We start from the raw sequence: 115343 nt of genomic DNA on the forward strand, positions 1-115343 counted from the left end.
GCCAGTGACAAGTATTACAACTTATCGGTCATGGATTCATTTGTGCGTAAAGCGGCTGAGACGGGTGTCGAACTTATTGTTTTTCCTGAAATGTGTATTACCGGGTACTGGCATGTGTCTAAACTGTCGGAGGAAGAAATTAGAGCACTGGCAGAGCCTGTTCCAAATGGAGCGTCAAGTCAGCACCTGATTAAACAGGCGGAAAAATACAATATGAGTATTGGGGCGGGTTTGATTGAGCTGGCAGAAGATGGCAAGTTGTACAATTCTTATGTGCTTGCCATGCCCGATGGAAGAATAAAGAAACATCGAAAACTGCATACTTTTGTCAGCCAATATTTGAGTAGCGGCGACCGCTACACGGTTTTTGATACGCCACATGGCTGTCGGGTCGGGATTTTGATTTGCTGGGACAATAACCTGGTTGAGAATGCTCGTATCACGGCACTGAAAGGGGCTGACATTCTTATTGCCCCTCACCAGACTGGCGGATGCAACTCGCGAAGCCCGGAAGCCATGGGGTTGATTGACCCTGCGCTCTGGCACAACCGAAAACAAGAACCGGAAGCACTTCGCTCTGAAATGCAGGGAAAGAAAGGGCGAAAATGGCTTATGCGGTGGTTACCTTCCCGAGCGCACGACAATGGTATGTTTTTGATTTTCAGTAATGGAGTCGGGCTGGATTCCGGTGAAGTGCGCACAGGTAACGCTATGATCCTCGACCCTTACGGTAAGGTGCTTATGGAAACAGACAGCATTAGCGATGCCATGATTGTTGCAGACCTCAAAGCAGAACAACGAGAAACCAGTACAGGAAAAAGATGGATTGAGGGACGGCGACCAGAGCTGTATCAGTCACTCATTGATGAAGTGGAACAGCCGCAAACGCCAAGACAAGTGCGGCTTGGTGTAGATTGAGCAACAGCCGTACAGCAGAAATTCTACAAACCATAATTGAATGAATAGGTTAAGAGCCGCTTATGCGGCTCTTACAAATCAACCTACGGTTTCGTGGATTGCCAGTGAATGATCTTTCCATTACTCAGTTTTGCCAGAATCGACCGTGGCTTAACAGTGGCTCCATCAGATTGAAAAGCCTGATCGGAAAAGCTTGCAATGATGGTACTGCCATCACCAAAGGTGGTTTTCTGCACGTCCCCTTTGGTATTTAACCATGTGAAATCCACTAAGGGTTGATCCCAAACCTGTTCGTGAATTGGTTGGAAGGCGCTTTGATAATGCTTTAGCGCTTGGATTCGTTTGCCTGATACCGATGAAGCTTCGTCTCGGGTCAGGTGCACCATCGGCGGCGTGTTATAGAGCATAGCAGTCAGATCCCGATTCGCCTGCACATCAGAAAATTTCAGGCTGTCCGTGTGCCAGTGGTGATTGTTGATCACTTCATCATGAAACACAGTTTGGTACAGCGGCACTCGATATTGAGGGTCAAACAACAGCGATTTGAATGGCGCTTTCACCTTAGCAGTTTTAAAGAAAAACTCGGGTTTATGATCAGGATACCATCGACCCAGATAATGCGGAGACTGTCGGTTTTTGTGCATGTCTTGGTCGCGCCAGCCAAAACCAATGGATTCCAACCCATGAGCAAAGGCGACACCTTGAGTGGTTAAGCTGTTGCCGCTCTCTGAACCCAGCACAACCTTCTGGTCAGAAATCCACGCCATTCTCCGGTTAAAGCTGTTTAGCATTTTAGTTTCGCTGGTGTTGTCTCGGTAGTCTTCTCGCGCCATTGCGGTGGCATCCACATCCAAAAACAGGCTATTGAAGCGCCCAAACTTTATGATGTCGGCGATACGTTTCTGAACATACTCCAAGTAGCAATTAGGGTTCAGGTAATACCCGTTGTTTCGGAATCCTTTTTTCTTATCACCGTTTGCCAGTTCAATCGCGCATTCTTTTCTCATCTCATTAGGAAGCAAAGCGGTTAGCCAGCCATCGTTTATTCCAACAGGAATCGCCGTGTTGTAGGAATCATAGGTTCCAACCAAATAGCCAGCCTGTTTGGCTTGCTCAACAATCTGTGGCTGATAAAAGGCAGGCATCCAGTTATCAAACCCTAGCCAAAGTTTATCGAGCCCAGCGTTCCGGAAGGTTGTAAGCATATCGTCCGACAAAGCTTGCCCCCATTTTTCAGGTGAAATCAGGTAACGCGCAGCGTTGGTCTTCAGCCAAACCTTCCTCTGTTGAGCAGCCTGATATTGGCGCTCAATGGTGTTGTCTGCCAGTGTCGGGAAAGGCGTATCAAATCTCTTTTTTAAGGACGATTCCAAGGCATCCAAAAGTAATTGTTTGTGGTATTGGCTGAACCAGTCTTTACCTCGCTGGAGCGAGGACAGGGCTTTGGCATCGTCCTTGGAAATCTCAAGTCCAGATTGCGTTAAATACCACTTTTTCAAGCCCCACCAGTCGACCACGTCTCCCACACTCAATAATCCAGTCCCAAACAGATAGACATGGCTTGCACCAATCAATTTCGCGACGTCTGGGTTACGCTTTTTCTTTTCAATTAAAGGCTCTGCCATGCCATTTTCTATCCGCCATTGTCTGTATTGTTTAGCGCCATCCAACGGATTGTCTCCCAAAGTGATTTGGATTCTGAACGAGGCAGGCTGGCTGAGAACGGTAAACTGGTGCGAAGCACTCATGTCCAAACGTGGGGTGGCATTGGAAAACTCTAGCCGATTGTTGGTTGGCGTGACGAGTTGATAGCTCACAAATCGTTTGCCCTGCTGCACTGTCCAAAACGGCATTTTGAGGTCTTGTGTGGTGTTTGAGCCCGAATAGCTGTTGGTCAGAAACTTTGCCCAAGTTTTATTTTGAATCGGCACTCTCATTCCTTCGCTGAAAGGCAGAAACAAGGTATCGCTTTGCTTTTCAGGCAGATTGAACCATTCCAGTGAAGTGGGTTGATTACGCTTAATGGGCTTGAGACGTGATGCAGAAAACGCGAAAGCTAACACGTCATGTTTGAGCTGAGCAGTGACTTTAATACCGCTGGGTTGCAACACCCAACTGGCGGTTTGGTTAGCATTCACTTGAACATCTGAAGCGGTCTGCTGTTGCTTGTTAACTTTAATCGCTGGCGAATTTACCTCCAGACCATTCCAGTCGATGGTCAGATTTTCTGGGTGAATAGTGATGTGGCTGCTCTGTTCTTTAAGGGTGATCGGGTTTGCCAAAACAGCGGACGCAAGCAATGCCAAAGGCGAAATAGCCAAAAGGCGGGGGAGCGTGATGAACATAAAGGTCTCTCCAAATTGAATGAGCCTCTATTTCATCGAACGTCTAAGCTCCGATTGTCACCTATTTGTCTCTATTTTCACTTGGCAGGTTCTGGCGTGTATGGAATCGACATTCGGTGGACATAATCGATCGCAATACCATTTTGGTATTCACGCACTTTGACCGACGCACTCAAATATTCAGCCCCTTTACTTTCATGGTGAGGACTTGGAATGTCGGCAGTCTTATCACTGATGGGGATGGCTCGACCAAGCTGCTGGTACTGGCTATCAAACCACTGCCAACTGGCAAAAGCATTGGCGCAATTACTCGGCGTTTCAGGCATGGTGAGCGCTAACTTTGACTTAGCTTTATTACTCAATACCAGCCATGGATTGTCGTTACTTAATGAGATGATTAAAGGGTAAGACACACTCCCAAGCTCTAGCTGATAAATACCTGAAGGTGGCGTGATCAGCATCTCTTGCGATTCACGTTCTTGATACCCTTCCTTTGTGAGCAGTTTGCCCTCTATCAATCGTTTTCCATTAGGAGAAATGACAGAAAAAGGGATACTTGTCTTGATCTGTTCTGCTGATACTTTGATTTGGAAGCCTGCAGAGGTCTGCCCCAGTCGGCGAATAAAATGAATCTTAATCGGTTCGAGGACTGGTCTTTCTGAAAGATCTAAGCCGCATCGGGTCTGATTTAAGATTTCCTGTTTGACTGGCAGCCAATACTGGCTTTCTAGCGCCTGATTCCCCAATGCCAGATGCAATTCTTGCCATGCCCGCTCGGAATGACCTTCGATGAGTGCCTGATAGGTATCTTGCAGTGGTGTATTGGCAAACCACTCAGCGTTGCAGGCAGAAGACGTTAATGCCGCTAGCAGCAATAAATGGGTTTTCATTCAGCCTCCTTTATCAGCCGATAACCGACACCGCGGTGGGTTTCGACGTTCAACACTGGCAGTTTCTGCCTCAATCGCAAGATATGGTTGTCGACAGTGCGGGTACTTGGAAAGGCTTGATACCCCCAGATTTTGTTGAGCAGTTCATCGCGGTGAAACACTCGTCCTTGGTTTTGCACCAACAACACAAGTAACTGGAACTCTTTGGGTTTGAGGCTGATTTCCTGTTCATTAAAGAAAGCGAGTCGTTCAGCAAGTTGAATTCGAACACCTGAATATGTCAAAACACTGCCTCCAATTGGGCGCAGTTGAGTCACCACTCGTGCCAGCAACTCTTCATTCGAAAATGGCTTGGTCACGTAATCTTTTGCGCCCGCCATTAGCCCTTCAATTTTTTGGTCTACCTCTATTTTCGCAGTCAGAACTATGACAGGAACGGCTTTGAGCATCAGCCAGTGAGGCAAGTGCCGCAAGCTGTCTCCATCGCTAAGCTGACGATCAAGGATGACCAGTTCCGCTTGAAACCACTGTTTTTTCGCTTCGGCTGAGTTTTGTGCCCACAAGCAGCGATAGTCATGGGATTGAAAAAAGGAGACCAACCCTTCTCCTAATAGTTTGTCGTCTTCAATCAGCAGTAGGGTGTTCATAAGGTATTTCCAAAATACAACGAGTAGGGCGGCGAAGAATGGTGAGTGCTCCACCGTGTTTTTTCATTAATTGCTCAACAATGCTTAAACCAATGCCCATGTTCTCCTTGGTTTTACGATGTTTGAATGTCGCGAACAGGCTTTGTATTGGCGAAGGAAATGTCCCCTCATCGCGTACTTCAATAATGAGTGTGTTCTTAATTTGGGCGAGCACTTGAACTTTTCCTTTACCGTGTTGTTTGGCATTTTGAATCAGGTTATCTAAACAGATGGATAGCCAATAAAAGGGCAAAGTGAGCTCGGTGTCTTGTTCAAGTTGGAACGGCACATCGTGCTTTTCGCAGATATGGTTCAGCCACTCTTCAACCGAAGCGGATTGTGTCGGGCTGGCGGTTTCCTGGCTGAGATACGCGCGGCTATTTTCGGTCAGCTGGGACAAACGCTGAAAATCAGACACCAGTCGCCAAACCGCAGATTGCGCACTTTCGGAAAGGTTGTCGTAGTCGTCTCGGAACATTTCTACCGTGAGGCCAAGGCTGGTGATAGGCGTTCGAAGCTCATGGGTCAGCAGTTGCATCACAAAGCGCTTCTCTCGGTTTTGCTGGCGAATGATATAGCCACTTCTTAGCATCAATAGGCTCAGAATGATAAGCGCACCGACAGCGACCACTTTTATTGCAGACTGATACACCGAGGGGCTATCGTTAATGCAAAGGTTGCTGTAACGAAGCGCGCATTGATTGCCTTTTGTCTCCAATGTCAGTTTTAGCTGTCTGGCAGTGGGCTGCCAAATCGCAGGTTTGACCGTTTTCCACCCTTGTTCGCTATTGAGCCACAATGTATCGCCTTCCTGCCATGCGCGGTACCCAGACAACAAAGCTTCCCGACCGGATTGCGAAAGAGGAGCCAAAACGTCAAAGAGCGGATGATCAGGGTTGGCAAGGCTAAAGAAAGGCGTAAGCTCGGTTTTGGACTGCGGGTAAAGTTCTGCATATCGATCGGCAAAACTGCCACCCGCCGGATGAAGAAGAGTGTGCGACTGAAACCACTCAACATCGAGCGTCGTTTCCCGGCACAATGCCAGTTCAAACTCTATGGCATCGGTAATCACAGGGTTATCCGACTCAGCAGGCTGGCAGTGCTTACGTACAGACGAGACCAACGCCAATTCCTGCCAACTAAACGCATCAAAATCCGGATATTGCGCCGCTTCTAATAGCAATTCATCGGGATACTGATTTAAAGACTGCTGAGACACCACTAAAGAGGCTTTTTGCCAGGCTTGCTGATAGAAGTTCTGCCATTTGTCTTGAATACCCTCAGCCCACGAAGAAGCCGATAGGCAAAGCACAGCAGTGAAAAGCAAATAGCGGTATGGCATTAAAAATGTCTCAAAGAAAAGGCTACTCCAAATTCTAGAGCGATTTTCCCTTCGTTTGTAACCTATATGTCAACAATGCTTATTTTTCCCACTATCGAAATAACCCCACAACGGTTATGTGTATCTGACTAAATCGGAAAATTTTAAACTGACTCTAAAAAATATTATTTACTACAATGGGTTAGCTGCTCTTTTGATGTACTATTGGCTTGTTGAAATCAATAGATTAGGAGTTTAGATGGACTTATATGTGGAATTACTACAAAAGGGAGACTACCTAGTTATTGTAGTGATCCTTGCGATTTCAGCGGTCTTTAAGTTACCTAATATATTGGATCTATATAAATCAAATAGGAAACAACGTCGCGAATCTATCACTAACGCCATTGCTGATCCTGGCCTAATTCCTGAGCTTAAAGATCATTTTAAGGATGAATTAAACATTGAGTATTTTAGGAATATTCATGGAGTTAAACTTGGTCTTCCGATGTTGAAAGCCGCACTTATCCTGAATGAAAGAGTGTCTGAACAAGTGTCGTTTAGACATGTAGCCAAAGCCGTTAAGACGTTGCCAAACATTCAAGGTATTCATAGGCTGTCTTACCGAGTTCGTCTCTCTAAATTTGATACCGTCGTGTGCTTATACAATCTGGCAAGCGGTTTTTGTCTGATTGTTTCAGGTTTAATTTTAAATCTAGTATTTTTGTATTCTATTTTTACTGACTTTAATCCAGGTTTAGCCGCAATTGGTGTCACTTTTCTGCTAATGGGAGGGTACATGTTCAACGATGGTGTAGCATGGGCGTCAGTGAAACATATTAACAAAGCACTCGAAGCATTCGAGGAAAAATCAGCACAACCAGATCAATAAGCCACTCCATTTCAGAGTGGCTATGGAAGACGCCCTCAAATATCTAGTGTTTTGAAATATTTAATGTTCGGCGCAGAAGCTAGAAAGGATTGAAGCTGAGCTAACACCCCATTCTCTGAAATAAAGGCGATGTAGGATTGATGATGTTCCACACTTGCCCACTCTTCATCTAGCAGCATTTCGCCAGATGCGTCATCGAACAACACAGTGACTTTTCTGTTGCCTTTAAACCCTCGAACATTGGGTAAGTTCGCTTCTAAAAATGGGCGTAGTTCCGCAAACTGATTGGCTTTTACCTTGCAGTTCAAAGTAACACGAATACTCATATTGTTTTCCTCATGGATGGTAAGTTGAGGAAAATTTTATGGGTTCTGTTGGTGGTCACTACTTACACACTGCCAAAAATACCGAAAGTCGGTCACTGCTCGCTATCTATTTGCTTGGGTGTGATCCCGTAGCGCTTTTTAAAGGCTTTTATAAAGTTAGACACATTCAAATACCCGACATCCATCGCCACATCGGTAACACTCAGGCGTTGAGTCTCCAGCAAGGTTTTGGCGTGAGAGAGCCTTTTATCACGTAGCCATTTTTGAGGGGTGGTGCCATACGCCATCTTAAAATCGCGATTAAAAGTAGACAGGCTTCTGCCAGAGAGATTAGCTAAATCTGCAACTTTCAGTTTGAGAACGTCTTGATTGTCGAGCAGCCGATGCAGATTGCGCTTAGGCGAGTCCGTGTTGCTCGCAGACAGCAGTGACGTTAATGTGCCACTTCCGTCTTTCCATTCAATAAGGTGCAACAGTTCCTGAAGCTTTAGCTGAATATAGGCAGGGTTATCGATGTCTTTCTGAAAGGAAGTGAAGAACGTCTCTAGCTCAGGCACATTCGGCAGTATTAAAGAGTCTTGCGATGGTAAAGAAGCTTGGCTCGGTTTTGATTGGCTCAAGAATTGGCGAATGATGGTGTCAGAGAAAAACACCAGATACGCTCTCAAATCTTCCGTTTCTTTGACGTAATCGGAATGCAGGTTGATGCCTCTTGGCAGAAAAATAGCCGATCCAGCCAGTAAATCTGTCGTTCTGTTGTCGCTGTTGGTTAGGGTTTCACGACCACTCTGAATATAAATAAGGCAGGGGGTGTTGGTGTAAAACTCAACGTTCAACAGATCATCCGCCAGCTGTTTATAGAAAATCTGCGCGTCTTGATACCGACAAATACAGCGAATATCCTCCATGCCGGCTAAGGCATCGGGAATCACCAGAATATTCGATTGGCAAAACTCCGCAGTATTCATATTTCTCCCTCAGATATTCAAAGTGTTAGCAACGCTTATCCTGCGCTCGGTACGCATCCAGATTTTTGTCTTTGTCGTCTTCGAAAAAATGCTCTGTCAATGTCATTTCTTGAATACGATCGAGGCGGAAATGACGAAAATCTTCACGTTTCTCGCACCAGCTCGCAAGCAGCCAGACAGGGCTAAAGAATATTAGTGCCAATGGACGAATCGCTCGGGTTGAAGCTTGTTTCTTATCGTCGACGTATTCGATTTCAAGTTTACGTCGTACACGAATGGATTCACGAATATCAGAAAAGCTCACTGTCCACGGAATCATGTTTTCGCTTGGCATCGAGTAGGTGGTGATTTGCTGGAACTCGCCTTGCATGTCAGCAGGCAGCACCGCCTGAATTTTTTCCAGTGCATTAATGGCTTTAAGCGCAAAAGGGTCGTCCGTCCATTGTCTGACCATACTTATGCCTAAGCCTAGTGCTTCTAATTCCTCGGAATCGAAGGTGACAGGTGGAAGGTAGTATTTTTTATCGATGATATAGCCCACGCCTGCTTCCCCTGATATTGGCGCACCAGAATCGACGAGATCCTGTATGTCCCGATACACTGTACGGGTGCAAATCTGAAATTCCTCGGCAATCTGTTTTGCTGTGACTGCTCTTCTCCGGCTACGTAAAAAGTGCACAATCTTGATTAATCGGTCCGCTCGCCTCATTTTTACTTCCTTGCTCTGCTCAATAATTGCATCTTAATTCAAGACTGCTGACACCATGTTGTCAGTAGGGTGTCGGTATGCTCATTATTCACTTAATGGAAAGGGAATATAAGAGATGAAACGCACACAAGTAAACCCGTGGACATGGTCGCTACCACTTGGCTACAACCAGGGAGAGGTGATTGAAGGGGCGACAAGGCAACTGACCTGTGCGGGTCAAACGTCTGTGGATGGTGAAGGTAATCCTCAGCATGTGGGGGATATGCGAGGTCAGATCACGCTGGCATTGAGCAATCTGGAAGCCATTCTGAATGCGGCTGATATGCAGCTTTCCAACATTACTCAATTGCGAATTTACACCACTGACGTGGATGAAGCCATGAAGCACTTTGACGTGCTAGGCGCGAAAATGGGACCCGCGAATGCAATGCCACCAATGACTTTATTGGGCGTGACACGTTTGGCATTGCCGCCATTGATGTTTGAAATTGAAGCTGTTGCTGTAGCTTGATGGTTTAAGGGCGAGTGGCGTTGATCCGCTCGCCCGGACTTACACCCCCCTAGACCAGGGTTTCACCTTCTTCCGATATTCAAGTGGCGTGACTTGTTTGTACTGCTTAAATTGCCGGTTGAAGTTGGCTTGATTCTCATAGCCTACTTTCTCCATCACGATTCGGATAGGTAGGTCAGTATTCATCAATAATCCACAGGCGACGTTTAAGCGAATCTTTTTCAGGTGCTGAGAAAAGCTCTCGTTGTAATGTTTCTGGAACAGCCGCCTCACGCTGCTTTCGCTGGTGTAGAGGTGATCTGCGAGAGCCTTGAGCGTAATGGGGTGATGATAGTTTGCCAGCAGGTAAGATTCGGTCTTTCTTAGCTTGTCTGTAAATTTATCATCCTGATCGGGTTCATTTTCTGGGGTGGGCAATAAAAGTTGTATGTTTTTATCTGCCAGCAAAACTTCAAACACTTTTATTAGCGAAATCAATTGATTGATCGGTTTCTTACTTTCTAGTTCAGTCAATATAAGCGTGGCTTGTTCTGCCGTGTCTGGTGAAAACACAATTCCCTTCTTTGAAGCAGCAAGCAAGTGCTTCAAGGGCATGAATTCATGACAATTGGCAATAAGGTGATCTACCCACTCTTTTTTGAACCAAATCACATGAGTTTCAAATCGATCGTTTCCGCTCTCATCGGAAGAATAAACAGCATGAGGAATGTTAGGTGCCAGCATTATCATGTGATTGTGATACACCTCGCTGTTGTGGTGATCCACAAAACACTGACCCGAAAAGTGCCGATGGATGGCGATTTCATATTCCTCATGTCGGTGCCAGCCAGAACCTTTGCAAGGCTCGACAATTTTTTTGTATCGCCATGACAAGCCTATTCTTTGAGGTACGCGTTCAAGGTGACCTTTCATACCGCATCCAATGAAATTCATCTGTAGTCACGTTTTATATTAATGAAAACCGATTCGAAATTTGTAAATTTCGAGTGAAACTGAGCAGAAAGTATTGCTAGTCGGCAGATGAGTACTCTTTTGAAAAAGCTCGAAAAATATACTGAAAGAGCGTTTTATAAGGAGCAGTACTATGGCGTCTTTCAGAGCAGAACTGAAAAATATGATAGCAAGAACCCGTCGTGATTGGTTGGGTCTTCTAGTGTATGGCTATCACATTAAAAGCGAGCAAAATTGGCGAGTGTTTGGATACCAGTCTGAAGAAGAATACAAAGAAGATCTTCGAAAGAGTCTTGAAAAAAATCCTATGTATTAGGGTCTGTTGACCTTTCGAGATGATTTTTGCAGCCATTTGTGGGTTCTTTATACAAGGCAGCGCTTATTCGGTGTAGTCGCTCTACATCAATAAGCGGTAACACAGTAGAAAGGAGCCACAAATGTTGCCCGAAGGGTTCAACTAGGCGTCCCCGGTCTATACCCTTTACTCTTTGTTGCAAGGTATTTGCTTAGAACGACTAAGCTAAAGACCTTGCGCCGCGATTAAAACACATAGAACTCGAACAAAACTTAACCACGAAAGGTCAACAGACCCTAGGTGAGTTAGACTTCTTTCTTATGTTCAGTTAATTCACACAGGAGTACAATTCCGCTTTACCCACTCAGAATAAGGAATTTGAATGTTCGGCATTGAAAACTTTTGGCTATTTGTTGTTTCAGGGATTGCGCTTAACCTGATTCCCGGTCCGGATTCGTTATATGTCATGGGCAGAAGTGCCACTCAAGGAATGAAAGCCGGGGTGGTCGCTGGCGCAGGTATCGGGGCGGGTACGCTGTTCCACATATTTGCGGCGGCGTTTGGGCTTTTGGCTCTGCTGGCAACCTCTACCATGGCGTTTACCGTGGTCAAAATTATTGGTGGGTTGTACCTGCTTTACATGGCAGCCACCATGCTGCTCTCCAAGTCATCTTCTTCCGAATCTGGCGAAAAAGTAGAATTCAAAAAAGCGCCGTTAAAAAGCATTTTTCTTCAAGGTTTTCTCACCAACGTCCTCAACCCGAAAGTTGCCCTTTTCTTCCTCGCTTTTGTTCCTCAGTTTATTTCGGCGGAAAGTGACAGCAAGGCTCTGGCATTCTTAATTCTAGGCGTAGTGTTTAATTTCAATGGCATGTTGTGGCTGCTGTTTTTGTCCTGGACTTCTGCCAAAGTCAGCACCAAGGTTCAACAGAGTGAAACCATTGTTCGCTGGACAAAACGCGCCGCTGGCACCTTATTTGGGTACTTCGGTATTAAGTTGATGATCACATCAAATGCCAGCTAACTTAAGGTTGCAACCAGGGTTGTTTGCGAGCTACAGTCAGGCGTTAGAAGCAAACAACCATCGCCACCACGCAATTCAGCTCACCATCTCAGACGGTGATGCTGAACTTATCACTGAAAGCGCTACTATCCGTGGCGCTTCTTTATTAGCGCCTAATGTCCTTCATCAATTAGAACTGGAAGCCGGATGGGTCTGGTTGATCGAACCGGAGTCCACGTTAGGGGAAGTCTTACTTCGCCTTCTTGATAGCGAAACCTGCATTTCGCTCGGTGACTTGCCCTGCCATACCAACATAGACCAACAATTTGTCTTGGTATCCGATTGGCTTGAGCGGCAATCATTGCCATTCGATATGTCTCATCTGAATACGAAAGCAGAATATGTTCAGCTTGATAACCGAATACTCAAGTTACTGGAGAGGCTCAATCAGTGTTTTGGGCAAGTATGCGTTAAACCGGATCACTGGCGAGCGAGTGATATTGCACAAGACCTGGTGCTTTCCGAAAGCCGCTTCCTTCATCTGTTCAAAGAGAATATGGGCATTGCGTGGCGTCCTTATTTGCTCTGGCGTCGTCTGCTCTGTGCCATTGGTATGCTGAAATCAGGCAAGAGCGCCACTGAGTCGGCGTATATGTCGGGGTTTGCCGACAGTGCTCATCTAAGCCGAACGTTCAAACAGCATTTTGGGCTTACCATTCGCGAAGCGATCAAACTTTTAGAACCGTCATAGCCAGTTTATTCAATTTCTTCTGTCGATGATTTCGTAACCTGAAGCCATCAAATCGCAGGAGGCAATATGAATAACGATTTCACTCAATACCTTGAACCCACCACCATGGTGGATTTTAACCACCCTACTATTCAAAAGCTGATTGAAGAAAAAGGCTGGCGAACTCTTTCTCCCTTCAACGCCATCAAGTCTATCTACAATTTTGTGCGCGACGATATCACCTTTGGATACAACCTGGACGACACTCTTCCCGCCAGCCAAGTGCTTAAAGATGGCTACGGACAGTGCAATACCAAAGGGACGCTACTGATGGCGTTACTAAGAGGGGTTGGTGTCCATACTCGGTTTCACGGATTTACCATCTACAACCAACTGCAAAAAGGTGCGATCCCAAGTTACATTTTCCCCATTGCTCCTGAGCGAATCATACATAGCTGGGTCGAAGTCTGGTTTGATAATCAATGGCTGGAAGTTGAGGGATACATCATAGATAAGCCCTATCTTTCTCAGGTGCAGACACGCTTCAAAGACCAGTGCGATGAGTTCAGCGCTTATGGAATAGCAACGCCGTGCCTGAAAAATCCGGCAATTGAATGGAATGGCAACAACACCTATATCCAGAAAGAGGGCATAGCGGACGACTTTGGGGTTTATACGCATCCCGATACCTTCTATGCCGAATACGGCAGTAACCTGTCTGGCATCAAACGGGTTTTGTTTCGGTATGTTCTCCGCCACCTTATGAATCGTAATGTGAACCGTATCCGCACACGGGGATTGCGCACTAATTTGGGGTTATTTGCTCAGAGATAGTGCACCTGCTTCAAGCGCCAATTTGTTAACTCATTAAATAATAAGAGGTTTAAATGTTGGCTTGAACTTTGCTGTTATCTGTTTGCCTCGCATCACCGTATGGAAGCGACCCGATGTGAGGTACTTGGGTTTCAAATATTACGCAACGTCACAGGCAATGGCGCCTTTCCAGCTTCGGCTGGTTGGGCGCATTTTTTTGCCAGATAAGAAGAAACTAAAGAAGTAACCAAGGGAAGCAGCATGTCGAAATGTGAAATTCAGTCTACCTGCCCATATTGCGGGGTTGGGTGTGGTGTCAAAGTGACTCAAAGCGAGATTAAAGGCGACGAGTCACACCCAGCAAACAAAGGGGCGTTGTGCGTAAAAGGTGCAGCCCTGAAAGAAAGCCTGAATATGCCTTCACGGCTTTTATACCCGAGGGTTGGCGGGGAAACCGTTTCCTGGTATGACGCGGTTGATTCCATTTCTCAAAAGCTATTTGAAACCATAAATAAATACGGACCAGATTCGGTTGCGATGTACGTGTCTGGTCAGATACTCACAGAAGATTATTACGTTGCCAACAAACTCATGAAAGGGTACGTGGGCAGCACCAACATAGATACCAACTCCAGACTTTGTATGTCTTCAGCGGTGGCGGCGCACATTCGTGCTTTCGGGGAAGATGTAGTGCCCGTCAATTACGACGACTTATTGAAAACCGATTTGATCGTGATTACGGGAGCGAATACCGCCTGGACGCACCCTGTTATTTTCCGTCAAATCCAGCAAGCCAGAGAGCAAAACCCCCACTTGAGGCTGGTGGTGCTCGATCCAAGAAAAACCGTGACCGCAGAACAAGCGGATCTTCACTTAGCGTTAGATAACGATGGCGACATCACGCTGTATAACGGGTTGATGCGATTCTGTTTAGACAACGGTCATATCGACTCTGAGTTTATCGAAGCCAGTACCAACGGGTTTGATGGATTGTCTGAACACCTGATGCAGCCAGAATACGAGCTTCTGAATGTGGCGCAGACGCTGGGTCTGGATGTCGGACCGCTTCGCACTTTTTATCAATGGTTTGCCTTGTCACCGACTGCCATTACGGTGTTTTGTCAGGGCATCAACCAGTCAGAGCAAGGCGTCGATAAAGCCAACAGCATCATCAACGCCCATTTACTCACGGGAAAAATCGGAAAAACGGGCAGTGGACCGTTTTCAATCACGGGTCAGCCAAATGCCATGGGGGGAAGAGAAGTAGGAGGTCTGGCAAACATGCTGGCGGTGCACAGAGGGTTCGATGAAGCCGCGGTAAACGCCGTGGAAGCGTTTTGGCAAGCGCCCAATATGGCAACCAAACCGGGATTGAAAGCGGTCGACTTGTTCGATGCGGTTGAAAAAGGGAAAGTCAAAGTCATCTGGATTATGGCGACCAACCCTGTAGTGTCGATGCCAGATGCCGACAAAGTGCGTCGGGCACTCACTCAATGCGACATGGTGATCGTGTCAGACATTACCGCCGACAGCGACATTGCCCACTATGCCAATGTCTTACTGCCCGCAGCAGGGTGGGGTGAGAAGCAAGGTATGGTGACCAATTCTGAGCGCTGCATTTCAAGGCAAAGACGTTTTATTTCGCCGCCAGGTGAAGCCAAGCCAGATTGGGAAACCGTATCCGCTGTTGGCAGAGCGCTTTGCGAGAAAATGGGCGTAGAAAGCGGATTCGATTTTGAAACCGAAGCCGATGTGTTTCGCGAATACGCTCGGATGACTGGCATTAATCGAGATACCTCATTGCTTCTGAACTTATCAGAGCTAATGGACATGACCGATGAAGAATATCAGTCATGGGCGCCAGCCCGATGGCCGTTAGGAGAAAGTGACGCACCTTATCGAAATGGCCGCTTTAGCACGGCAGATGGCAGGGCGAACTTCGTTGTTGCCAAGGATAAAGCTACCGAAGTTAAGGCTACCAAGGATAAAGCTACCGAGGATAAAGTTACCAAGGAAAAAACAACCAAAGAGCAGGAAGTCAGCTGGTGGCTGAATACTGGCAGACACCGCGATCAATGGCACACCATGACCCGTACTGGTCATATTGAGCACCTGTCTGAGTTAGATCCGGAACCGACTTTATATCTCAATCCATTAAGCGGGCAAATGCTGGGAATGAGCGAAGGGGAACTCATTCAAATCCAGCAGCCTGCGCTCTCTCAGCCAGCTACCGTGTATGCCAAAACGAAATGGGATAAGGGGCTGAGCAATAAACAGGTCTTTATGAGTATGCACTGGGCAGGTGAATACAGTGGTCTACAAGACAGCCAAAGCCAGATAAACCGAGTGGTGGATTCGGTGGTGGATCCGCTTTCGGGTCAGCCTGCGTTTAAATCGCAACCTATTGAACTAAGCCCGATCAAAGTAGGCAGCTATGTCACCCACCTCCAACGCAGTAGCCGTGAACCTACTTTACTGTCGAGTTTGGGCATTCGTCCGCTGTATGCATCTTGTCAGCGATTAAGCAAAAGTACGGTATGGCGGTATTGCACCCCATCACCTTGCCTTAAACCAACGGAACCAGACACCCATCAGGGATATTTGATTTTAGATCTTCCTAACGGTTGGTGCGCAATATCCGGCGGATTTGAAGCCTCTGAAAAACAGTTTGTGGTGGGTACTCTGACGGTGGTGAGCGACAAGCCGTGGTCACTGGACACAAACGAACTGAGCAGCATGCTCGGTGAAGCGCTCGATATTCGGAAAATCTCTCAGGCACTGTCAGGAACGAAGCAGGGCAACCTGATTTGCAGTTGCTTTCGAGTCACCGACACTCAAATCAAACAGGCGATCGAGCAGCACGATATTCATAGCCTGAATCAGCTTCAAGCGTTACTGAAATGCGGAACCAACTGCGGCTCCTGTATTCCTGAACTCAATAAAACACTTGAACAGAACATCATTTATATCAAGTAATTCGAGAGAGTATTCAAGGATGACAAAACAGAACGCGACACACTTTCGAAGCCCGTCTTCCAGCGCAGGCAACAAAGGCACCATTACTCTTGTTCGCAAAGGGGAGTCTGGTTCTCGTCGATATTCAGAAGGCGGGCGCAGTTTAGGTGAGGTGAAACTCATTGGCTGCGGTCCCAACGATCCAGAATTATTGACCATCAAGGCGTTTAAAGCCATCCGGGATGCACAGGTACTGGTGTATGACCGGTTAATTAATCAAGACATTCTGAGCATTGCGGATAGCGAGGTGGAGACCATCTACGTTGGAAAACGTTGCGGTCAGCCAAGCATGAAGCAAGAAGCGATAAACGGGTTGCTCGTCCGGTTAGCCAGGGAAGGCAAACAGGTCGTGAGATTAAAAGGGGGCGATCCGTTTATTTTTGGTCGGGGCGGTGAAGAAGCCCTTGAACTAGCAAAATACCAAATTCCTTTCGAAGTGATTCCGGGGATCACCGCCGCCATCGGCTGTGCATCCCGTTCCCTTATCCCACTCACTCACCGTGGGGTGTCTCGAAGTGTCACCCTGGTCACAGGGAATGTGGTCACGGGTGCGCTTCCTTCGTGGAGTGGTCTGGTTCAAAGCGGGCAGACTCTGGTGTTTTACATGGGATTGGAAAAAGCACAGGACATCCAACAAGGGCTGATGGAAAACGGACTAAGTGGCAACACGCCTGTTGCCATCGTGATCAAAGGCTGCAGCGATGAAGAACAGATCCATACATTTGAGCTTAAAGACATGATGGAAAAAGCCAGCGCGCTAAAAGGAATGAGTCCAGCACTTATGATTTTAGGGGAAGTGGTGACAATCAGATCGAAGATTCATGCTTTGCTCTCGCAGACAGCTGTGTTTTCTGTATAGTGAGATATTCATCAAGTGGCGTATTCGAAGGAAGCAGTTATGTCTATCGCGGTGCAATGTATCAGGGCTCTTGGAAAAGGCGAACGTGGAAAAAGATCTCTTACGGAGGATGAAGCGTTCGAGTTAATGACAGAGTGGTTAGCTGGCAACGTCGGAGACGATCAGTTAGCGATGATTTTGGTGCTAATGCGGGTGAACAATGAAACCGCAGAAGAGGTTGGGGGTTTTGTGCGCGCGTTCAGGGCTCGGTTTAGTGGCATCAATGCTGATCTGGACTGGCCTTTGTACGCAGGAAAGCGGATTTATGAGAATAAAAGTACCGACAAACCCTGGCATCTGGTGGCAGCTAAAATTCTAGCCAGCAATGGCTACAAGATACTACTGCACGGACATGCCCAACGTCATCTTGCCAACAAAACCCACGCTGAAACCTTTCTTTCGGCCGTCGGTATCGAGTGCGTAAGCAGCTATGATCAGGCACAACAAGTCATTGATGCTGAAGGCATCGCCTACCTCCCTTTGGAAGCTCATTGCCCGGAAATTGTGAAATTGCTGAGCTGGAGTAAACGATACGGAGTCAGAACGCCAATCAACACCATGGTACGCGGGCTAAACCCCGGGTTACTGCCCTATGGTTTGCGTGGCAGCTTCCATCCCAGTTATTCCGAACTGCACGCCAGAATAGAGAAAATTGCCTCGGCGGACTCGCTTAGAGTTTTGTCTTTTAAAGGCGTGGCAGGTGAAACCGAGTTCAATCCCAAAGTGAGCCAAACCGTTTGGGAAGCAAATGAGAATCTGGAATCTCAGTATTGGGAGGAAATGACCTCATGCGACATCCCTGTCGCTAAGTCTTGTGTGGTCGGTACACAAGAAGCCGATCTGGAAGCCATGTCTTACGGTGTGGTGGGGACGATGATGGCCGCGTTATACACCATTCTAGGAAATAAAGAGCGGGCTGAAGCCAACGCAATCCGTTACTGGAAAGAATACTTAACCTGAATTGGGATAAGAGAATCACATCGGTTGGAAGAATACCGAAGTGATGAAAAGGAGAAACTATGAAGGATCAAATGGTTATCGTATGCAGCGACAGTCTGGAACAGCAAGCTCAACTGAGTGGGCAGCTGGCGTTGCACTATGACAACATCATAGGCTGCCAGCTTATTCAGGTGGAAGGCATGCTGACGGATCCTCAATCTTCAGTGATGGTGGTCTCCTGGTCGCAACCGACGGCAGAGCTTAAGCTGCTGATCGATTTTGCCGTGGGTTGCAAATGCCCGCTGGTGGTTATGGTCGGTGACCTTCACAAAGGTAGCATCAAGGATTTTCCTCACGCAAATCAGTACGTGATTCTTCCTTTTCGGGGAGATTACGATCTCAACATCTGGCTGGAACATGCCACCAGACTTCGCGACAACATGTTGGCAATTGAGAAAGAAGTACAGGCGTTGACGCAGAAACTCGACGACAGAAAGTGGATCGAAAAAGCCAAAGGTACGTTGATGAAGATGCATCATATTGATGAAGAAGAGGCGTACAAGGCGCTGCGAAATTCCGCGATGAAATCCAGCCAGCCCATTGGGCAGGTCGCCAAAAACCTGATGCTCACCTTCGATTCGATCAGCTAGGGATTGAATTGGTGCACTGTGCACAATAAGGCGGCATCCAGCTAAGAGTGTTGGATTCAATTAAAGATAACTTATTGATTTTTAATAACTGAAAAACTGGCACACAACTTGAAGTATTAATAACAACGATAAAGGAGCTCAGCTCCAATAACCATCAATGGCGGTGGTTTCTGCTAAGCAACGGCGCGACTGCACTTTCTGTGCAGCCGCGCCTTTTTTTTGAAATTTGAAATTTGGAATTTGAAACTTAGGAAGTTATGGAACAGGAGTGTTCAATGAAATGTCGGAAAACCATTGCCAATAAGACAATAGAAAAATGGAATGCCGTGAGAAATCGCATGGCAAGCCTTTCTCTTAAAAGCCGTGCCCTAAAAAGCCTTGCGCTGGCTGTACTGCTGGGGTCGAACTCGGCATTAGCCGAAGTTGGAGAGCCTGAACTTGAAGACCTGAAATTTGGGTTCATCAAACTCACCGATATGGCACCGCTGGCGGTCGCCTATGAAAAAGGTTTTTTTGAGGATGAAGGGCTGTACGTCACGCTGGAGGCACAAGCGAACTGGAAGGTTTTGCTCGACCGGGTGATTGACGGCGAATTAGACGGCGCACACATGCTGGCAGGTCAGCCACTGGGTGCCACCATAGGGATTGGAACACAAGCGGACGTAATCACCGCATTCAGCATGGACCTCAACGGTAACGCCATCACGGTATCCAACGACATCTGGGCGCAGATGAAGCCTAATCTGGAAAAACAAGCCGACGGAAAACCTGTTCACCCAATTAAGGCAGACGCACTCAAACCTGTGGTCGATAGTTATCTCGACAAAGGCAAGCCTTTCAACATGGGCATGGTATTCCCGGTTTCGACACACAACTACGAACTACGTTACTGGTTAGCGGCGGGAGGCATTCATCCTGGCTATTACGCGCCGAAAACCGGTGATAACAGTGGGCAGGTGGAGGCGGATGTGTTGCTCAGCGTAACCCCTCCACCGCAAATGCCCGCCACTATGGAAGCCGGAACCATCAAAGGGTACTGCGTTGGTGAACCGTGGAACCAGCAAGCCGTATTCAAAGGAATTGGGGTGCCAGTGGTGACCGATTACGAGATATGGAAAAACAACCCAGAAAAAGTTTTCGGTGTGTCGGCTGCCTGGGCAAAGAAATACCCGAACACCCATATCCGTGTGGTGAAAGCCATGATTCGTGCCGCGCACTGGCTGGATGAAAAGCAAAATGCCAACCGTATGGAAGCCGTAAAAATACTGGCGAAAAGCCACTACGTAGGTGCGGATGCGGACGTGATTGCCAATAGCATGACGGGCACGTTTGAATACGAAAAAGGAGACAAACGTTCTGTGCCCGATTTCAACGTATTCTTCCGTTATAACGCCACCTACCCCTACTACAGCGATGCCATCTGGTATCTGACTCAGATGCGCCGTTGGGGACAGATTCCATCAGAAAAACCGGACGACTGGTACGCCAATATTGCCAAAAAAGTCTATCGACCTGATATCTATCAGCAGGCGGCAGAATCCTTAATTGAAGACGGGATACTCAAAGCCAGCGATTTTCCAGATTTCAACACGGAAGATGGGTATCGCGATCCGCAGACACACTTTATCGACGACGTGGTGTATGACGGCAAGCAGCCCAACGCATATCTGAAAAAATTCAGCATTGGTCTGAAAGGATCAGAGGAGATCTGATATGGACACCAAATTGGCGAGAAATAATGTCTTTGCCCTTTTTCCTGATAGGGCAAAAGTCGCCAACCACAGCAGGGCACTTGTGCTGCCCTTGCTGGGGATTCTGCTGTTCCTGATGATGTGGCACCTGTCAGCGCGTCAGGTTCAGACCTCTTTGGGTGTGTTGCCGGGTCCCGTTCAAACCGCTCAGCAGTTCGGAAATCTGGTTTCTGAACACTTTGAAGAGCGAGATAAAGAAGTGGCGTTTATTGAGCGTCAGGAAAAACGCAACGCAGCCAAGCTGGCTAAAGATCCGAACGCCAAAGTAAAAATTCGACCTTACACAGGTAAGCCAACCTTCTTTGATCAGATCCTGACCAGCTTGTTTACCGTGGCGTGTGGTTTTTTGCTGGCGTCATTAATCGCTATCCCAGCCGGGATTGTTTTGGGGTTAAATCATGGCTTGTATCAGGCGTTCAATCCGGTGATCCAATTGCTCAAGCCCGTTTCTCCTCTGGCTTGGCTGCCAATTGTCACCATGGTGGTGAGTGCGACCTACGTGAGTGCTGATCCGCTGGTGGCGAAATCATTTGTGAACTCTTTGTTGACCGTTGCGCTGTGTAGCCTCTGGCCCACGTTGATCAATACCGCTGTCGGAGTGACCAGTGTCGATAAAGATCTGGTGAACGTCAGCCGAGTATTGCGACTTTCTTGGTGGCGACACATCTGGACCATTGTGCTCCCTTCTTCTATTCCGATGATTTTTACCGGTCTTCGGTTGTCGCTGGGTATTGCATGGATGGTGCTGATCGCGGCAGAGATGCTGGCGCAAAACCCCGGCTTAGGGAAATTCGTCTGGGATGAATTCCAGAATGGCAGCTCTGCCTCTCTGGGGCGCATTATGGTGGCGGTGATCACCATCGGATTCATTGGATTACTGCTCGACCGAGGCATGCTCGCACTGCAGAAGTGGGTCTCTTGGGATAAAAACCAGACACTGCGATAGGAAGAAAACCTTATGACAAAAACTTTTTTAAACCTGACGCAGTTAGGCATGCGATTTCCAACACCCAAGGGTGAGTTCGTGGCGTTAAAAAACGTCGATTTAACCATTAAGGAAGGGGAGTTTATCTCTCTGATTGGGCATTCTGGCTGCGGTAAATCCACCGTATTGAATTTGGTCGCCGGGTTATACGACCCAACAGATGGCGGTGTGATATTGGATGGACGCGAAGTGGATGGACCGGGACCAGAGCGGGCAGTGGTGTTTCAAAACCACTCTTTGTTGCCCTGGCTGTCGGTCTATCAGAACGTCGAACTGGCGATCAAACAGATAGCAACCGGAAAAAGCAAAACCTGGGTGAGAGAACAGGTATCGCACTATCTCGATTTGGTGCAGATGACCCACGCGAGCGATAAAAAGCCGAGTGAGATATCTGGTGGTATGAAGCAACGTGTCGGTATAGCACGTGCGTTGGCACTCAAACCCAAAGTGCTGCTGATGGATGAACCCTTTGGCGCTTTGGATGCCTTGACTAGGGCACATCTTCAGGATGCGCTGATGGCGATTCATGCAGACTTGAATACCACGGTGATCATGATTACGCACGATGTGGACGAGGCTGTGTTGCTGTCGGATCGAATCGTAATGATGACCAACGGTCCGGCGGCCACCATCGGAGAAGTATTGAGCGTGGAACTAGACAGACCAAGGAACCGAGTCGAATTAGCCGACGATACGCGTTATCAGAAATACCGTCAGTCGGTGCTGCGTTTCCTCTATGAGAAACAAGCCAAACCTCAGACCGTTAAAACATCCGCCACACCTATTGAAGAGTCGCCCGTTCAAGCGACCAAAAGCGCCTAGGGAGGAAGCACTATGGAACATTTGGTCATTGTCGGAAATGGCATGGTGGGGCACCAACTGGTGGTCTCTCTGGTGGAAAAGCACGCACACATGAATTACCGGATTACGGTGATTGGTGAGGAACGTTTCATTGCGTACGACAGGGTTCAGCTTTCTTCGTTGTTTTCAGGGCGATCCCATGAAGATCTGATGCTGGGCAGTGAAGAGTGGTATCAAAAACACGGGATTGAACTGATATTAGGCAGTCAGGTCACGTCAATTCAAACCGAACAAAGACGCATCACCATGGATGACGAGGTGGTCTTGGGATACGACCAACTGGTGCTGGCGACTGGCTCCTACCCTTTTGTACCACCTATTCCGGGGCACGATCGACCCAATAGCTTTGTCTATCGGACTCTGGATGATTTATCTGAAATTCGCACCGCATGTGAAGGGGCGAAAACGGGTGCGGTGATTGGTGGTGGGCTGCTGGGCTTGGAAGCAGCGAATGCTTTGCGATTACTGGGTTTAGAAACCCATGTTATCGAATTTGCGCCTCGGTTAATGCCTGTTCAGCTCGACGCTGGCGCGGGCAATGTTCTGCAAAAGAAAATTGAAGCCTTGGGCTTAAAAGTTCACACATCTACCGCCACCGAAAACATCATTGATGGCGAAAACGCTTATCACCGAATAGTACTGAAAGATCAAGCGCCACTGGAAGTGGATGTGATCGTTTTCTCTGCTGGTATTCGACCGCAGGATGCCTTAGCAAGGCAAGCGGGGCTGGATATTGGTGAACGAGGCGGAATTGTGGTCGATGACGCATGCCGCACCAGCGATCCCAATATTTTTGCGATTGGCGAATGCGCCCTGTGGCAAAACAAAATCTTTGGGCTGGTCGCGCCGGGTTACCAAATGGCGCGTGCTGTAGCTGACCAGCTTGCAGGCACAGACAGTACCTTCACTGGTGCTGACATGAGCACCAAACTCAAGCTGCTGGGTGTGGATGTTGCCTCTATTGGGGATGCACAAATGCAAACCGAAGGGGCTCAGGAAATGGTGCTTCAGGATGCCAATACCGGGATCTACAAAAAGCTCATCACCGACGCGTCTGGCACACAGTTACTTGGAGCAATCTTGGTGGGAGACAACACCGACTACGATGCTCTGCTTCAATGCTATCTCAATCAAACCCCGTTGCCAGAGTACCCCGCCGAGCTTCTGTTCGATGCGTCGCCTCTTTCTGGGGAAATCGGAGATAACACCTTAATCTGCTCTTGTCATAACGTGACAAAAAGTGATTTGGTGGTCGCGATTCAGGCTGGGGCGCACGATTTGAATACCCTGAAAGCCGAAACCAAGGCGGGTACCGGGTGTGGGGGGTGTTCCAATATGGTGAAAACCGTGCTGGACGCCGAACTTGCGGCTATGGGTATGGAAGTGAACAATCACATCTGTGAACACTTCGCGTATTCACGGCAGGAGTTATTCCATCTGTGTCAGGTCGAAAATATTCGAGACTTTGATGAATTGCTCGCTAAGCACGGCAAAGGCATGGGGTGTGATTTGTGCAAACCGACCGCTGCATCGATTTTTGCTTCCTTGTGGAATGAGCACATTCTTGAACCCAAACATCAGCCACTTCAAGACTCCAACGATGCCTTTATGGCTAATCTGCAAAAAGACGGCTCCTACTCTGTAGTTCCTCGAGTGCCCGGTGGAGAGATCACCCCAGACAAACTGATTCGCTTAGGCGAAGTCGCCAAGCAGTACGACTTGTACACCAAGATCACCGGTGGTCAGAGGGTCGATTTGTTTGGAGCCAAAATGGAACAGCTTCCGGACATATGGGAACAACTGATTCAGGCAGGGTTTGAAACCGGTCATGCGTATGGCAAATCGCTGCGAACCGTTAAGTCATGCGTGGGTTCTACCTGGTGCCGATACGGAGTCGATGATTCAGTCGGGCTGGCGATAGAGCTGGAGAATCGCTACAAGGGATTGCGGTCGCCACACAAACTGAAAATGGCGGTGTCTGGCTGCACCCGTGAATGTGCCGAAGCGCAAAGCAAAGATATTGGCGTTATCGCTACCGAAAATGGCTGGAACTTGTACGTGTGTGGAAATGGTGGAATGCGACCTCGACATGCCGACCTGTTTGCGTCCGATCTTTCCAAAGATGCGCTGATCACTTTGATCGACCGAGTGCTGATGTTTTACGTCCGAACCGCCGACAAACTCCAGCGTACTTCAGTCTGGATGGAAAACCTTGAAGGCGGGTTGGATTACCTGAAAAGCGTGGTTCTGGACGACTCTCTGGGAATCAACGAGCAACTCGAATCTCAGATGCAACACATCGTGGAAACCTATCAGTGCGAGTGGAAATCGACCGTTGATTCAAAAGAGAAACGCGCACGATTCCGGCCTTTCATCAATCAGGAAGGCGACAGTGTGCCTTTGCCGTATCAACGGGTTCGCGGGCAGCGGATCCCCAGCACCTTTGTCAGTGATGTTCAGGAGATGAAGTGATGTGGAAGAAAGTCTGCGACATCAACCAGCTTGCGCCTTATCAAGGCGTGGGGTGTGTTTTTGACGAGCAACAGGTGGCGCTATTTCTGGTTCCCGGTAAAGAAGCCAGAGTGTTCGCTGTGGGTAACTGGGATCCGATCAGCAAAGCTTATGTGATGAGCCGCGGGATTGTAGGCACCCAAGGGGATACCGTGTGCGTTGCTTCTCCCATGTACAAACAACATTTCAGCTTGGAAACAGGTGAGTGCCTAGAGGAGCCGGAGCAGTGCTTAAAAACCTGGTCGGTAGAACTGAAAGGGCAAGAGGTTTGGCTGCAGAGTGCGGTAAATGAATAGCGATAAGATAAGGAGCAGATAAGAATAATGACTTCCAGCCTGGCTTGCCATTCCTGACGTTTAGGACTCAGGATGTTCCAATTACAGAGGCAGTGGAACAGACTGATTTGGCAAGTCTTTTTGGTGGGGTACGCCCGTACCCCACCGTTTTTCTTCTATTTTTGCTCGAATTGCTTAGCCAGTTGATAAAGTTTGTCTACCCCTTGCTTTAGCACCTGACTATTGCGTTCTACCAGATCGGTTTCAGCTAAGTTATTTTCAGATGTCTGGGCGATGGAGTGTATTCGATTACTTACTTGCTGAGAAAGCTGGGTCTGCTCGTTTGCAGAATTAGAAACCTGATCAATCAGACCGTGTATATCGGTCATCATTTGCTCTATCTGTTGCAAACACTGCGCGCCTTCCTGAGCGATGGTGACACAGTCTCCCGTCTGATCGCGACTGCTTTCGATGTCTTTCTGCCATGTTGTAATGGTGCTGAGCATCTGACTTAAGCTCGCCTGAATGGTTTCCGTTGCATTCTGAGTACGTGAAGAAAGCGCGCGTACTTCATCCGCTACCACGGCAAACCCACGTCCTTGCTCTCCCGCACGCGCCGCTTCTATCGCAGCGTTCAGTGCCAGCAGGTTGGTCTGTTCAGCAATGCCACTGATTTCGGACATTACGGAACTGACTTTTTGGGCCTGCTCGCTCAGCTGGTATGTGGTTTGTGTCGCCTGTTCAGCCTGAGACGCCAGTTCATTTAACTGATTCTCCGTCGCATCAATTTTAGAGCGAGTCACCTTACACTGGTCTTGAGTGTCGTTGATCAGCAATTGAGTTTGTGATGCGTGCTCAAAGACCTGACCCGCAGAATCCGCCATATCGTTTACTGCACTGGCGACATGGTGAATGTCTGTGTTCTGCTGGCGAATCGCACTCATTGCGCGAATGGCTGTATCGCTTAAGTCGTCCGAAAGCTGGTGTAGTGGCGCAGCAGAATCGGTCATTCGACCAAGAACTGTACGAATACGGGCTTGCAGCAATTTGATGTGGAAATCTGCCGCAGACACCAACTGATTCCCCGAATACACAAGGCGACTGACGCTGTCGTATTCCGACTGCAGTTTTTTCATGTACTGAGGTGTGTTGATCAATTCCTGCCTGAAGAACACGGCCAGTGTTGCCGCAGGAAGGGCACTCATCATGAACTGCCAGGACACGCCAGATTCGATCAGGCTTCCAATAACAGGAACGGCACATGCCGCAGCGAGCGCGGTGTATTTAAACGCTGCTGGCAGGGCAAATGCCGCGCTGCGGCCACTTTTTTCTGCAGCAAGCAGTTTTTTGTATGCTGTGGATGCCACGTCTACCCAATTGGATTTCGGTTTAACGCGAACAGATTGATAACCCACAATGCTGCCGTGTTCGTAAATGGGGGTAACGTAGGCGTCTACCCAATAGAACCCTCCATTTTTGGTGCGGTTCTTTACGATTCCACGCCACGCATTGCCTTTCTTCAAATGAGACCACATGTCGCCAAATGCCGCTTTAGGCATGTCAGCGTGTCGGACAATATTATGATTCTGACCGAGCAACTCTTGTTCTTCGAAGCCAGCTACTCGACAGAAAGCAGGATTACAATAGGTAATCACGCCCTTAAGATCGGTAGTGGAAACCAGTTGTTCATTTTCTCCGACCAAAACTTCTTGAGCTGATTTTGAAAGTGATGAATTCATGTGATATCTATTCCATCTGAGCCTTTTGAGGGGCACATATAAGCACAATAAATACGAGGAATTCAAAATAAAAATTCATATTTACATATTTCTATGATCAGTAGCTCATAAAACCCGCGCTTCGATTTAATTTTGAGCTATAAAATAAATAAACTCTAATATTCGAGACAGGATTTAAATTACTGAGCGGTCTGTTACATTCACGAAAAATATGACCTATCATTATTCAAAGAGTTAGATTCAGATATCCGATTGAACTTTTTGTTTCTAAATGAAATTGTCTGTCTTCCTCTATTGGTCATTTTAAATTCATTCTCAATAATCCATCTCGGGTTTATCTACGGAGTCACACTATGAAGCGTCTGTTACTTGGGTGCGCGCTGGCTTTTTTTATTTCTCCTACCTTCGCAGTAATTAAGGCTGACTCCGTTATTACCAACGCAAAAATATACGTTGGCAAAGGCTACCGTGTTTCTTCAATGGCTATCCGGGAAGGAAAAATTGAATATTTAGGTGACGCGAATGGCGTCGAAGAATATATCGATGTTGAAACTAAAGTGGTCAATGCAAATGGTGCTTTGGTATTGCCCGGATTTATCGATAACCATAATCATGTATTTGAGGCCGCATCGGAAGTCGGGGGCGATTGTTATGTTGACCCTGATGTGACGTTGGAAGAGCAAATTCCCTATCTAAGGTATTGCAAACAATACGGAAAAGACCACAAATGGATTATTGGCTACGGCTTTCAGCTTGACCATATCCTCCACAAATCGAATAAGCGTACTCCTCTTCAAGTATTAGACAGTGTATTTCCAGATAAGCCCGTTATTTTGATGGAGCAGACGTCTCATTCTATGTGGGTCAACAGCGCGGCTTTGAAAGAAGCAGGCATAACAGCCAAAACGCCGCATCCGGCTGGTGGTCGTATCCTTAAAGATAAAAAAGGAAAGCTTAACGGCATACTGCTCGACAACGCGGGTGACATCGTCATGGAGTTGGCTTGGAAAAGTACCGACAACCTGTTTGAAGCGAGCTACAGAGGTTTGCTCAATGGTCTGAGTGAGGCTTCACAACACGGTATTACCACCATCGGCGATGGCAGGATGTACTGGAAACGCGGCTGGCTCGAAGTGTGGCAACAAGCTGAAATCAACAATGCGCTGACGGCGCGGGTGTCTCTCCGCCCTTGGGTTTACCCGCAAGATGACATGTTGGAGCAGCTGAAATATTTTGAACGTATCTATCGCAACGATGATTCTGGCTGGCTCCGCATTGATCAGGTGAAAATGTACAGCGACGGTATCCTTATTAACGGCACGGCCAAAACCCTGGCTCCTTATCTGTTCACTTACATGCCCAAAAGCAAAGACGGGCTTTATTACATCCCACCGGGAAAAATGCAGGAGTGGCTGCATCAGCTCAATGGTATTGGGTATGGTGCTCACATTCATGCCATTGGGGATAAGGCGGTCCGAGCGTCGCTGAATGCGATAGAAAGTCTGGATGAAGACGCACTAGAAGTGCCATACACCCTGACTCATGTTGAAATGGTGGATGTGAAAGACGTACTAAAGTTTTCACGCTTGGGCGTCAGTGCCGACATGCAGGTTGGCTCTGAATATGCTGCGCAACGTGACCATAGCTGGGCAAAGAAGTTTCTGGGTAAGAAACGCTCCCACGATTTGATGCCACTGCATTTGCTCTACCAGTCGGGTGCGAATGTGACACTCAGTAGCGACTGGAACGTTAACCCAATCAGCCCTCTGGCGAGTATTGCCAATAGCCTGCGGCTTGGAAAATATGGGTTACCTGACATAGACACCGCTATTGCCGCATACACCATTAACCCCGCGCGAAGCCTTGGGATCGATCATATCACCGGAACACTGGAAGTCGGCAAATATGCGGATCTGGTTGTGCTTGGAGAAGACATCACCAAAATGGATGCGGAAGACATTCCCTATGCGCCAGTCTGGCTGACTATGGCAATGGGAAACATCGTCTTCCTGCTGGAGTAAATCACGCCTTATTAAACCAAGGTCTGTTTGCCAAACGTGCTTTGATGAAGTCCAGAAACAGGTTGACCTTTAACGGTCTCTGTTGCCTGTCGTCGGAAACCAGTGCTACCACATCTGCTCTGGGTAAAGGGAAATCCGTCAGCAAAGAGACCAGTTCGCCAGACTTGAGTTCTTTGGTCACGTCCCACTCTGAGCGCTGAATGATTCCCCTACCATCGATTGCCCAGTCTTTGATGACCTGCCCGACATTACTCGACAATTTAGGATGGATCCTGACACCGGTGGGTGGCTGATTGTCGGCAGCTTCAAACTTCCACATGGTTACATCTTCATCATTTTCCCTTAAAGCGATACATTGGTGCTTGTGCAAATCCTGCGGACAAAGCAAAGGTGCTGAATTTCGCAAGTAATGAGGAGATGCCAACAAAAGACGACGATTTTCCGCAAGATGTATGCATTTGAGTGAAGAGTTCTTTAATTCTCCAATGTAAACCATTACATCTGGATGTTGTCTGTCGGTCCAGCGTGGTATGTCGGAAAGAGTCAGGTCGATATCAATATTTGGGTAGCGTTCCTGAAACTCTGTGACAAGAGGAGCGATGTAGTCGATGCCGAATCCTAAAGGGGATAGTACCCGTAGTTCACCTTCAATTACTTGCTTATCAGCAAGTATCTCATTCTGTAATGACTCTATGTCAACAAGTAGCTTGCGCCCCCGTTTGGCCAGCTTTTCACCTTCCTCTGTCAAGGTCGTTGAACGGACGCTGCGTTCGACTAATTTTACATTCAGCTTCTTCTCTAATGCTTGCAGCCTCTGCGAGATACTCGGGGGTGTTACGTTAAGTGTACGGGCCGCCGCAGCCAGCGATTGGCTATTAGCAATAGTGTCGAAAAATTCGAGGTCCTGTGAAGTCAGCATTAAGTCCAGCCTTAATATTGGAGTTAGATATGATTAATTTAACTACATGATGAAAATTGATACTAATATCGGCGTCGCATAATTAATTTAAAAAACGGACTTAACTCATGGATAAGGTTGCTTCTACACATTTTGAGATAGATATCGAGGCTCAACCCATTGCACGCAGTATGGGGTTGGAAATAAAGGGTTTAAAACTGTCGGAAATAGACAGCTCAGGCTTTAAGGAGCTTTATAAGCTACTCATTGAAAACAAACTACTTGTATTCCGTAAACAGGATATGAGTTCTCAGGAATTAATGGACTTTGCTGAAAAACTTGGCGTGGTTCAAAAATACCCGTTTTCTAGCGGAATAGAGGGTTTCCCGAATATTGTGGAAATACGCAAAGAACCCGATCAGGCAGAAAACTTCAGTGGTATGTGGCATGTGGATTCCACGTATTTAGACAATCCACCTGATTTTACAATGTTAACGGCAAGGGCTACCCCTACAGTGGGTGGCGACACAATTTTCTCAGACAGCCAAAGGGCTTTTCAAAAGCTGTCTTCGGGAATGAAAGAGTTCTTGCTGAATAACGACGCGGTTTACATTTCAAATAAGCATCAGTCGGCTAAGCAAAAAATTCCGCATCTGACTAACTTTAGTCAAATTGCTACAGCAAACGCGACGTTTGAAGCGATTCATCCGTCAATTATGACTCACGAAGAGACGGGGCATCACGCCATCTACGTCAATAAGGAGCATACAGAGAGATTTGCCAACCTGACCTTAGAGGAAAGTACGCCAATTTTGGAGTACCTCTTTGATCATGTTGCCAAGCCCGAGTTCACCACCCGCATTAAGTGGGAAAATGGCACGGTTGTTATGTGGGACAACCGGTCGGTGCAACACCACGCGGTAAACGATTATCACGGTTCATTACGAGTAATGCATCGTGTAATTGTGAACCGCAGAACGTCCTAAATCCATGTTTTACCGAGCCTTGGTCAATGGTACAAGGCTCGGCTTTTTTTGCCCTGTACGGAGTTTGACAAATGGAGCTGTCGCTTTTTGAAGTTTCTGAAAGTGTTTTGATTTGGTTGTTTTGCGCGGCGTTAATCGCTGGCATCGTCGATGCGATTGCTGGTGGCGGCGGGCTGATCACCGTGCCAAGCATGATGCTTGCAGGTGTACCACCTCTCGTAGTACTGGGTACAAATAGGTTGCAGGCAGTAATAGGTGAAACTACGGCATTGATCACCTACTGGCTAAACAATGAAATAAAACTGAAAGGATTTGCATTCGGGATTTTTATGACAGGGGTAGGGGCTGTGTTGGGTTCCTATTCCGTCAGTCTGTTTCCAAAAGATGTGTTGCAGCTTTTGCTACCCATCTTAATGGTGTGTATCACCTTTTATTCAATTTTATCGAAAAGAATTAAAAATAACGTGGCGACCGAAGCCAAGATGTCTAACCGACGCTTCATGATGATGTGTGGTTTAGCTATCGGTTTTTACAACGGCTTTTTCGGTCCGGGTACAGGTTCAATTTGGATGGTGGCTTTCGTAATTCTGTTAGGTTTTACGATCAAGCAAGCCACCATCGCCACGAAACCATTGAACCTGATTGGTAACTTAGTCTCTTTATTGTTCTTTATCGGGCTAGGAACCGTTGATTACAAACTGGGTTTAGTAATGGGTGCTGGACAGATTTTAGGTTCGGTACTAGGAAGCAAGATCGTAATTCACAACGGCGATAAAGTGGTTCGTCCTGTATTTATCACCGTTACGTTACTCATGACAGTCAAACTGATTGTCGACAGTGACCATCATATGTTCGTAACTGAAACGATGGCACTGATATCCAAACTCTAAAGCAGTTTGGCGGAAGGAACGCAATAAATGTGTGTTGCCAGTATGAGGGTGCTGGCATTCCTGAAGCACAAAGCCAAGGATGTACCATAGGGGGGAAAGGGTATGAATGTAAATGTAGATTCAACCATACTCATCGCGCAGCGATTTGGACGCGTAAGCTCTCGCGCAATGTTTGGTGGCACAGGTATTTTCTGTGACGACATAATCTTTGCGGTTGCTCGCGATGAGCATGTTTTCTTAAGAGCTGGAGACAAACTTAAAGACCAGCTCGTCGACTTAGGGTGTGGTGAATGCCAGCCCGAAGCTCAGATGAAAGGCGATTTTAAAATTGCTGCTCACTACTTTTCACTGCACTCAGAACTGGACGAAAACAGTTTTGTGAAAGCGGTGGATCTTTCTATTGAAGCAGCGAATCACGATCATCGAGCCAATCAGCCGCTTAGGTTGTTACCTAACGTGCGGCGATTGCATTTGAAACTATTTCGTCGGATCGGAATCGGCTCGATGACCGATCTTCAACAAGATACAACCGCCAATATTGTCAGTAAAATCGTCAATCTGGGGCTTGATCTTGATGTCTCTCCAAAGCTTCTTTATGAAATTGAAGGAGCGAGGACAGGTCAACATTGGACAGTGCTTCCTGAAGAGGAAAAGCGCAGGCTGGATGCTGACTATCAAATGATCATAGGCAACCGCGCTTCTTAATAAAAACCGCGCAGATTTTAAAGATCACCTACTTAGCAGGTCGAAAGACCTGCTTTTTTTATTCCCTGATTTTCAGCATTTATGACGATTTTCAATGGCTCTTTTTTTGGGGAATTGGGAATCTTAAAAATAAGACACTATACTTTTTCTACTCACAGTTGTAGCAAGTGGAGAATCGTTATCTGCGGCAGATTAAACATAATGGACGACCCATTTGTCCAGCAAGTGTGCGAACAATTAGGGATTCAGTTTTCCGCAAAACCTAACCCAGACCTCAGACCCACAGAAACGTTGGCGACTGTAGGCGCTGGGGCCATGGGAATGCAGCAGTTTGATTTGCGGTGGGGGATCAAACCTCATTGGGCTAAGCGAGTCATTATTAATGCTCAGGCAGAAACAGTTGCATCCAAACCCACCTTTAAGCATGCCTTCGAAACCTCAAGAGTCGTCGTCCCATGCGGTGGTTGGTATGAATGGACTCCTCAGGACAATGGAAAGCAGAAATACCTCTTTCAATCACCATCGGATGAACCACTTTATATGGCAGCAATCGCACTGGAGTCGATGAATAAGGTTGTCACGCTCACCACTAAGCCCGATCAGGGTTATGCCCAATACTATCATAGAATGCCGTTGCTGATTCCGCGTTCTGACGTTAGCCGTTGGCTGTTTGCCTCACTCTCAGATGCCAAAGACCTACTTCATCTTGAGGAGCAGCAACCCTTGAAGGCAATACCTGTGGTAGAGAAATGAACAGAGCCGCTTTCGCGGCTCTGTTCTGGTTTATGACGGGTCTTTGCTTTTGGTTTCAGGTTCTGGGACGTCATCAAAATCAATGTCATAGACGTCTTCATTCTGACTAGCGGCTTTGGCGCTGCGTTCATACCAGTTCACATTACGTGTCAGTACCATAACAAAGCTCAGAACGACAAAGCAGAGTAATGTGCCCATCAGCAATGCGTAGCTTTCTGCTTGTAGAAGACCGAACAGCAATCCATAAAGGATAAGTAAACTGGCTCCAAAAATGGCACCGTGTTTGGTATTGGATAACATGCCTGCAACGTACACGCCGAGTAATCCCGTTGAAGCGACAGCCGAAACAAGGTATGCCCAGTTAAAGCCGGTGTGCTCACTCAGCGAAATCAACAACAAGTAAAATACCGCTAACGCAAGCCCGACGAAACCATATTGGATCGGGTGGATTGGTCTTGCCTGGAACAGTTCCAATAAGAAGAAGCTGGCGAAGATCAGAGTAATGACCAATAGCGAGTAATTGACCGCCCGGTGAGATTTTAGATAGTGATCTACCGGGTCGATTAGGTCCACACCCATTTGTCGGCTTTCCAGTTCGTAGCATTGGGTGTTGTCCGACAGGCACTGATCAAACAGCTGGGTAATGTTGGTAGAAAAGTTGTTGGTGGACCATTTGGCTTCGAATCCGGACTCATTGATGTCGGAAGAAGTCGGCAGATAATCGCCAATAAAGCTCGGGTGTGGCCAACTGGACGACAAAGCCACTTGAGTGTTCTTTCCAATTGGCGAAATTTGCAGTGTACCCATGCCTTGCAATAAGAAGTTCAAATCGAAGTTTAATGGTTCTGACGTATCGAGAGTACGAATATCCAGCTTGTTGTGAAAACCCTGAGCCATCTGGTTCATGCCTGTTCCCGGAATCACTTCAATTACCTGACCGTTGAGCGACAAATCGCCCAGATTGATGAGCCCACGGCTGTCTCGAATACCAACGACCAAACTAACGCTGTCAAGGTCATAGTCACTGAGTTCGTCTATTAAGGACATATCAAAGTGACCATGGACAGAGGTTTGTGCTTGATAAAGTCTGGCTTTGTAGATGCCTCTGTATTTTTCGAAACTTTCCAGATGAGATGTCAGGTTAAAGGATTCGGGCAAGATGAATGCCTGACGATCAACGGTGTACTCTTTTTCTTTGTTGGTGATGGTTTCGGTGTAGTTGATGTTAATGAAAGGACCAATAACACGTTGTTCACCACTACTGCTTCTGGCGATGTCGGCTCTTACCTCGTCTTGGCGGTAAGATCGCTCTGAAATCAGCCCGTCAATCATAGAAACTGGGACTTGCAGTAGCAAAAACAGAAACAGCACAAAGCCGAACTTTATGCCTAACTGATTATTTAAGATTTTTCTCATTATCACTCTCCTTGAGTTGCTGGGATAAGTACACTCTAAAACAGCAACTTGGAGAGTGAATGGAGTCAATGTGGAGTTTTTATGGAGAAGGCAGCTCGAGTGTGACCCTGACACCCTTCTCAATGTTCTCGACAATCAGACTGCCGTTGTGCAACTTTGCAACCTGTTCAACGAAGTTCAATCCCAGCCCTGTGCTCTTGGCTCCGTTTTCTCGTGGAAGGGAGTAAAAGCGTTCTGTCACTCTTTCAAGCGCATACTCGGGAATGGCTGGTCCCTGATTTTCAATCACCAACGCCACATGCTCATCCAATTTGGTTACTCGCCAGTGAATTTCACCATGTTCAAAGGCGAAGTCTAACGCGTTATCCATTAAGTTAAACAAAGCTTGTTTTAGTAGAAACCCGTCTCCCATTAACTCGATTGGTGAATCCGTGTCCAATTCGCATGTGAGTCGCTTTCTGCTCAAACGTGAATCGGATGCTTGTATGATCTCTTCCAGCATGGATTTAGGGTTAAGGCGTTCGGTCTTTTCCAGTTCCGGCATTTTTTCTAGCCGTGTCAGATCAAGCAGTTTATCGACCAGCGACTGCATTCGGTCGCTTTCCCGCTCAATATTGCCTGCAAACCGGGTGATTTTTTCTTCTGGTAACGGCATCTGCAAAATTTCGCTGGCCCCTTTGATGGCAGAGAGCGGGCTTTTCAGCTCATGAGTCAGTGTCTGAACGTAATCTTCGACGTATTGCTTGCCATCAAGCTGGTTACGCATTTTCTCAAGTGCATCGCTCAGGGTGCTGTATTCGTAAAAGATTCGGAATTTGGGCTTGGTCACTTTTTCACCCCGACCCATTTTGTCGGCGTAGTTTTCCAATTTGTGTAAAGCGGAATGGATACGCCAGGCAATCAAAGCCCCCGCCAGCAGGACTAACCCCGTCATCCACATCATCCAGAACAGCACATTACGCTTGGAAAGGTCGATGAACGGCTGAACACTGCGGTTGGCTTTTGCTACGGTGACGCTGCCAATGATTTCGCCCTGATGATAAATGGGAGCCGCAACGTGCATCACGGTAGAGAGCGGATCTTTCGGGTCCTCAATCGTGCTTCTGGCACCATATTGACCGCGCAAAGTGAGGTAAACGTCATTCCACTGGGAGTAATCTGCGCCCACATCTTGCTGCCACGAGTCGGCGATGACGATGCCGTTTTTATCAGTGATGTAAATTCGGTGGTTGATGACCTTCTTACCAATTTCCCAGATTCTGGCTTCTGGTTCCCGCTTGCCATACGCCGCCAAAAGACGGGCGAATCGGCTTTCCGTCATCTCACCATTGGCGACGTCTTCCTCTGCTAGCACAGCCAGCAGGTTCGCCATATCCACCAAGGTTTCTTCTGTCGCCTGACGCACCGTTGGTTTGAGTTCCTGAATCACAGTCTGGCTTACGATGTAAGCCGTCATCCCAACCAGTACGAAATAGAGAAAGAACAGGCGGATTCCGAGTGGAATTCTGGGCCAGTGTGATGTTTTCCCGGTCATTCCTGCTCCTTCAGATAGTAGTAGCCGAAGCCTCGTTTGGTGCAGATGAGATCCGCCATTCCATAAGGCTTCAGTTTGTTGCGGATGGCTTTGATATGGGAATCAATGTTACGTTCGTAAACGGCATCAGGCGTCATGTCCGCTGCAACCATGAGTTGCTCCCGGCTTAATACGTTGGCAGAAACCTCAATCAGCTTATGAAGAATTTTGAATTCTACGGCGGTGAGACCAAGGTGCTCCCCATTGACACTGTAGTCGAAGTTTTCCGCATACAAACCTGAGGAAGTTGCCGTTTGCATTTCTGGTTCTGAAGTCGGGCTGGTCGGGCGGGATTTGATACGTAGCTTAATACGGGCAAGCATTTCACGTGGGCTAAAGGGTTTGGTGACATAGTCGTCTGCACCGATTTCCAGACCAACCACCCGATCAATTTCATCGTTACGAGCAGTTAGGAAAATAATCGGAATGGCAGAAAAGTCCCGAATGGTTTTGCAGAGTTCAAATCCATTGCCGTCGGGTAACCCGACATCCAGAACCAACAGATCGGGATGATGGGATTTTAAATGCGCCAGCCCTTCTCCGGCAGTAGAAAACCAGTCCACCTGATAGCCGTCCATTTCCAGAACGTGAATAAGGTTTTCAGCGATAGCAGGCTCATCTTCAATGATCAGGATATTCAAAATTCGACTCGATTCAGCAGGATATGCGTAGAGTATACTCTTCTGTCGAAATCAAAAGTAAGGATAGATGATGGATTTTCGATAGCCCGATTCTCCGCTTTATGAATCAGGAGATAAGATCCATAAAAAACGGCACCATAAGTCTTATGGCTATCAGGAATAAAACCAGTGCGATACCTTTTCTCATGGTATTGGGTTCGATATCGCTTGGGTATTTCTGGGTGAGATACGTGACCACCATAACTAAAGGAATGGCAATGGCAGAGATGGTCAGGATCTCTGGAGTGAGCTGGTTTTCCCAAGCTAAAATGATGGTTCGGGACAGAGAACTGCACAGAAAGGTCGAAAGTAGCAATGCGCGAATATGTTCGATTGCCATTGGTTGACGGTAAAAGTGATAAATCAGTGGGGGACCACCCAAACCAAACAAACCACCGCTCAGCCCTGACGCAAAACCTGCAACAGAGAAACTGGCAAAACTCGACAGCTCTTGTTTTGCGGCAGTGCGTCGGAATAGGCTGATGGCACTGTACAGAATCATCCCGCCCAGCAAGAATTCCAATACGCTCAAAGCATCGCCACTCAGGTGGTTGAGACCCCAAACGCCGATATACACACCGGGAATTGAACCAACAACAGTGAATGCCCACTTACGCCAGGGTGTCCGCCTTCCCACTGCTTTTAACGCGGTTACGCAGTTGGCGACCGTGATCAAACTGATGATTGCAGCGACGACTGGCAAACTGTACAGCTTAAAAGCACTGGTGAGCCCAACAATGATGATGGCAAGCCCAAACCCCGTTACGGTCTGGAAATAAGTGCCAAAGGCAATAATGACGAGCAACAGGGTCAGTTCCATTCGTGATTGGCTACCTCAGGTATGTTGTGCTTGAACAACAGTTGTCGCGATAACGTGAAAGATATCGTCTTCACTGCATCCTCTGGATAAATCATTTGCGGGTTTGGCTAATCCTTGTAGAAGAGGACCAATGGCTTTTGCTCCACTCAGCCTTTCAGCCAGTTTATAGCCTATGTTGCCCGCTTCCAGGTTGGGAAAAACCAGAATATTCGCATCCCCCTGCACCGCAGAGTTAGGGGATTTTTTTGAAGCTATCTCTTTAACAATAGCGGCATCAAACTGAACATCCTCATCAATTGTAAGATCGGGGTGCTTATTTTTTACCAGCTTGGCTGCGTTTATTACTTTATCAACAGCAGAGTGTTGTGCGCTACCGTTTGTTGAGAACGAGAGCATGGCAATCCTTGGCTCCACATTAAGAAGTTGTGTGGCGCTTTTAGAGGCGGTGATAGCTATGTTTGCCAGTTGCTCTTCATTTGGGTCTACGACCAACCCACAATCCGTAAAAATAAGCGAACCTTTGTGCTGGTGAAAGGGCTCGCAAAGCATCATGATGAAAAAGCTCGATACCAGCGGAAAGTCGCGATTAGTGCCGATGAGTTGAATAGCATGTCGAACCACTTCTGCCGTGGTGTGAACTGCGCCAGCGACGAGACCATCGGCATACCCCTGCCTGACCAGCATGTTAGCGAAAACCAACGGCTGCTCGATGAGCCGAGTGGCATCTTCCTGAGTCATTCCCTTATGTTTCCTTGCTTCATACATTGCCTGAGCCAGATCTGGCTTCCATTCTGAATTATGGGTTTCGACCAGCGTCAGTTCATGCAGATCTAACCCCTGTGCCTTTGCCTGAGTTTCGAGATCTCGATTACTGCCTACTAAAATGACTTTGGCAATATTTTCTTTTTGGGCTCGCAGAGCGGCTTTGATGACCCGCGGATCCTGACCTTCACAAAGAGCAATGGTTTTTGGGTTTTCCTTGGCACTAAGAATGATACGTTCTATTGCTTTCATGTCTAAATTCCATTTATTGATACATTTTGTTCCGTAAAGTGATTTATTATAGTGATGCTAACGACTGACACCCCATAGATCAATGTAAAATCCGCTATGTGGTATAAATCATTTTGCTTTCTTGCTATAAGTGATGGCGTCAGAAGACCTTGTTTCAAATAAAGCCCGGAGAGTTATGGATAGCCAGTCATCCCCTCATCTTCCCAAAGTGGAAGGAGACACGCCCACTTTGCGTCTTTTTGCGTTGTTAGAAGTGATTGCCGAAAAGGACGAATTTTTTTCTTTACAGAGTTTGGTTGAAGAAACCGGTTTGCCGAAACCAACCCTGCACCGGATGCTTCAGCAACTGGAGAGCGCAGGTATTGTCCAGCGTGACCATGATGACAGGCATTACAGCACTGGAATTCGGCTTCGTCGGTTTGCAGAAAAGCTTTTGCTGAACAGCACAATCCACAGTGCAAGGCATGCGGTATTGTTGCAACTGCAAAAAGAAGTCGGAGAAAGCTGTAATCTAACGGCCCTCTCGGGAGGTGAGATTGTTTATGTGGATAGGGTAGAAACAGAAGCACCGCTGAGATTCTACCTGCACCCTGGTTCGCGAGTTCCGGTTCATTGTAGTGCCACTGGTAAATTGTTCCTCGCCAACATGAATGCGAAACAGCGCCGTCGAGTCCTGACCACCACAGAGCTTGAACGCTATACTCAACACACCAAAACCAGCATCGAAGAGCTTGAAGAAGAACTGGATATCGTGAAAAACAACGGTTATGCCATCGATAACGAAGAGTTTCTTCCCGGTCTGTTCTGCGTGGCGGTACTGGTGCCTTCAAAACGTGGTCGCTCTAATCTTGGTATCGCTATTCAGGCGCCTATTATTCGTCTAAAACCAGAACAGGCTTTGCATTTTCTTCCGGCTTTGCAGCGCGCAGCCAATGCATTAGCCAAAATAGAAGAGGAAGAAGATGAATTTCTGGCTGGAAATGGTGACTGATCAGTGCAATACGTCGATATAAAAACCGTTATTGAAGAACAGATAGAGTCGGGGCTGTTACCCGCAGGGCAAAAACTACCACCGGAGCGGAAACTTGCAGAGTCATTTAATACGACGCGGGTAACACTGCGAGAGGCGCTGTCGCTTCTGGAAACAGAAGGCAAGATATTCAGAGAAGATCGCCGGGGATGGTTTATTTCTCCGTCAGCCATGCGTTATGACCCGGGTAAGGACTTCAGTTTTACCGCACTTGCAAAAGCCAATGAGCGCAATCCAAGAACCGAAGTGTTAAAGGCAAAGACAGTACTGGCGACAAAATACGCGTCGCAGATACTCGATCTTCAACCTTTTTCCGACGTACACCAAATTGAGCGCTTACGTTTTCTGGACGAGAGACCAGTGGTTTATGTGACACATTACGTGCAGCCAGACTTTGCACCAACGCTGCTTGACCACGATCTGACTCAGTCCTTAAGTGGTATTTGTTCGTCTGAATTTGGTGTTCATCCCGCCTCAACACAGATCAGGCTGCGAACCACTTCACTGCTTGGGGAAATCGCTCAGGCATTACGGGCTACGCCCGGCGCCCCCGCAATGGTGATAGAAAGAACCTGTATGGATGCTACAGGTGCCATCATTGATTGCAGGGTGGAATACTGGCGCCATGACGCCATCAGCATTGAATCTACCGTGGAGTTGAAAACCTAAATCGATGTCGACATTTGCCATAATACTGGTGATTTTTTCCGCATTGCTGCATGCAAGCTGGAACATCATTGGTAAGTCGAAACAGGGGTCAGGAGGCGCATTTTTTCTGGCCTCATCTTTTGCTCCGACCCTTTTGTTGTTGCCTTTTACTTTGTGGTTTCTGACCTACCCAGAGGTATCACTGCCAGTTGAATTCTGGTTGTGGGTAATGATCAGTGCAGCTTTCCAAGCGCTTTATATTCTGGGGTTAGCGTATGCCTACCAACGTGCCGATGTTGGGGTGATATATCCCATTGCGCGAGCATTGCCGGTGCTAATGGTGGGTGTAGGAACCGCCATTCTGGGGCAGGTACTTTCCCTGCCTCAATGGATAGGGTTTGGGCTGATTACTTTGGGGTGCTTGTGTGTCCCATTAGTCTCATTTCGTCAATTTAAGCTGGCAGATTACATGAATGCCGGTGTTGCTTGGGCGTTGGTCGCAGCAATAGGCACCACTGGGTATTCGATTCTGGATAAAGTTGCGATAGACATTGTTTCTCACAGCGTCGCGGGCATTCACAACGCTCAGCAGGTGGCGGTTTTTTATCTCGGTGTTCAGTTTGGTTTTATGGCGATGACCCTGAGCCTGGTGTTTGCAGTCAGGAAAAAGTGGGATGTGTTTGCAGCAGGCTGGGCGATGAAGAAGTCAGCAACGGTCGCGGGCATTATGATGGGTGTGACGTATACGCTCGTTCTTTATGCCATGACTCTGACTGAGAACGTGAGCCTGGTTGTGGCATTGCGCCAGACCAGCATTATTTTTGGTTTGTTGCTTGGCATCGTTTTCTTGAAAGAGAAATGGCTCTATACGCGTGGCGTTGGTGTCATTTGTATTGTTGCTGGCTTGGTTTTGGCACTCACTTAACCTCGAAACTATACTCAAGTAACCTCAAGATACTTGGTTCAGCGAGAATTAACAGGCTTTCAGACAAGACACCGATTTGAAGATCTAGTGGTTCTAAATCAAGAATCGGTAACGCAGTATGAAAGCCTGTTAAACTCGCCCTTGGGAGCCCATATTCTGCTCCATTTCATCGTCAAAGAACTTGGAAAGGACGGGTCATTCCACTGCGTTCTTTTCCTTGAACTGAAACAGAATATGAGGCTCTGAATCCGGCATCTTGAGGTCACTTGAGTATAAAAGTGCCCCTTAAAAAAGGGGCACTTTGCTATTAGATTCTAACTGCTCTGGCTTACTTACCGCGTTGCCAGCCGTGGAATTTCTGAACCCACTCCAGCAATTTCTCTGGGGCATTGGCTTTCTTCCAAACCCCAGCGGTGTATTTAGCCGCTTCACTCATGGTTGGGTAAGGGTGAACCGTACCCAGAATCTTGTTCAGACCAAGGTTGTACTTCATCGCGAGCGTAAATTCAGCCAGCAACTCTCCAGCACCATGTCCGACAATGGTGACGCCCAGAATCGTATCTTTGCCTTTAGGCGTAATGACCTTGATAAAACCGATGTCTGCACCATCCGTGATAGCGCGGTCCAGATCGTCGATGCCATAAGTCGCCACTTCGTAATCGATGCCTTTTTGTTTGGCTTCGCTCTCGTTAATCCCCACTCGAGCGACTTCTGGTGTAGTGTAAGTCGCAGCAGGCATTACGCGGTAATCTGCTTTGAACTTCTTAAACTGACCAAACAAGCCGTTCACAGCGGCATACCATGCCTGATGAGCAGCGGCGTGTGTCAGCTGGAATGGACCACATACGTCACCCACAGCGAAGATATTCGGGTACTTGGTTTGCAGGAAGTCGTTCACTTCAACCGTACCACGGTTAGTGACTTCAATACCCAAATCTTCCAGACCGAAGCCTTTCACGTTGGCAACACGACCAAGAGCAAGCAGTACTTTATCGAAGTAAACGCGTTTGGTTTTGCCATTATGCTCAAGCTCTGCAAACTGACCTTGGTCATCACGACCAAACTGCGCCGCTTTGTGACCCGTGAGCAGGTTCACTCCATCCTCTGTAAGGTGGCTAGCAACGAGCTCAGAAGCTTCTCTGTCTTCACGAATCAGGATTTGCTCTGCCATTTCAACCAGAGTTACATCTGATCCCAGAAGGCTAAAGCTTTGCGCCAATTCACAACCAATTGGTCCACCACCCAATACAAGCAGTTTTTCAGGCTGTTCACGCAATTCCCATACGTTGTCGGATGTCAGGTATTCCACTTCGTTAAGCCCAGGAATACCCGGTACAAGCGGGCGAGCGCCAGTGGCGATAACGATATTTTTGGTGGTGATGCGCTCACCGTTAACTTCTACTTCCCATGGTGAAAGGACTTTGGCTTCACCAGTGACGCAATCCACACCCAATGATGTGTAACGCTCAACAGAATCGTGAGGTTCGATACCGGCAATCACATCCTGAACGCGTTCCATCACAGCAGAAAAGTCCGCTTTGGCTTCACCGGCTTCGATACCGAAACGCTTAGCCTGAGAAATCTCTTTCATGGTGTGAGCTGCACGAATTAAAGCTTTGGAAGGCACACAACCTGTGTTCAAACAGTCACCACCCATCTTGTGACGCTCAATCAGTGTCACTTTAGCTTTCACTGCTGCGGCAATGTAAGCCGATACCAAACCACCAGAACCTGCACCAATCACAACCATGTTGGTGTCGAATCTTGATGGCTTTTTGTAGCCTTCGTAAACTTTACGTGCAGCGATGATATCTACTAGTTTCTTCGCAATCAGAGGGAACAAACCCAGCAGTACAAACGAAAGCAGAATTGGAGGAGAGATGATGCCTGCTAGTGAATCAATTTCAGCAAGCTGAGTACCAGCATTCACATAAACGGCTGTGCCTGCCAGCATACCTAACTGGCTCACCCAGTAGAAATCGCGCGCTTTGATTGGCGTCAGACCCATCAACAGGTTGACAACAAAGAAAGGGAAAACCGGAATTAAGCGAAGGGTGAACAGGTAAAACTTACCCTGTTTCTCAACGCCTTCATTAATGGCAGAAAGACGATCGCCAAATTTACTCTGCACCCAATCACGCAACAAGAATCGGCTGAATAGGAAAGCGAGTGTCGCACCAACGGAGCTGGCGAATGACACCAGTAACAGACCCCAGCCAAAGCCAAACAGTGCACCGCCCAATAACGTCATAATGGCAGCGCCTGGTAATGACAGCGCCGTTACGATGACGTAGATAACGAAGTAGCTCACGCTAGATAGTAGCGGGTTGTCTTGAATTAGTGAAGACAACTGCTCTTGCTGTTGCTTCGCGGTTTCCAGAGTCAGGAAGCGCCCCAAGTCGAGGCTAAACCATAAAACGATGAACCCGATTATCCCGAGTGCAAGAAATATCTTTTTTTTGCTCATCACATGTCCTTCATTAGGTTGTTGGCAAAATTATCAACCACTTATCTCAAAGTTGCGGTCTGGATATAAGTGTAGTGAAACTAGTAAATAAAAACAGGTTAATGCATGTGAGGATAACCCGTTTTTGGAATCTGTTTTAAAAGACCCAGCTTCTGGTGAGTTCATTTCACGTTTTTATGCTTTTTTTGAAAAAAAGTGAATCTACTTATTCCGGATGCTTCTTTAGAGAACGGTAAGATGAGAAGAAAAAAAGAGAAAAGCCCAGCTTGTTGAAACTGAGCCAGATACGATCAAGATAGGCGAAGTTAATATGAGATTCTCGAATTTTAGTGTGATTTTGGTGGGTGATTACACGTGATGGAGCGAGAAAACTCTTCTTGGCACATTTGGGCGCGAGGTTCGTTTTCGTACAGTCGATACAGGCGGCACATTTCCACAAGCGTGTCGCAGGCTAAAAGATAGCTTTTGTGGCGAAATGCCTGACCGCGTTCCGGGTTATTCATCTCATTCACTAATGCATAGTGAAGCTTTTTCAGAACGCGAATTGCACAATAATCATCGCCAATTTCCTGAGAACTCCTCACTAGCTTCTGGCATGCATCGTTGTAGGCATGCAGAGCACGTTCACAACCATTGCTTTTGCTCAATACCGCTTCACACAGATACATTTCTGTTTTCATATCTTGTGCCTTCAGGCGGTAGTCGTCGATATTGCGGAAGATGAGGTTGTGAAGAGAATCCATTTCAGTAACATCCCAAATGAGTGAAATATTTTTTAAATGATAATCATTATCAATTGATAAATCTACTCCCAATTTTTGTTTTAAAAATTAAGCGGTACGTCACGAAACTTCATTTCTGCACCAATTTCACAAAAAGTTTAAACATTTCATTAGGATAGTTCAGTTGCTGATGAATTGAAAAAATGCGTAATTTTACGTGCTTCAAAGCAAGATTCCTTGCTCTGATCTAGCCTCGCGCGCTGTCAATAAACCCTTTAAAAATTTTTCTTTTGGGGAAGAAAATTATGTAACACAACTTGAATTGATAATCGTTATCAACTAGAACTATATGCCAAGATGTAGTGGTTATTTTTTGAGCTGCATACAAGATATAGTTTTTAACCGAGTACAAGATAGAGTTTATGGACGTAATAAAACGCGACGGTCGAAGAGAGAAGACCAGCCTAGATAAAGTGACTCGTAGAGCAGAAGCACTGGCAGACGGGCTAAAAGTTGAGCCAATCGCAGTGGCTCAGAAAGTCGTAAGTGGTTTGTATGATGGCATCAAAGTAACAGAAATTGATGTCTTCCTAGCGGAAACCTCCGCAAGTTTAGCCGCCGAGCACCCTGACTACGCCAAGCTGGCAGCACGTGTTTTGGTCAGTTCTTTGCAAAAAGAGACACAGGGCTTCCAATGGGCGACAGAGCAGCTTTCTGAAATTGGCATTCTTTCCGAGGATTACGTTGCGCAAGTGCGCAGACAAGGTCCTGAAATCGCGGAACTTATTGACTATCGTCGTGACTACCAATTTGATTACTTCGGTTACAAAACTCTTGAACGTTCATACCTGCTTAAAGTTGATGGCAACATCGTAGAACGTCCGCAAGACATGTACATGCGTGTAGCGATTGCCGTTGCAGGTGAAGACATCGCACAAATCAAAGAACTGTATGACATGCTCAGCCTGGGTTACTACACCCACGCGACTCCAACCCTGTTTAACGCGGGTTGTAAGATGCAGCAACTTTCTTCTTGTTTCCTACTGGCGATGCAAGATGACTCCATTTCCGGCATCTACGATACGCTGAAAGACTGTGCACTGATTTCTAAGTCCGCTGGTGGTATCGGTCTTCACATTCACAATATTCGCGCTTCAGGCGCACCTATCATCGGCACCAACGGTATCTCTAACGGCATAATTCCAATGCTGAAAGTGTTCAACGAAACCGCACGTTACGTTGACCAGGGTGGCGGTAAACGTAAAGGTTCTTTCGCCATCTATCTGGAACCTTGGCATGCCGATATTGAATCTTTCCTGGATCTGCGTAAGAACCACGGTAAAGAAGAATTCCGTGCACGTGATCTCTTCCTGTCACTGTGGGTTCCTGATCTGTTTATGGAGCGTGTAGAGCAGGACGGCGAATGGACGCTGTTCAGTGAGCACAATGCGAAAGGCTTGTCTGATGTTTACGGCGATGACTTCGTTGCACTGTACGAGAAGTACGAACGCGAAGGTCTGGGTATTAAGACCATCAAAGCGCGTAACCTGATGACTCAGATTATCGAATCTCAGGCAGAGACGGGTACTCCGTACATGCTGTACAAAGATTCGTGCAATATTAAATCGAACCAGAAAAACTTGGGTACGATTAAGTCGAGTAACCTGTGTGCGGAAATCATGGAGGTATCCACTCCTGAAGAAACTGCAGCGTGTAACTTGGCTTCTCTGGCATTGCCTAAGTGTGTTATCGATGGTCAGTTTGATTTCGATAAGCTGCACGAGATCACTAAGATCGCGATTAAGAACTTAGATCGTGTTATTGACGTGAACTACCATCCAACCGATAAGATTGAAGTCTCTAACCACGCTCACCGTCCAGTCGGATTGGGTATTCAGGGCTTGGCAGACGTGTTCTTCAAACTGCACCTTGCTTACGACAGCGAAGAAGCTCGCGAGCTTAACCGTGCTATTGCAGAAACCATGTACCATGCGTCCCTCGAAGCTTCTAGCGAGCTGGCAAGAGATCTTGGTGCTTACAGCAGCTACGATGGTTCGCCAGCAAGTCAGGGTACTTTCCAGTTTGACCTTTGGGATGTGCAGCCAAGCGATCGCTGGGACTGGAACGCGCTTCGCGAGCAGGTCTCACAGCACGGTCTGCGTAACTCTCTGTTGATTGCTCAAATGCCAACGGCTTCCACTGCTCAGATTCTGGGTAATACCGAAGCGTTCGAAGCGCAAACCAGCAACATCTACAAGCGACAGACTTTGTCGGGTGAATTCATCATTGTGAACCGCCATCTAGTAGCCGCGTTGGAAGAGCGCGGGCTGTGGACGCCGGCAATTCGCGATTCCATCATCCTGAACAACGGTTCTCTGCAAGAGATTGAAGCGATTCCAGAAGATGTGAAATCGGTATACCGCACCATCTGGGAGCTTTCTCAGAAAGTCATTATCGATATGTCCGCTGACCGTGGTCCTTACGTTTGTCAGTCACAAAGCCTCAACCTGTGGCTGGCATCGCCTACCTTTGCTCAAATCAACGCCATGCACTTCTATGCCTGGAAGCGCGGTTTGAAGACGGGCATGTACTACCTGCGTACCAAGCCTTCTGCTAATGCTGTGAAGGTGACCGTTGGCAACAACGAAGATGAAGAGTGCGTAGGCTGCGGCGCATAACTGACGCTCCAGCACATTGATATTTAGGCGGAGATGATGCTCTGCCTGCAAATTAGGACAACCCCATGATCGTAAAAAACAAATTCAGCCTGTTTCCAATTCAGTACGAAGAGATTTGGCAAGCATACAAAACCCACGAAGCGGCATTCTGGACAACCGAAGAGCTCGACTTTGCGCAAGATCTGCCTGATCTGCAAAAGCTGACTGAAGGTGAGCAACACTTCATTCGCCACGTTCTGGCTTTCTTTGCTCAGAGTGAAGGCATGATCAACGAAAACCTGCTGACGCGTTTCTACGGTGAAATTGAAATTGCAGAAGCTCGCTGCTTCCTTGCATTGCAAGCGTTCAACGAAGTGATTCATGCAGAAACTTATGCACTCCAGCTTGAAACCTACATCCCTGATGTGGAAGAACGTGAGCGTCTGTTCAACGCGATTGACAACGTGCCTACAGTAAAACGCAAAGCACAGTGGGTAATGAAGTGGATCTCTTCAGACAAGCCACTACCAATGCGTTTGATTGCTTTTGGGCTGGTTGAAGGGTTGTTCTTCGCGGGCAGCTTCTGTGCGATTTACTACTTCCGTAAACGTGGTCTGCTGGCGGGTCTGGCAGCAAGTAATGACTTGATTGCTCGTGATGAAGGTTTGCACTTTAGCTTCTCTGCCTTACTGTTCAAAACACTAGGTCAGGGCAAAGTGACTCAAGCAGAATTTGAAGAAATTTGTCGCGAAGCGGTATCTATTGAGAAAGAGTTCGTAACCGAAGCTCTGCCAGTAGACCTGATTGGAATGAACGCTGACCTCATGTGTCAGTACATTGAACACACGGCAGACGTTATCGCTGGCCTGTTTGGTTTCGACAAAGTGTTTGGTTCTGAGAACCCATTTGATTACATGCGTCTTCTGGATATGGAAGGCAAAACAAACTTCTTCGAAAAACGCGTGACGGAATACAAGCGTCCGCAAGATCGTCAACTGGCTTTCGATGCCGATTTCTAACAGGAGTGGAACATGCAAATTGAAATGTTTAGCAAGGACAACTGCCCGCAATGTGTGACTGCAGCCAGCTGGGTTGCGCAGCAAGGGTTAAAACTGAGCCAGCTTAAATTAGACATCGACTTCGACAGAGAAACCTTGTTTGAACTGTTTCCAATGGCAAGAAGCTACCCACAATTTCGTGTGAACGGGCAACCTGTTGGCGATTTTGAAACGCTAAAGAACCAACTTGCATTCAGTGCGGAAACTTCTTTTTAAAAAAAACCTAAAATTTCTCACTTAATCAAACATAGAGAAGTGGCTGTTTTTACAGCCACTTTTTTTGTTTCTAACCCTAAATGCATCTCCGGTGATTGTCCATAAGGGTATGATTCGAATGCATACCACTATTTATGAACGTCTGATCTTTAATCCCTAAAACTACTTTCCTGAGATTCTGTAAGAATTTGTTATATTGATTAGTTTGTAATTTATTGATTAATTGATAGAAAAGTTAAATTAAAATATTGGAATTGATCTATTTAATAATGAAATTTACCTGTGCCACTCTTTTTATATAGTGACTATGTTCACATTTGAACATTATTTAGGGTTTACTTAAAAAATCCAAGATTTATAACTGTTCCTTATTTTTAAATATTGATACGCCACTTAGATTTTGATTTATATAAGCACAATAGTCATAAGTTAATTTAACATTAATATTAATTACTATAGTTTAAAAATAACGTATTAATAATGAAATATATCTTGTGATAATTTCTATTTCATATTTATTTTAATTTTTATATAGGAACGAGTTGTGCGCTCAAATAGAAATACAGTTCTTTCAGATAAAATTATTATTGATGAGTTGAGATCTTCGGATTATGAGGAACTGCTTCCATTGATAACACCTCCAAACTTAGGTTATGTAGATCAAGAACGGTTAAGGCGAATTTTTCAACCGCAAGATCCAGATGCCGTGACAGGTTTAGCGATGAGAGACTCCGGTAGACTAGTTGGTTGCTTAGGCTTCATTAGCCAACAGCGCATCTCACGGGCAGGTCAGTTGGTAAAGACCGTAAACCTGACATGCGCTGTTTCTCACCCTGATTACAGAGGTTATGGCTTAAAATCACTGACCAAACTAAGGGAATACTTTGATCACACTGTATTTACTGTTATTTCAGCTAGCGCAGTGTCGGATGCTATAGCCAGAAAACTTTTAGGAGCAAGGGAGGAGTCAGATCGATTTCAGATAATTCTGCCAAATCCCAATGTTCCTGATATTTTGACTGTTCAGGAAGCGAAAGACTCACTAAATATTTTGAATGAAGAACTACAAAGCATTTATTTCTCTCATGAAGATCTTGAATGTCATCAGCTTGTTTTTAAAGATAGAGAAAACCAATGCTATTTAATTAGTAGAACGGTTCTTCTTGATGGAGAATCTTGTACAGAAATTGTGTTTTACTCTGATTCAGATGCTTTTTCCAAATATGCAAATGAAATATCTTCAATATTGAATGAAAGAAATAGCACAAAGCATTGTGTATTAAGCATTAGTGATACCCCCACTGAGCTAGTCAATGAGAGCCATCAAATAATGATGAAGGAACCGAGAATTACTTTTGGCCTGAAAGCCGACATCCCTTTTATTTCTCTATATTCCGAAAACTTAATCTTGGGTCTCTAGCACCTGTTAAGGATGCATCTTACACATGGTTGCTTCAAAGAAAACTCAGTTTTTAAAATGTGCAGTTCCCATTTCACTGTACAACGTCGTCATGGCTTCATTGGGGTTTGTTGATTCGTTTATGATCAGCCAGCTAGGAGAAACCGAGGCAGCAGCAGCTGGGATAGGAGCCAGATGGCTTTGGTTTAGCGCCTTCTTTATTACCGCAGCTTCTACGGGTGTTTCAATTATCTGGAATCAGCAATCTGAGCGAGCAGATGGAGAGTATCGTAAAAACATAGTACTGGGTGCCGTGTTCATAATGAGCTGCGCACTGAGTATGGCGGCACTGTTTTTTACATCACCGTCCATGCTCACTCAGGTATTCACTAGCGAAGCTGACATCGCTCAGCAATCGTCTGGCTACATTTTTTTGCTTGGAGTGGTTCTGATACTAACTGGAATCACAACGATTCAGGATGTAGCACTCAGGTCTCTGGCTAGAGTGAATGTCGTTCTCTACAGTTACTGCTTTGAAGTCGCTCTAAACATCTTATTGAACTACATGCTTATTTTTGGTTCATGGGGAATGCCAAAACTTGGGATAGAGGGAGCAGCAATTGGCTCTGTTATTGCTCGTGGTGCCAGAGTTATTTTACTTTTGTACTTCATTTACCGTTACGAGCCACGTCTGAAGCTGTCATTGCATGACTGGAAGACGTCATTCGAGCTTAATGCGTTTCTGAGGCTATGCTATCTTTGCTGGCCCGTAATCCTCGGGTCCCTATCTTGGGTGGGAGGTGTGTTCGCATTCCAGGTGATCTATGCCAACATGGGAACCGAGATTCTTGTAGTTATGTCTATCATAACGCCTTTTGAACTACTGATATTGTCGTTTGTATCTGGTGTAGGGCAGGCGACCAGCATTCTTGTAGGTAAAGAACTTGGCGAGAGTCGATTCGAGCATGCTAAAGAACTGGCGAATTTCGGATTGAAAATGGGCGTACTTTCAGGATTTATTGCTGCTCTGATGGTACTTGGGAGTACCTATTGGCTTGTAAGCCACTACACCCATCTTAGCGATAATGTGGTTGATTTACTTGCCATTATGTATCCGTTAACTGCAATCACTGTATTCCTTAAAGCCATTAATAGCGTTCAGGTTGCTGGTATTCTAATCAGTGGTGGAGAGACGAAGTTTGTTGTCATTCTGGATTTTGTAAGTCAATGGCTTATTGCTATCCCTGTCTCAATTGTTCTGGGTTTATGGCTTTCTCTTCCCGTGTATCTGGTGTACCTGTTCGTACAGATGGAGGAACTCCTGAAACTGTTCCCAGCGATGTTTAGAATTCGTCAGCACAAGTGGCTGGTGAAACTGGCATAAAAAAAAGCGTACTGGTGAGGTACGCTTTCTTTCTAATCCGTAAAATCAGAGTGTTTCTGTATCAAATTGATAGGTTTCAATTTCTTTGGGTAAAGTCTTCTCGGGGGAAACGGGAATCAGCACAGTGAATCTGGCACCACCCAGTTCGCTATCATCAACGGAAATTGTCCATTTAAGTGATTTCGCAGCGCTGGCTGCAATCGCCAGACCTAAGCCAAAACCGCCACTGGCAGAGTTGCGGCTTTTATCCAGTCGGGCAAACGCCATGAATATCTCTTTGCGTTTGTCTTCTGGAATACCGGGTCCATTGTCTTCCACATCAATTGCCCAATGGGTTTTAAAGCAAGTTAGGTTAAGCCTTACTTTGCCGTTGCCATAGCGATTTGCATTAGTAATGAAGTTGTCGATTACCAGTTGGCAGAGTGTTTCATCGGCATGCAAAATGGTGTTTTCTGAAATGCAGTTAACGACAAACTCCCCATTGCGCTGGGTGATTTTGTTCAGACGTTCCTGACAAAAATCAGAAATGTAGATGCTGGAAGATTTCTGCTGTATTTCGGCATAGCCGGATACGTTCAGTTTTGATAACTGAACAATGTGTGTCGACAGATCTTTGATGTCTTCGACGTAGTGATCAATGTTGTTGAATATTGCCCGATCCTGAACCGGAGTCTGGATTCTTGCCAGGTCTGACGCCATCTGAATTCGGCTCAGAGGTGTTCGAATTTCATGTGGGATTGCCTGAGTGAAGATCTGACTTTGTTTCACCCGGCTTTCAATGTCTTCCGCCATGCCGTTAAAACCATTCGCCAGCTCGCGAATAGGCTGAGAGTAATGGGCAGTTGTTCTGGTGGAAAGGCTGCCTTGTCCAAATTTTCTTTGGTCAGCCAGTAGTTGGTTGATTTGTATTTGAATCTTTCTCACTGGCACGTAAATCAGGGCAGCCAAGCTCACGACTAGTGTTGCCAATAAAGCCAGAACAAAGTGGATTTCCGAATCCTCATACCATTCAAATTGGGGTTCGAAGAACTCACCATGCTCGCCAAAAAAGAAACTGTAATTTGAATTGGGAATGGGCATGACAACGGCAAAGTGGCAGCCGTTGATGAGGTAAACGGGGAGTCCTTTCATGTAGAACATGAATTCACATTCAGCGCAGGGAGCACTCTCATCCCAGTCTTTGATTAAGGCTAAGTCAAAGATGTAAAAACGTTGTTCTCCCGTGCGCTCCAGCTCTTTATACAGCGAGTTTGGGTCGCCTTTTTCTTCGATGTACTGATTGAGAAAGAAATTAGCATCGTTGAGAAATATCTCTACATCTGTTCGATGCATATACCCTTCACCCAGATGCATGAAGACCATAATCGTTAAACCCAACCCGGCAATGATGCCTAAATAAAGCCGGGTAAACATCGAATTGAGAACCTTAAACATGAGTCAGCATATAGCCTTGATTTCGTACGGTTTTGATAAATGCTGACGAAACATTCGCCTGAGAGAACTTTTTCCTGAGCCCTGACACCCGCATGTCGATGGAGCGGTCATTAAAGTTGTACTCGATTCCACGTGCAGACTGGCAAAATATTTCTCGGGAAACTGGCTTGTCTGAGTTTTCCATCAACAGGTGCAGGATATCGAACTCTGATGCCGTAAGATTGAGTTTATTTTCGTGGTAACAGGCGATTTTTCGAGTAAGGCAAAGGGTAATGCCATATTTAGAAAGGGACAGAGGATCTGTGGCGGGTTGCGATTTTTTATAACGACGAAGTAGCGCCTCAATTCGAGCAACCAGAATATGACCCCGAACGGGTTTGGTTAAATAGTCGTCTGCTCCAAACTTGAACAAACTTACCTCTGTAAGTTCATCTTCAGAAGCAGTGAGAACAACGATCATTCCATCATAAAACTCTCGAACTTCCTGGCAGATAGTCGCTCCATCTTTGCCGGGTAGCATCAGGTCTAAAATAATAAGATCGGGATGAATATTTTTTACCGCGTCGACAGCGTCCGAACCGTCGCAGATAGCGTCAACCTCGTAGCCTTCAGCTTCAAGGTACATCTTAGTCAGGCGAGATATTTCCTTATCATCTTCAACCAATAGAATTCTACAATTTGGCATCTTGATATGGCGTTGTTATGCATTCCGGGGCAAGTATATAGAATGTGAATTGTATCGCAATAGTGAGAAGGAAAATATTTTTCTCGTTGTAAACTCGAAGTTTCTTACACTGTCTTACATTCGAGAACCCAATTATACATTTGACTATATTTCATGCTGTAAAAACGATGCAATCGATTTCTTGTTGGTGTTTTCTAGCGATATTTACGAAATGACATAAATTACGTTTCAAGCGGGTTGGTGTTACTTGTCCTTACAAAATTGATAGCGAGCCATATCGTATTCTTTGCCTTTGGTGATTCATGTATTCCGGGTAGATATGCTTCCAGTTTGCGCTCACTACACAAGGAAATTCCAGCGATGAAACTGAAACTCTCACTACTTCCACTGATTTTTACAATAGGCAGTTTTTCTACATTTGCGGCAGATAATGAAAAAAACATTATCGAGAAAAAGGTGATGGACTGGATGCATGTAGAGGTAAAATCTGTCAAAGGTATCGCGATTCGTCACGTGTTTTCCTGCTCTTTTTATTCTGCGACTCCAGTATTAAAACATCGCGATGGAGAGTCTTCGTTCGGCGACCATAAATTCTTCTCTCTCAACGGAGAGCTAGAAGAGCTGATCACTCCAACTTCAACTCAGGTCATGCCAGATGTAGCAGAGTGCCTGAAATCTGATTTTCGCCTGAATACCCAAGAAGACGCCGAATACCTACTTGAGGCTTTGGACACTTTATTTGCTTCAGGCAGCCATTTTGATCAAGGTGTAGAAAAGAAGGCAATCAAGGGCAAAGATGGCTGGAAGCTGATTACGGGTGAGTTCTTTGATGACTTGTCTGGTTACAAGGTAGTAACGGATGAAAAAGGCAAAATTAAAAAAATTGAGTATGTTTTGGGACTGTAATCCATTCTGAATATCTTTTGTTCTTTTCTTTCACCATCTGACCAATTAAACGTTAAGTTGTTTAGCTATTATTTAGCAAGATTGGTCAGGTATCGCTCTGAAAAAACGGTGAAACTCTTCGGAGAAAGGACAGGAGAACACTTTGAGCACACAATACGATGCGCGAATGCAGGCGACATGCGATTACATACATCAACATCTGGATCAGATACTAACGGTTTCTGAACTTAGTCAGGTAGCGCATTTTTCTGAATTTCATTTTCATCGTCAGTTTCGGGCTTATGTTGGAGTCAATGTCGCACGTTACATCACGCAGCTCAGACTAAAAAGAGCGGCGTATCAGCTTGGCTTTCATCCCGAAAAGAGTGTGACAGACACTGCCTTAGACGCACAGTTTGAATTTTCTGAGTCGTTTTCTCGTGCTTTCAAAAAAGAATTCGGTCAATCCCCTCGTGATTTTCGCAAACAACCGGATTGGCAGAAGTTGCACCAGACATTCTTGAAGCCAACAAGGCGACAGGAGGAGAAAATGAAAGTAGACATTCAAAAATTTGAGAGAACCTTAATTGCGGTATTTGAGCATCGCGGTCCCGCTCCACAAGTTAATCACTCAGCTATGAAATTTATCGATTGGCGGAAGTCGACAGGTTTATCGCCAGTAAGCAGTCGCCGGACTTTTGGTTTGATTTACGATGACCCTGCAGAAACCGAGCCGAGCAAGTTTCGATTTGATATTTGTGGCGAAGTTCATCAAGCCGTTCCTGCAAATTCTCATGGTGTTGTGAACAAAGAAATTCCGGAAGGAAGAGTAGCTGTTGTTCGCCATATTGGTTCTCATGACGAACTTGATAAAAAGGTTATCTACCTTTACGGAACCTGGCTACCTGAAAGCGGTGAAACACTGCGAGATTTCCCGTGCTTTTTCCATTATCAGAATTTCTTTCCTGAAGTGGATGAACATGAACTGGTTACAGATGTTTACTTACCCATCGAATAAAACAGAGCGGCAAACACCGCTCTGCTTAGACGGTCTGAAATGAATCAGCTCCTTCGATTTCAGCACTTCGGAGTTTACGCAAACTGCTGATGACCATAGGCAACACTACGAGAGTGAGAGTTAAATTGGATAATGGTACAGAAAGCCATATTCCTTCTACTCCAAAGTACTGGGGTAATACCAGCAGAAACGGGAGCTGCACAATCATATTTCCCGCTGAGACGAATAACGCCTTTCCTCCCATACCTATTGCCATAAAGTAAACAGAAGCGGCAAATAGGAAACCATCCAGACATATCCCCAATAGATGCAATTGCACACCTTGCTTGGTGGCGTCGGTCAATGCTGGGTTTTCAGTAGTGAATAGCGAAATCGCGGCTTCGGGGAAGATGTTAAGCAGGATAGTGACGACAATACCCAAACCAACCGAAACCGAGAGTGCAAGCTTAACGGTATCTTTAATTTTACTGAACTGCTTAGCGCCAAAGTAAAAACTCACAGGGGGTTGCATGCCGTTGGCAATGCCTTCAGTAAAGTAATAGTAAATACTGGCGATGTACCCGACGATGGCAAAAGCCGCTACATGGGTTGCATCACCATAGTACATGAACAGCTTGTTATGCAGAGCCATGACAAAACCAAAGTAAACGAACATGACTAAGGTTGACGCGCCAAGCTCGGTGGTGCGCCAGACCAACTTCCACTTAAACTGACCATTAAATACATTGGCTTCAGAATACTTACTCAGAAAGTACCCAAGGCTTAATAGTGTTGTGACAGCCTGAGCTATTAATGTCGCAATGGCGGCTCCTTTCAGCCCCATACCAAGATGCGCCAGAAACAGATAATCCAGTGCGATATTCGTGATTGCTCCGATTAAAATAAACGCTGTAGAGATATTCGGGCTGTCGTCGTTTCGGACTAACATTGGAAGTGCGCTGGAAGCGATAGTGAGCAAAGCACCTATTGTGAATATATTCAGGCATTCAGTTGCGAACTGTTTCGGGTCCCCATAAGCGCCCTGAATCTCCAGTGCCCATCCAGAAACAGAATAAAGAAATAATGAGCCCAGTACTCCTGTCACCAGAATCATCCATAAACCAGTCTTTAGAGTATGATCCGCATCGGCGAGCTTACCTTCTCCCCGAAATTGCGAAACTATGCTCCCGCCTCCCATGCCGATAAGCACCCCAATACCAGTGATAATGGCAACCACTGGAATCACCATATTGATGCCAGCGAGCCCGTCCGATCCCACGTAGTGACCGACAAAGATGCCGTCAATGACCAGGTAAAGACCGTTCACCACCATGGCAAGAATAGATGGAATAGCATAGCGCCAGAAGGTTTTACTTACCGATTGGCTGGTGTTGGAAATGGTGACTTCAGACATGATCACGTGCTCGATTATTCAATTTATTCTGACCATTGTATTGTTAGATTGGATAGATAAAAGTTATTATCTATCCGTTTTTCGGATGGATAAATGCAATGAACTGGACTCTGGATCAAATTGAAGCTTTTGTAGTGTCGGCGCAAAGCGGGTCATTTTCCGCTGCTGCAAGAAAGTTAGGAAAAGCTCAGTCGCGTATTAGCAGTGCGATAGCAAACCTGGAAGCGGATCTGGGGTTTGAACTATTTGACCGCTCTTCCCGATTTCCTGTGGTTACGCCACTTGGTAAGCAGATGCTTGTGGATGCCGAAGCTTTGCTACACCAGTGCCACAGGCTGAACAGCCGGGCATTGACCGCCTCATCAGGGGAACCGATTTCGCTTAAATTGTCAGTAGACGAAGCCATTCCGCTGGATGCCGCGCATTCCATATTTACAACTCTTGGCGAGCGCTTTCCGGATCTCAAACTCACGATTACCAATGGTTCTCGAGACGATATTTCAGTGGCTATTGCCGAAGAGAAAGCTGACATCGGGCTTATGTTCCGACATGCCGAGCTGCCCAGAGGTGTCGATTTTCAATCCATTGGGTACTTTGAAAAAGTGCTGGTTGTTGGAGAAGCGCACCCGCTCGCCAATCGAAAAGAAGTGTCGCTGGCGGAACTGCACGGAGATCGCCAGCTTGTTATCTGTGATCGGGCAGGCGAGGGGGGAGACAAAGCGTTAACACCAAACCATTGGTATATCGACAGCTATTACCTGATTTGCGATTTGGTGGCACACAATCAGGGGTGGGCAATTGTTCCTAAACACATTGCGGATACATCTTGGTTTACAGGTCAGGTTAAAGTGCTGGAGTGCAGAGATTCTTTCTCTGAAGTGATGGTAGAAATCGGTCTAGTAAAACGTACTGACAGCCCAGACAGTGAAGTAAGAACCTGGCTGATGACAGAACTAAAAGAACTGTTGGAAAAGAGCGAATAGAGCAATAAGAAACCAAAAATACCCTGCATGCGGGAAACCATGCAGGGCATAAAAGGCAGCTATAGATATTATTTCAGGTTCACACTGTACGAGATAAGCAGCTTCACGTCTGTGCGGTCATTGTTTTTCGGACCACGGGAAATGGAGTCTCCGTGATCGTAGTAACCGTGGAACATACGAACGTTCAAGCCTTTAAGCCCACCTTCCAGGAACTTGTAGCCAATGTTCCAGTCCAGTGATTTCATCGTCGCGTCGTATTCTTTCTTAGCGAAATCAGACATGACATTCGTACCGTAGTTAGCGCCTACACCGGCGGTTAGCCCCGGTACACCGAAATCTGCAAAGTTGTAGTTCATCGCAAGTTTCACTGCTCTTGTGCCATCTACGTTGTAGTCTTCAAGCTGAGAAGTGGTCTGCTGGAAATTACGGTTGTCGGAGTTCGCCCAAGGTGTCAGACGGAAGTTATAAGTGCCTTCCTGACCTTTTGTATCCGTTGCACTCAAGCCTGCAATCCAGGTGAAGTTACCGCTTTTAATGTTTGCGCCAACACCAACATAGCTTTGTGCTTCCTGATCTTTAAGACCTGTCAGCTCAGTTTCGGCGCGGATACTGCCGTGGTAGAAACCAGTCAGGTTGACTTTGGCATCACCTAAATCAAAGCCGTATTTACCCAGAACCTGCCAGTTAGTGCGGTAATCTTTACCTTCACCGTAGCCTAAGTCGATCTGACCGCCATCAAACTTGTAGATGCCACCAACGGTATGAATGTAGTCGATGATCTTACCTTGCTTGCCAGTCGGGTTTTGATTTTGGTGCCAGGTGGTCGTCATGTCGTGGAAGTTTTTACGCCAGTCATTTTTGAATTTATCGGCAATGGCATAGCCTACGACAAAATCACCAAAATGCGCTTTGGCTTCGACGCCACGGTAGGCGTGAGGGTTAAGCCCCCAGCTAGAACGAATGGTACCAATGTTGATTCGGGTGTAACCACCACGCAACGCGACACCGGTTTCGTCATCACCAAATTTTGCTTTTAGTGAAGCAACGGGCACTGCGACATAAGATTTTTCACACGCTTTTCCGTCATACGATGGGTTACCTTCACAGGTGTGGTCGTAGTACAGGATCTCGGACATGCCGGTTGTGTCGCCAACTTGCAAGTTGGTGTTTGCCCAAATATCGAAACCAATGGTGTCTTTGAAGTAGCCAGAGCGGTAATCCCATGCTAGCTGTAGCGTTTGGTTTTCAATGTTAGGGACGTATTCATCAGAGGCATTTTTTTGCTGACGATCTCGAATGTACAGGAAAGAATGAAGTTTGGATGTCGACTCTTCATAGAAAGCCTGTTTTGCTTCGTCTGCCAAATCGAGTGCCGCGGCACTTTGATTAAGGACGTCGTTAGGGTCGTTATCGTCTGCGTGTACAGGGAATGCCGCCATTGCAACCAAAATAGAGGCACTGAGTAAGGAAAGGGGAGTTTTGTTCAGTGTGTTCATAACCATATCCATCAGTTATTGATTTTTTTGTGAATGAGTCACAGGGTTATGATATAAAAACGCTGTTATTTTAAAATGGAAATGGTGTTTTATTTATGTTTCATAAGATCTCGATCATAGTTAGATACTGGGATTAGAAGTCGATCACAATCTAATCGATGTGCGATTATAGATATGAAAGATTTTGGTAACTATTTGAAAAAATAAAGTAATTATTAAGGTCGGACGCAATTATGAAGAAGGTGGAGAGTGAGTTACATCACTTTTCGTCGAAAGTGGAATTGGGAAAATTTTTGTGATTTCTATCAATAAAGACCAGCCAGATTGCTGGTCTTAGACCTTGATGCATAGATGGTATTGCAGAACTAAGTGACGGGTTCTCCAGCGCCGAGCTTCGACTGTTCACTATTTTCGACCAAAATCTCTTTCGCCGATTGTTTCAGCATTTGCCACTCTTGCTCGTCAACTTCTATGCCTTGTTCCCAAGCCGTTCTTTGCGAGCGAGACAGCTGTCTTGCTGAGATATGAATATCGTACTCTTCAGCTATATCCGAAAAGTCAAAGTCATCAATAGAGAGCACAACAGTCATATCATGAATCAGACTCGAATCCGCTGGCACCTGCTTAGAGAAAAACAGTTCCGGCGAAATTCGTCCTTTATTCAAAATCAGCAACACCTTTCTCGGGTCAGAGCCATTTTCCCAATTCGCTTTGCATGCAATACCCTTAGAAGACAGCTTGACCAACTCGCTGTAGGCGAGCCAGCGATTGTGGCATCGGGTTAACCTCAGCGTAATTTGTCGATGTTTGACCATTTTCTGTAGTGCAAAATCCAGCACTGCAGGTAAGTGACAGGCAAGGCTTGAACCGTGAAGATCAAAATTAAGGGTATTGTTGCCAGCTTCGCAGACATCAACAGGGCTGTCTTTCTCTTTGTGCATGAATCGGCTGCCGTTGTTGAAATGCTTAATACCATTCAACCCAGCCATTTGCAGATCCACGACCATGTTGGCAATGATATCGGCTTCGCCACAGTTTTTCCGCATTCCCAGAAATGCTTTGGTGACGGTCGTTGCCAGTTCGTTATGAGAAACGATCATAAGTCTTCACCTTCTGTACTTAAGCAGAGCGACGGCAAAGTCGGGAAAATCCATTCATCTTCGCTAATTTCATCAGTAAGTGGTGCGCCTTGGAAAAAGGTGACTCTTACCCAGCGATCGGATCTCGGGTCAAACTTGGTAGCGCCAAATATCGCTAATTTGCAGCGCAGCAAGTGCATCGGTAATGCGTCCTTGTGCAACACATTCATTTGAATATCACCCATCACTTTTTTCCCTAACGTGCAAACTCGGCGGGCAACCATGCGGTACTCGGGGTGCTTAAGTGAAAACTCCGCCATCGAGATGTTTGGGTTTTCCGACTCTAAGGCGTGGTAGAGTTTGTTTACTTGCCTTCCTATATCAAGCGGCAGTTCTTTTTCCTGACCTGGTTCTTCACCTCGAATACCGAGTCTCGGTTCTTCCTTGTCTTGCGACCGATACCAAAACCAGTAATTGTTATTGCGTTGCGAGTAGTCAGGGTCAATCGCCCATCGATAGCGTGTTTTCAGAAGATCAATAAACTGCTGAACGGTTTTTCCTCCCTCCAGATTCAAAGACTCGTCGCAATTCATGTGGTCTTGAAATACATCGACTTTTTCTGGGTAAATCTCCATCAGACAGCTAATTAAGCACTCTTGAGCTTCGAGACTAAGATGACTGCTGTCTTCAAGAAATTGTCCCCAGCTCTGATTGCTGACAGAGGGGGAATCGATACTGAAGATAAGCTTTCTGAGTTCCTGAGCTGCTGTGGTGTTCATGTCATGCTGAAGCACATCAATTGTGACAACTTGCTCTAAGTGGCAAATGGCTTTGTTCAGTAATCGAATGAGCTGTTTCTTACTTTTAGAATCAGGTGTCTGACACAATACTTCCGCCAGAGCAGACTCTCTCGCGGTTAACCATTGGTCGACAATACATGGGTGGTTAATCAGGTATGGAGCCATGCCCAGACCTGTTGCATTCCCAACCCCGAGGTAGCGTTGAAGAGAGCGCTCAAGCTCTACGAACTTATCTCCGCCCTGTAACTTAGCCAGATAGTGCACCCAGTCGATGCTGAATTCTCGCAACATGTAAACCGCACACATCTGAGCGCTGAAAGACTGCTTAAAATCCGGGTTATTTTCGAGCCGTTTGAAATCAGCAATGCCGAATTTTCCGTTCCCGTAAACTGCTGTGGTTCGTAAAATGTAACCGACCTCTGCCAACTCATTCAGATCTGGCTGCAAGCCACTTGCCAGCTGTGAAACAACGTGTTCGAACACTCGCATGCTTTTATTGGCGCGTGCCAAGACCAACACGTTGTTAGGGTTACGACCTGCTTCCTGCAAAGGTACGTTTTCTCTAAGCCTGTTTAACAGTACTTGTGAAACGTCTCCATGCACTAAAGCAAAAGTGACATCCCATTTCTCGGCGATAACTCGGTCGTTGCGCTCGTCGTTTTTAATTTCGGTACAGAACACCATTAAATGATAGACATTTTCTGGCGTCCTGAGCTGGTAAACGACGTGACCAAAACCTTGTGGGCAAAGCTCCCATAAGTGCCTCTTTATACGCCACTTCTGTTTTGCCATTTTTCGTATCAACGTCCTGACAAAGCTGATCCGCGTTTGATGCATGGCACCTAAACGGTCAGGCGCCATGACGATATCGGGTTTACGATACAGGGCAGAAAAGTGTGTAGAACGATGTGCATCCATTTTGCTCACCACCATATTGTTATAAGAGTATTTGGCGGGCGCGAAGCCCACCAGTTATTGGACTAATTTAAACCTTGTTCTTTCGCTAGCTTCATCGCGATATGAGGGGCATTCCACAAGGAAGGCAGCAAGATCAAAGAAACGGGAACGGCAGTGATCACAATGAAGGACTGCAAGGCGGATATCCCGCCAGACCCCAAGGAAATAAGGATTAAAGCCGTCACCCCCATCATGATTCCCCAAAAACTGCGAATAATGGCATTTGGTTCCGTTTCACCGCTGATCACCACGCTAATGGTATAAGTCATCGAGTCGCCAGTAGTGACGATGAAAATGGTGGTTAAAACCAAAAACAGAATTGATATAAACAGCGGCAAAGGTAACTGCTGTGTTACCGCGAGCAATGCACCAGGCAAGTTGAACCCTTCAAATGCTTTACTGACACTGTCGGGATTAGCAATTTCAAAAGCCAGTCCTGAACCACCGACGATGGTGAACCAGAAGAAGGTGACCAGTGGCGCTACGATGCTGATAGTGGAAATGATCTGGCGAATGCTTCTGCCACGAGAAATGCGTGCAATGAATATCGCCATCATCGGACCGTATCCCAGGAACCAGCCCCAGAAGAAAACCGTCCACCAGCTTAGCCAGCCTTCGTCATCGCGGTAGGTTGCCATCGGAATGAAGTTGTCCAGCATGGTGCCAACGCCTTGAATGTAACCGTTGAAAATAAAGTTGGTGGGACCAAACAGCAGGATGTAAACCATCAAGGCACAAGCAAGGATCACGTTGAAACGGCTGAGCATCTGCATGCCGCGATTCAAGCCACTGATAGCTGACAGGGTATACAGTGCAATGGCAAACATTACGATGATCAACTGGGTTGTGAAACCATCAGGAATTTCGAACAAAACGTTAAGGGCGTAGCTGACCTGCAAGCCCAGAAAGCCGATAGGGCCAATGGTGCCCGCTGCTACAGCGACAATACAGCAAGCATCAATCAAAGCGCCTGTTTGCCCTTTTAATGCCCTCTCCCCAAGTACAGGGTAGAGGAGAATGCGAGGTTTCAGTGGCAGACCTTTGTCGTAATGCAGGTGCATCACCACAATGGACGTTAGGCTACCGACAATTGCCCAAGCCAAGAAGCCCCAATGCATAAAGGATTGAGATAGTGCGTTAATCGCAGTCTGCTGAACGCTCTCCTGCGCACCATAAAGTGGTGGAGGGCTGACAAAGTGCGCGATCGGTTCCGCTGCTGCCCAAAATACTCCGCCTCCGGCAAGCAGGGTACAGAAGATGATGGCCATCCAGCGGAAACTGTTCATTTCCGGCTTTGGGATGTTGCCCAGAATCACTTTGCCTGTTCGACCTGCCGCTAAGCCAAGACCGATCAAAAAAGTGAGTAAGAGCAGGAGTTGCCAGTAGGGACCGAACACTTTCACCGACCAGGCGAATCCAGCGTTGACCACCGTAGACAAGAGTTCGCCATCGAAAAGCGCAAGCATAACAAAGAGCGCAATGAAACCACCGCTATACCACAGTGCCGGATTGCTTAAACCTAACGCGTCCGTTGCGTTTTGGCTGGTTTGATTGGAAGCTTTAGGTGCGGAAGCCGCCCCAGAGTTTTTCAAGCTATTGGTTAGATCAGACATGATGCTGACTCCAGAAGTTTTCTTTGCCGCAGCAAAGGTGTATTTAACACCTGCCATTATGATTATTGTGAGTAGGCAGGCTGTTCCTTGTTAGATAGACACTGGCTGACATGAAGCCGGTTACGTCATTGGCTCTAGTCCTTCTTTCAGAAACTGAAACCAGTTGTCTCCGAGTATTTTTCCTGCCTCAGGCTCTGTGAACCCGTGGCGCATTAATCCGTTGTAAATGTTTTCCATTCCTTCACTGCCCGCAAACCAGGGCAATGCATCTGGCCAACCTGCATTACTTGCCGACCCTTCACCATAATCCATGGCTTTTGACCAGCGACCGTTTCGCATCCATTCCAGTACCGATTGAGGCTGGTTGAGGCACAAATCTGAGCCGATAGCCAAGTGGTCAACGCCTGCTAAATCAGCGGTTTTGGCGATCATCTGGCAAAAATCGTCCAGCGTGCAGTCACTGCCATTAGGTAGGTGAAATGGGTACAGGCTGAAACCGAGCAATCCACCACGTTCAGTCAGCGACTGAATCACGTGATCGGATTTATTACGCAGTGCCTTGTGCGCAAAGCTTGGGTTAGCGTGGCTGATGCAGATAGGGCGCTCAGACAGGTCGATGGCTTCCAGCGTTGAACGCTCAGCACTGTGCGACATATCAATGATCATCCCTACACGGTTCATTTCTTTGATGGCTTGCTTGCCAAATCGGGTAATCCCCGGGTCGTGTTGTTCATAGCACCCTGTGGCGAGCAGGCTTTGATTGTTATAAGTGAGTTGCATGATCAGCAAACCCTGACGCTTCATCACTTCGATTAAGCCGATTTCGTCTTCAATGGGAGAGCAGTTCTGAGCGCCGAAAAGCACCCCTACTTTCCCAGAGGACTTGGCTTTTTCGACATCTGCCATGGTGTGAACGGGCATAATGAGATCGGCGTTGAGCTCGAACAATCGATTCCATTCCGCAAATCGTGTGAGGGTCTCACGCGTATTCTCGTGGTACACCAAAGTGGCGTGGACGGCGGTGATGCCGCTGGCTTTGAGAGTCTGAAAATACTCTCTGTCCCAGTTGCAGTACTGCAAGCCGTCAATCACTATCCTTTCCTGATACATACCGTGGTTTCCTATTTGGCTGCGCGTGCGAGAATCAGTAAGCACGCTGGTAAGCCGTCTTAACGACGGTATAAAACTCTTTGGCGTACTGACCCTGCTCACGAGGACCAAAGCTGGATTCTTTACGTCCGCCAAACGGCACGTGGTAATCGGTTCCTGCGGTTGGCAAGTTCACCATCACACAGCCCGTTTGCGCCTGCTGTTTGAACAGCGCGCTGGTGCGAAGGCTTCGGGTAATGATGCCGCCAGTCAGACCAAAGCGAGTATCGTTGGTGATGGCTATGGCTTCATCCAAGCCCGATGCTCGAATCACGCTAGCCATCGGTGCGAATACTTCTTCCTGGTTCACTTCCCACTGGTTTTTTGTATCTAAGAATAGAGTTGGGGACATGTAGTAGCCTTCGTGTTTCAGGCTTAAACGCTCGCCACCAAAGGCGAGTTCAGCGCCGCTTGCGCGCGCTTTTTCTAACCATGTGAAGTTGGCTTCAAGCTGGTTTCCATCGACCACCGGACCCATGAAGATCCCATCATCAAGGGCGTGACCGACTTTTAATTCGCTCATGCGTTTAATCAACGTCTCAACGTACTGATCGTGAATGCTGTCCATCACCACCAAGCGAGAGGAAGCAGTGCACTTCTGGCCTGCCCCTGAGAACGAACCCGCAATTGTCGCGTCAACGGCTGTCTGAATGTCGGCATCGTCAGCAATGACCAGCGCGTTTTTGCTGCCCATTTCTAACTGGCAGCGCACAAAATTAGGTGCTGTAGCCGCAGCAACTTTGCGACCGGTTTCCACTGAACCGGTAAAGCTGACCGCATTAATTTCTTTTGAATTAATCAGGGTGTTACCCACCTTCGAACCGCTGCCTAGAACTAAGTTGAAGGTTCCTGCAGGTAAGCCTTGACGATGAATGATTTCGGTTAGGGCAACGGCGCTAGCAGGAGTAAGGTTGGCGGGTTTCCAGATGACGCTATTCCCGAACGCCAGTGCAGGCGCGATTTTCCAGGCCGCCGTTGCGGTAGGGAAGTTCCATGGGGAGATAATGGCAACCACACCCACGGCTTCACGTGTAACTTCAACCGAAACCCCCGGGCGTACTGAATCGGCAGTGTCGCCTATCTGGCGTAGCACTTCTGCCGCGAAATACTGGAAAAACTGACCAGCGCGGTAAATTTCTCCTCGACCTTCTGCAAATGGCTTCCCTTCTTCACGAGAGAGCAACGTACCCAGTTCGTCGCAGCGAGCGATTAGCTCATCGCCAATGGCTTGCAGCACTGCTTGTTTGCGCTCCATGGGTGTTTTTTCCCATTCTTTCTGGGCGGTCTTGGCGGCGGCAATCGCTTGTTGAGTTTGTTGCTCACTGGCTTGCGCGAATATTCCGATGGTTTCGCTGATGTCCGATGGGTTGATGTTGGCAATGGTGCTTTCACCCGATTGCCATTCTCCACCAATATACAGGGCTTTTTCGTAGGGCAATGAAGTTGTCATGTTGAATCCTTGTTGTAATTCGAGTTATTGACCGTGGGTGGCAGACGCGTACACCACAAATTCCACCAGCATTTCTTCACGAGCCAACCCAGCAACTACCATCGCTGCACGATTTGGAAACGGGGCATTGAACTGTTCGGCATACACGCGGTTGACCGTCGGTAAATAGTCCCTGTCAGTCACGTAAATCAGTACCTGAAATACCGAATCGAGTGACTCCCCAGCGCATTCGAGTGTGTGTGCAAGGTTGGCGAAGGTTTGGCGAGTCTGTGCCTCTATGCCTCCTTCAACCACAGCGCCCGTGTGGTCGATGGGGATCTGAGCGGTGTATAAAGTGCCGTTGCCGACGACTGCCCATTCCAATGGGGCTTTAGAAGCAAATAGCTCGGTTTTTACTGGGTGTTTTGCGGTTTGTGTATTCACGTTTCGAATCCAAGATGTAATGGAAGTGTTTCTCTTTGGTTAAATATTGCACTTTGACAAGTGATAAATCTAACGGTAAATTTTTTACATTTGATAAATAAAATTTATCAATAGAGAAAAAACCAGACAGGGAAAGGCGTTAGAGGGCAAAGATGAACATTAAACTGCAACAATTGATGCATTTTTCGTACGTGGTGGAAGAGGGCGGTTTCAGGGCTGCCTCCCAGCGTGCCAACCGATCTCAGGCTGCACTGTCCACGTCAATCAAAGAGCTGGAGCGAACACTTGGTCAGCCTTTGTTTGAAAGCGGGAACAAGTCGACACTGACTCCGTTTGGTGAAATTTGTGTTCCTAAGATCACGCAGTTTCTCAACGTCTACCATGCGTTAGACAACGACTTGCGTGCCGCAGCCGCTGGGCAGCAGGGTCGGGTTCGTATCGCTAGTGTGCCGTCGGTAGCCGCCAAATTGATCCCGAGTGTGCTAGCGGCGTTCTGCGAACGTTTTCCCGATGTGGAAGTCAGCTTAATCGACGATAACGCGACTGGAGTGGAAGCCAGACTGATGTCAGGAGAAGTGGATCTGGCGCTGGGTAACTGCATGCATCTGGATGATGAATCTATGGATTTCACCCCTCTGATTTCAGACCCTATTGGCGTGGTGTGTCTGAAAGACAATCCAATTGCCTCCAATATGGATGGTATTGCCTGGGAAACTTTGTTGCAGCAACCCTTTATCCGTAATGGCACCTGTACTTTGCTTGAATCGACCCCAGCAAGGGTGCTCAGCCAAAAAGCGCTGTATTCAGTAGAAAACATCACGTCTTTGTTTTCTGTCTTAGAGTTAGGCATTGGCGTGACAACGCTTCCAAAGCTTGCATTTCCAACCAATGAAACGCGGCTGGTGTGGATCCCCCTTATAGACCCTCCTTTGCAGCGTGAGATTGGTATTTTTCGGCTGTCTGAACGCACGATTTCACCGCAGGCTAAGGGCTTTCATGATTTGTGTATCGAATATCTGAACTTTGGGAAAGGAGAGTCGGATAAACAATAGGTTACGTTTTGGTCTGATATTGATTTTAATATCAAAAGGCAATTTCTATTTACGAAAACCCGGTTTTATTCCATAGATATTCAATCCCCTGATGTGATGCATAAGAATGAATTTGCAAACACGAAGGAGATAACAATGGAAAAAACACCTTTTGCTCTACGTACCTTGGCTGCAAGCATCGCAATCGTTCTAGTGCCAACTCTTGCCGTAGCGGGAGCGTCTGCAGACGCAGCAGCGAACAGCGTCACCACGACTGCCAATAATAGCCAGCTACCAAGCCTGCCTAACTACACCAACAAAGAATACGCGGATGGCGGGAACGCGGAAGCGCTTCAGTACCAAGTCTTTAATGACCCGGATTTTTACAAACCTCTTGCCTATCTTGGGCACTACATGGGATTTGGATGGGCTGGTGGCACCAATTCTGGTTTCATTGGCGAAGATATGGAAGTGAAGCGAATTGATTCGAAAACGTATTCCATTAACGCTCGCTACAACAGCAATGACCCGCACGCCGACGGATACTGGGCGCATAAACGCTTAAAAATGAAAGTGAAAGACGTCAAACTGGTAACAAACCCTGCAGACTTGATTCTGGGCGAGCCAGAAGTGTACGACAGGGAAGCGCTCGCCACGGTTAATGCGATGGTCTATAACTGCGGGAATACCGAAGATACCGCTCCTGTCGATATTGGTTACAGTGAAACGACCAGTTGGTCAAAAACCGACAACTTCTCTTTTGGCCAGTCTTTAAGTGTGACCAACAAGTATGAAGTAGGCGTGCCACTGATTGGTGGAGCATCATCAGAGGTAAAAGTGGAGTTTAATGCTAGCCAGGGTTGGAATGAAACCAATGGCGATTCGACTTCCATTGACCAAAAAGCGCAGTACCGAGCTCAGGTTCCTGAGATGAGTAAGCGCTACATTACTCTGACCCTGTTTAAGCAGAAAGCAGACATTCCGTATAACTCATTCGCCTACCTCAGCTATAACATTGACTACGAAGGTTTCCTTCGCTGGGGTGGTAATGCACGATCTGATCACCCAACCGATCGCCCGTATATTACTCACACGTTTGGTCACACCAATGGTCTTAACGGTCCACAACAAATCGCAGATGAGTATAAGTTCTCTTACATTGGAGGCTACAGTGGCTGGGATTGGCACTGGATGCGAGATGAATTTGGCCAGTCGAACCTGAACTGGGCAATTGGTAACGTGGCAAAACGTAAATATGGCGCACCGATGTCTGGCAAGTTTACGACCGTGGATGGCAGCCAGTACAACATAACTGCCGGAGCTTCTATTCGTTTGACTCCAGAAGAGATTGCTACACTTGCGAATTGCAGTCAGCCAGTGAATAGCCGCATGGCTCGAATGCGTACCGCCGGTTCTCAGCTGGGGCTGAAAGTCGAGTCTATCGATAAGCATTCCGACGATAACACGGTTTCAAATATTACCATGTCGCTGGCAGCGCCTTTGACTATGTAAAATTGAAATATTTTGAATCTCAAATGACCTGAAGTGACTTCGCCTCAGGTCATTTTTGCTTTTATCTACATGTCTTCTGTCACAAGCTTATCAACAATTGGCTTATCGCCTGTTTCTTGTTTTGGAAATATTTCTTCTACGTGACTTTTTAAAAAATCAATAATGGTTCGGGTCGGTGTAGTGAGTAACTGTCTGCTAGGAAATATTAAACTGACATCCAGTGAGGGTAATTTTTTATGCGGCAATAATACGGTTAATTCGCCGTTGTTTACTTTCTCACGAATATTAAAATAAGGAAGAATTGTCATAGCATTCAATGAAGATATGGCGTTAATTGCGCATCTGTCGGAGTTCACTTTTAATATCACCTGATCTGAACAGACGTTATTTTCCATGAAGTTTTTATATAGAGAAAATTTAGACGCAACGTTTAAAACGATCGGTATTTTACTGATGTAATCGAGGTTGTTTTTTTGTTCTTCCGGAACCAAAGTACTGGGCGCAACCAGCATTCTTGGTATGCTGCCAAGTTTCACAGACACCACGTCCTGCTCGGTGACTTTTCCAATACGCAGTACTAAGTCGTAGCCCATACGAGAAATGGACTCGCGTGTGTCGTTTAAACTGACGTCCAACTGAATGTCGGGGTACAAGTTAATAAATTTCAGCAATACCGGGAACACAACGTCTTCACCAAAGCGACGAGGCAAGCCTAAACGGACATTGCCTTTCATTACGCTGTCCTGGCTAGGGGTCATCAATTCATGATAACCATGGAGAAGATCTCTGGCTTTCTGGTAGAAGTCGACGCCCTTATTGGTGAGCGAAATTTTATTTCCTTTTCGATTGAGCAGTTGGTATCCCACTTCCTTTTCAAGATACTGTACGCGTTTACTCACCGTTGATATCGATACTGAAAGTTGCTCAGCAGCGAGGGAGAAACTGTTGGCATTGACAACGGTAACGAATGCCTTAATTTTTAAAAATCTATCCATTTTACCAACTTAACGAAACACGTAGTTATATTGAGTCTATTTTTATTGAGTCACTTAAGATTGAATAAACTGATGAATTATGTGGAGAACAATATTTGTCACTATTTGGACGAGGGTTAGAATTATATCTTTATTACTGAATGCAGTTTGTGATTCCCATTCTAAAAATGATTCCAGATTAGCTCATCGTGATTATTTGGAAATAACTTATTTAGACTCATCTAAAATATATTTTCCTGAATAATATTGATGAATTATTATCCTATTCAAACGGATTGTAATTAAAATAGAGGTTGGTTGGCTCCTTCAGTTTTTCTTTTTTACATACAGTGTTCGTTTAAAAAATGAAAACTTCAAAGGCGATTTAGAACTACTGGATCTTCAAATCGATGTCTTGCATGAAAGCCAGTTTCTCTCTTTTTTGTAAATAGGTCATTGAATCAAGCACCTTGGGGTTACTTGGCTATATATGGATATAAAAGGTATTGATGCAATAACTTAATTAGTAAGTTGAAGGGTTAATTAATATTTAAATTCAGTAAGTTAGGTCGCAAAGATCTTGTTTCATCAGAAGCTAAGAATGTCGTTATTCTCAAATATTACACTTTGTCATGTAGGGTTCAAACTAGTGAAACACAACTGTCACATATTCTTCCTAAAGTGAGCAGCGTTCAAGTGAAACACAACGGCGATGAATGCCACTTAAGGAAATTGTGATGAAAAAAACAGTAATCGGTGCATTGGCTCTACTAGGCACACTAACAGTAAATCCAGTTCTAGCTAAAGAAACTATCTCTGCTGTTGGTTCTAGCAGCGTTACTCCACTGATGGAAGTATTCTCTGAAACTTACATGAAAACGAACGGAAACGTCTTCATTGAAGTTCAAGGTCCTGGTTCTTCTGCTGGCGTTAAAGCGGCGAAGAACGGCAGTGCAGACCTGGGCATGTCTTCTCGTAACCTGAAAGATTCTGAAAAAGAGCCAGCACTGAAAGAAGTGGTTGTTGCTCGCGACGGTATCGCAGTTGTTGTTAACCCGAAAAACGGTGTGAAAGAACTGACAGCCGCTCAGGTAACGGCTATCTACAAAGGCGAAGTAACAAACTGGAGCCAGGTTGGCGGTGCTAACAAGCCAATCGTTGCTATCACTCGTGACACGGCGTCTGGTACTCGTGGTGCATTCGAAGACATCATGAAACTGAAAAAGAAAATTGCAGGTAAGAAAGTATCGGCAATCTCTCAGCGCGCTCAGGTTGCAAACGGCAACGGTGCACTGAAAACCATGGTTGCAAGCAACCCATTTGCTATCGGTTACATCTCTCTAGGTACGGTTGATTCTTCTGTTCAGGCTCTGGCTATCGATGGCACAGCGGCAACAGTCGACAACGTGAAGAACGGTTCTTACAAAGTCGCTCGTCCATTCCTTGTTCTATACAAAGAAGGCAAACCATCAGCGGAAACTCAGAAATTCCTAGACTGGATGGTTGCTGCTGAAGCGCAATCTCTGGTAGCGAAGAAAGGCTACATCACAGTTAACTAATTAAAGCTGTACGAACACTTTGCTCAGCCCGCGAGGGCTGAGCGTTTTCCATTTCGAAACTTTCGAATATGAGTATTTTTTATGACCATCGCGATTAATAGTGAAAAGTCTATGAATGGCGAAAATGCATCAAAACCGCGTCAGCTTCGCAGACAAAAGCGTGTTGACTGGCGTGAACGCATTTTCCACTCTTTGTTTCTTAGCAGTGCCATTATCGGTATTGTTTCTCTTGCCACCATTGCTTACTTCATCTTTGCTGAAAGTATCCCTGCGTTTCAGGAAGCAGGCGTAACAGGCATCGTAACCGGGCAAGACTGGCTACCTCCAGCGCTATACGGTGTCGCAACCATGATTGTTGCATCGGTAGTATCGACCTTTGGAGCCGTGACTGTCGGTGTTCCTATTGGTGTTCTCACCGCGATTTTTATTGCGGAAATTGCACCGAAACGCTTGGCAGATATCATCCGCCCTGCGGTCGAGCTTTTGGCTGGTATTCCATCTGTAGTCTACGGCTTCTTCGGCTTGGTCATCATCGTTCCTTTGATTCAGCAAGTGTTTAATGTACCTGCGGGTAACACCATTCTTGCTGGTATCATCGTGTTGGGCGTGATGATTCTTCCTACTGTTATCACGGTTTCAGAAACTTCGATTCGCGCCGTCCCAAGAACTTACAAAGAAGGTTCTCTGGCACTGGGTGCATCGAAAATCTACACCATCTTTAAACTGCTTGTTCCAGCCGCTCGCTCCGGGATCATGACGGGCGTGATTCTGGGGATTGCCCGCGCTCTGGGTGAAACCATGGCGATCATCATGGTAATGGGTAACGCGCCAGCAATGCCTGAAGGCATTCTGGATTCAGCCCGTACCCTGACGGCGAACATCGCGATAGAAATGTCTTACGCAAGCGGTGTTCACGCAAGTGCACTCTACGCAACGGGTGTTGTGCTTCTGGTATTCATCATGGTGTTGAACGCTGTGCTTCTTTACCTGAACCGTGAGAAGGCGAAGTAATCATGAATAATAATCAAGCAATGAAGCTGAAGCAGGCACGCAATTTCAAAGACGGTGTGCTCAATACATTCGTATGGATCTCGGCAGCGTTAACCGTCGGGTTTCTGTTCTGGATCATCTGGTACATCTTGTCCAATGGCTTAAAACACGTTGATTGGGCATTCATTACCGACAACTACACTCGCACAGGCGACGAGCAGGGTATTTTCCCGATGATTGTGTCGACCATCTATATGGTTATCGCCTCCATCGCCGTGGCTGCTCCATTGGGCATCATGACCGCTATCTATCTGACTGAATACGCCAAAGTCGGTAGCAAGCTGGTTAAAATCATCCGTTTCTGTACCGAATCGCTGGCGGGGATTCCGTCGATTATTTTCGGTCTGTTCGGTATGACGTTTTTCGTGGCAATTCTTGGTTTAGGATTCTCGATTCTTTCGGGTGCACTAACTCTGAGTATTCTGATTCTGCCAGTGATCATCCGTACAACGGAAGAAGCACTGATGGCGGTGCCACAAACTTACCGCGAAGGCTCTTACGGTCTTGGCGCATCGAAAATCTACACTATCTGGCGCTTGATTTTGCCAAGTGCAATGCCAGGTATTCTTACCTCGGTCATTCTTAGTATTGGTCGTGTCATTGGTGAGTCTGCTCCTGTCTTCCTGACAGCGGGCATGGTTGCTCGTATCCCGGATTCTTTGTTGGATTCTGGTCGTACGTTAACCGTTCACCTATACAAGCTGACAACGGAGCTGTTCACCATTGAAGAATGGAATCAGGCTTATGGAACAGCCACTGTCCTTATCGTCGTGGTATTGGTCATCAACATGATCACCAAACTGATTGCAAAACGCTTTAACACTGCAACGTATTAATTCCACCACAGCAGACAGACACAGAATTTAAGAATTGAGAGCAAGAAAAATGAACAAGTTTGATATTGAAAATCTAGACCTTTACTACGGCAGCAATCAGGCACTGAAAAGCATTAACCTGCCAATCCCTTCTCGTCAGGTGACCGCATTAATCGGTCCTTCGGGTTGTGGTAAATCCACCCTTCTGCGTTGCCTAAATCGTATGAACGATCTAATCGAAGGCGTGAAGATTGAAGGCAAGCTGGATATGGATGGCGAGAACATCTACGGCAACATCGATGTAGCGGATCTTCGCATTAAAGTGGGCATGGTTTTCCAGAAGCCGAACCCATTCCCGATGAGTATCTACGAGAATGTGGCTTATGGTTTGCGTGCTCAGGGTGTGAAAGACAAGAAACATATCGATACTGTGGTTGAAAGATCACTTCGTGGTGCAGCATTGTGGGATGAGGTGAAAGATCGTCTGAAGTCGCACGCGTTTGGTTTGTCTGGTGGTCAGCAGCAGCGTCTGTGTATCGCACGTACCATTGCAATGGAACCCGATGTGATTTTGATGGATGAACCGACTTCTGCACTCGACCCAATTGCCACCCACAAAATTGAAGAACTGATGGAGTCTCTGAAGCAGGACTACACCATTGTGATCGTGACGCACTCCATGCAGCAGGCACGTCGTATTTCAGACCGTACCGCTTTCTTCCTGATGGGTGAACTGGTTGAACACGATGACACTCAGGTGATTTTCAGCCAACCGAAAGATGATCGCACGCAGGGTTACGTGAACGGCGATTTCGGCTAACAAACGGCTTTATCAGAACCGCTTTTACTGGCATAGACCTATAACTATAAGCGATGGTAACTCTTGCCCCTCCACTGGAGGGGCTTTTTTCTACCCTAACAGTTTGCGTTAGTTTTAATCTCTTCAATCAAGGCGTTAAGTTGAACCACGTATTCCTGATGGTTGGCGAAAGGAACTTCAAAGTCTGTAAAAGCGACGCCCGCGGTAGCGCCTTCAATTGAAAATGAACTGGCAATATTCACCACAGCCTGCTGTTCATCCTGATGGAGTATGTAGCCATCGGCTCGGATCTGCTTTATCTGAGATTGAATCTGAGCTTTCTGAGGTTCTGTCCAGTGGGCTATTCGGGATTCGATTTCTTCGTCATCCAGATCCGCCAGCAGTACCTGTCCAATGGACGACTGAGACACATGGTAAATATGGTATCCACCTAACCCTTCTGCTGGGCTTTGATCTGCCTTTGCGTGGTACATATAGACCACCATATCTTTCCATAGTACTCCGATAGCCAGAGTGCGATCCGTGTAATTGGTTCGGATGGCAACACTGGTGGCACTGCGAAACAAAACCGAGCTATGGAAGCTTTGGGCTGCCAGCAAATGCACAGCCGGGCCGGGCATGTATTTCTTCTGCGCATTCTGCTCTGCCATGCCGATGGATTTTAGCGTTCTGAGTAATCGGTTTACTCGGACGACGTTAATGTTCAGACGTTCTGCCAGCTCTTTGTTGCCAAGTGGGGTATCGCTGGTGGTCAGTTCCTGAAAACAGCGGATCCCATCAATTAAGCTTTGGTTTGGTTGTGACGACAAAGTACTTCTCCTCAAAATCAGGAAGAAGGCTCACGAATATTCGCAAGTCTTCTTCTGTTTCTAATCATGCCATTCCTTTGGCTTAATACTCAAGTGACCTCAACAAGCCCTAACCACCCGTAACCAATGCTGGAAGGAACAGTGTAATGGTCGGGACAAAGGTAATGATCAACAGCGTAATCAATATGGGCAGATAGAACGGAATGATTGCCCGCACTAATGCGCCATAACTCACCTTAGCGATGTCCATCATAATGAAAAGGATCACCCCAAATGGCGGGGTAATCGCACCAATCAACAGGTTAAAAATCATCATGACGCCAAACTGGGTTGGGTCCATTCCAATGGCTTCAACCAAAGGCAACAGTGTCGGGACACCAATCAGTAAGATTGCGGTGGTTTCCAGCAGCAGACCAGCAATCAGCAGCATGCCATTAATCATCAAAAGCAGAATGATAGGGTTGTCTGAAATAGCCAGCAACGCTTGCTGAAGAGTCGCTGGGACATTCAGTACCGAGATCAGCCATGAAATTGGCGCTGCGCAGGCGAGAATAAATACCAATGCACCAATGGTGTAAACCGTTGCTCTTAATGCATTAATGAAATTGCTGTAGGTGAGCTCTTTAGTGGATAAACCGAGTACCACCGCATAGATGGTTACGATAGCCCCTAGCTCTGTTGGTGTTGCGACACCCGTCAGCAGACCGCCAATCAAAATGATGGGGGCGAGCAGACCGGGCAGCGCTTTCCACGCGGTATAAAGTACGTGCTTAAACGTGGCTCTGGGTTTCACCGGAGAATAAACCCGACCCGTCACCGACAAGAAGTAAATCAGCAACATCAGAATACCGCCCAGAAACAGCCCTGGGATGATCCCGGCTAAGAACAGTTTGGCAATCGATTCGCCCGAAAGCACCGCGTATATCACCATAATGACGCTGGGCGGAATGATAGGACCAATGATAGACGACGTCGCCGTGACCGCCGCGCTGAACGCTTTGTCGTACCCCGCTTTTTTCATCGCTTTGATTTCAATGGTGCCCAACCCGGCGGCATCAGCCGTAGCCACACCAGACATGCCGGAAAATACAATCGAGGCGAGAATGTTCACATGCGCCAGACCACCATGGATATGCTCCACCAACGCACGAGCAAAGGCGAAGATGCGGTCGGTAATGCCCGACACATTTAACAGGTTACCTGCCAGTACGAACAGTGGAATGGCAAGCAACGGAAAACTTTCCAGAGAGGGCGGAATGCGCTGCGGGATGATTTTGAGACCAGCAGCCGAAAACAGTGGCATACCACCTGTCCATTTCTGGATAAGAATGAACACGACGGCGGCGGTTAGCATCGCAAAGGGAACGGGCATGCGAAGGAATATCAACCCGAACAGAATCGCTAAAAGTAGAAGTGCTTCCATAGTTAAACCAATGCCTCCTGATCCGCTTTGCGTTCAAACATAACGTCATAAGTGATGGACATGCAGATGGAGACGAAGCAGTAGATCAAAGGGACCGAATTGTAGAACGCAATTGGAAAGTTCATCGGCAGTGAAATAGTACTGCGGCGCAGCTCGGTTTTAATGATTGGGCTGATGTGAAACAGCAGAGTAATCAGAGTGACCACAGTAATGATCGACATGATGATACTGAGCGCGCGAGCAATCTCCCCTTTGGGGAATAAATCGACAATGATGTGCCTTTTCTCTTTAGTCGCAACCGCAGCGGATAGCAGCGTCAGCAGAATGAACATGATGGTGACGGCTTCTTCCATCCAGGCAATCGGCGCGTTAAAGAAAAAACGGGCAATAATTTGATAAGCAATGGTGGCAACAATAGCAAGGGTCAGAAACATGCACACAGCCATTTCAATTTTGCCCTGCCAGCTAATCAAGGACTTAAAGAATTTTTGCATTCGAAACTCCTGTGAAATGCATGGGTACGGGCACGCTCAGTTAGGTAAGAAGAAGCGTGCCCTTTGTAGTTATAGTTTCTGTACCGCTTCAAATAAGCCTTTTTTCCACAAACCCTGATCTTCCACCTTGCCAACGGCTTTTAGTGCCGCTTCGCGCAGAGGAGCTGAGTCGTATTCATTGATGGTGGCACCAGCTGCCTTCATCTTAGAAAGCACCTGCTCTCGGCGGTTAGTCGCATCATCGTATGCCCATCTGGACGCGTCCTTGGCAGCCTGAACCAGAAGCTTCTGGTGCTCTGCAGACATGCTGTTGAACTTGTCCTCATTAAAGACGATGGTCGATGTTGCCCAGACGTGGTTAGTCAGGTAGATGTTAGGAGCGACTTCATGAAAACGCTGAGCAACAGCCGCAGTTGGGGGACCTTCCGCTCCGTCGACAATGCCGGTACTCATAGCCAGGTACACCTCGCCCCATGCCACCTGAGTTGGCTGAGCACCTAATGCTCCCCATAGCTCAAGGTATGACTGGATTTGCGGGATACGCATCTTTCTGCCTGTGAATGCTCCATCTTTACCAAGTGGTTTCACAAGGTAAGCGATACGAGGCTCAGTAGGACCGGCAGAAAGGACACGGATGCGATCTTCTGTGCGCATTTCTTCTGTTAGTCCCTGAAACAGCTCGCTATCGAAGAAGTCGAACATATGCTGACCGTCGCGGAACGTGAAGCCCCAGGTCAGGATCTGAGTATCGGGAGCATACGAAGACAGCCACGCTGCAGCGGTTCCCAACGCATCGACAGAACCAGAGGCAATCTGATCCATCACCTGCGGTGGTGTCCCTAATTGTGTACCTGTAATGTAATTAACTTTGATTTTGCCGTCGGAACGCTGTTCAACCAGCTCAGCAAAGTGTTTGTTCATCTCGTCCATTGGCGAGCCAATGGAGTCGGCGTTAACAAGAACGAACGTTTCAGCGGCAGCAGAAAAGGCTGCTGATAATGCTAAAACTCCGCCCAGTAGTGTGGATTTCATATTCATAATCTTCCTTAATCGTTGTGAACACGATATGCCTATTAGGTTTACCTGCATAAAGGTCAGCAGACCCTGTTGAGAGCGGTAAACGTTATGGATTTCAAACGAGTAGTTTCAAATTCTCCTTGTTTCACTATCGGTTATTTCTGAAAGGTTTGTTTTCAACTTATTGTTATTTGTTCTGCGCAACTTCTTTGAGCATCGCGCTAAAGCTGTATTGGGGTTGGTAGCCCAACATCTGCTTGATTTTTTTATTACTGGTCACGTAGCGAATCGCTTTACCGGGCATGTAGACATTGGTTACCGGTAACCCAAGCTGGTCAGCGATTTGAGGCACATCCTTGTCAAACTCGACCACATCATCCGGTTCCAGATTGAACACCTGATTCGCCGCGTTTTCGTGAGTGGCTGCCAGCAAGACGCCCGCCGCTGTATCTCGCACGTCAGAGATGTGCATCATGTAAGGTTTGTTGTCTTCCTCGCCATGCTGAATGATGATTTGCTCCCCTTTGTCTGCCAAAGGTTTCAGCTTGTCTGCGACCTTCTGATTTCCGAAGAATTCCAGTTGCCTGATCTTCCCACTCAGGAAGAAACGGGCACCCGAAAAGAAAGAGTTGGGGTCGATAAGCTCGTCAGCCGACTGAGTATGAGGGAAACGAAGGACACAGGTTTCCAGCCCCTGTTGCTGGTAGAACGCCACCAGATCTTCGCCTAACTTCTTGGTCAATCCATAGAAAGAGCTGGGATTGCGAGGGTGATCTTCGGTGATCGGCAAGAACTTTGCGTTGATTTCCGGGTAGACTTCTCCGGTACTGGCAAACACAAAACGCTTGATGGTGTTCTTTTGACTGGCAGCTTCAAGCAACATCTGCGTGGCAGTAACATTCGCCTGATACATGGCACTGTTGTCCTGTTTCCGCCACGACATAAACGCCCCGATATGAAGAACAATTTCAACGCCCTCCATCGACTGATTCAATAACTCTGGGTCACTGAAATCTGTCTGAATGTGAGTGTATTGCTCCGCCTCTAAGCGGCTTTCCTGCAAATCCAGCCCTATGACTTGATTGCCTGAATCCAGAAGCTGCTGTGCGAGCACCGATCCAATCCGACCTGAAGCACCTGTCACAAGATACGTTGTCATCCTAATTCCACCTTTTTAATTTCTGTTCTTTTTAGCCTAGAAGGTTATTCATCTACACGAATACCAAAAACCGCAACCGGTGCTCCCTGAGAGTTTCTGAGTGAAAGCCCCAGCTTCTCTAACGGCTTTTCAGGGTTGAGCTCCATCCGGATTACACCCATTCGGTTGTCGTGGATCTGTCGATAAAGCTGACCATTTACAAAGCACCGAATCTGGTGAGCCAGAAGGGGCATGACCCGGTCGTGATGGCGGTATTGCACGCTCTCCAGCGGATGGTCGTAATCGCAGTCCAGGTACAGCGTCAGAGTTTTCGCTGTTACGGGTTTGTCCCATTCCAGCGTAATATTCGGATATGGGTCGCTCGGTTTCGCCATCCAGACGTTGGGCAATGCTGTCGGTCTTAACGCCCCTTTGGTTAAAGACTGTTTCGAAAACGAGTGCAGAGAAGTTGCCGACTGAAAGGCTATGTTTTGACCCTTTGGTCGTCGCTCCGGAACCCAGAACTCAAAACTGTCGACACCTAACCCTTCAGGTGCGTCCTGTTTTGCTTTAGTACTGACTTTTTCAAGCCCACCTTGCTTAACGCTAAGAATCCCGGCGGCGAAATCCTGACTTAGCCCTATAGACACTAATGGGTTTTTCTTGAAGCAGACGAATTGGTACTGGCTGGCAAACTCACCCTGCAGAGGAATGCTTATCAGCTGTTCACCAGAAGTCAGCGTGTGTTTGTGCTCGGCAACCACTCTTTCTGGGGTGTGATTACTTGGCTTCTCGGCTACCCGAATCTCAATGGTCAATTCGGTGGGTTCACTGGCAATGCAGGGCACAGTAATAAGATGATCTCCCGAATTGGTGACAGGCAAAAGCTGACCGTAACTCTCATTGAGTGGCTTCCAACCACCGGAGTGCTCAAAGCCCGTCAGCCGGTATTCGGAACTGACCGTAATCTTCGCGTCAGAGACCAGATTATCGTGACTTAACGCATCGAAATTCGGTACATAATGCCCGTCTGCTGAGAGCTGATTTTTCAGGATATGCATCAGCTCAGAATCAGGGAGCTCATGCGGTAGGGCATTGTGTTTTTTACAAACGGCTGCGGCTGTGCCGATTGCCTGCCCAACCGCCGATGAAGTGGCCATCACTCTAGTACTGCCAAATGCAACGTGTGACGCAGAAAGTAACCGACCATTGAGGAATAAGTTACGAATGTTTTGGCTATACATACAGCGGAATGGGATGCCGTAGATGCCCTTTGCGTGGTATTGGTTGCAACCTTGCTCCTGACCGTAAATGCCGTCAGCAGGGTGAAGATCAATCGACCAGCCACCATGAGATACAGAGTCTGAGTGCGGAATTTGCTGAACAATGTCTTTTTGCGTCAGCATGTAGGCACCTTCGCCGCGTCGGCTTTCCCGTTTTCCGGGTATGGTTCCGACCCACTCCAGCGCAAGGTTTCTGGCTTCAGGAAACTCGCCAGAATTTTTAATGTAGTTCCAGACGCCGTAGACGATCTTCTGAAGCTCAATTTTGATCTCTTCGGACTGATGAATGGTATCAAGTCTTCCACCCCACTCAATCCACCAAAGTGAGCAGCCATGCTCTGATGTTTTGAAGCTGCGATAACGGGGGATTAGTGCGGGAACGTCTTTAAGAGCAAGTTCCGGTGCCACATAGTCGACAGGGTGACCAACGTCTTTGGAGTAGAAATACAACGAATGACCCAGCAGCTTGCCATAGTCTTCGCCGGGAGCCATGGGCTCATCAAACTCTTCTGCCTGCTCTGCGCCCATTCGATACGCAGCGCCAGACAAGTGGACCAAAATTCCGTCACCGCTTGAATCGGCAAACAGTGAACCTGTAACGTGATACATGGTGCTGTTTTGAGAGTTAAATCCGTGCACTTTGCGGATCTGGTTATCGGAACTTTCGCAGTGAAACACCACGGTATTCACCAAAAGCGTCAGGTTGTCTTCTCTGTCAGCCCAATCTTGCAGAATAGAGTCGAAGATCACCGGGTTGCCGCCCGGATTTCGGAACTGATTTTCAAGCAGAAGCTCGTTAATGATCCCACCTTCGCGAGCCCAACGATTGTTGTTTCCACCATGAGATGTCGCCCCCAATACCCAAAGGCGAACCTCGCTTGAGGCGTTTCCGCCCAATACCGGCCTGTCCTGAATCAGAACAACCTTAAGCCCGTTTCTGGCAGCAGCGATGGCAGCACAAAGACCAGACAGTCCTCCTCCGACAACAACTAAATCCGAATCGAGATTCTCTATTTTTAAGCTTCTTGGCTCTGAAGCAGACTCTTTAATCATATTTAATTTCTATAATAGTAATATCTATAATAGAAATGATCATAAATTAACCACCCATCAAATGATGTGACTCAAGTAACAAAAATGTTAATAGCAGTGTTGGGACGGAAAAGTGAGGATCTTGGGCGAATCTAACTCTTTGAAAAATAAAAAATGCCTGACGGAGTCAGGCATTGGATTCAGGTATTTGAATTAGAATTTAAACTTCTTATTTAGGAGGGATCTCTTTATCCATGAACCATTGAGGAGGAATCCAGGTTCCATCGATATGCTTGTTACTCCAGCGAGAAATGGCTTGAAGGATCGGCAATATTTCCATGCCTTTGTCTGTAAGCAAATATTGGTAGCGTTTTGGACGTTCCTGATAAAGCTCTTTGGTGATAAGCCCTTCTGACTCCAGTTTTTTTAGTCTCTCTGCCAGTCGGTTTGTCGGGATATGTTCTGGTGAATCAGCCAGTTCACCATAAGTCTTTTTACCGCAGTGCAAGTCCCTCAGAACCACAAGTGTCCACTTGTCACCGAAGATATCTAACCCGTTAACAATCGGGCATCCAGAACGCAAAAATGCAGGTTCGCTACTCGAACTAGTGTTACTCAAAAGGTGCCTCCTTGCATAAATTATGTGTTCTTCGGAGTATAAAAAAGTTACTTGCAAAATTGAAGTGACTTATTTAGTGTTAAAGATACTTCAATTTCGTAAGTAACTGAGCCAGCCGTTCACATGAACAAACAAGGAGAGGTGTCATGAGCAAATTAACAGGGCAGTGTCTATGTGGACATGTTCGCTATGAATGCAATTCAGAAGCAATTATGGGCGGTCATTGTCAATGCAAGGACTGTCAGAAAATCAGTGGCTCTGGCCACATGTCTAACATCGCAGTACCAAGAGGAAGTATTACGTTTTACGGGGAAATGGCTTTTCACGAGAAAGAAGCAGATAGTGGAAACATGATCCGTAGAGGGTTTTGTCCAAAGTGTGGGAGTCACATTTATGCGGAAAACTCTGGTATGCAGGAGATGGAGTTTATTCGAGCGGGCAGTTTAGACGACCTTGAACAATTCCAGCCAAGTATGGTGGTTTATTCCGACAGCGGCGCTTCCTGGGATCACATGCCAGATGAGCTGCCCAAATTTGGAGGTATGCCAAAAATGTAAAAGCCGGGCATCTGAGATGCCCGGTATAGTTTACTGGCTATTAGTTACAGGTCTTAATAAACGACCAGATTCCCCAGTAATCGTAGTATGGGTTGTAGCCCCACTGGTTGTAGTTAGACTCGAACAGGAAGCCATTCACTACAGCGCGATCGCCTACATAGTAGAACTTGTACGGATCCCATTGACCTACACCAGCACACTCATCCGCTGGCGGCGGTGGTGGAGGAGGTGTTGTACCACCGCCATCAGGTGTGATTCCTGATTTCTGGGTGATCCAGGAAACGTAATCCGTCACGTCGGTAAAGGCGGTTGCTGATGTACAGTTTTCCAGCCCCCAGCTCACCGCACCGAAAACATAGTAGTCGCTGCCAGAACGGGCAACCCAAGGACCGCCACTGTCGCCGTTACATGAGGTAGACGAACGGTCGTAACCACATATGTAAGCGCCAGATACGGAAATGCCGTTCATCAGGCTGGTACATTCAGAATTGGTCACCACTTCCAGGTTCGTCGCCTTCAGTACCGGGCTTCCGGCGTTGGAATTGCGGCTAGTTCTGCCCCAACCAGATACTTTCAGGCTCTGACCCGGAGCAGCCAGGCTGGCTTTGATTTGAGGAGTTGGTAGTTTCGCTGGTGTATAAGCGGAACTTACGTTGCTGGACAATCGAAGCAATGCAATATCGTTTCCGTTTGCCAGACTACCTGTCCAGTTTTCGTGGACATAAATTCTCGAAACCTGATGTGTTTCCCCTTGCGACGTTCTCAGGTCTGATGCACCAATTCGAATCTGCACCGAGCCAGCGGATGATCGTTCCACACAGTGTGCCGCGGTCAGTACCCACTGAGGTGAAATCAGAGTACCGCCACAAAATTGCCGCCCCGATGAGACTAACGCAACTTGGTACGGCACGGTGGAATGGTTGACGGTTGACCCGCCAATTATTCTCGGTTCCACACTTGGTTCTGCAGCCTGGACTTGTGCCATGCCTAAGGCTGTAACGAACAGCGCGGTAAGCAGGCTGTTTTTTCCTTTCATTTTATTATTTCCTTTCTACATAGACTTGTTACTCAGAAAGTCGTACCTGACTTTCTAAACGAAGCCTGCAGAGACAGCTTAACTAACTGCAAGCGATACACTGACCGACGCCTTCCCTTGCACTGGCGTCAGTCTGGTGTGCTTTTTTCTTGGTGCTATTAAAAATGCAAAGTGACTATTATGTTTATTCTTACTATATGAAATGAGTTTCCCTTATTTTTTGGTTAGCTTTAAAGTAAACAATTAAGTTTGATTTAATTTAATAAATACTAATTGAAAGTCAGATATTAATTATCGACTTTTAAATTTTGTGGTTATTTAAATAGGGGAGTGGCGTTTAAATTAAAAATTCTATTTAGTTAATTGTGAGTATTGTCACTAACGGTATTTTTGTATGGAATTGAAGTCACAGTGCAAAGTTGAATTTCAATTTGATAGTGGTTTCTTAATGTGATTTTACTTCTATTTTTAAATTGTGGTTGATGACTTGAGGTTTGTATAAGAAATTGTTTTTAAAGGTTTATGTGGTCATTTGGTAGAAGGTTTTGAAATTACTCTCGCTAAATTCTACGTTTAGTGCACAGGCATGTTGTATGACCTTTTATTTGAGTGATTGATAATTTATTAGTTTCTAATGTTTCTCAATTGAGATTATTTCCCATTTAATATTTGAAATTGATCTCATAACTATTTTATAAAATGATTCTTTTTTGATACATAGATAAATGTTGACTTTATTCTGAAGGTTTATATATTTTATTTTTTAGAAAAATTTCATTTCAACGCATTATTAATACAGAATATTAAAACTACCAATTAACCATTTTTATACTGTGTATTTAATAAGCCAAATAATAAATTTATTTAAGGGGTGTTTTTGGAAAGAGAAAGTATATACCCAAGTGACCTCAAGATGCAGGATTCAGAGCCTCATATTCTGTTTCAGTTCAAGCCTCTTTATACCAAAATCAGGAACGCAGCGGAATGACTGGTCCTTTCCAAGTTCTTTGACGATGAAATGGGACAGAATATGGGCTCCCAAGGGCGAGTTTAACTGACTTTCATACTGCGTTACCGATTTTTGATTTAGAGCCACTAGATCTTCAAACCGGTGTCTTGTCTGAAAGCCAGTTAATTCTCGCTGAACCGAGTATCTTGAGGTCACTTGGGTATGAAGCCAGCATTTCGCTGGCTTGGTTAACTAAACTATTCTATTCATTCTGCTCCTGCATTTAGCCGACCAAGAACATCCAGCCCTTGTTGATGCCAGAAATGCAGCAGGTCGACGAAAATCCAGTTTTCAGCCAGTTTGTCGCCATCACGTCGGTAGATGTCGATCACTCGCATATCGACAGGCTTATTGAAGGCGGGCATGCCCATAAAGCCGCCTTTTGGCGTTAGCGTTAGATTTGGCCATCCAAAGAAACCACCGAATTCCCCTTCGGCTAAACGGCAAATATGCCCGTTGAAGATTCGGTCATCAAACGCCTCACGAAAAGGACCGGAGTGCTGTTTAGCATAACGTTCGATGGTGTAGCTGGCTCCGATTCCGGCTGGTCCCCACCATATCATGTCGTCGTGCCACGTCAGTGCCAGTTCTTCCTCCAGAGACAGCGCATTTTTCCAGTTACCAATATCACTGATCATGCTGTTAATGAGTGCCAGTGTTTTATCACTTTCCTCCGATGGCTGATCATCAATCATCACACCGTTATGGGTCATAGGACCGGGTTGCACCATAAATGCCCCCGTTTGTGGCGGAAACGGGTTTACTCCCGCCTGAACCATCAGATGAGGAATGTCAAAGAACATCGCGGTTTGCTGAATTTTGCCATTCGAGACTTCATGAAACTCGCAGTAGCGCAAAAATGCCATCTTATGAGTCGCTGGAATACCGAGCCAGTTTTGATCCAAAAGCCCCATTAAGTGCCCCATGGACACCACCCAAACAGAGGGGTCATCGGACAAACTGTTTTGTGCCGCCATTAGCACGTCTTGTCGGCGCTGAATACGTTTTAGGGATTGCTTCAATGGCTGCCAGAATGACGTGCTCAAGTCATTCAGCGAGTTGATTTCATTAAATGGATGACACCCTCGCCATTGGTAATGTTCTGAGGTGTGGCGCGCCAGCACTTCCTCCACATTTTCTGGGCTGGCGCTGTCTAGCTCTTTGAAAAATGCCAAGACAACCTGCTTGGCATTTTGAGTGTCTGATGACATGAATTTTCCTTATATAACCTGAATCTTGAGGTCACTTGGGTATGGAACGTTAGCCTTTCACTGCGCCAGCGGTCAGCCCGGAAACGATCTGACGCTGGAAGAAAAGCACTAAGAAGAACAGAGGCACCATGGCAGACACCACAGCGGCAACGGCAAACATCACATTGCCCTCTACCTGAGTTGTGCCAAGGAAGCTGGCGATCTTCGGAATCATGGTCTGATTGTCCTGGCTTAGCAGCATACCGGTGACGGCAAAATCGTTGTAAGCCAACAAGAAACTGAACAGCCCGGTCGTGACCACCCCCGGCCACATCACCGGAATGATCACGTGGCGAAATGCCTGAAAGCGAGTGCATCCATCCACCATGGCACTTTCGTCCATGTCTTTTGGAATGTTCAAAAAGAACGAATGCAACATCCACAATGTGAAGGGCTGATTGATGGCCACCAGTACTATGATGGTTGTAGGCAGATGCCCCCATAAATTCCATTCGAAGAAGGGCAGCAGGTAACCAGACACCAAAGAGATGTGCGGCATCGCGCGAAACACCAGCGCAATCATCAAGATCCATAACGAGTAGCGAAAACCGGAGCGCGCCAGCGCGTAGCCACCCAGCGTACCTATGGTCAGAGAAATCACCACTGCACAAACCACCACGACCATGGTGTTGATAGAAGCGACCCAAAAGCCTTGTTCTACCCATGCACCGTAATAGCCCTTAAAGGTGAACTCACTGCCTGTCTCGACCAGAGTTTTTACCCCATAGATGGCGTTCATCCAGTCAGATTTCGAAAAGAAATCGCCCTGAACTTTAAAGGAACCCCAGGTGGTCCACAGGAAAGGTCCTGCTGCCACAATCAGCCATCCGATCACAAATAAAATCGAGGCGGTTTTCAGCCATGGGGATTTTTTATCTATTGCTTGTTCCATGTGCATTTCTCCTACGCGGGTTTCTTATTAAATCCACGCCAGGTGCGGATCAGTACAGGGGTAAGCAGAATGGCGATACCCACAATGGTTAACATGGAAGTCGCGGCGGCCGAGCCAAAGAGCTGCGCGTCGCCTTCTTTCAGATCGTGATAAATGATCCAGCTTAGTGAGGTGGCGTTGGCTTCGGCGGCAAACCCAACAATCGGTTCGAATACGCGGAAGTTATCCATCAACTGCATCAGGGCAACGAATGTGACTAGTGGTGCCATATGAGGAATCACAATATAACGAATGCGTTCCCAGCGAGATGCACCGTCGATCATCGCTGCTTCCACCGTATCCGTTGGTACGGTTTGCAAACCGGCATAGAACACGATGAAAGAGAAAGGAATCGAGTGCCAGACGCCATACACAAACAAGGTGATCCAGGTGAGCGTCGGTGATGCTTTCAAGGATAAATCGGGATCATCAAATAAAATTTGTAGGGAAGCGCCAATCACACCGTCGGCATCTATCATCCAGAACAGAATCAACGAACCGATAAGTGGCGTAACAATCATGGGCAGAAGCGAGAAGAAGATCGTCGGTCCTTTGAAAAGCTTGGGCAACGCATTCACACCAAGCGCGACCAGCATCCCCAAAACAATCACTAGCGGCGTAACAATGAAGGTATAACTGAGCGTAAAAATCAGCGCCTTGTAAAACGGCATATTCAGCAGTTTCGAGGTGAAATCAGACAGAGACTCTGAGCTGTTCCATGCTTCGCCCACTTCGGAAAACGCCAGATGATTTCGGTTGGTGTAGGTGCCGAAACCGTTGAAGCGTCCCAATGGTTGCTCCTCACGCAATTTGTTGGTGGCATCTAAATCGATGGCAGTGGTTTTGGTGCAGCCAAAAGGACCACACTGTTCGGTTTCTATCACCACTTGCTCGTGCTCGACATAGAGCGACTGCACAAAGATGGAGACGATGGGAAAAGCGATCAACAGAATCATGATCGTCAAAGACGGCCACATAAACTGCAAAAAAGTGCGATGGGGCATACGTATAACCTCAATGCCAGACACCACTCCCTCTGACTTTTCTCAAGCGAGAAGGAGTGGGAGAAGTGAATTACAAGAAGCCCTGTTCTTTCGCAGACGCGGTATAAGCGGCTTCGGCATCTTTCAATGCCTGTTCTGCGGACTCTTTGCCTTGCAGGAAGTCGGACAGTTCAGAGCCAAGTGCGGAGTGAAGAGACCCCATATAAGGCAGCATTGGGTATGGACGCGCTTTGTTTTGCACAGAGTCGATCACTCCTTTAGCCGCATCGTTAGGCTGATAGCCTTCAATCAACCAGACCGCTTTTTCGCTGTTGGCTTTCATCATTTCTGTTGAAGTGGCCTTAACCATCACTTTGAATGTCGCTTCGGCATCTGCGTCTGAAAGATTCTTAGAGACTGTCCAGCCATCCCACCATAACGTGGTGGCAGGCAAACCGCCTTTTTCCAGTGATGGGGTACTGACTAAACGAGTAGAAGCCACAATGTCTGGCTCAGATCCTTCGTTGTCTAAGATGGCACTGCCGCGCGACCCCCACATCACGGCAAACGCCACTTTTCCGTCTTCCCATAACGACTGAGTCACGTTGGAATCAAACGTCAGATAATCTGGGTTAGACAGTTCCGTCAGGGCTTTGAGCGTATTCAGTGCTTTCACCCCCATCGGGTTATTGATATTGGGCTGCGCGCTGTTGCCTTTAAAGAAATCACCGCCCGTTGCGCTGTACATATTGATGAACTCCTCACCGAGGTTCCAGCCAGTTTTGGTGTTCAGGGCAATAGGGTTAGACATGATGCCTTTGTCGCGAATGACTTTCGCCGCAGCAATCAGCTCGTCGTAGGTTGTCGGTGGCTCTACGCCAGCCAGTTTAAGGATGTCTTCGCGGTAGAAGAGATGCTGACTGTTCGCCATGAATGCTACAGCCATGACTTTGCCATCCACACGAATCAACTGAGAAGGTTGCAGGCTGGCACCGTATTTAGCCACTAAATCATCCAATGGACGAACCAAGCCTTCGTTGAGCAACGGAACAATCGAGCTGGTGGAGACGATAGCGCTTGAATACTTCGCAGGGTTGGCTTTGAGTGCCGCTACCTGAAGATTGCGGTGGTCTTTCGTCTGGTTTTTGGTCACCGTGACTTTATCGCTGGCGCACGTTTCTGCCATGTTGGCCACGGCGTGCAATGCAGGGAAGTCGTTGGAAAGAATGCTTACTTTACCCGACTCCACTCCACAACTCGCGTACACGTTGCTTGCGCTGGCGATGGCGACGGTGGCAGCAGCACGCAACGCCCATTGAGTTACATTTGCCATGTTTTCTACTCCTTTAGCTGGCAGCATCAAGTGGGCAATACCACGACAGGCGGCTGATTTCGCCGTTAAACGACTTGGATAACTCAGCAGCGCTTCCTTGCCCTTTTCCTAAAAAATGGGAACGTATGCAAAAATCCTATGCTTTAAAGTTACGTTTGATCAAGATTTGTATTTTATTTGTGAATAAATTGTATTTATTGATTTAACTATATGAATATAAATAATTTATTTTTATTTCGAAGTATTTTGAGTATCACTGTAACTCTTTGAATTATTGAAAATATCCAGTTTTTAACACTTTTTGACTGAATTGTTATTAGTGTGATCATCTTCTAATTTGCTTAAATTGTGACCTTGTTGATTAAAAAGTCGTCTGATAATTTTGAATACGTACCCAAAATTTGAAAAAGGACATTTCATGGCGGAAATACAACTACGACACGTCAATAAGCGTTGGGGCGGATTTATCGGGGTCAACGACTTTGATTTGACGATCTCCGATCAGGAGTTCCTGGTTTTGCTTGGTCCCTCCGGTTGTGGAAAAACCACCACCATGAGAATCATCGCAGGGCTTGAAAGCGTTTCTGATGGCGAAATTCTGATTGACGGAAAAGTGGTGAACGAGCTTGAACCAAAGGATCGAGACGTCGCCATGGTGTTCCAGAGCTATGCGTTGTATCCGAATATGACGGTGTATGAAAACATCCGGTTTCCGCTCAAGGTACGTAAGATCGACCCAGAAACTCACGATGAAAAAGTCATGAAAGCCGCAGAGATGGTCGAGCTGAATGAGTTCTTGCATCGCAAACCTTCAGAGTTGTCGGGCGGTCAGCGCCAGCGTGTGGCTTTGGCACGGGCGATTGTGCGTGAGCCGAATGTCTTTTTAATGGATGAACCCTTATCTAATCTCGATGCAAAATTGCGCGTCTCGACCCGAGCACAAATCAAGAACCTGACACACGAGCTTAAAGTCACCACGATTTACGTGACTCACGACCAAATCGAAGCCATGACTCTGGCCGATCGCGTTGTCGTCATGAACAAAGGGGTGGTTCAGCAAGTAGGTTCCCCAACCGAGATTTACAACAACCCTGCTAATACCTTTGTGGCGAGCTTTATTGGTTCACCGGCAATGAACTTGGTGGAAGGCACGATAACCGACGGCACATTCGAAGCTGAGGGAATCACCATTTCTGGTCTGGATGCTTCGCTGTCTGGCAAGGTCACATTAGGTTTCAGAGCGGAGGACGCCAGTTTGAGTGGGGAATCTGCTCAGGTTCAGGCTGATGTGTATTCCATGGAGCTTCTGGGTGACGCCACCATGATCACCGCCAAAGTTGGTCATGCGTTTGTCGCAATCAAGGCGGACAAAGATTTCAGAATCGATATTGGTCAGCCCTTTTCGGCACACATTCCTATTGCTTCATGTCACCTGTTTGATGCACAGACCGGAGCGCGAATTTCCCCTGTTTTGGCGGAGGCATCATGAAAGGTTCAAGACCTCAGCAAGCTGAATTATCCCGCGATACCGATATGAGCAAAACCGACGAAACCCGAGCGGTGATCGAAGGCATGGTTGACGGGTTAAACGATCACCGAATTGACGACATAGGTCAGTTTTTCTCGCAGCAGTTTCGCTGGTTAGGCAACCAAGGGTGTGGCAGAAAAAACGGGCTGAAAGAGTTTCAGGAAAACTGGCAGCGACCTTTTCAAGCGGCGTTTTCCGACAAATCGTGTGTCGATGAAGCGCGTTTGTATATGGGGGAATGGGCAGCAGCATTTGGTCGACAGGAAGCCACACACAGCGGCGAGTTCATGGGCGTTGCCCCTACAGGGAAAAAAGTGGAAATCCGCTATATGGATTTCTGGAAAGTGCAGGACGGAAAAATTGTCGACAACTGGGTCATGGTGGACTTTCCCCATGTACTCGCACAGTTAGGGGTGGACGTCTTCAACGGTGAAGGCTGGGAAGCCTATGACCGGGGCGAACGAACCCCACCAAGACCACAGCGATAGAAGCAATCAAACAGGATGAATGGAAATCATGACAATTGAATATTTAAAAAGCAGCAAACCAGAGCAGGACAAAGCGTCAGATAACGCCAAGGTTGCATCTGTGGTCGCCGATACACTGGCGTACATCGAAAGCGAAGGCGACAAAGCGGTACGTGAACTGTCGGAAAAATTCGATAGCTATTCCCCAGACTCATTCCGACTCTCTGAAGAACAGATCCAAGCTCTGGTTGCCAAAGTACCAGAGCGGGATTTGGCAGATATTCAATTTGCACACGATCAAGTGGTCAACTTTGCCAAAGAACAACGTGACTCCATGCTAGACATCGAAGTGGAGACGTTGCCCGGAGTGGTTCTGGGTCACAAGCACATTCCGGTGCAGAGCGTTGGCTGCTATGTCCCGGGTGGCAAATTCCCGATGGTCGCTTCGGCGCACATGTCGGTAGCCACTGCCAAAGTGGCAGGTGTTCCCCGCATTGTTGCCTGTACTCCTCCTTTTAAAGGGGAGCCGAACCCAGCGGTTGTAGCGGCTATGCACATCGGTGGGGCCGACGAAATTTACGTGATTGGCGGCATTCAGGCTGTAGGCGCGATGGCCATTGGCACCGACACCATCGATCCTGTCCACCTGTTGGTAGGTCCTGGCAATGCCTTTGTGGCAGAAGCCAAGCGCCAACTTTTCGGGCGAGTGGGCATCGACCTGTTTGCCGGACCAACCGAAACCATGGTGATTGCTGACGATACCGTCGATGCTGAAATGTGTGCCACAGATTTGTTAGGTCAGGCGGAGCACGGGTTTAACTCCCCTGCGGCTTTGGTCACTAATAGTCGAAAACTGGCAGAAGACACCATGGCTGAAATTGAACGCATCCTTAAGATTCTGCCGACAGCGGAAACGGCGTCTGCCAGTTGGGAAGACTACGGTGAAATCATTCTCTGCGACAGCTACGAAGAAATGCTGCAAGTCTCGGAAGACAAAGCGTATGAGCATGTTCAGGTAATGACGGATCGCGACGACTGGTTCCTAGAAAACATGACCTGCTACGGCGGTTTGTTCTTGGGAGCAAGAACCAATGTTGCTAATGGCGACAAGGTGATCGGCACCAACCACACTCTGCCAACCCAAAAAGCGGGTCGCTACACTGGCGGGTTGTGGGTAGGTAAGTATTTAAAAACTCACAGCTACCAGAAAGTGACGACTGATGAAGCTGCCACTCAAATAGGTGAATACGGCTCTAGGCTTTGTATTCTGGAAGGGTTTGTCGGTCATGCCGAGCAGTGCAACTTGCGAGTACGTCGCTACGGCAATAAAGACGTGCCCTACGGACAACCGGCGCAGTAACGGTTGATGGAGGTGGCAATGTCAGATTCCCAGCAAGCAGCAGAGCAGTTATTCAGCCAGCTAGCGCAGTGGCGACAGTCTCTTTATAAGGGAGATATCACGTCTGCCCGAATTCAGGTGGGCTCTGCTTTTGCTTCCGACGCTACCTTTCACATGTGCGCGCCATTTGGGGATTACCATTCGCCTGCGGACTGGTTCGATACTTGTGTCACTTCACTTGCTGATGCGATGCCGGATCTGGAGCGGCGTGACTACATAGTTATATCGGGCATAGATGCCGACCAAAATGGGTGGATAGGGTGTGCTGGTTATTACTGCGGCACCTTTATCAAACCTTGGCTGGACATTCCGGCTACCGGGCACTTTGCCCATATGCGGTTTCACGAATTTTACCGGATGGAAGGCGATGCCATCGTCGAAGCGCAAATCATCTGGGACATTCCTGAACTCATGATGCAAGCCAACGCCTGGCCGCTGGTGCCGTCATTAGGGCGAGAAGGTTTAGTGCCAGCACCTGCAACCTGCGACGGTATCGAAAGTAAATGGAGCGCCTCTTCGCGAAAATCAGAAAAATCGCAGAAATCAGAGGTAAGTCGCCAACACGTTTTGGATATGTTGGAGCACTTGCAGCGTTATCCGAGTCAGGGTGGACCAGAAGTGATGGCGATGGATCGATTCTGGCACCAAAACCTTAGCTGGTATGGTCCAGCTGGCATCGGCACCTGCCGGGGCATTGCGGGCTTTCGACACTGGCACCAAATACCGTTTCTCAATGCCATGCCTGATCGCGGTCAGCATGAAGAAGAAATCGACGCACACTTTTTTGCCTCTGGTGAATACGTCGCGGTGACAGGCTGGCCCAATATGTGCCAGACACTGACGCACGGCGGCTGGCTAGGCATCGCCCCATCTGGGAAGAAAATCACCCTACGCAGTCTGGACTTCTGGCGATTGGAAGACGGAAAAATTCGGGAAAACTGGGTGCTGGTGGACTTAATCGACGTCTATTCACAACTCGGTATTGATGTAATTGCCAGAATGAAAGAATTCAATAAAGCTCGTTTGATTGGCGACATCCAACTACCACAGGGAATGTGATATGAAAATTCTTCCAACTTCACCCGGATTCGATTTAACAGGTAAGCGAGCTTTGATTTGCGGCGCATCGTCGGGCATTGGACTGGGGTGCGCTGCTGCATTAGCAGAAGCAGGGGCTCACGTCACGCTTGCAGCACGCAGAGCGGATTTACTTGAAGACGCTAAGCAGCAGTTTGAACGCCAGCAATGGCAGGTCGATGTCCTGCAAATGGATGTTGCAGATATTGAAGGTACTCAGGCACTGATTCATCAGCAAGAAGCGTTTGATGTGTTGGTGAACTCCGCTGGGTTGGCTCGCCATTCCGATGCGTTATCGACTCAGCCTGACGACTACGATGCCGTGATGAATGTGAACGTGAAAGGGGCGTATTTCTTATGCCAGGCAGTGGCGAAAAAGCTGATTGATGCCAACCGAGGTGGAAGCCTCATTACCATATCAAGCCAGATGGCGCACGTTGGTGGGTTGGAGCGCGCTGTCTACTGTGCCTCAAAGCATGCGGTGGAAGGCTTTACCAAAGCCATGGCCATCGAGTGGGGTAAGCACCAGGTACGGGTCAATACCATTTGCCCGACTTTCATCAAAACCGAATTAACAAAAAGCACGTTTGAAAACCCTGATCTCCGAGCGTGGATTGAGAGCAAAATCCACATTGGAAGGGTAGGAGAGGTCGAAGATGTGATGGGCGCGGTGGTGTTCCTCGCCAGTGACGCGTCCGCCATGATCACCGGCACTTCGCTACGTGTGGACGGAGGTTGGACAGCAGAATAATGGCAAATGAAAAAGTTACCTCAACCGATGTCGCCAAACACGCTGGTGTAAGCCAATCTGCGGTGAGCCGCGTATTCACGCCCGGCGCATCGGTCTCACAGAAAACCATGGACAAAGTGAAGAAAGCGGCGGATGAACTGGGATATCGCCCCAATTCACTGGCACGAGCTATGGTTTCGGGCAAAAGCCGAATCATCGGTTTAATTGTGGCGTATCTGGATAACCAGTTTTACCCCGACGCGTTAGAAAAACTCTCCAACTCTCTGCAAGAACAGGGCTACCACGTTCTAATGTTTATGGCATCCAAAACGGCAGACTCCATCGACTCTGTGGTGGAAGAGATTTTGGATTATCAGGTTGATGGCATTATCGCGGCTTCGGTAGCCATGACTTCAGAGCTCGCCGAGCGGTGCCGTCAAGCCAACGTGCCCATTGTGTTGTTCAACCGTTCGCAGGAAGAAGGGGATTTTTCTGCGGTGACCTCAGACAACTTTGTTGGTGGTTTGAAAGCCGCTCAGTTCCTGATTCGAGGTGGTCATAAGAAATTCGGCTACATTGCAGGTTGGGAAGGCGCGTCCACTCAGCGCGATCGCGAACTGGGCTTCAAAGCCGGTTTATCGCAAGAAGGGTTTGAGCTTCATGCTAGAGAAATCGGAGATTTTTCGATGGAAAAAGCCAAAGAGGCCACCCGAAAGATGTTCCGAAACGATCCGCCTGATGCGCTGTTTATCGCCAATGATCACATGGCACTTGCGGTTATGGACACCTTGCGCTTCGAGCTGAACATCAAGGTGCCAGAGGACGTGTCCGTCGTGGGGTACGACAACGTTCCTGCGGCAAGCTGGCCGAGTTATAACCTGACCACACTGAGCCAGCAAGCGGACGCTATGGTCAGTGAAACCATACGAATTTTGCTTCAACAAATTGATGGTGACAGCGCGTCACCGCAGAAAATTGCCATCGGATCGCCGCTCGTGATCCGAGGCTCAGCCAAATTGCCAAAGGACATTAACTAGATGATGAAAGGATTTGACAGCAAGTTTCAGGACTTCCCCGATTACATTCTGTCCATCACCAAAGAGATTTGGGAAGACAGAGGGATTGCGACGCTAGAGCATTACTACTCACCCGATATTATCGTTCGCACACCTGCCAGTATTTCAGTGGGAAATGAAGGGGTCATTGCTGCCACCTTATCGACATTGCATGAATTTCCAGACAGGCAACTGCTGGGGGAAGACGTGATATGGAGTGGCACGCCTGAAACGGGCATGTTGTCCTCGCATCGAATTCTTTCTACAGCGACACATTTAGGCGACGGCATTTTTGGTAACGCCACGGGCGCACCACTCAAGTACCGAGTGATCGCCGATTGCCACGCCATCAACAATCAGATCAATGACGAATGGCTAATTCGGGATCTGGGGGCCATCGTTAAGCAGATGGGCTGGGACCCAAAGCAATACGCTCTCACTCAGATTGAAAATGAGGGAGGGTCACAAACGTGCACAGTGCCCTTTACTCCAGCACAAGACAAGAAAGGACCGTACCAAGGCACAGGAAACGACAACGCCTACGGCAAACAGTACGCCGATGTGCTCAAGCGCATTATGAATGCCGATATTGCCTGCATTCGAAATGAATATGATCGTGCTTGTACGGGTGAATACCCATGTGGTGAAACCATCCACTCTTGGGCTGGGATTGAAGCCTTCTGGCAAGGGTTACGAGCCAGCTTCCCGAACGCAGAATTTACCATAGAACACCAAATTGGACGCGAAGATCCAATGATGCCACCGAGAGCCGCCATTCGGTTCTCATTACAAGGAAAGCATGATGGGTGGGGGCGATTTGGCGCACCAACGGGGGCAGACGTTTATGTCATGGCAGCCGCTCATGTCGAGTTTGGCCCTTGGGGCATTCGACGCGAGTTTGTTGTATTTGACGAGACCTCCGTCTGGAAACAAATCGCTCTGCATACAGGGTAACTCAGTTTAGGGTCTGTTGATCTTTCGAGATGATTTTTGCAGCAATTTGTGGGTGATTTATACAAGGCAGCGCTTATTCGGTGTAGTCGCTCTACATCAATGAGCGATAACGCAGTAGAAATAAGCCACAAATGCTGCCCGAAGGGTTCGTTTCTATGCCTTTTACTCTTTGTTGCAAGGTACTTGCTTAGAATGACTAGGCTACACACCTTGCGCCGCGATTAAAAGGCATAGAACTCGAACAAAATTTAACCACGAAAGAACAACAGACCCTAGAGAGTTGCAGGATCGGGATTGGGTGTTCAAGCCGCTCAACCCGGTGAATTTCGCTTATTGCTGACATGACGGATGCAAGGCGGCTTAGTACTTGTCCGCGTGTTGGAATCCAAAGGAGATAACGAGAATGGAAAGCCCACAATGGGTGCGATTTGGGGAACTCAAACCCTGTCGCACGGCATTTATTGATGCTCATACACCCGGTTCATCACAAAAAGAAAACTTCACGATTATTGGCGGGGGAGTCTCGGAGAGCCCTGACCAGCATGTACATATTACTGCCACGCCGGGCTTCAATATTGGAGCAGCAGGTCAACCGCCAAAGTGCTTTAACTCATTGCATTATCACCACACGGCAGAAGTCTTTTTCGTGTTGAAAGGTCGCTGGCGTTTCTTCTGGGGGCACGATGGTAAAGCCGGAGAAGTGACTTTATCGGAAGGCGACATCTTCAATATCCCAACACACGTTTTCCGCGGTTTTGAAAACGTGGGGACCGATTACGGCATGATCATGTCCATTCTGGGTGGCGATGATGCTGGCGGTGGCGTTGTATGGGCACCTCAGGTGTTAAGAGATGCAGTCGCGCATGGTTTAAAACTGAGTGAAACCGGCAGGCTTTACGACACCAAAAAAGGAGAGAACCTCCCTGAAGGCGTGAAAGAGATGCCTATGCTGACTCAAGAAGAACTTGACCAGATTGGTCAGCCAAGTGTTAGCGAAGTTGTCCCGAAATACGTGGCACGCTACCTCGACATGATGGCTCTGGCGAACGATAAGCCATGCAGTGTGATCGGTGAAAATGCTCTTATCGTCGATAAGCCGGGTTTTGAAGTCGATTTCTTTAACCACAATACGCCACAAACCGAGTCGTATCACGCAGATCAGGATCAGGTTTTGATGGTGATGTACGGTCATTGGCAAGTTCAGTGGGAGGAACAAGCTGTCACTTTAAACCCGGGGGACACCATCTGGATGCCTGCTGGTAGTGACTACTCACTTTCGGTGACTGCGTCTGGTGACGCAAGTTTGTACCGAATCAGCAAGACACCCGATAGTGCCGGACCAACATGGACTCCCAAACGATGAATACACCGCTGGTATTGCTGCCCGGTATGATGTGCGACGAGCGGTTATTTGACGCTCAGGTGGCGGAGTTCAGCTCTGAGCGACAGGTTGTTGTCTTACCTGTAACGCAAGCCGACAGCATGCAAGAACTGGCGAAGAAGGTGCTTGAGCAAGCGCCTTCCACTTTCGCGCTGGCGGGATTGTCGATGGGTGGCATCGTTGCCATGGAAGTCTTCAGGCAGCAGCCCAAACGCATTGAGCGTCTGGCGCTATTAGACACGAATCCCCGGGCAGAGCTGGACGAAGTGAAACAAGGGCGAGCAAGGCAACTGGAGCGCGTTGCAAAAGGCGAGATGCTGAATGTGATGAGTGAGGAGATGATCCCGAGGTATTGCCACCGAGATTTCCCCAATCCCAGTATCGATAAGCTTTGCTTTGACATGGCAAATGGGTTGGGGGACGAAGTGTTTGTTCGTCAGTCGCTGGCATTGCGTGATCGCCCCGATCAGCAACAAACGCTGACCACCGTCACTCAGCCGACTCTGATTCTGGCTGGGGAAGACGATCAGCTCTGCCCGTTGGACAGACACGAATGCATGAAGGCGCTAATCCCTCATGCCACACTTGCCCTGATCCCCAAAGCGGGGCATCTGACAACTTTAGAGCAACCGGAGGCGACAAACGCCGCTTTGCGTGCGTGGTTAGAATCATGAACGAGTCTTTATTAAAGCTATTACAACGTGTAGATACGCCCACGGTGTGCAATGCCATCGAAGTGGCACAGGGTAAACGCGGATTCGACCGCTTTACCAAGCAGACCATGCTGATTTCAGACACTAGGTGCGGGGCTATGGTGGGTTATGCGAAAACAGCCCAAATTGCTGCGCTAGAACCGGCTCAGGAATCCGCTGATGTGATTCGGGAAAGGCGCATGGCGTATTATCGTTATATGTCGGAGTCTCCATTCCCTTCTGTTGCTGTACTAGAGGATATCGATTTCCCCAATGCGATTGGTGCTTATTGGGGAGAGCTGAACACCAACATTCATAAAGGATTTGGGATGAGTGGTGTGGTCACAAACGGTGTGATGCGCGATCTGGATGATTTGCCGGAAAATTTCCCTGTGCTCGCGGGTTCTATTGGTCCAAGCCATGGGTTTGTGCACGTAAAAACCATCGATCAGCCTGTCAGTGTGATGGGGTTAACTGTGGAACCGGGCGAGCTGATTCATGCGGATCGCCACGGCGCACTGGTGATTCCAAATGAGGTTTTACCTGGCTTAGAAACCGCGATCACCACCTTGCTGGCTAACGAGCAAATCGTTTTGAAAGCCACCAAGCAGGACAACTTCGATTTTGAAGCGTTTGAAAAAGCATGGTCAGAGTTTGAGCGAGTTCGAACTTAATAACCCCGCGTCTCAGACGTTAGATAGAGTATGTGAAAGTTTTATCTTTTCTCCCTAAATGACCGCTCAGTAACTTTCTGAGAGGTTCTTCAATGAGACAATGCGATCTGTTTTTAACAGGTCGCATTGTTTAAGTTGGAGGGGCTATGATTTCACATTTCATTTTTTACGTACTGGATCAGGAAGCAAGCACCCGATTTTACGAACGTGTTCTCCTGTCCAGCCCAGTGCTCAACGTTCCCGGTATGACAGAGTTTCAGTTAGATCAGGGAGCGAAACTTGGATTGATGCCTTATGAGGGGATAAGCCGACTGCTAGGTCCTCACCTTACTTCACCCGATCAGGCATGCGACAATCCAAATTCCGAGTTGTATCTGATTGTGGATGACCCATTTGAATACCATCAACGCAGCTTAAAGCACGGAGCGACAGAACTCAGCCCTGTTCAAGAAAGGGATTGGGGGGCTCTGGTTGGATACAGCAAGGATATAGATGGTCACATTTTGGCTTTCGCAAAACCAAGCTAGTACTGGGAAAGAAATCAAGATGTTGAGTCAGGCTGCTATCCTTATAAGAATCTGTTGACCTTACCCCTAGGGTAAGGTTTAGAGTCGGGATGCGATTGACTTAAAGGGGCGCTATGAACAGACGATTAAAAACAACCTGGATTACAATGCTCAGCATTGTTGCCTTGTTGTTTTCAGGGTTTGTCACCAGTGCCCCTGTTATGATGATGACAATGGCGGAACATCAGATAGAAAGTAACGTTTCTCCCTGTCATGCCAGCTCCTCTCCTATGGCGGATAACCCATCTGCTCACAAATCGCATTCCCCAGACAGACCCATCCATTCATTGATGGTGGATAGTGGCAAAAACAACGCGTCAGACGCTTGTTCTTCCTCATCTCATGAAGGGCATACCTGTTGTGCCGCTGTGTGTGGTGTCACTTTTGTGCCTTTGCTTACTCGTAGCGCGATGAATGTGGCAGATTTTGCCCTTGCCCCAATCGCTTCCATCACTATCGGTGATGCACTTTCTCGTACTCAATCCCTTTTCCGACCCCCAATCACTGAATCCATTTTCTGATTTCACCGCTTCTGAATGAAGCCCGATTTATTGGCGCATTGCGCCCAGATTTTGGATATACACAGTGACAATACAATTTAGAAAGCTCGCACTGGTTGTCGGTGTAAGCTTGGCAGCGACGCCTTTGTGGGTGGGTGCTTCCGAGTCTTCATCGATAATGCCCAAGCAAGCTGGATCGACTCAAATGGAACGTTATGAACTCTTGATGCAATTGATTCATGCGGCCATAGAACAAGACACTGCCAGAAAGCAGTTCTACGCTCAGTCTGTTGCCATGCGCGAGATGGGCGTGGCCAGCGCCACCTTGATGGACCCAAAAGTCAAAGTCGGATTTGGTGGTTTGCCCATCGACAGTTTTCAGTTCGACCAAGACCCGATGACCAACCTGTCGGTTGGGGTCATGCAGCAATTTGAGCGCGGTTCAACCCTAGAGCTCAACCAGAAAAAAGCCAATCAGCAGGCGCAGGGTGTGAACCTTAAGGTTGAAGCCAGAGAGCTGGACATTGCCAACAACATGACCACCCTTTGGCTAGAGCTTGGGTATCAGCAGGTAACGGAGCAAATCCTAATAGAGAAAAAACGCCTGATGACGGAGCTGGAAAGCTTTGTCAAAACCAACTATTCCAACGGGAAAAGCGAAGCGCAGGACTGGTTAGATGCCCAGCTTCAAGTCGCTAAGCTGGACGAAAAACTCGAAGCCAATCGACAAATGCAGCGTCGCCTGATGGCTCAGATGTCCGAGTGGCTGGGTGCAGACTGGCTCGACAGTTTCGCTTTTTCGCAGCGAAAACTGGAGGCGTCTAATCAACGCAACTGGCTGAAACTGGAACAAGTACTTGATTCAACGCCTGATGCCTCCAGACATTACACTGCACTGCGATTGCACCCAATGGTGAAAATGGCAGACAGCCAGATTCAAGTCAGCAAAACGCAGGTGGACATTGCTGAGCAGGCGTACACGCCACAGTTTGGCATTGAGGTTATGTACGCCCACAGACAAGCCAACAACATGCGGGGTGAACCAACATCGGATTTGGTCAGCGCGTACCTCACTCTAGACATTCCGCTGTTTACTGAAAACCGACAAGACAAAAACAAGTCTGCCGCGCAATATCAAGTTGGGGCAGCGCAGCTTCAAAGAGACACCTTACTTCAGCAAATGAACGCCAAGGTGAACACCCTTCTGAGTGACCGAATCAATCTGCAACAGCGATTGGCACGTTACCAGTCTTCCCTTATGCCTCAAATCAACGCGCGGATTCGTGCGGTAGAGCGGGGTTATCAGAACAACACCGCCCAGTTCAGCGATGTGATTGCCGCCTCTAACGATGAGCTGGCACTCCAACTTGAACAGCAGCGGTTGCTGACCGACCTGAACGTGGTCAACAGCAATCTCGCGGCTCTGCTCAGCGCCTTTGAGTTTCAGGTCAACTCGCCTGTTCTCACGCACACCTATCGCTCAAATTAATAAGGGAAACAACAAATGAAAACAATGCAAGTTGCCACCGTTGCACTTTTGGTAGGCGGAGCCCTGGGTTATGGGGTGAATCACTACGTCGCAGGTGAAAACCACAATATGGGTGCTGTTGCCAGCCCAGCAGCCAGTTCCAATGAACCTTTGTACTGGGTCGCACCTATGGATCCGAATTACCAACGAGACAAACCGGGCAAATCACCAATGGGGATGGACCTTGTTCCCGTTTACGCAGAAGACTTGAATGGCGATAACGATCAGCCGGGCACGGTCAAGATTGATCCATCGGTTGAAAACAATCTCGGGGTGAAAACCGCCTCGGTCAGTCGCGAGCCGTTGGCACCGAAAATCAACACCGTGGGTTACATCGCCTTTGATGAAAGCCAGCTCTGGCAAACCAATGTGCGTGTTGCCGGTTGGGTAGAAAAGCTGTTCATTAACGCCGTGGGGGAGAAAGTCAACGAGGGAGACGTACTGTTCACCCTGTATTCGCCTGAGCTGGTTAAAGCACAGGAAGAACTGATCAGCGCTTACCAGACCGGGAGAAAGGGCTTAGTGAAAGGGGCGACCGAACGCCTGTTGACGCTGGGTGTTGACCGCAGCCAGATCCGAACCATCACCCGTCGCGGTCGAGCGTCGCAAACCATCGAAATCAAAGCACCTGCGGATGGTGTGATAGCCAGCCTGAACATTCGTGAGGGTGGGTATTTATCGCCTTCTCAGGCGGTGATCAGTGCCGGACCGCTCGACAACGTGTGGGTCGATGCTGAAGTTTTTGAGCGTCAAGCACACTGGGTGAATGCAGGCAGTAACGCCAAGATGACTCTGGATTCTGTTCCGGGTAATGAGTGGCAGGGTGAGGTGGATTACATCTACCCGATTCTCGACCCTAAAACCCGCACGCTTCGTGTCCGACTGAAATTTCCCAATCCTCAGGGGGATTTGAAGCCCAACATGTTCGCCAATATCACCTTACAACCCGTCAGTGAAGAATCAGTGCTGACGATTCCTAAATCGTCGGTGATTCGCTCTGGTGGCATGACCCGAGTGGTGCTTGCTGAAGGAGAAGGGAAATATCGCTCCGCCCGCATTCAGGTGGGGCGTGAAGCGGGTGAAAAAGTGGAAGTGCTGCAAGGGCTGAAACCGGAAGAACGAATTGTGACGTCTGCTCATTTCATGCTGGATTCTGAATCGAGCCAGACCGCCGATCTGGCGCGCATCAACGGAGTGGAGGCAGATGCCGAGACCGTCTGGGCGAAAGGGGAAATCACAGATGTCATGGAAGGACACCGGATGCTGACCATCAATCATCAGCCTGTACCAGAGTGGAACTGGCCAGGCATGGTGATGAATTTCACCTTTGCTGAAAACGTGGAAATGAAAGGGCTTGGCAAAGGGCAAGCCATCGATTTTGAAATGCAGAAAACCGAGTCCGGTCAATACGAAATTGTGGACTACAAAGTGGGGGAAAGCGTTCTGGCGAGTGAAGTCTGGTTAACCGGAGACGTCACTCTGTTAATGGCAGATTTCGGGATGATCACCTTAAGCCATTCCCCCGTCACCGAGTGGAACTGGGAAGCAGGAGAGATGAATTTCACGGTTGAGGAAGGCATTGATCTTACCGAGTTTCAGGAAGCCCAAAAGGTTCGATTTCTAGTCGAAAAGCAAGGCAGCGAATATCGACTTAAGCAAATAGAAGCTGAGGGCTGAGTATGATAAATGCAATCATTCGCTGGTCCATCAGTAACCGATTCTTGGTGCTGATTTCTACCTTAGCTCTGGTGCTCGTTGGACTTTACAGCGTGAAAAACACGCCTGTGGATGCGATTCCGGATTTGTCGGATGTACAGGTGATCATCAAAACCAGTTACCCCGGTCAGGCACCCCAAGTGGTCGAAGATCAGGTGACCTATCCGCTGACAACCGCCATGTTAGCGGTGCCGGGTGCCGAAACTGTGCGTGGTTACTCCTTCTTTGGAGATTCGTACGTTTACATCATCTTCAATGACGATACCGACATGTACTGGGCACGTTCGCGGGTGTTGGAGTACCTCAGTCAGGTTGCCCCTAATTTGCCTCCGAATGCTAAGCCAACGCTGGGACCAGACGCCACGGGAGTCGGTTGGGTTTACAGCTACGTGCTGCAAGATAAGACCGGTCAGCACGATCTGGCTCAGCTACGCAGCCTGCAAGACTGGTTCCTGAAATACGAACTGCAAACGGTCGATGGCGTATCGGAAGTTGCTACTGTGGGCGGCATGGTCAAGCAGTACCAAATCCAGATAGACCCTGCCAAATTACGGGCTTACAACCTGACGTTGCAGCAAGTGAATATGGCGATTCAAAACGGCAATCAGGAAACGGGCGCGTCGGTGATTGAGGTAGCTGAAGCCGAGCACATGGTACGTACCACGGGTTATCTGAGCAGTATTGAAGATATTCAGTCGCTGCCGTTAAAGGTAACCGAAAAAGGCACACCACTGCTGCTTGGCGATGTAGCAGACATCAACCTCGGACCCCAAATGCGTCGGGGCATTTCTGAGTTCGACGGCGAAGGGGAAGCTGTAGGCGGGGTGATTGTGATGCGCTTTGGCGAGAACGCCAGTGAGGTGATTGCCAAAGTCAAAACTAAGCTGACCGAGTTACAACGTAGTTTGCCTGTGGGTGTTGAGATTTTGGCGACCTACGACCGCTCTACGCTGATCAACGCGGCGGTGGAAAACCTTTGGAAGAAGCTGGCAGAAGAGTTCATTGTGGTGGCGATTGTCTGTGCTTTGTTTCTGTTCCACATTCGTTCTTCTTTGGTTATCGCGCTGAGTTTGCCCGTTGGGATACTGGCTGCGTTTATGGTCATGCATTGGCAGGGTATCAACGCCAACATCATGTCTCTTGGGGGGATCGCGATTGCCATTGGTGCCATGGTGGATGGGGCCATCGTCATGATTGAGAACGTGCACAAGCACATTGAGCGCACGCCCCTCACCGATAAGAACCGCTGGCAGGTGATTGGTAAAGCGGCGGAGGAGGTGGGCGCGCCACTGTTTTTCTCGCTACTCATCATCACATTGAGTTTCGTTCCCGTGTTCGCTTTAGAAGGGCAGGAAGGGAAAATGTTCTCACCCCTCGCGTTCACCAAAACTTACGCCATGGCAGCCTCGGCTGGGCTGGCGATTACGCTGGTGCCAGTGCTTATGGGCTATTTCATTCGCGGAAAGGTACTGCCCGAGCACCGCAATCCGGTCAATAAAGGGCTGGTGGCGCTCTACAAACCGCTGCTGAGTGTCAGCCTGCGTTTTCCCAAAACCATGATCGTCTTAGCGCTTGGGCTGATGGCTTCTGCCTATTACCCAACCAGCAAATTGGGCAGCGAGTTCATCCCACCACTGGATGAAGGCGATTTGATGTACATGCCGACGACCTATCCGGGTATTTCAATAGGTAAAGCGCGAGAGATATTGCAGCAAACCAACAAGCTGATCAAAACCGTGCCTGAAGTCCACACCGTGTGGGGCAAGATTGGACGGGCTGAAACTGCTACCGATCCCGCACCGCTGACGATGATTGAAACCGTTATTCAGCTTAAGCCCAAATCGGAGTGGCGAGCAGGGGTGACGTCTGAATCTTTGCGGAAAGAATTCGATAATCTGGTTCAGTTCCCTGGCTTAACCAACGCTTGGGTTATGCCGATTAAAACCCGCATCGACATGCTGGCTACGGGCATCAAAACCCCGATTGGTATCAAGATCGCTGGCCCTGATCTTAAGGTGATTGAAACCATAGGTGCAGAGCTCGAACCGATTCTGAATGGCATTAACGGCACCGCTTCCGTCTACGCAGAACGTGTAGCGGGTGGACGCTATGTCACCATCGACATCAAGCGCCGCTCGGCTGCCCGATATGGTTTGAGCATTAAAGACGTTCAGCAAGTGATCTCGACGGCAGTCGGGGGCATGAATGTGGGCGAAACCATCGAAGGGCTAGAGCGCTATCCGATCAACGTTCGCTACCCACAGGAGTATCGTAACTCTGTGGTGATGTTGGAAAACCTGCCTTTGGTGACACCAAACGGTGCCCGTATTGCCCTCGCCGATGTAGCTGACATTCGTTATGAAGACGGTCCCCCGATGATCAAAACGGAAAACGCTCGTCCAAACGGCTGGGTGTTTGTGGATATAGAAGGTCGCGATCTGGGCTCTTATGTGGCCGAAGCGCAGCAAGTTGTGGCTAGCGAGTTATCGCTTCCTGCCGGATATTCGCTGGCTTGGTCGGGGCAATACGAATACATGGAGAGAGCGAAAGAGCGCTTAAGTGTCGTCGTACCGATCACCATTGCCATCATTATGCTGCTGCTCTACTTCAGCTTCCGACGTGTCGGAGAGGTGCTGATCATCATGCTGACATTGCCGCTCGCCATGGTTGGCGGGTTATGGCTGATGCACTACCTCGGCTACAACTTCTCCATTGCGGTTGGGGTTGGGTTTATCGCTTTGGCAGGCGTGGCGGTTGAGATTGGGGTCATCATGCTGGTTTACCTCAATCAAGCGTGGCATTACAAAAAGCTCGATGCAGCAGAAACAGACATCGCATTGACGAAAGACGACCTGACCAACGCCATTCGTGAAGGGGCAGGGCTGCGTGTTCGCCCAGTCATGATGACGGTTCTTACGGTGATAATCGGGTTGGTTCCCATCATGTATGGGGATGGCACAGGTTCGGAAGTGATGCAGCGCATTGCTGCCCCTATGATTGGTGGTATGGCGTCGGCACTGTTACTGACGTTGTTGGTGCTCCCTGCCATTTTCAAATTGTGGAAACAGCGCGAAGTGCGCGAGTAACTCTAGATCAGGGTTACCCGCTGGTTGACCCTGAATTCAAATTCAAAAAAAGAAGGATATTCAGATGAAAAAATCAATCATTGCACTGATTCTCAGTATGGCAACAACGGGCGTTTTCGCTCAAGGAATGGACCACTCTAAGATGGATCATTCCAAAATGGATCACAGCAAGATGGACCACTCCAATATGATGAACATGGAAGGCATGTCGGATGTAGGGATGCCTGCCAAAGGCGCGAAGCCAGACAAGGTAGTACACGTTATTTTGAGCGACGACATGACCATCAAGTTTAAAAAAGAGGTGAATATCGAGCCTAATGATGTGGTTCAGTTTGTGGTGATCAACACTGGAAAGATCGACCATGAGTTTGCGATTGGTTCACTTGCAGAGCAGGAAAAGCATCGCGCCATGATGAAAGAGCAAGGCGCACATGCTCACGATACGGGTAGCGCTGTGACGGTTAAGCCCGGCAAAGCGAAACAATTGACCTGGCACTTTCATGGTGAAACCAATGTAGAGTTTGCCTGCAACATTGCAGGGCACTACGAAGCAGGCATGGTGAAGTCGATTCAAATCTAAGCAGACTTCAGTAACCAATAGAAGTTGAAATTCGGGCGGTATTCGTATCGCCTGATTTTTATCCAATTTACATTGTAAATTCTTCCGATGTTTAGAGGCTGTTTAGTTTGGTTTCCTTAGACTCTTGCAACACATCAGGGAGGAGAAATCACAATGTATATTGGAGAGTTATCGAAAAAGACCGGAGTCAGCGTTAAAGCGATTCGACATTACGAAGACATTGCGTTGATAAAATCCCCCCAACGCGATGGCAAATACCGAGTCTACGACGACAGTTATATTCAAGTGCTAGGCATGATCAAAGCCGCAAAAGGGTTAGGGTTTACTTTGGAGGAGCTTCGAACCATCGCAAAAGCCAAAACACAGGAAGGCTTGGTGCCGATGGACTTACTGAAAGCCGAACTGCAAAAAAAGCGCACAGATATTCTTATCAAAAAAGCGGAATTGGAAAAAAGACTCGAAGAAATGGATGAGCTGGAAATCAGCGTTCAACATTACAATCAGTGTCTATTGGAAAATATTAATCAATAATTTTTTGGTAAATAGGTGTTGACTCTCCCCTATACGGGAGACTTTAGGATGAAGACCTCAACAGACAAAACAGAGGTCAACATTATGAAAACGGCATTCATCACAGGCGCAACATCTGGCATTGGTTTCGAATTTGCTAAGTCTCTTTCTGAGCAAGGCTACGTACTGATCGTTCACGGACGCAACCCTCAGAAATTGGCAGAACTCGAACGCCAAATTGAGGGCGTTACTCAAACCATTTGTGCTGACTTGTCCGATCCCGCTACGCATGCTCAGGTGATTCAACAGCTTGAAGCCTATTCCAGCCCCATCGACGTTGCCATTAATAATGCAGGTTACGGATTGTATGGTGCGCATATCGAGCACACATCGGCACAAATACAGCAAATGGTGTCGGTTAACGTGTTAGCGCTGACTTCCTTGAGTGAATACTTTGCCAGACGAATGAAAAAACAAGGCAAAGGATACTTAATGAACGTAGCGTCTACCGCTGCTTACCAACCACAGCCTTATATGGCAGCGTATGCGGCCAGCAAAGCGTATGTCGCCAGTTTTACTGAAGCCTTAGCCGTAGAAATGAAAGGCAAAGGTGTGAACATCACCTGTTTGTCACCGGGACGAACAGATACTGGCTTCTTTACTTTCGATGGCAAGGACGAGTCTAGCTCAGGCTCGGGGACATTTGCGGCAAAATATCGAGTCAGCCCAGCAAAAGTCGCACAGAAAGGGTTAGATGCTTTGTTCAAGGAGCGTTTTAGAGAAATTCCGTTTCTAGACAATAAGTTCTACGTTTTCCTGAATCGAATTCTGTCTAAAGATGGGATGCTGAAAATGTACAGCAGCGCGATGAAGAATGTATAAAATCAAAGCTATTTGATGCCACTGTTTATGAGTATATTGGAGAGGATGGAAACGGTTTTACTTAAGTTTCCCTTCCTTCCTCTAATTCAGGAGTTTGAAGCAGTATGGAAAAATTAAGTTGCGCGCTTGTCCCTTTTTCGGAAGATGATTTTGAGTATCTGACTGATTGGATAGTGTCAAAAGAGCTTACTTATCTTTGGGCCGGTCCCACTTTCCAATATCCGCTTACTCATGAACAATTGCGCAAGCACTGCCAGCAGCCGGAAGTTATCCCTTTCTTGATCAAATATGATGATCAGGCAGCCGGTTTTGTTGAACTCAACCGACAATCAGAAACGCACTGCCGCATATGTTTGGTGTTTGTTTCGGATTCGTTCCGCGGTAAGGGCATTTCAAAAACCATTCTGACAATGCTTGCTGATGTGGCTAAGAATGATTATGGCTGTAACAAACTCAGCCTTGCAGTATTCAGCCACAACCAAAGGGCAAAAAAGGTGTATCAGTCGCTTGGGTTTAAAACCGTTTCGATTGAAAAAGAAGCCATGCACTTCAAAGAAAAGACCTGGGATCTAGAACGAATGGAAAGGCTATTATAGTATTGTTTTCTTTAAATTATTGGCGAGTTTATGAGTATTAAAACCTTTGAAGAAGCGCCGACTCCTGAAGAGTTTGTAGCCATGAGGATTACAGCGGGTTTGTCTGCAAAGTCACTGGAAGCCGCCAGAATAGGACTACCTAATTCACTTTATGCAGTATCAATTAGAGACGAAGGTAAACTTATTGGAATGGGGCGAGTCGTCGGCGATGGGGCATGCAACTTTGAAGTGGTGGATGTCGCGGTCGACCCAAGTTATCAGGGTAAGGGGCTAGGCAAACAAATCATGCAGTACATTGATGCGTACATCGCTTCTGTGGCGCTTGAAGGTTCCTATGTTTCGATGATTGCCGACGAGCCGGAATTCTACCAGAAGTTAGGCTACAGATTGGTGTCACCAAGAAGCCATGGAATGACCAAGAAATTTGCTCCTAAAAACTCCTAGTATTTACACCGCACGCAAAGGACAGTAATGACAGTTAAGTTTGCCCCTTCCCGCGATCGAGATTACGCCGAAAATCTCACAAAAACCAATATGGCTCCTTACTACCAAAAACGCGGGATTGATTGGAGCCATGAGTTGTTTGTGAAAAGCTGGGAAGAGTACGACAACTTTGAAGTAATTAGCGAAGACCTGCGAGTCGGAGTTGTACGATTTACCTACGAAGAGAACATTACTTACCTTCGAGACTTTCAGCTGTCTTCTGAATTTCAAGGCAAAGGAATTGGGTCTGAAAGCCTGAAGCTGGCACTAGCGCATGCAAAGAAGTGTGGCTCATCTGAAATTCGTCTTCGTGTATTCAGCGAAAACCCCGCTGTATCTTTGTATCGAAAACACGGATTTGTTCTTGTGTCAGAAGAAAATGCGTTGATAACGATGAGCTTAAAATTTGATTAGGATTTCATTTGATACGAAGAGCTAAAAAAACGGATATTCACGCACTTGCGTCGCTGATTCATAATGCATGGCAGAAAGATCTGATAGAACTGGTTTCTCCAAGCGTAACCAGTTTATTTACCATTGATTGGTTTGCTTCAAAATTGCAGAAAGACTTAGAGCGAGAATCAGTGTTTTCAAAGGTTTTCGAGCGAGATGGTTCCATTGCTGGGTATGCCGCAGGCAGATACAGTGAAGAAGACGATGTCGCTGAACTGATGGGCTTATATGTTTGCCCGAGCGCCCAAAATCAGGGAATTGGAAGCGCGCTGATTCAAGATGCAAAGTCGTATTTTGGTGATAAGAATAAGAACGCTATGATTGTTTGGACTCTGCTAGGCGCAAAAAATAATGCTTTCTACAATAGGCATAATCCAGTTCGGAAGAAGGAGCGAGACATAACGATATCTAAGCTTAGCTATCGCGGTATTGGTTATGTTTACGGGCTGGATGAGCCTTCAAGTCTTCTTTAAACCAACAAGCCAGTGACAATATCACTGGCTTTATCAGTTCTTTGATTCTTGAGTCGGTTAGACCTTAGCAACTTTCTTTGGCCAAGGGTCGTCGAATTCTCCGCCGTTTTTCCACAGTTCCAATTCTTCATCCGTTAAGAAGCAGCGATTTAACGCTTCGATAAAGGTATCTGCTTCGTCACTTTGACCAATCACGGTCAGTCGGCATCGGCGATCACCAAACCGACTTTCAACGGCATCGATTTTCTCCTGTAGAATGGCTCTCTGTTCTGGAGTGAAGTCTTGTGATTCATCATGAATAACCGATTCACGCCAGAAGCCCACTACCTCAAGCCCAACGTTTCCGTTTGCCTGACTCCACAGCAAGGAAACATCATCTCGGGTAGGCATCCAGAAAAAGCCTTTGCTGCGAAAAACTCCTTTGGTCAGGTAGCTGTGGCAGGTCTGCCAAAGTCGAACAGGGTGGAAAGGTCGGTCGTCTTTGATGACCTTGGCGACAATTTTTTGATCCTGCTTCCCTGCCAGTGTGAGCGGAGCATTGACCTGATCTCTCAGCTCGGCGGATAGTTGTTCGACCAAGAAGAAATTGTAGTTTTCAATGTCTCTGAACTGCTCAATCCCAACGTTACCCCATGAGGTTTGTATGATATTGGCGTAAGGGTTGAGTGGATGCAGTGCCTGTGCAATGCGTTTAACCGATTCCGTTTCCAGCTTATCGGTTTTGGTAAGAAAAACGCGGTTAGAAAACATGATCTGCTCAACCAGAAGGTTTTCCAAACCACGGATGCCTTTTTGCAGGTTTTCCTGCCAAGTTGGGATTAAACCTTCCGCGTGGTCGTAATCGTCTCTTAACCACGTAGAGTCAACAAGAGTGATCACACCTTTCAACGAGTAGGCGTGCTGCTGGCGTTTAAAATATTCGACCAGAGGTAAAGGGTGGCTACTACCTGAAGTTTCAATAAGAATCCACGGCGGCTGTTTTTTCTTCACGAGCCTTGTGAGTGCTTTGTGGAGTTTCTTAACACCTTCCGGGCTACTTACACTATCCCCGCTGATGGTCATAAAATTACCGTTGTTTTCATTCACAACATCGGTGTTCATGATCAGCACGCCGTCGACGTCCAGCTCACTCATGTCATTTACCACCACCGATGGAACACTGTCGGCATCCTGAGTCTGAGCCAGAACGCTACGTAAAACGGTGGTTTTTCCTGAACCGAGAAAACCGTGCAAAATAGTGACAGGGATGGTAGCCATGAACGTAAACCTTTATTTGAACAGATGCTTAACGAGCATCAAATCTGAATTGGTTGACGTTATAACATAACGGAATGGGTTTGTAATTTTTATCGGTTAAGAGAGCGAAACATACCAAAAAGCGATGGAAACCTGCCCACCGCCTTTGGTTCATAATCTGCTTACATAATGTAGTCGGTAATCTAATCGCGTTGCGCCTTGCTGGTATTTGCCAAATCCGTCAGACGACGACATCTACCCGAGTTTCAACTCTATTGTTATTTTCGACGAATTCCATAGAGACGCTGTCTGCTTCACTCTTAGACATTCGGCGGAAAATGCTATCGGCTTGGTTTCGGGAATCACCTGCGATGTAAAACTGAGTAGTCAAAAGCTCCCGATCCCCATCAAACACTTTTACATGAATGTGTGGGGTACGCCCTGGGTAAACGGTAGGCTTGATGGTTCGAAAGCGATAGTTGCCTTCTTCATCTGTTACATCGTGCCCAAACCCTTGAAATCCAGAATCGTAAGTGACGTTTCTATCGTCGCCTGTGTGTAGATATTTTCCATTCACATCGCATTGCCAAATTTCAATTTTATGTCCGGTTAAAGGCAGCCCTGCTTTAGAAAGAATTTTCCCTTTTAGATGAATGATCTCACCGCCGGCTTGTTCAACGGCTCCAGCCACTTTCACCAGATCATTGTCGATATCAGGAAAACGCATCGACGTTTCCGGATAGAAAGGACCTTCTGTGGCACTAGGAGTGAACACTGCAGCGATAGTACTGTGTGAATACATAGGTAATGCTGCGAGCGCCGCTATGCCTTTTACAATACCTCTTCGACTTACTGATTTCATAGATAGAGAGCTTCCTTGTAGTTATGATTTTTCTGATGACAGTGTTAGGAAAATATAGTTGATGTTCCCAGCTCCCAACATGTCATCTCATCAATCTGACATTAAAGAAGGCTCAATGTTTCAGTGAATGAATGTTTATTGATTATTATATTAATAATGAGTTTGTGGTGATTTAAAATATCTAGTTGAATTAATGAAGATTTTATCTTCTTAACTATTTTGAGTTTTTGGGGTTATTTTTCGATAAATGAGTTAGCTAGCCGCCTAAATCAGATGAAGAATTATTCGGGAGCCTATCCAGCTCCCGAATGTTTGAGCTCACCCCACTTAGGCTTCTTCGACTGGCTCATTCTCGTAAGCATTTTGCAGTAATGCTGATAGCTCGTTGGAGTGAGTGAATTTTTGCGATGAACTCAGAATTCTTCTGCATGAATAGATTAGTGTTGCTAATGAACAAGTGGCTAAAATCGCTGAAAGCCGAAAAATACTCGAAAAATTTTTAAGAGAGATAGAAGAGAATTGAGTAACAGATAGCAAGATCAAAAACGCCCGATGAAACTCATCGGGTGTTTTAATTTACATCCATCAACCCATTTTAAAACGGGTGATGACGTAATAACCGCTTAGTTCAGGTCAGCAAATATCGCTTCTGCATTAACCACACCACCTGAAACCGCTATACCAAATGTCAAGAACACTGAATTCTAGATAAATGAAATGAGTTGATTATCGCACTTAACACTTGAAAACCTTGCTCGTATAGCTCAAGTCTGTACGATGAGTTACTGCTTTTTCAAGTTAATTCTATGTATCAAATAGAAAAAAGAAATGTGCATAAAGTGGTGGAGTGATATGAAATTTCAGCTTAAAGCTTATCTAGGATTATCGATAGCACTCCTCAACTTATTTGATCTCAACAAATCACATCTTACTCATAATCAACACGTCAATGTTGGCTAAACAGGAATGCAATATGAGCAGTTTTGAACACCCAGGTGCCCAGCGAGAAGCCATAAGGTTGATTAATGAAGCGTTGGAAAGTGGTGGAACACACCTTGATCTGAGTGGCTTACGCTTAAGGAAAATTCCAGAAGAGATAGAAAAACTTTCCGCCACGCTAACCTCTCTCGACCTAAGTAGATGCGTTAACATAACTAGCTTGACAGGAGTGGAAAAGCTAACCCAACTTACGTCGTTAAAGGCAAATTTTTGTCGAAACTTAAAGAGTTTAGCTGGAGTTGAGAAGCTAGAGAAGATCAATTTACTGAGCTTAAGGTATTGTAGCGCGTTATCAAGCTTAGAAGAAATAGAGGATCTTCTAAGCCTGACATCACTTAGTCTTGAAAATAGTGATTTACTCACAGATCTGAATGTAATTAAAAATCTCAATCAACTGAAAGTATTAAACATCGATCATTGCTCAAGTTTAAAGTCTTTTGATGGTGTTCAAGGGTTGATATGCCTATCAGAGTTATCTGCTCGTCGCTGTGGAGAATTGACCAGCCTTTCAGGCATTGAGCACCTTCTCAATCTAGAGAGTATGGACTTAAGTGGATGCAGAAATCTTTCAAATTTGTATGGTATTGAAAGCTTAGGAAAACTTCACAACTTAAATCTTACCTCCTGTCAGGGTCTGACTAGCTTGGCTGAAATCAGCGATTTGAACTCACTTGAGGTGCTAGATTGTTGTGGCTTAGACTTTATCACCGACCTCACATTTACTCGAGGTATGGAGCGACTTACTACACTGGATATAAGTGCATGCGCAAATTTGACCAATCTTTCAGGCTTGGAAAAGCATAAGCATCTTGAGTATTTAGGACTAAGAAATTGTGAATTATTAACTGATCTGTCAGTCCTTAAAGAGCTAAAGCAACTTAAACACCTTGATGTTTCAGGGTGTAAAAATTTAGTGAGCTTATCTGGAATCGAGCAACTGAACCTGATTACCGAGCTAGAGCTTCGAGATTGCCAAGGTTTAACTAGCCTAGAAGAGATAAAAGGTCTGACTCATCTGACAAAGTTGAATATTAGCGATTGTACAAACATTGTAAGCCTGTTTGGTATAGAAACACTCTCGACACTTACAGATTTGAACGCCAACAATTGTGATACCTTAACCACGTTATCTGGTATAGAAGGGCTAACACAACTGAAAGCGTTAAGCATTTGTGATTGTACAGGTGTTACAAGTTTATCGGGTATTGAAGGACTAGATAAGTTGGAACATTTGGATGTGTCTTGGTGTCCACAACTGGTTGACCTAGATTCAATTGAAGGCTTAAAGCAAATTAAAACGTTAGAGATTAGTGAAGCTATTGACTTTGGGCAGTTAGAACAACTTAAGACTTTAGCTCTATATGGGATAGCAAATATCACTAACTTTTTGTGCCTGAGGAGCAATACCCAGCTCACTAATCTAGTTGTGAGTAGGTGCGAAAGTTTTGTAGATTTGCAAGGTATAGAATTCTTAGAGCATCTTGAGCGCTTGTACATCACGGATTGCACTAACTTATCTAACCTATCGAATATCACTGAGCTTCATCAGCTTAGCAATTTTTCAATAGGTGCTTGTGATAAGGTAGCTTTACCTTGGAATATTGGAAAGCGACTGCTTCTAGATGCTCCTCG

At 47.1% G+C, this 115343-nt stretch carries 104 protein-coding genes (2 of these 104 cut by a window edge); 62 read left to right on the forward strand and 42 right to left on the reverse strand.

Annotated features, from left to right (window positions below; all coding sequences use genetic code 11):
- On the forward strand, positions 1-918 hold the 3' portion of the coding sequence (locus tag INR79_RS19695; protein WP_223099189.1) for a nitrilase family protein. It extends 42 nt beyond the left edge of the window; 918 of the gene's 960 nt are visible here — the last part of the coding sequence; the start codon falls outside the window, past its left edge; its stop codon occupies positions 916-918.
- Positions 919-1001: 83 nt separating this feature from the next.
- On the opposite strand, the gene INR79_RS19700 is transcribed toward INR79_RS19695, so the two are convergent.
- The 4 genes from INR79_RS19700 to INR79_RS19715 form a co-directional block, all read right to left on the reverse strand.
- A complete protein-coding gene (locus tag INR79_RS19700; RefSeq protein WP_223099191.1) occupies positions 1002-3263 on the reverse strand; it encodes a glycoside hydrolase in 2262 nt (753 codons plus the stop codon).
- Positions 3264-3340: 77 nt separating this feature from the next.
- Positions 3341-4153: a DUF2861 family protein gene (locus INR79_RS19705; RefSeq protein WP_223099193.1), complete on the reverse strand. Its 813-nt coding sequence runs from the start codon at positions 4151-4153 to the stop codon at positions 3341-3343.
- The gene (locus INR79_RS19710; protein WP_223099195.1) at positions 4150-4800 is read right to left on the reverse strand and encodes a response regulator transcription factor; all 651 of its coding nucleotides are present in this window, start codon (positions 4798-4800) and stop codon (positions 4150-4152) included. Before INR79_RS19710 ends, INR79_RS19705 begins: the two co-directional genes overlap by 4 nt.
- Positions 4778-6181, reverse strand: a complete 1404-nt coding sequence (locus INR79_RS19715; RefSeq protein ID WP_223099197.1) for a DUF3404 domain-containing protein — start codon at positions 6179-6181, stop codon at positions 4778-4780. The genes INR79_RS19710 and INR79_RS19715 overlap by 23 nt, the downstream gene beginning before the upstream one ends.
- A 238-nt stretch (positions 6182-6419) precedes the next feature.
- Here INR79_RS19715 and INR79_RS19720 point away from each other — a divergent pair, with 238 nt between their 5' ends.
- Positions 6420-7052, forward strand: coding sequence for a hypothetical protein (locus INR79_RS19720; RefSeq protein WP_200768207.1), 633 nt, complete (start codon positions 6420-6422; stop codon positions 7050-7052).
- Between the two features lie 35 nt (positions 7053-7087).
- On the opposite strand, the gene INR79_RS19725 is transcribed toward INR79_RS19720, so the two are convergent.
- The 3 genes from INR79_RS19725 to INR79_RS19735 form a co-directional block, all read right to left on the reverse strand.
- Entirely contained in the window at positions 7088-7378 is a 291-nt protein-coding gene (locus tag INR79_RS19725) for a putative quinol monooxygenase (protein WP_223099199.1), read from the reverse strand.
- 92 nt (positions 7379-7470) lie between these two features.
- A complete protein-coding gene (locus tag INR79_RS19730) occupies positions 7471-8346 on the reverse strand; it encodes a helix-turn-helix domain-containing protein (RefSeq protein WP_223099201.1) in 876 nt (291 codons plus the stop codon).
- A gap of 25 nt (positions 8347-8371) precedes the next feature.
- On the reverse strand, positions 8372-9055 hold the full coding sequence (locus INR79_RS19735; RefSeq protein ID WP_004398278.1) for a helix-turn-helix transcriptional regulator: 684 nt from the start codon (positions 9053-9055) through the stop codon (positions 8372-8374).
- Positions 9056-9170: 115 nt separating this feature from the next.
- Here INR79_RS19735 and INR79_RS19740 point away from each other — a divergent pair, with 115 nt between their 5' ends.
- Positions 9171-9566, forward strand: coding sequence for a RidA family protein (locus INR79_RS19740; protein WP_022605313.1), 396 nt, complete (start codon positions 9171-9173; stop codon positions 9564-9566).
- A gap of 39 nt (positions 9567-9605) precedes the next feature.
- Here INR79_RS19740 and INR79_RS19745 read toward each other — a convergent pair whose 3' ends face one another.
- A complete protein-coding gene (locus INR79_RS19745; RefSeq protein WP_223099203.1) occupies positions 9606-10478 on the reverse strand; it encodes a helix-turn-helix transcriptional regulator in 873 nt (290 codons plus the stop codon).
- Between the two features lie 172 nt (positions 10479-10650).
- On the opposite strand from INR79_RS19745, the gene INR79_RS19750 reads away from it, so the two are divergent.
- The 13 genes from INR79_RS19750 (at position 10651) to nirD (ending at position 25264) form a co-directional block, all read left to right on the forward strand.
- The gene (locus INR79_RS19750) at positions 10651-10833 is read left to right on the forward strand and encodes a hypothetical protein (RefSeq protein ID WP_223099205.1); all 183 of its coding nucleotides are present in this window, start codon (positions 10651-10653) and stop codon (positions 10831-10833) included.
- Between the two features lie 361 nt (positions 10834-11194).
- A complete protein-coding gene (locus tag INR79_RS19755; RefSeq protein ID WP_223099207.1) occupies positions 11195-11836 on the forward strand; it encodes a LysE family translocator in 642 nt (213 codons plus the stop codon).
- Positions 11826-12566 (forward strand): helix-turn-helix transcriptional regulator, encoded by a 741-nt coding sequence (locus INR79_RS19760; protein WP_223099209.1) that lies wholly within the window; start codon positions 11826-11828, stop codon positions 12564-12566. The genes INR79_RS19755 and INR79_RS19760 overlap by 11 nt, the downstream gene beginning before the upstream one ends.
- 66 nt (positions 12567-12632) lie before the next feature.
- A complete protein-coding gene (locus INR79_RS19765) occupies positions 12633-13379 on the forward strand; it encodes a transglutaminase-like domain-containing protein (RefSeq protein ID WP_223099211.1) in 747 nt (248 codons plus the stop codon).
- A 240-nt stretch (positions 13380-13619) separates the two neighbouring features.
- Positions 13620-16334, forward strand: a complete 2715-nt coding sequence (locus tag INR79_RS19770; RefSeq protein ID WP_223099213.1) for a molybdopterin-dependent oxidoreductase — start codon at positions 13620-13622, stop codon at positions 16332-16334.
- A 19-nt stretch (positions 16335-16353) separates the two neighbouring features.
- A complete protein-coding gene (cobA, locus tag INR79_RS19775) occupies positions 16354-17232 on the forward strand; it encodes a uroporphyrinogen-III C-methyltransferase (protein WP_223099215.1) in 879 nt (292 codons plus the stop codon).
- 39 nt (positions 17233-17271) lie between these two features.
- Positions 17272-18231, forward strand: a complete 960-nt coding sequence (locus INR79_RS19780; protein WP_223099217.1) for a glycosyl transferase family protein — start codon at positions 17272-17274, stop codon at positions 18229-18231.
- A 59-nt stretch (positions 18232-18290) separates the two neighbouring features.
- Complete coding sequence (locus tag INR79_RS19785; protein ID WP_022594173.1) at positions 18291-18860, forward strand: ANTAR domain-containing response regulator; 570 nt, start codon at positions 18291-18293, stop codon at positions 18858-18860.
- A 275-nt stretch (positions 18861-19135) separates the two neighbouring features.
- Positions 19136-20572, forward strand: a complete 1437-nt coding sequence (locus tag INR79_RS19790) for a CmpA/NrtA family ABC transporter substrate-binding protein (RefSeq protein ID WP_410482912.1) — start codon at positions 19136-19138, stop codon at positions 20570-20572.
- Position 20573: 1 nt separating this feature from the next.
- Positions 20574-21557 carry an ABC transporter permease gene (locus tag INR79_RS19795; protein WP_022560661.1) on the forward strand — a complete coding sequence of 328 codons (984 nt, stop codon included), beginning with the start codon at positions 20574-20576 and terminating at the stop codon, positions 21555-21557.
- 12 nt (positions 21558-21569) lie between these two features.
- Positions 21570-22418, forward strand: coding sequence for an ABC transporter ATP-binding protein (locus INR79_RS19800; protein ID WP_022560662.1), 849 nt, complete (start codon positions 21570-21572; stop codon positions 22416-22418).
- 12 nt (positions 22419-22430) lie between these two features.
- Positions 22431-24929, forward strand: coding sequence for a nitrite reductase large subunit NirB (nirB, locus tag INR79_RS19805; RefSeq protein ID WP_223099228.1), 2499 nt, complete (start codon positions 22431-22433; stop codon positions 24927-24929).
- Positions 24929-25264: a nitrite reductase small subunit NirD gene (nirD, locus tag INR79_RS19810; RefSeq protein WP_223099230.1), complete on the forward strand. Its 336-nt coding sequence runs from the start codon at positions 24929-24931 to the stop codon at positions 25262-25264. Before nirB ends, nirD begins: the two co-directional genes overlap by 1 nt.
- A 155-nt stretch (positions 25265-25419) precedes the next feature.
- On the opposite strand, the gene INR79_RS19815 is transcribed toward nirD, so the two are convergent.
- Entirely contained in the window at positions 25420-26982 is a 1563-nt protein-coding gene (locus INR79_RS19815; protein WP_022590239.1) for a methyl-accepting chemotaxis protein, read from the reverse strand.
- 353 nt (positions 26983-27335) lie between these two features.
- On the opposite strand from INR79_RS19815, the gene INR79_RS19820 reads away from it, so the two are divergent.
- The gene (locus INR79_RS19820) at positions 27336-29003 is read left to right on the forward strand and encodes an amidohydrolase (RefSeq protein ID WP_223099232.1); all 1668 of its coding nucleotides are present in this window, start codon (positions 27336-27338) and stop codon (positions 29001-29003) included.
- Position 29004: 1 nt separating this feature from the next.
- On the opposite strand, the gene INR79_RS19825 is transcribed toward INR79_RS19820, so the two are convergent.
- Positions 29005-29922 carry a LysR family transcriptional regulator gene (locus INR79_RS19825; RefSeq protein WP_004403246.1) on the reverse strand — a complete coding sequence of 306 codons (918 nt, stop codon included), beginning with the start codon at positions 29920-29922 and terminating at the stop codon, positions 29005-29007.
- A 107-nt stretch (positions 29923-30029) separates the two neighbouring features.
- Between INR79_RS19825 and INR79_RS19830 the strand changes: the two genes are divergently transcribed.
- The 4 genes from INR79_RS19830 (at position 30030) to INR79_RS19845 (ending at position 33235) form a co-directional block, all read left to right on the forward strand.
- Entirely contained in the window at positions 30030-30887 is an 858-nt protein-coding gene (locus tag INR79_RS19830) for a TauD/TfdA dioxygenase family protein (RefSeq protein WP_223099234.1), read from the forward strand.
- 71 nt (positions 30888-30958) lie between these two features.
- Complete coding sequence (locus tag INR79_RS19835; protein ID WP_223099236.1) at positions 30959-31777, forward strand: TSUP family transporter; 819 nt, start codon at positions 30959-30961, stop codon at positions 31775-31777.
- Positions 31778-31879: 102 nt separating this feature from the next.
- Entirely contained in the window at positions 31880-32482 is a 603-nt protein-coding gene (locus tag INR79_RS19840; protein WP_004403257.1) for a TfoX/Sxy family protein, read from the forward strand.
- 180 nt (positions 32483-32662) lie between these two features.
- Positions 32663-33235: an SOS response-associated peptidase gene (locus tag INR79_RS19845; RefSeq protein ID WP_410482917.1), complete on the forward strand. Its 573-nt coding sequence runs from the start codon at positions 32663-32665 to the stop codon at positions 33233-33235.
- Between the two features lie 30 nt (positions 33236-33265).
- Here the strand turns inward: INR79_RS19845 and creD are convergent, their stop codons facing one another.
- From creD to pta, 5 genes are all read right to left on the reverse strand, one after another.
- Positions 33266-34651: a cell envelope integrity protein CreD gene (creD, locus tag INR79_RS19850; RefSeq protein WP_223099250.1), complete on the reverse strand. Its 1386-nt coding sequence runs from the start codon at positions 34649-34651 to the stop codon at positions 33266-33268.
- A gap of 79 nt (positions 34652-34730) precedes the next feature.
- Positions 34731-36185, reverse strand: coding sequence for a two-component system sensor histidine kinase CreC (gene creC, locus INR79_RS19855; RefSeq protein WP_223099252.1), 1455 nt, complete (start codon positions 36183-36185; stop codon positions 34731-34733).
- Positions 36182-36865: a response regulator gene (locus INR79_RS19860; protein ID WP_223099254.1), complete on the reverse strand. Its 684-nt coding sequence runs from the start codon at positions 36863-36865 to the stop codon at positions 36182-36184. The genes creC and INR79_RS19860 overlap by 4 nt, the downstream gene beginning before the upstream one ends.
- A gap of 106 nt (positions 36866-36971) precedes the next feature.
- Entirely contained in the window at positions 36972-37724 is a 753-nt protein-coding gene (locus INR79_RS19865; protein ID WP_022595813.1) for a sulfite exporter TauE/SafE family protein, read from the reverse strand.
- A gap of 15 nt (positions 37725-37739) precedes the next feature.
- A complete protein-coding gene (pta, locus tag INR79_RS19870; RefSeq protein ID WP_223099256.1) occupies positions 37740-38738 on the reverse strand; it encodes a phosphate acetyltransferase in 999 nt (332 codons plus the stop codon).
- 175 nt (positions 38739-38913) lie between these two features.
- Here pta and INR79_RS19875 point away from each other — a divergent pair, with 175 nt between their 5' ends.
- From INR79_RS19875 to INR79_RS19885, 3 genes are read left to right on the forward strand one after another with little or no spacing between them, the layout of a single operon-like run.
- Positions 38914-39729, forward strand: coding sequence for an IclR family transcriptional regulator (locus INR79_RS19875; RefSeq protein ID WP_004403279.1), 816 nt, complete (start codon positions 38914-38916; stop codon positions 39727-39729).
- Between the two features lie 3 nt (positions 39730-39732).
- Complete coding sequence (locus INR79_RS19880) at positions 39733-40437, forward strand: UTRA domain-containing protein (protein WP_022610659.1); 705 nt, start codon at positions 39733-39735, stop codon at positions 40435-40437.
- A gap of 4 nt (positions 40438-40441) precedes the next feature.
- Complete coding sequence (locus tag INR79_RS19885) at positions 40442-41341, forward strand: EamA family transporter (RefSeq protein WP_223099258.1); 900 nt, start codon at positions 40442-40444, stop codon at positions 41339-41341.
- Positions 41342-41669: 328 nt separating this feature from the next.
- Here the strand turns inward: INR79_RS19885 and lpdA are convergent, their stop codons facing one another.
- Together lpdA and INR79_RS19895 are read right to left on the reverse strand one after the other, a co-directional pair.
- Positions 41670-43808: a dihydrolipoyl dehydrogenase gene (gene lpdA / locus INR79_RS19890; protein WP_223099262.1), complete on the reverse strand. Its 2139-nt coding sequence runs from the start codon at positions 43806-43808 to the stop codon at positions 41670-41672.
- A gap of 326 nt (positions 43809-44134) precedes the next feature.
- Complete coding sequence (locus tag INR79_RS19895; RefSeq protein WP_004403286.1) at positions 44135-44551, reverse strand: hypothetical protein; 417 nt, start codon at positions 44549-44551, stop codon at positions 44135-44137.
- Between the two features lie 401 nt (positions 44552-44952).
- Here INR79_RS19895 and INR79_RS19900 point away from each other — a divergent pair, with 401 nt between their 5' ends.
- The 5 genes from INR79_RS19900 (at position 44953) to INR79_RS19920 (ending at position 51244) form a co-directional block, all read left to right on the forward strand.
- Positions 44953-47208, forward strand: coding sequence for a ribonucleoside-diphosphate reductase subunit alpha (locus INR79_RS19900; protein ID WP_022595808.1), 2256 nt, complete (start codon positions 44953-44955; stop codon positions 47206-47208).
- A gap of 65 nt (positions 47209-47273) precedes the next feature.
- Positions 47274-48206: a ribonucleotide-diphosphate reductase subunit beta gene (locus INR79_RS19905; RefSeq protein WP_004403294.1), complete on the forward strand. Its 933-nt coding sequence runs from the start codon at positions 47274-47276 to the stop codon at positions 48204-48206.
- A gap of 12 nt (positions 48207-48218) precedes the next feature.
- A complete protein-coding gene (locus tag INR79_RS19910) occupies positions 48219-48461 on the forward strand; it encodes a glutaredoxin family protein (protein WP_004403296.1) in 243 nt (80 codons plus the stop codon).
- A gap of 544 nt (positions 48462-49005) precedes the next feature.
- On the forward strand, positions 49006-49881 hold the full coding sequence (locus tag INR79_RS19915) for a hypothetical protein (RefSeq protein ID WP_223099266.1): 876 nt from the start codon (positions 49006-49008) through the stop codon (positions 49879-49881).
- Between the two features lie 25 nt (positions 49882-49906).
- Positions 49907-51244 (forward strand): MATE family efflux transporter, encoded by a 1338-nt coding sequence (locus INR79_RS19920; RefSeq protein ID WP_223099269.1) that lies wholly within the window; start codon positions 49907-49909, stop codon positions 51242-51244.
- Positions 51245-51289: 45 nt separating this feature from the next.
- Here INR79_RS19920 and INR79_RS19925 read toward each other — a convergent pair whose 3' ends face one another.
- Together INR79_RS19925 and INR79_RS19930 are read right to left on the reverse strand one after the other, a co-directional pair.
- Positions 51290-52657, reverse strand: a complete 1368-nt coding sequence (locus tag INR79_RS19925; RefSeq protein WP_262415443.1) for an ATP-binding protein — start codon at positions 52655-52657, stop codon at positions 51290-51292.
- 13 nt (positions 52658-52670) lie between these two features.
- A complete protein-coding gene (locus INR79_RS19930) occupies positions 52671-53363 on the reverse strand; it encodes a response regulator transcription factor (RefSeq protein ID WP_022560681.1) in 693 nt (230 codons plus the stop codon).
- Positions 53364-53723: 360 nt separating this feature from the next.
- On the opposite strand from INR79_RS19930, the gene INR79_RS19935 reads away from it, so the two are divergent.
- Together INR79_RS19935 and INR79_RS19940 are read left to right on the forward strand one after the other, a co-directional pair.
- The gene (locus tag INR79_RS19935; protein WP_223099278.1) at positions 53724-54269 is read left to right on the forward strand and encodes a hypothetical protein; all 546 of its coding nucleotides are present in this window, start codon (positions 53724-53726) and stop codon (positions 54267-54269) included.
- A 142-nt stretch (positions 54270-54411) separates the two neighbouring features.
- Positions 54412-55266: a GyrI-like domain-containing protein gene (locus INR79_RS19940; RefSeq protein WP_262415444.1), complete on the forward strand. Its 855-nt coding sequence runs from the start codon at positions 54412-54414 to the stop codon at positions 55264-55266.
- Between the two features lie 25 nt (positions 55267-55291).
- On the opposite strand, the gene INR79_RS19945 is transcribed toward INR79_RS19940, so the two are convergent.
- Positions 55292-56659 carry an MATE family efflux transporter gene (locus tag INR79_RS19945; RefSeq protein WP_223099281.1) on the reverse strand — a complete coding sequence of 456 codons (1368 nt, stop codon included), beginning with the start codon at positions 56657-56659 and terminating at the stop codon, positions 55292-55294.
- Between the two features lie 98 nt (positions 56660-56757).
- On the opposite strand from INR79_RS19945, the gene INR79_RS19950 reads away from it, so the two are divergent.
- Positions 56758-57642, forward strand: coding sequence for a LysR family transcriptional regulator (locus INR79_RS19950; RefSeq protein ID WP_223099284.1), 885 nt, complete (start codon positions 56758-56760; stop codon positions 57640-57642).
- Positions 57643-57710: 68 nt separating this feature from the next.
- Here the strand turns inward: INR79_RS19950 and INR79_RS19955 are convergent, their stop codons facing one another.
- The 7 genes from INR79_RS19955 to INR79_RS19985 all read right to left on the reverse strand — a co-directional run bounded on the left by INR79_RS19955 (position 57711) and on the right by INR79_RS19985 (position 66609).
- Positions 57711-59138 carry an OprD family porin gene (locus INR79_RS19955; RefSeq protein WP_262415445.1) on the reverse strand — a complete coding sequence of 476 codons (1428 nt, stop codon included), beginning with the start codon at positions 59136-59138 and terminating at the stop codon, positions 57711-57713.
- Positions 59139-59503: 365 nt separating this feature from the next.
- Entirely contained in the window at positions 59504-60238 is a 735-nt protein-coding gene (locus tag INR79_RS19960; RefSeq protein ID WP_223099298.1) for a DUF3726 domain-containing protein, read from the reverse strand.
- Positions 60235-61935, reverse strand: coding sequence for a hypothetical protein (locus INR79_RS19965; protein WP_223099300.1), 1701 nt, complete (start codon positions 61933-61935; stop codon positions 60235-60237). Before INR79_RS19965 ends, INR79_RS19960 begins: the two co-directional genes overlap by 4 nt.
- Positions 61936-61997: 62 nt before the next feature.
- Positions 61998-63587: a BCCT family transporter gene (locus tag INR79_RS19970; RefSeq protein ID WP_223099302.1), complete on the reverse strand. Its 1590-nt coding sequence runs from the start codon at positions 63585-63587 to the stop codon at positions 61998-62000.
- 120 nt (positions 63588-63707) lie between these two features.
- Positions 63708-64697, reverse strand: a complete 990-nt coding sequence (locus tag INR79_RS19975; protein ID WP_022595796.1) for a membrane dipeptidase — start codon at positions 64695-64697, stop codon at positions 63708-63710.
- A gap of 34 nt (positions 64698-64731) precedes the next feature.
- Positions 64732-66186, reverse strand: coding sequence for an aldehyde dehydrogenase family protein (locus INR79_RS19980; protein ID WP_223099304.1), 1455 nt, complete (start codon positions 66184-66186; stop codon positions 64732-64734).
- A gap of 24 nt (positions 66187-66210) precedes the next feature.
- Positions 66211-66609 (reverse strand): RidA family protein, encoded by a 399-nt coding sequence (locus tag INR79_RS19985; protein ID WP_004403335.1) that lies wholly within the window; start codon positions 66607-66609, stop codon positions 66211-66213.
- 152 nt (positions 66610-66761) lie between these two features.
- Here INR79_RS19985 and INR79_RS19990 point away from each other — a divergent pair, with 152 nt between their 5' ends.
- Together INR79_RS19990 and INR79_RS19995 are read left to right on the forward strand one after the other, a co-directional pair.
- Positions 66762-67661: a LysR family transcriptional regulator gene (locus INR79_RS19990; protein WP_223099306.1), complete on the forward strand. Its 900-nt coding sequence runs from the start codon at positions 66762-66764 to the stop codon at positions 67659-67661.
- A 135-nt stretch (positions 67662-67796) separates the two neighbouring features.
- Positions 67797-69152, forward strand: a complete 1356-nt coding sequence (locus tag INR79_RS19995; RefSeq protein ID WP_022595794.1) for an aerolysin family beta-barrel pore-forming toxin — start codon at positions 67797-67799, stop codon at positions 69150-69152.
- A 65-nt stretch (positions 69153-69217) separates the two neighbouring features.
- Here INR79_RS19995 and INR79_RS20000 read toward each other — a convergent pair whose 3' ends face one another.
- Positions 69218-70147 carry a LysR family transcriptional regulator gene (locus tag INR79_RS20000; protein WP_022560696.1) on the reverse strand — a complete coding sequence of 310 codons (930 nt, stop codon included), beginning with the start codon at positions 70145-70147 and terminating at the stop codon, positions 69218-69220.
- A gap of 716 nt (positions 70148-70863) precedes the next feature.
- Here INR79_RS20000 and INR79_RS20005 point away from each other — a divergent pair.
- The 4 genes from INR79_RS20005 (at position 70864) to pstB (ending at position 74370) form a co-directional block, all read left to right on the forward strand.
- Positions 70864-71685, forward strand: a complete 822-nt coding sequence (locus INR79_RS20005; RefSeq protein WP_022560697.1) for a phosphate ABC transporter substrate-binding protein — start codon at positions 70864-70866, stop codon at positions 71683-71685.
- 81 nt (positions 71686-71766) lie between these two features.
- Positions 71767-72696 carry a phosphate ABC transporter permease subunit PstC gene (pstC, locus tag INR79_RS20010; protein ID WP_223099308.1) on the forward strand — a complete coding sequence of 310 codons (930 nt, stop codon included), beginning with the start codon at positions 71767-71769 and terminating at the stop codon, positions 72694-72696.
- A gap of 20 nt (positions 72697-72716) precedes the next feature.
- Positions 72717-73571: a phosphate ABC transporter permease PstA gene (pstA, locus tag INR79_RS20015; protein ID WP_038125012.1), complete on the forward strand. Its 855-nt coding sequence runs from the start codon at positions 72717-72719 to the stop codon at positions 73569-73571.
- A gap of 49 nt (positions 73572-73620) precedes the next feature.
- Entirely contained in the window at positions 73621-74370 is a 750-nt protein-coding gene (gene pstB / locus INR79_RS20020) for a phosphate ABC transporter ATP-binding protein PstB (protein WP_004403855.1), read from the forward strand.
- 95 nt (positions 74371-74465) lie between these two features.
- Here the strand turns inward: pstB and INR79_RS20025 are convergent, their stop codons facing one another.
- The 7 genes from INR79_RS20025 to INR79_RS20055 form a co-directional block, all read right to left on the reverse strand.
- A complete protein-coding gene (locus tag INR79_RS20025; protein ID WP_223099319.1) occupies positions 74466-75179 on the reverse strand; it encodes a hypothetical protein in 714 nt (237 codons plus the stop codon).
- A 109-nt stretch (positions 75180-75288) separates the two neighbouring features.
- Positions 75289-76602, reverse strand: a complete 1314-nt coding sequence (locus INR79_RS20030; RefSeq protein ID WP_223099321.1) for a TRAP transporter large permease — start codon at positions 76600-76602, stop codon at positions 75289-75291.
- A gap of 2 nt (positions 76603-76604) precedes the next feature.
- Entirely contained in the window at positions 76605-77096 is a 492-nt protein-coding gene (locus INR79_RS20035) for a TRAP transporter small permease (protein ID WP_004403849.1), read from the reverse strand.
- A gap of 69 nt (positions 77097-77165) precedes the next feature.
- Positions 77166-78134, reverse strand: coding sequence for a TRAP transporter substrate-binding protein (locus tag INR79_RS20040; RefSeq protein WP_022560700.1), 969 nt, complete (start codon positions 78132-78134; stop codon positions 77166-77168).
- Positions 78135-78300: 166 nt separating this feature from the next.
- Positions 78301-79272, reverse strand: coding sequence for an NAD-dependent epimerase/dehydratase family protein (locus tag INR79_RS20045; protein WP_022590207.1), 972 nt, complete (start codon positions 79270-79272; stop codon positions 78301-78303).
- Between the two features lie 44 nt (positions 79273-79316).
- Positions 79317-81587, reverse strand: coding sequence for an FAD-dependent oxidoreductase (locus tag INR79_RS20050; RefSeq protein WP_223099323.1), 2271 nt, complete (start codon positions 81585-81587; stop codon positions 79317-79319).
- Between the two features lie 208 nt (positions 81588-81795).
- A complete protein-coding gene (locus INR79_RS20055) occupies positions 81796-82185 on the reverse strand; it encodes a winged helix-turn-helix transcriptional regulator (protein ID WP_004403837.1) in 390 nt (129 codons plus the stop codon).
- A gap of 146 nt (positions 82186-82331) precedes the next feature.
- Here INR79_RS20055 and INR79_RS20060 point away from each other — a divergent pair, with 146 nt between their 5' ends.
- Complete coding sequence (locus INR79_RS20060) at positions 82332-82742, forward strand: GFA family protein (protein ID WP_223099325.1); 411 nt, start codon at positions 82332-82334, stop codon at positions 82740-82742.
- Positions 82743-82782: 40 nt separating this feature from the next.
- Here INR79_RS20060 and INR79_RS20065 read toward each other — a convergent pair whose 3' ends face one another.
- The 5 genes from INR79_RS20065 to INR79_RS20085 form a co-directional block, all read right to left on the reverse strand.
- Complete coding sequence (locus INR79_RS20065; protein ID WP_004403828.1) at positions 82783-83778, reverse strand: S1 family peptidase; 996 nt, start codon at positions 83776-83778, stop codon at positions 82783-82785.
- Positions 83779-84993: 1215 nt separating this feature from the next.
- Positions 84994-85998, reverse strand: coding sequence for an ester cyclase (locus tag INR79_RS20070; protein WP_223099327.1), 1005 nt, complete (start codon positions 85996-85998; stop codon positions 84994-84996).
- Positions 85999-86047: 49 nt separating this feature from the next.
- A complete protein-coding gene (locus INR79_RS20075; protein ID WP_004403824.1) occupies positions 86048-86929 on the reverse strand; it encodes a carbohydrate ABC transporter permease in 882 nt (293 codons plus the stop codon).
- Positions 86930-86940: 11 nt separating this feature from the next.
- Positions 86941-87972, reverse strand: coding sequence for a carbohydrate ABC transporter permease (locus INR79_RS20080; protein WP_223099329.1), 1032 nt, complete (start codon positions 87970-87972; stop codon positions 86941-86943).
- Between the two features lie 70 nt (positions 87973-88042).
- Complete coding sequence (locus INR79_RS20085) at positions 88043-89284, reverse strand: ABC transporter substrate-binding protein (RefSeq protein ID WP_262415446.1); 1242 nt, start codon at positions 89282-89284, stop codon at positions 88043-88045.
- A 418-nt stretch (positions 89285-89702) separates the two neighbouring features.
- On the opposite strand from INR79_RS20085, the gene INR79_RS20090 reads away from it, so the two are divergent.
- From INR79_RS20090 to INR79_RS20195, 22 genes are all read left to right on the forward strand, one after another.
- Positions 89703-90773 carry an ABC transporter ATP-binding protein gene (locus INR79_RS20090; protein ID WP_004403815.1) on the forward strand — a complete coding sequence of 357 codons (1071 nt, stop codon included), beginning with the start codon at positions 89703-89705 and terminating at the stop codon, positions 90771-90773.
- The gene (locus INR79_RS20095) at positions 90770-91300 is read left to right on the forward strand and encodes an ester cyclase (RefSeq protein WP_022592076.1); all 531 of its coding nucleotides are present in this window, start codon (positions 90770-90772) and stop codon (positions 91298-91300) included. The genes INR79_RS20090 and INR79_RS20095 overlap by 4 nt, the downstream gene beginning before the upstream one ends.
- A 28-nt stretch (positions 91301-91328) precedes the next feature.
- Positions 91329-92639 carry a histidinol dehydrogenase gene (gene hisD / locus INR79_RS20100; RefSeq protein ID WP_223099341.1) on the forward strand — a complete coding sequence of 437 codons (1311 nt, stop codon included), beginning with the start codon at positions 91329-91331 and terminating at the stop codon, positions 92637-92639.
- 18 nt (positions 92640-92657) lie between these two features.
- Positions 92658-93737 carry an ester cyclase gene (locus tag INR79_RS20105; protein WP_223099343.1) on the forward strand — a complete coding sequence of 360 codons (1080 nt, stop codon included), beginning with the start codon at positions 92658-92660 and terminating at the stop codon, positions 93735-93737.
- Between the two features lies 1 nt (position 93738).
- Positions 93739-94506 (forward strand): SDR family NAD(P)-dependent oxidoreductase, encoded by a 768-nt coding sequence (locus INR79_RS20110; RefSeq protein WP_223099345.1) that lies wholly within the window; start codon positions 93739-93741, stop codon positions 94504-94506.
- Positions 94506-95522, forward strand: a complete 1017-nt coding sequence (locus INR79_RS20115) for a LacI family DNA-binding transcriptional regulator (RefSeq protein ID WP_223099347.1) — start codon at positions 94506-94508, stop codon at positions 95520-95522. The genes INR79_RS20110 and INR79_RS20115 overlap by 1 nt, the downstream gene beginning before the upstream one ends.
- Before the next feature lie 3 nt (positions 95523-95525).
- Positions 95526-96494, forward strand: coding sequence for an ester cyclase (locus INR79_RS20120; RefSeq protein WP_038124483.1), 969 nt, complete (start codon positions 95526-95528; stop codon positions 96492-96494).
- 403 nt (positions 96495-96897) lie between these two features.
- Positions 96898-97857 carry a cupin domain-containing protein gene (locus INR79_RS20125; RefSeq protein ID WP_223099359.1) on the forward strand — a complete coding sequence of 320 codons (960 nt, stop codon included), beginning with the start codon at positions 96898-96900 and terminating at the stop codon, positions 97855-97857.
- A complete protein-coding gene (locus INR79_RS20130; RefSeq protein WP_223099361.1) occupies positions 97854-98549 on the forward strand; it encodes an alpha/beta fold hydrolase in 696 nt (231 codons plus the stop codon). The genes INR79_RS20125 and INR79_RS20130 overlap by 4 nt, the downstream gene beginning before the upstream one ends.
- Positions 98546-99241 (forward strand): RraA family protein, encoded by a 696-nt coding sequence (locus INR79_RS20135; RefSeq protein ID WP_022606245.1) that lies wholly within the window; start codon positions 98546-98548, stop codon positions 99239-99241. Before INR79_RS20130 ends, INR79_RS20135 begins: the two co-directional genes overlap by 4 nt.
- 146 nt (positions 99242-99387) lie before the next feature.
- Positions 99388-99768 (forward strand): VOC family protein, encoded by a 381-nt coding sequence (locus INR79_RS20140; RefSeq protein ID WP_223099363.1) that lies wholly within the window; start codon positions 99388-99390, stop codon positions 99766-99768.
- A 113-nt stretch (positions 99769-99881) separates the two neighbouring features.
- Entirely contained in the window at positions 99882-100328 is a 447-nt protein-coding gene (locus INR79_RS20145) for a hypothetical protein (protein WP_223099367.1), read from the forward strand.
- A gap of 64 nt (positions 100329-100392) precedes the next feature.
- Positions 100393-101796: a TolC family protein gene (locus INR79_RS20150; protein WP_223099369.1), complete on the forward strand. Its 1404-nt coding sequence runs from the start codon at positions 100393-100395 to the stop codon at positions 101794-101796.
- Positions 101797-101811: 15 nt separating this feature from the next.
- On the forward strand, positions 101812-103512 hold the full coding sequence (locus tag INR79_RS20155) for an efflux RND transporter periplasmic adaptor subunit (RefSeq protein WP_223099371.1): 1701 nt from the start codon (positions 101812-101814) through the stop codon (positions 103510-103512).
- Positions 103513-103514: 2 nt separating this feature from the next.
- Entirely contained in the window at positions 103515-106637 is a 3123-nt protein-coding gene (locus tag INR79_RS20160) for an efflux RND transporter permease subunit (RefSeq protein WP_223099373.1), read from the forward strand.
- Between the two features lie 64 nt (positions 106638-106701).
- Positions 106702-107217 (forward strand): copper-resistant cuproprotein CopI, encoded by a 516-nt coding sequence (gene copI, locus INR79_RS20165; protein ID WP_223099375.1) that lies wholly within the window; start codon positions 106702-106704, stop codon positions 107215-107217.
- A gap of 153 nt (positions 107218-107370) precedes the next feature.
- On the forward strand, positions 107371-107748 hold the full coding sequence (locus INR79_RS20170; RefSeq protein ID WP_223099377.1) for a MerR family transcriptional regulator: 378 nt from the start codon (positions 107371-107373) through the stop codon (positions 107746-107748).
- 48 nt (positions 107749-107796) lie between these two features.
- Entirely contained in the window at positions 107797-108609 is an 813-nt protein-coding gene (locus INR79_RS20175; RefSeq protein ID WP_262415447.1) for an SDR family NAD(P)-dependent oxidoreductase, read from the forward strand.
- A gap of 104 nt (positions 108610-108713) precedes the next feature.
- Positions 108714-109205, forward strand: a complete 492-nt coding sequence (locus tag INR79_RS20180; RefSeq protein WP_223099379.1) for a GNAT family N-acetyltransferase — start codon at positions 108714-108716, stop codon at positions 109203-109205.
- Between the two features lie 30 nt (positions 109206-109235).
- Complete coding sequence (locus tag INR79_RS20185) at positions 109236-109649, forward strand: GNAT family N-acetyltransferase (RefSeq protein WP_223099380.1); 414 nt, start codon at positions 109236-109238, stop codon at positions 109647-109649.
- Between the two features lie 27 nt (positions 109650-109676).
- Entirely contained in the window at positions 109677-110102 is a 426-nt protein-coding gene (locus INR79_RS20190; protein ID WP_223099392.1) for a GNAT family N-acetyltransferase, read from the forward strand.
- An 8-nt stretch (positions 110103-110110) separates the two neighbouring features.
- Positions 110111-110614 carry a GNAT family N-acetyltransferase gene (locus INR79_RS20195; RefSeq protein WP_223099394.1) on the forward strand — a complete coding sequence of 168 codons (504 nt, stop codon included), beginning with the start codon at positions 110111-110113 and terminating at the stop codon, positions 110612-110614.
- Positions 110615-110671: 57 nt separating this feature from the next.
- Here the strand turns inward: INR79_RS20195 and INR79_RS20200 are convergent, their stop codons facing one another.
- Both INR79_RS20200 and INR79_RS20205 read right to left on the reverse strand, forming a co-directional pair.
- Positions 110672-111871: a CobW family GTP-binding protein gene (locus INR79_RS20200; protein ID WP_223099396.1), complete on the reverse strand. Its 1200-nt coding sequence runs from the start codon at positions 111869-111871 to the stop codon at positions 110672-110674.
- Positions 111872-112091: 220 nt separating this feature from the next.
- Positions 112092-112712 (reverse strand): protocatechuate 3,4-dioxygenase, encoded by a 621-nt coding sequence (locus INR79_RS20205; protein WP_223099398.1) that lies wholly within the window; start codon positions 112710-112712, stop codon positions 112092-112094.
- 973 nt (positions 112713-113685) lie between these two features.
- Here INR79_RS20205 and INR79_RS20210 point away from each other — a divergent pair.
- On the forward strand, positions 113686-115343 hold the start of the coding sequence (locus INR79_RS20210) for a COR domain-containing protein (protein ID WP_223099400.1). 1972 nt of this gene lie beyond the right edge of the window; the window shows 1658 of its 3630 coding nt (coding positions 1-1658); its start codon is at positions 113686-113688; the stop codon falls past the right edge of the window.

Source organism: Vibrio sp. SCSIO 43132 (assembly GCF_019904195.1).
GTDB classification, from domain to species: domain Bacteria; phylum Pseudomonadota; class Gammaproteobacteria; order Enterobacterales; family Vibrionaceae; genus Vibrio; species Vibrio nigripulchritudo.

What these genes read in the sequence shown, in the direction of transcription:
- creD (WP_223099250.1), bottom strand. Translation starts at nt 34,651, where the DNA reads ATGAGAAAAATCTTAAATAATCAGTTAGGCATAAAGTTCGGCTTTGTG.
- INR79_RS20005 (WP_022560697.1), top strand. Translation starts at nt 70,864, where the DNA reads ATGAAAAAAACAGTAATCGGTGCATTGGCTCTACTAGGCACACTAACA.
- INR79_RS20180 (WP_223099379.1), top strand. Translation starts at nt 108,714, where the DNA reads ATGGAAAAATTAAGTTGCGCGCTTGTCCCTTTTTCGGAAGATGATTTT.
- INR79_RS19715 (WP_223099197.1), bottom strand. Translation starts at nt 6,181, where the DNA reads ATGCCATACCGCTATTTGCTTTTCACTGCTGTGCTTTGCCTATCGGCT.
- INR79_RS19800 (WP_022560662.1), top strand. Translation starts at nt 21,570, where the DNA reads ATGACAAAAACTTTTTTAAACCTGACGCAGTTAGGCATGCGATTTCCA.
- INR79_RS20090 (WP_004403815.1), top strand. Translation starts at nt 89,703, where the DNA reads ATGGCGGAAATACAACTACGACACGTCAATAAGCGTTGGGGCGGATTT.
- INR79_RS20115 (WP_223099347.1), top strand. Translation starts at nt 94,506, where the DNA reads ATGGCAAATGAAAAAGTTACCTCAACCGATGTCGCCAAACACGCTGGT.
- creC (WP_223099252.1), bottom strand. Translation starts at nt 36,185, where the DNA reads ATGACCGGGAAAACATCACACTGGCCCAGAATTCCACTCGGAATCCGC.
- INR79_RS19935 (WP_223099278.1), top strand. Translation starts at nt 53,724, where the DNA reads ATGAAACTGAAACTCTCACTACTTCCACTGATTTTTACAATAGGCAGT.
- INR79_RS19990 (WP_223099306.1), top strand. Translation starts at nt 66,762, where the DNA reads ATGAACATTAAACTGCAACAATTGATGCATTTTTCGTACGTGGTGGAA.
- INR79_RS19930 (WP_022560681.1), bottom strand. Translation starts at nt 53,363, where the DNA reads ATGCCAAATTGTAGAATTCTATTGGTTGAAGATGATAAGGAAATATCT.
- INR79_RS19875 (WP_004403279.1), top strand. Translation starts at nt 38,914, where the DNA reads ATGGATAGCCAGTCATCCCCTCATCTTCCCAAAGTGGAAGGAGACACG.
- INR79_RS20080 (WP_223099329.1), bottom strand. Translation starts at nt 87,972, where the DNA reads ATGCCCCATCGCACTTTTTTGCAGTTTATGTGGCCGTCTTTGACGATC.
- INR79_RS19820 (WP_223099232.1), top strand. Translation starts at nt 27,336, where the DNA reads ATGAAGCGTCTGTTACTTGGGTGCGCGCTGGCTTTTTTTATTTCTCCT.
- INR79_RS19765 (WP_223099211.1), top strand. Translation starts at nt 12,633, where the DNA reads ATGAATAACGATTTCACTCAATACCTTGAACCCACCACCATGGTGGAT.
- INR79_RS20135 (WP_022606245.1), top strand. Translation starts at nt 98,546, where the DNA reads ATGAACGAGTCTTTATTAAAGCTATTACAACGTGTAGATACGCCCACG.
- INR79_RS19950 (WP_223099284.1), top strand. Translation starts at nt 56,758, where the DNA reads ATGAACTGGACTCTGGATCAAATTGAAGCTTTTGTAGTGTCGGCGCAA.
- INR79_RS19750 (WP_223099205.1), top strand. Translation starts at nt 10,651, where the DNA reads ATGGCGTCTTTCAGAGCAGAACTGAAAAATATGATAGCAAGAACCCGT.
- INR79_RS20030 (WP_223099321.1), bottom strand. Translation starts at nt 76,602, where the DNA reads ATGGAAGCACTTCTACTTTTAGCGATTCTGTTCGGGTTGATATTCCTT.
- INR79_RS19825 (WP_004403246.1), bottom strand. Translation starts at nt 29,922, where the DNA reads ATGCTGACTTCACAGGACCTCGAATTTTTCGACACTATTGCTAATAGC.
- INR79_RS20200 (WP_223099396.1), bottom strand. Translation starts at nt 111,871, where the DNA reads ATGGCTACCATCCCTGTCACTATTTTGCACGGTTTTCTCGGTTCAGGA.
- lpdA (WP_223099262.1), bottom strand. Translation starts at nt 43,808, where the DNA reads ATGAGCAAAAAAAAGATATTTCTTGCACTCGGGATAATCGGGTTCATC.
- INR79_RS19910 (WP_004403296.1), top strand. Translation starts at nt 48,219, where the DNA reads ATGCAAATTGAAATGTTTAGCAAGGACAACTGCCCGCAATGTGTGACT.
- INR79_RS19980 (WP_223099304.1), bottom strand. Translation starts at nt 66,186, where the DNA reads ATGACAACTTCATTGCCCTACGAAAAAGCCCTGTATATTGGTGGAGAA.
- INR79_RS20140 (WP_223099363.1), top strand. Translation starts at nt 99,388, where the DNA reads ATGATTTCACATTTCATTTTTTACGTACTGGATCAGGAAGCAAGCACC.
- INR79_RS19815 (WP_022590239.1), bottom strand. Translation starts at nt 26,982, where the DNA reads ATGAATTCATCACTTTCAAAATCAGCTCAAGAAGTTTTGGTCGGAGAA.
- INR79_RS19710 (WP_223099195.1), bottom strand. Translation starts at nt 4,800, where the DNA reads ATGAACACCCTACTGCTGATTGAAGACGACAAACTATTAGGAGAAGGG.
- INR79_RS19700 (WP_223099191.1), bottom strand. Translation starts at nt 3,263, where the DNA reads ATGTTCATCACGCTCCCCCGCCTTTTGGCTATTTCGCCTTTGGCATTG.
- INR79_RS19905 (WP_004403294.1), top strand. Translation starts at nt 47,274, where the DNA reads ATGATCGTAAAAAACAAATTCAGCCTGTTTCCAATTCAGTACGAAGAG.
- INR79_RS19965 (WP_223099300.1), bottom strand. Translation starts at nt 61,935, where the DNA reads ATGGATGCACATCGTTCTACACACTTTTCTGCCCTGTATCGTAAACCC.
- pta (WP_223099256.1), bottom strand. Translation starts at nt 38,738, where the DNA reads ATGAAAGCAATAGAACGTATCATTCTTAGTGCCAAGGAAAACCCAAAA.
- INR79_RS19740 (WP_022605313.1), top strand. Translation starts at nt 9,171, where the DNA reads ATGAAACGCACACAAGTAAACCCGTGGACATGGTCGCTACCACTTGGC.
- pstB (WP_004403855.1), top strand. Translation starts at nt 73,621, where the DNA reads ATGAACAAGTTTGATATTGAAAATCTAGACCTTTACTACGGCAGCAAT.
- INR79_RS19835 (WP_223099236.1), top strand. Translation starts at nt 30,959, where the DNA reads ATGGAGCTGTCGCTTTTTGAAGTTTCTGAAAGTGTTTTGATTTGGTTG.
- INR79_RS20085 (WP_262415446.1), bottom strand. Translation starts at nt 89,284, where the DNA reads ATGGCAAATGTAACTCAATGGGCGTTGCGTGCTGCTGCCACCGTCGCC.
- INR79_RS19975 (WP_022595796.1), bottom strand. Translation starts at nt 64,697, where the DNA reads ATGTATCAGGAAAGGATAGTGATTGACGGCTTGCAGTACTGCAACTGG.
- INR79_RS19865 (WP_022595813.1), bottom strand. Translation starts at nt 37,724, where the DNA reads ATGGAACTGACCCTGTTGCTCGTCATTATTGCCTTTGGCACTTATTTC.
- INR79_RS19760 (WP_223099209.1), top strand. Translation starts at nt 11,826, where the DNA reads ATGCCAGCTAACTTAAGGTTGCAACCAGGGTTGTTTGCGAGCTACAGT.
- pstC (WP_223099308.1), top strand. Translation starts at nt 71,767, where the DNA reads ATGACCATCGCGATTAATAGTGAAAAGTCTATGAATGGCGAAAATGCA.
- cobA (WP_223099215.1), top strand. Translation starts at nt 16,354, where the DNA reads ATGACAAAACAGAACGCGACACACTTTCGAAGCCCGTCTTCCAGCGCA.
- INR79_RS20190 (WP_223099392.1), top strand. Translation starts at nt 109,677, where the DNA reads ATGACAGTTAAGTTTGCCCCTTCCCGCGATCGAGATTACGCCGAAAAT.
- INR79_RS19830 (WP_223099234.1), top strand. Translation starts at nt 30,030, where the DNA reads ATGGATAAGGTTGCTTCTACACATTTTGAGATAGATATCGAGGCTCAA.
- INR79_RS20060 (WP_223099325.1), top strand. Translation starts at nt 82,332, where the DNA reads ATGAGCAAATTAACAGGGCAGTGTCTATGTGGACATGTTCGCTATGAA.
- INR79_RS20120 (WP_038124483.1), top strand. Translation starts at nt 95,526, where the DNA reads ATGAAAGGATTTGACAGCAAGTTTCAGGACTTCCCCGATTACATTCTG.
- copI (WP_223099375.1), top strand. Translation starts at nt 106,702, where the DNA reads ATGAAAAAATCAATCATTGCACTGATTCTCAGTATGGCAACAACGGGC.
- nirD (WP_223099230.1), top strand. Translation starts at nt 24,929, where the DNA reads ATGTGGAAGAAAGTCTGCGACATCAACCAGCTTGCGCCTTATCAAGGC.
- INR79_RS19735 (WP_004398278.1), bottom strand. Translation starts at nt 9,055, where the DNA reads ATGAGGCGAGCGGACCGATTAATCAAGATTGTGCACTTTTTACGTAGC.
- INR79_RS19725 (WP_223099199.1), bottom strand. Translation starts at nt 7,378, where the DNA reads ATGAGTATTCGTGTTACTTTGAACTGCAAGGTAAAAGCCAATCAGTTT.
- INR79_RS20035 (WP_004403849.1), bottom strand. Translation starts at nt 77,096, where the DNA reads ATGCAAAAATTCTTTAAGTCCTTGATTAGCTGGCAGGGCAAAATTGAA.
- INR79_RS19780 (WP_223099217.1), top strand. Translation starts at nt 17,272, where the DNA reads ATGTCTATCGCGGTGCAATGTATCAGGGCTCTTGGAAAAGGCGAACGT.
- INR79_RS19900 (WP_022595808.1), top strand. Translation starts at nt 44,953, where the DNA reads ATGGACGTAATAAAACGCGACGGTCGAAGAGAGAAGACCAGCCTAGAT.
- INR79_RS19790 (WP_410482912.1), top strand. Translation starts at nt 19,136, where the DNA reads ATGAAATGTCGGAAAACCATTGCCAATAAGACAATAGAAAAATGGAAT.
- INR79_RS19970 (WP_223099302.1), bottom strand. Translation starts at nt 63,587, where the DNA reads ATGTCTGATCTAACCAATAGCTTGAAAAACTCTGGGGCGGCTTCCGCA.
- INR79_RS19730 (WP_223099201.1), bottom strand. Translation starts at nt 8,346, where the DNA reads ATGAATACTGCGGAGTTTTGCCAATCGAATATTCTGGTGATTCCCGAT.
- INR79_RS19960 (WP_223099298.1), bottom strand. Translation starts at nt 60,238, where the DNA reads ATGATCGTTTCTCATAACGAACTGGCAACGACCGTCACCAAAGCATTT.
- INR79_RS19770 (WP_223099213.1), top strand. Translation starts at nt 13,620, where the DNA reads ATGTCGAAATGTGAAATTCAGTCTACCTGCCCATATTGCGGGGTTGGG.
- INR79_RS20050 (WP_223099323.1), bottom strand. Translation starts at nt 81,587, where the DNA reads ATGATTAAAGAGTCTGCTTCAGAGCCAAGAAGCTTAAAAATAGAGAAT.
- INR79_RS20075 (WP_004403824.1), bottom strand. Translation starts at nt 86,929, where the DNA reads ATGGAACAAGCAATAGATAAAAAATCCCCATGGCTGAAAACCGCCTCG.
- INR79_RS20205 (WP_223099398.1), bottom strand. Translation starts at nt 112,712, where the DNA reads ATGAAATCAGTAAGTCGAAGAGGTATTGTAAAAGGCATAGCGGCGCTC.
- INR79_RS19795 (WP_022560661.1), top strand. Translation starts at nt 20,574, where the DNA reads ATGGACACCAAATTGGCGAGAAATAATGTCTTTGCCCTTTTTCCTGAT.
- INR79_RS19705 (WP_223099193.1), bottom strand. Translation starts at nt 4,153, where the DNA reads ATGAAAACCCATTTATTGCTGCTAGCGGCATTAACGTCTTCTGCCTGC.
- hisD (WP_223099341.1), top strand. Translation starts at nt 91,329, where the DNA reads ATGACAATTGAATATTTAAAAAGCAGCAAACCAGAGCAGGACAAAGCG.
- INR79_RS20070 (WP_223099327.1), bottom strand. Translation starts at nt 85,998, where the DNA reads ATGTCATCAGACACTCAAAATGCCAAGCAGGTTGTCTTGGCATTTTTC.
- INR79_RS20105 (WP_223099343.1), top strand. Translation starts at nt 92,658, where the DNA reads ATGTCAGATTCCCAGCAAGCAGCAGAGCAGTTATTCAGCCAGCTAGCG.
- INR79_RS20065 (WP_004403828.1), bottom strand. Translation starts at nt 83,778, where the DNA reads ATGAAAGGAAAAAACAGCCTGCTTACCGCGCTGTTCGTTACAGCCTTA.
- INR79_RS20040 (WP_022560700.1), bottom strand. Translation starts at nt 78,134, where the DNA reads ATGAATATGAAATCCACACTACTGGGCGGAGTTTTAGCATTATCAGCA.
- INR79_RS20110 (WP_223099345.1), top strand. Translation starts at nt 93,739, where the DNA reads ATGAAAATTCTTCCAACTTCACCCGGATTCGATTTAACAGGTAAGCGA.
- INR79_RS20155 (WP_223099371.1), top strand. Translation starts at nt 101,812, where the DNA reads ATGAAAACAATGCAAGTTGCCACCGTTGCACTTTTGGTAGGCGGAGCC.
- INR79_RS20175 (WP_262415447.1), top strand. Translation starts at nt 107,797, where the DNA reads ATGAAGACCTCAACAGACAAAACAGAGGTCAACATTATGAAAACGGCA.
- INR79_RS20145 (WP_223099367.1), top strand. Translation starts at nt 99,882, where the DNA reads ATGAACAGACGATTAAAAACAACCTGGATTACAATGCTCAGCATTGTT.
- INR79_RS20160 (WP_223099373.1), top strand. Translation starts at nt 103,515, where the DNA reads ATGATAAATGCAATCATTCGCTGGTCCATCAGTAACCGATTCTTGGTG.
- INR79_RS20185 (WP_223099380.1), top strand. Translation starts at nt 109,236, where the DNA reads ATGAGTATTAAAACCTTTGAAGAAGCGCCGACTCCTGAAGAGTTTGTA.
- INR79_RS19920 (WP_223099269.1), top strand. Translation starts at nt 49,907, where the DNA reads ATGGTTGCTTCAAAGAAAACTCAGTTTTTAAAATGTGCAGTTCCCATT.
- INR79_RS20130 (WP_223099361.1), top strand. Translation starts at nt 97,854, where the DNA reads ATGAATACACCGCTGGTATTGCTGCCCGGTATGATGTGCGACGAGCGG.
- INR79_RS19885 (WP_223099258.1), top strand. Translation starts at nt 40,442, where the DNA reads ATGTCGACATTTGCCATAATACTGGTGATTTTTTCCGCATTGCTGCAT.
- INR79_RS19785 (WP_022594173.1), top strand. Translation starts at nt 18,291, where the DNA reads ATGAAGGATCAAATGGTTATCGTATGCAGCGACAGTCTGGAACAGCAA.
- pstA (WP_038125012.1), top strand. Translation starts at nt 72,717, where the DNA reads ATGAAGCTGAAGCAGGCACGCAATTTCAAAGACGGTGTGCTCAATACA.
- INR79_RS19745 (WP_223099203.1), bottom strand. Translation starts at nt 10,478, where the DNA reads ATGAAAGGTCACCTTGAACGCGTACCTCAAAGAATAGGCTTGTCATGG.
- INR79_RS19755 (WP_223099207.1), top strand. Translation starts at nt 11,195, where the DNA reads ATGTTCGGCATTGAAAACTTTTGGCTATTTGTTGTTTCAGGGATTGCG.
- INR79_RS19925 (WP_262415443.1), bottom strand. Translation starts at nt 52,657, where the DNA reads ATGTTTACCCGGCTTTATTTAGGCATCATTGCCGGGTTGGGTTTAACG.
- INR79_RS19720 (WP_200768207.1), top strand. Translation starts at nt 6,420, where the DNA reads ATGGACTTATATGTGGAATTACTACAAAAGGGAGACTACCTAGTTATT.
- INR79_RS20000 (WP_022560696.1), bottom strand. Translation starts at nt 70,147, where the DNA reads ATGGATAGATTTTTAAAAATTAAGGCATTCGTTACCGTTGTCAATGCC.
- INR79_RS20125 (WP_223099359.1), top strand. Translation starts at nt 96,898, where the DNA reads ATGGAAAGCCCACAATGGGTGCGATTTGGGGAACTCAAACCCTGTCGC.
- nirB (WP_223099228.1), top strand. Translation starts at nt 22,431, where the DNA reads ATGGAACATTTGGTCATTGTCGGAAATGGCATGGTGGGGCACCAACTG.
- INR79_RS19995 (WP_022595794.1), top strand. Translation starts at nt 67,797, where the DNA reads ATGGAAAAAACACCTTTTGCTCTACGTACCTTGGCTGCAAGCATCGCA.
- INR79_RS19945 (WP_223099281.1), bottom strand. Translation starts at nt 56,659, where the DNA reads ATGTCTGAAGTCACCATTTCCAACACCAGCCAATCGGTAAGTAAAACC.
- INR79_RS20045 (WP_022590207.1), bottom strand. Translation starts at nt 79,272, where the DNA reads ATGACAACGTATCTTGTGACAGGTGCTTCAGGTCGGATTGGATCGGTG.
- INR79_RS20095 (WP_022592076.1), top strand. Translation starts at nt 90,770, where the DNA reads ATGAAAGGTTCAAGACCTCAGCAAGCTGAATTATCCCGCGATACCGAT.
- INR79_RS19840 (WP_004403257.1), top strand. Translation starts at nt 31,880, where the DNA reads ATGAATGTAAATGTAGATTCAACCATACTCATCGCGCAGCGATTTGGA.
- INR79_RS19955 (WP_262415445.1), bottom strand. Translation starts at nt 59,138, where the DNA reads ATGAACACACTGAACAAAACTCCCCTTTCCTTACTCAGTGCCTCTATT.
- INR79_RS20170 (WP_223099377.1), top strand. Translation starts at nt 107,371, where the DNA reads ATGTATATTGGAGAGTTATCGAAAAAGACCGGAGTCAGCGTTAAAGCG.
- INR79_RS19895 (WP_004403286.1), bottom strand. Translation starts at nt 44,551, where the DNA reads ATGGATTCTCTTCACAACCTCATCTTCCGCAATATCGACGACTACCGC.